Here is an 88030-nt window from a genome sequence, read left to right on the forward strand (position 1 = left end):
ACCTGTCGCGCGCGCCGCAGGCGGTTGAGCTGGACCTGTCTGCCTTCAACGCCCGCGTGCCGGTGGAGATGATGGGCGCCACGCCGTTCCCGGCCATCGGCACGCTGACCTACCTGCTGACGCTGCCGCCCTATGGCTTCTACTGGTTCGTGCTCAGCGACGAGGCCCAGCCGCCGTCGTGGCACGTGGAGGCGCCTGAGCAAATGCCAGACCAGATCACCCTTGTGATGCAGAGCATTGGCCGGCCGGAGCTGACCGACGCCTCGCGCCGCATCATGGCCAGCGATGTGCTGCCGCACTACATCGGCCGGCGCCGCTGGTTCGGCGCCAAGCATGAGCGCATCGAGCGCATCGAGCTGGCCTATGTGCTGCCATTTGCGCGCGGCAGCAGCGGCGAGGATGTCTACCTGGGCGAGGTCGAGGTGGTCCTGCCTGGCCGCACCGAACGCTACCAGCTGCCGCTGGGCATCCTGTGGGACCGGGAGAGCGCCGACAGCGTGTCGCAGCTGGCACATGGCCTGTCGATGGCGCGTGTGCGCCAGGGCAGCCGCGTGGGGCTGGCCACCGACGGCTTCGTGGTCGAGCCCTTTGCGCGCGAGGTGGTGCGCGCGCTGCGCAATGACGTGCAGATGCATGCCGGGAACGACATCATCCACTTCCGCGCCGAGCCCGGCTTGGCAGCGCTGGAACTGAAGCTGGAGCTCGACCCGATCGAATACATGTCGGCCGAGCAGTCCAACAGCTCGCTGTCTTACAACAACACCGCCGTGCTCAAAATGGTGCGCCGGGTCTCTGGCGGCATCCACCCCGAGGCCGAGATGACGCGCTACCTGACCGCGCAAGCCTATGCGCACGCGGCGCCGCTGCTGGGCGAGGTGGTGCGCACCGGGCCGGATGGCGTGCCGCATACGCTGATGCTGCTGCAGGGCTATGTCCTGAACCAGGGCAATGGCTGGGACTGGACCCTGGACTACCTGGGCCGCGCCATCGATGACGCGCTGCCCTCGCAGGAGAGCGAGGACGAGTTTGCCGAGGCCATGAACGGCTACTCCGCGCTGGCTGGCACGCTCGGCCGCCGGCTGGCCGAGCTCCATGCGGTGCTGGCACGGCCCACCGGCGACGACGCCTTCGCGCCGTTGCCGGCCACCGAAGGCGATGCGCGCGCGTGGGCCGAGCAAGCCATGCGTGCGCTGCAGCGCGCGCTGACGCGGCTGGAGTCTGCGCCCGCCACCGTGCCGGGACCGGTGCGCCAGGCCTTCGAGGCCGACGTGCAGACCCTGATGGCCGCGCGCGACGCGCTGCCCGCGCTGGTCGAACAGCTCGCCGCCGCCGCGCCGGGCAGCCTGCAGACGCGCATCCACGGCGACTTCCACCTGGGCCAGGTGCTGATTGCGCAGAACGATACCTACCTGGTCGACTTCGAGGGCGAGCCCGGCCTGCCGCTGGACTGGCGCCGGCGCAAGACCTCGCCGTTGCGCGATGTGGCCGGGCTGCTGCGCTCGCTGGACTACGCCGCGGCCACGGTCGGCACCGACCGCCAGGAGCGCACCCACAGCGAACTGCCGCCGCAGCTGGCCGAACGCCGCGCGGTGCTGCTGGAGCGCTTCCGTACCACCGCCAGCGAAGCCTTCCTGAACTGCTACCACCAGCACATGCAGGACTCGGGCACACCCTGGGTCGCGCCCGACCAGCTGCAGCCGTTGCTGGACCTGTTCCTGCTGGAACGGGCGGCCTATGAGGTCGACTACGAAGCCGCCAACCGCGTGGCGTGGATCGACCTGCCGGTCAGCGGCCTGGCGCGCCTGCTGCGCAAGCTGCTGGCGCCGGGAGACCAGCCATGACCCCCGCCCACGGTACGCAGCCTGGCATGCTGCCGGGCCACGAGCTCGAGGCCCTGCTCGGTGCCCGCCACCAGGACCCGTTTGCCGTGCTGGGTCCGCACCCTGACGGCGATGGCACGCTGGTGCGCGCCTGCCTGCCGGGGGCGGCGTCGGCGCAGCTGACCGATGCGGGCGGCACGCCACTGGCGGAGATGGCGCGGCTGCATGGCGGCGGCGTCTTCGCCGCGCGGCTGCCGCGCGAATACAAGGGCAGTGCGCCCGATTACCGGCTGCGCGTGCAATGGTCCGACGGCAGCGGGCAGTGCAGCGCCGACCCTTACGCCTTTGGCCTGCTGCTGGGCGAGCTGGACCTGCACCTGATCGCCGAGGGCCGCCACTTCGAGCTGGGCGCCTGCCTGGGTGCCCAGTGCCAACGCGTGGACGGCATCGACGGCGTGCGCTTTGCCGTGTGGGCGCCGAACGCGCAGCGGGTCTCGGTGATCGCTGACTTCAACGGCTGGCACCCGGCGCGGCACCCGATGCGGCTGCGACACCCCAGCGGCATCTGGGAACTGTTCATCCCCGCCGCGCTGGGCGCGCAGCCCGGCAGCCGCTACAAGTACGACCTGCTCGACCCGCACGGCACCGAGCTGCCGGACAAGGCCGACCCGCTCGCGCTGGCCACCGAGGCACCCCCCGCCACCGCCTCGGTGGTGGCCGGACCGGACCAGGGCGCGCCCCCCTTCGCCTGGCATGACGCCGACTGGATGGCGCGCCGCGGCGCCGCTGATCCCTATGCCGCGCCGATGTCCGTCTATGAGATCCATGCCCTGTCGTGGTTGCAGGCGGCCAACGACCCGCAACGCGGCTGGGACATCCTGGCCGAGCGGCTGGTGCCGTACGTGCAGGAACTGGGCTTTACCCATATCGAACTGCTGCCCATCACCGAGCACCCGTTTGGCGGCTCCTGGGGCTACCAGCCGCTGTCGCTGTACGCGCCCACCGCGCGGCTGGGGCCGCCGCAGGCCTTCGCCGCGTTTATCGACCGCTGCCACCAGGCCGGCATCGGCGTGATCCTGGACTGGGTGCCCGCGCACTTCCCGACCGATCCGCACGGGCTGGCTCGCTTCGACGGCACCGCGCTCTATGAGCACGAGGACCCGCGCGAAGGCTTCCACCAGGACTGGAACACCCTGATCTACAACCTCGGCCGCAACGAGGTGCGCGGCTTCCTGCTGGCCGGCGCGCTGCACTGGCTGGAGCACTTCCATGCCGACGGCCTGCGCGTGGACGCGGTGGCATCCATGCTCTACCGCGACTACAGCCGCGAGCCCGGCCAGTGGGTGCCGAACCGTTTCGGCGGCCGGGAAAACCTGGAAGCCGTCGACTTCCTGCGCGAACTGAACGCCGTGGTCCACGAACGCTGCCCCGGTGCGCTGACCATCGCCGAAGAATCCACCGCGTGGCCGGGCGTGACCGCCAGCGTCGCCAGCGGCGGGCTTGGCTTCGACTTCAAGTGGAACATGGGCTGGATGCATGACACGCTGCACTATCTCGGGCACGAGCCGGTCCATCGCGCCTGGCACCACCAGGACATGACGTTCGGGCTGGTCTATGCGTGGTCCGAGGCCTTCGTGCTGCCGCTGTCGCATGACGAAGTGGTGCACGGCAAGGGCTCGATGATCGGCAAGGTGCCCGGCGACGAGTGGCAGCGTTTTGCCGGCCTGCGCGCCTACTACGGCTTCATGTGGGCGCACCCGGGCAAGAAGCTGCTGTTCATGGGCGGCGAGCTGGCGCAGTGGCAGGAATGGAACCACGATGCCGAGCTTGACTGGGCCTTGCTGGACCACCCCATGCACCGCGGCGTGCACACGCTGGTGCGTGACCTGAACCGCCTCTACCGTGAGCTGCCCGCGCTGCATGCGCTGGATCACCGCCCGGAAGGCTTCCATTGGGTAGTGGGCGACGACAACCACAACAGCGTGTTCGCGTGGCTGCGCCGCGCGGGCCCATACAGCCGCGAGGTGGTACTGGTGGTGGTCAACATGACCCCGGTGCCGCGCCATGGCTACCGGCTCGGGGTGCCGTACGCCGGCGCCTGGCAGGAATGCCTGAATACCGATGCCGCCGTGTATGGCGGCAGCAATGTCGGCAACGGCGGCGCGGTAGCGGCAGTGGACGTGCCTTCGCACGGGCAACCGGCTTCGCTCGCGCTGACGCTGCCGCCGCTGGCCACGCTGGTGCTGCGCTTCGATCCGGGTGGCGGCATCCAGGGCGCATCGACATGAGCCGCCAGTTCGCGGACCGGCTGCTGCCGGGCAAACCGTATCCCCTCGGGGCCCACTGGGACGGCCTGGGTGTCAATTTCGCGGTGTTCTCGGCCCATGCCTCGCGCATCGACCTGTGCCTGTTCTCCGACAACGGGCGCAAGGAGCTCGCGCGCCTGCGGCTGCCGGAATGCACCGACGAGATCTGGCACGGCTACCTGCCCAATGCGGCGCTCGGCACGTTGTACGGCTACCGCGCGCACGGCCCCTACGATCCCGCGCATGGCCACCGCTTCAACCCGCACAAGCTGCTGCTGGACCCATATGCGCGCCAGTTGAGCGGCCCGGTGCGCTGGTCCGATGCGCTGTTCGGCTACCGCCTGCAGAGTGCGCGCGGCGACCTGACACCGGATCGCCGCGACAGCGCCCCAACCATGCCCAAGGCAGTGGTGGTCGACGAAAGCTTCCACTGGGGCGACGACCGCCCGCCCGCGGTGCCGTGGCCGTCCACCGTCATCTATGAAGCCCACCTGCGTGGGCTGTCGATGCTGCGCGACGACCTGCTGCCCAACCTGCGCGGTTCCTTCGCCGCGCTGTGCGACCCGCGCTTTATCGACCACCTGGTGCAGCTCGGCATCACCACCGTCGAGCTGCTGCCGGTCCACGCCATCCTGCAGGACCGCTTCCTGCTGGAGCGCGGACTGCGCAACTACTGGGGCTACAACACCATGGCGTACTTCGCGCCCGAGCCCGCCTACCTGGGCACCGGGCAACTGCAGGAATTCAAGGTGGCGATGCGGCGCCTGCACGCGGCCGGCATCGAAGTGGTCCTGGACGTGGTCTACAACCATACCTGCGAGGGCAACGCGCTGGGGCCGACGGTGTCGTGGCGCGGGCTGGACAACGCCAGCTACTACCGGCTGGTGCCGGGCGACGAGCGCCACTACATCAACGATACCGGCTGCGGCAATACACTCAACCTGTCGCATCCGCGCGTGCTGCAGATGGTGATGGACTCGTTGCGCTACTGGGTGCAGTGCTACCACGTCGATGGCTTCCGCTTCGACCTGGGCACCACCCTCGGGCGCGAGGGCAATGGCTTCGATGCGGGCTCGGGCTTTTTCGATGCGCTGATGCAGGACCCGGTGCTGAGCCGCGTCAAGCTGATCTCCGAGCCGTGGGACCTGGGCCCGGGCGGCTACCAGCTTGGCAACCACCCGCCCGGCTTTGCCGAGTGGAACGACAAGTTCCGCGACGTGGCGCGCCGCTTCTGGCGCGGCGACGCCGGCCACCGCGGCGAACTGGCGGCGCGGCTGGCGGCCTCGGCCGACCTCTTCGACCGCCGCCACCGGCGCCCGTGGGCCAGCATCAACTTCATCACCGCGCACGACGGCTTCACGCTGGCCGACCTGGTCAGCTACAGCAGCAAGCACAACGAGGCCAACGGCGAAGACAACCGCGACGGCACCGACGACAATGCCAGCGCCAACTGGAGCCCCGACGGCAGCGTCGAAGGCCCCACCGACGACCCCGCCATCCTGGCCTGCCGCGCGCGCGTGGCGCAGGCGCTGATGGCCACGCTGCTGCTGTCGCAGGGCACCCCGATGCTGACCGCCGGCGATGAATGGGGCCGCAGCCAGCAAGGCAACAACAACGCCTACTGCCAGGACGACGAGATCTCGTGGCTGGACTGGAAGCAGGCCCAGACGCCCGGCGCGCAGCCGCTGCAGCACATGGTGCGCCGCCTGCTGGGCCTGCGCCGGCGGCTGCACTCGCTGGCCGGCGACCGCTTCGCGCACGGGCGCGAGGAGCCGGCGCGGGGCATTGCCGATATAGCCTGGTTCGATACCGACGGCAAGCCGCCCACGCCCGAGGAATGGGCCGACCCGGAGATCCGCACGCTCGCGCTGCGGCGCGCGGCAGCGCCGCCCCAACCGGAGCGTGCGCAGCTGGGCTCGCTGGCACAAGAGGAGGAGACCGATGCCGACACCGTGCAGGTGACCTTGCTGCTGCTCAACGCCGGCGATGCCGATGCCTCCTTCCTGCTGCCCGAGCCCGCGCTGGCCTGGACGCTGCTGTTCGACAGCAGCCGGCCCGACGCCACCGAGGCCGAACTCGCGGGTGAGGCGGTCGCCGACAGCCAGGTGGTGGCGGGCCACTCGCTGGTGCTGCTGGCGGCCCAGGCCCGCAGCCGCCAGAGCGCGCCCCAGGAAAGCCCGCCCCTGGGCGCGCCGCAGGAGGCACAAGCGTGAGCCGGCGCGCCACCCGCCACGACGCGCCCACGCCGCTGCATGCGCTGGCGCTGCGCGCCGGCTTGCTGCCCCGGTGGACGGATGCCTGGAACCAGCCCCAGACTGTCTCCGACGCCGCGCTGCGGCGCGTGCTGGACGGCCTGGGCCTGCCCGGCGCCACCACTGGCCAGTGCGAAGCGTCGCGCGCGTGGCTTGCCTCCGATGACGCCGCGCATGCACTGCCGCCGCTGGTCACCGCCGAGCGCGGCAAGCCGGTGGCGGTGCCGTGGCCGCATACCCTGCCGCAGCGGCCCTACCGGCTGACGCTGGAAGACGGCGCCATCGTCACCGGCACCGCGGTGCGTGGCAACGATGACAGCGCGCGCAACAGCGACGGCACCATGCTGCTGCCTGCCATCGACGTATGCGGCTACCACCGCCTGGAACTGGGCGATGCGCACACCGTGCTGGCGATCGCGCCGCCGCGCTGCTACGGCGTTGCCGATGCGCTGCGGCACGCCGGCCGCGCGGGCGAACTGAGCCGGCCCTGGGGCCTGGCAGTGCAGCTCTACGGCCTGCGCCGCGGCGCGCCCTGCGGCATGGGCGACCTGAGCGCGCTGGCGCAGTGCTGCATCAGCGCGGCCGGCGCCAGCGCCGACGCGGTGGCCATCAACCCGCTGCACGCCGGCTTTGCCGCCCTGCCCAAGCGCTATAGCCCGTATGCGCCGTCCAGCCGCCTGTTCCTGAATCCGCTCTATGCCGACCCCGCCGTGCAATTCGGGCAGGCCGCGGTAGACTGGGCCGTCGCCGCGCTCGGCGCAGGCGAGGCGCTGCAAGCGCTGGAAGCCCGCAGCGAGATCGACTGGATCAGGCTGACACCGCTGCGCTACGCCATCCTGCGGTGGCTATGGGAGCACAGCGAAGCGCTGCTGCCGCGCGCGGCGCTCGATGACTGCGCCGCCTTTCGCGCGCGCGGCGGCACCGCGTTGCACGCGCACGCCTGCTACGAAGCCATCCAGGCCCGGCGGCTGGCCGACAGCGCCAACGGCTTGAACCACAACGCCGCGCCTGACTGGCGCTGCTGGCCGGTCACGCTGCGCTCGCCCGACGATGCCGCCGTGGCGGCCTTTGCACAGGCCCATGCCGATGAGGTCGCCTACCACGCTTTCCTGCAATGGATTGCCGCCGACGGCATGGCACGCGCGCAGCGTGCGGCGCGCGGCGCGGGCATGGCGGTCGGCATCGTTTCCGACCTGGCGGTGGGCGCCGACCCTGGCGGCAGCCAGGCCTGGACGCGGCAACAGGAGATCCTGGCCGGCTTCCACGCAGGCGCGCCGCCGGACCTGTACAACCCGCTCGGGCAGGACTGGGGCGTGGCGGTGTTCTCGCCGCGCGGGCTGCGCCACCGCGGCTATGCGGCCTTCCTGGAGATGCTGCGCGCCAACCTGGCCCATGCCGGCGGGCTGCGCATCGACCATGTGCTGGGGCTGGCACGCATGTGGCTGGTGCCGGCCGGTGCCCCGGCCAGTGAAGGCGCCTACCTGCGCTATCCGCTGCAGGACCTGCTGCGGCTGGTGGCGTTGGAATCATGGCGGCACCGCGCGATCATCATCGGCGAAAACCTGGGCACGGTGCCGCCGGAGCTGAATGCGGCGCTGTCGGCCCGTGGCGTGCTGGGCATCGATGTGCTGTGGTTCCAGCGCGAAGAGAGCACGCCAGCCGATGCCGCGGAAGCAGCTCAGCGGGTGCCCGCCCCTGCGCCCGACACCGTGCCGGCCTTCCTGCCTCCCGCAGCCTGGCCGCCCGATGCCGTCGCCACCACCTCGACGCACGACCTCCCCACAGTCACCGGCTGGTGGGCCGGCCGTGACCTAGCGTGGCGCGACCGGCTGCACCTGCTGGCGCCCGGCGAAACCCTGGCAGCGATGCAAGCCGGCCGTGCGCGCGAGCGCGGCGCGCTCTGGCAGGCGCTGTGCGAAGCGGGGCTGTGCAGCGGCGCCGTGCCGGGCCCTGCCCATGCCCCGCTCGATGCCGTGCTGGCGTGGCTGGGCACGGCGCGCACCGCCATGCGCCTGGTGCCGCTGGAAGACCTGCTGGGCGAGGCCGAGCAGCCCAACCTGCCCGGCACCACCAGCGTCCATCCCAACTGGCAGCGCCGGCTCGATGCCGATGTACGTGCGCTGTTCGATACCCCGGTGGTGCGGGCGCGGGCCGACGCCTTGCGCGGCGGCCGGCACGGCGCACGCCATCCGCCGCCACGCGCGTAGCCACCGGTCGCCCGCAATAAGTGCCGCCTGCAAGACCAGCGCCGCGATCTCCCTGCAGGGATTGCCCCATCCACTAAGCTTGACGCACGTACATGCGCAGGAGCCTCGCCATGAAGGAATCTGTCCGGCCCGAGCATGCCGATGACACCCGTACCGCACTGTCCGGCGCCAGCCTGCGCCGGGCCTTCCTCGACCACGTCTTCCATACCCAGGGCAAGCTGCCCGGCCACGCCAGCCAGAACGACCTCTACCAGGCCGCGGCGCATACCGTGCGCGACCGCCTGGTGCAGCGCTGGATCAGCACCGCCGAAGCCTACCTGGGCCAGCCCTCGCGCACCGTCGCCTACCTGTCGGCGGAATTCCTGATGGGCCCGCACCTGGGCAACAACCTGATCAACCTGGGCATCTTCGACGAGGTGCGCGAGGCCATGGCCGCTGCCGGGCTGGACCTCGACCGCATCCTGGAGCAAGAGGTCGAGCCGGGGCTGGGAAATGGCGGCCTGGGCCGGCTGGCGGCCTGCTTCATGGATTCGCTGGCGACGCTGGAAATCCCCGCGCTCGGCTATGGCATCCGCTACGAATACGGCATCTTCCAGCAGACCATCATCGACGGCATGCAGGTGGAATCGACCGATACCTGGCTGCGCAACGGCAACCCCTGGGAGATCCAGCGCTCAGAGTGGGCCGTGCAGGTGCGCCTGGGCGGGCACACCGAGCACTACACCGACGACCGCGGCCACTACCGCGTACGCTGGGTGCCGGCCAAGACCGTGGTGGGTGTGCCGTTCGACTCGCCGATCCTGGGCTACCGCGTCAATACCGTGAACACCCTGCGGCTGTGGCGCGCAGACGCCACCGAGGCCTTCGACTTCCATACCTTCAACCGCGGCGACTACCTGGGCGCGGTCAGCAAGAAGGTCACTTCCGAGAATCTGACCAAGGTCCTCTACCCCAACGACGAGACCAGCCAGGGCAAGGAGCTGCGGCTGGAGCAACAGTACTTCTTCGTCGCCTGTTCGCTGCAAGACATGCTGCGGCTGCTCGCCGTCGACGGCATCCCGGTGACGCGCTTCCACGAGAAGTTCGCGGTGCAGCTGAACGACACCCACCCGGCCGTGGGCATTGCCGAGCTGATGCGGCTGCTGGTCGACGACCATGACCTGCCCTGGAACGAGGCCTGGCACATCACGCAGAATGCCTTTGCCTACACCAACCACACGCTGCTGCCCGAGGCGCTGGAGCAGTGGCCGCTGCCGCTGTTTGCCCGGGTGCTGCCGCGCCATCTCGAGATCATCCTGGAAATCAACGCGCGCTTGCTGGACGAGGTGCGGATCCGCTTCTACGGCGACGAATCGCGCCTGGCGCGGCTGTCGCTGATCAATGAGTACGGCGAACGGCAGGTCCGCATGGCCAACCTGGCGTGCGTGGGCAGCCACGCCATCAACGGCGTAGCCGAGCTGCACTCGCGGCTGATGCGCGAGGACGTGCTCAAGGATTTCTACGAGATGTGGCCTGAGAAGTTCACCAGCATCACCAACGGCGTGACGCCGCGGCGCTGGCTGGCGCTGTCCAATCCGCGCCTGACGCGGCTGGTGTCGGAGGCGATCGGCGACGGCTGGATCTCTGACCTGGCGCAGATCCGCGCGCTCGAGCCGTATGCCGAGGACGCGGGCTTTCGCGAACAATGGCACGCCGCGCGGCACCAGAACAAAGTGGCGCTGGCCGAGCTGGTCCGCGACACCACCGGCGTGGTGGTGGACCCTTCCTCCATGTTCGACGTGATGGTCAAGCGCATCCACGAATACAAGCGCCAGCACCTGGCGGTGCTGCATGTGATCGCGCTGTACCACCGCATCAAGTCCGACCCCGGCGCCGAGATCCAGCCGCGCACCTTCCTGTTCGGCGGCAAGGCGGCGCCGGGCTACGCCTATGCCAAGCTGATGATCCGCTTCATCACCTCGGTGGCCGACGTCGTCAACCGCGACCCGCAGATGCGCGACCGGCTCAAGGTGGTGTTCCTGCCCAACTTCAACGTCACCTACGGGCAGCGCATCTACCCGGCGGCCGACCTGGCCGAGCAGATCTCGCTGGCGGGCAAGGAAGCGTCCGGCACCGGCAACATGAAGTTCGCGATGAATGGCGCGCTCAATATCGGCACCATGGACGGCGCCAATATCGAGCTGCGCGAAGCCGTGGGCAACGACAACTTCTTCCCGTTCGGCCTGACCGCGCCAGAGGTCTATGCGCTGCGTGCAAGCGGCTACGACCCTGCCGCCTGCTACCACAGCAACCCGCAGCTGCGCGCGGTGATCGACCTGGTCCAGCAGGGCTTCTTCTCGCGCGGCGACCCGGCGCTGTTCCGTCCGCTGTTCAACCCGCAGCAGATGCACGACCCCTACCTGCTGATGGCCGACTTCGCCTCATACATCGAGTGCCAGGAGAAAGTCTCGCAGGCCTTTGCCGAGCCGGCGCGCTGGCAACGCATGTCGGTGCTGTCGTGCGCGCGCTCCGGGCGCTTTTCATCAGATCGGGCGATCCGCGAGTATTGCGAGCGCATCTGGCACATCGAGCCGGTGCCGGTGCGGCTGCTGCACCGCGCCAGCGGTGCGCCCTGGCAGGGTGAATCTCCGGTGCGCGCCGCGTAAGCGATGTGACGGGCACTGCGGGCGTGGGCTAGCGCACGTCCGCACTGCGCGGGAAGTTTCTACAATGGCCCATGTAACAAAGCCCGCGCTGGCGGTAGCCCCCGCCAGCATGCGGCCTCGCAAAGGGTCGTTCTGCGGGCATGGAGTTCGCATCGTGCCAAAACCGGCCATCCGGCCGGCTTTCCCTTGGCACTTCCCACAGCTGTCCGGAAGCCAGGAGCCGAATTTGCACGCCAACCCGTTTCTTTTCGCGCCCGGCGCCCGCTCCGCCATGCCCAGCCTGGCCCCGCACGACTGCTTTGCAGCGCCCGCTGCCGTGGGGCAGCCGGGCCTGCCTGGCAACGACGAACCTGCGCACGACTACCTGTTCGGGCCGGCCTGGCTGCCAGACGGCCGCGTGCGGTTCCGCCTGTGGGCCCCGGACGCAGCCGAGCAAGGCCAGGCGGTACGGCTGGAGATCGCCGGGCTCGGTCCGGTGCGCATGGCGGCTGGCGCCAATGGCTGGTTCGAGGCCATCGTTGCGTGCAGCAAAGGGGCACGCTACTGGTTCCGGCTTGACGACGGCACCACCGTGCCCGACCCGGCCTCGCGCGGGCAGGCCGACGATGTGCACGGGCCCAGCATCGTGCCCGCTCCCGACGCGGCTGGCGCCTTTGCGTGGGCGTGCCCCGACTGGCGCGGGCGCCCGTGGCATGAAGCCATCATCTATGAGATGCACGTGGGCCTGTGCGGCGGCTTTGCCGGCGCCGCCCGGCAGCTGCCGCGGCTGGCGGCGCTGGGCTTCACCGCGGTCGAGCTGATGCCGCTGGCGGAGTTCCCCGGCGCGCGCAACTGGGGCTATGACGGCGTGCTGCCATTCGCGCCGGAGTCCGCCTACGGCACGCCGGACGAACTGCGCGCGCTGGTGGACCGCGCCCACCAGCTCGGCATGATGGTGCTGCTGGACGTGGTCTACAACCACTTCGGGCCGGAGGGCAACTACCTGCACCGCTACGCCAGCGCGTTCTTCCGCGCGGACCGGCAGACCCCATGGGGGCCGGCCATCGATTTCCGCCGGCCGCAGGTGCGGCGCTTCTTCACCGAGAACGCGCGCTACTGGCTGGAGCAGTTCCGCTTCGACGGCCTGCGCCTGGACGCCGTGCACGCGATCGAGGACGAAGGCTGGCTGGCGGCGCTGCCCGGCGAGCTGCGCACCATGCTGGCCGAAGGCGACGGTGCCAACCGCCATCTCCACCTGGTGCTGGAGAACGACAACAATGATGCCGAATTGCTGGCCAAGGGCTACGACGCCCAGTGGAACGATGACGCACACCATGCCCTGCACGTGCTGCTGACCGGCGAGGGCGACGGCTACTACCGCGACTACACCCGCTGTGCCGATGAGGGCGAGGATGCGGCTGCGGGGCGCGGCGAGCCCGCGCTGCGCCACCTTGCACGCGTGCTGGGCGAAGGCTTTGCCTACCAGGGCGAGCCGTCGGCGCACCGCGCTGCCGCCGCGCCGGGCGTGCCGTCAAGTGCGGACAGCGTGCGCCGCGGCCAGCCCAGCGCGCACCTGCCGCCCACGGCCTTCGTCTGCTTCTTGCAGAACCACGACCAGACCGGCAACCGCGCAATGGGCGACCGGCTGGCCGGCCTGGCGGACCGCAACGCGCTGCGCGCAGCGGTGGCGCTGCAGCTGCTGTGCCCGCAGGTGCCGCTGGTGTTCATGGGCGAGGAAACCGGCTCGCAGCGGCCCTTCCTCTACTTCACCAGTCACCCGCCCGAACTGGCACAGGCCGTGCGCGACGGCCGGCGCCGCGAGTTTGCGGCTTCCGCGGCATTCCGCGACGATGCGTGCGCCGCGGCCATCCCCGATCCCAACGACCCGGCCACCTTCGAGGCATCGCGCCCCGAGCTGGAGGACGACGGCGACTGGACACCGTACTACCACGAACTGCTCTCCGTCCGCCGCCGTGAACTGCTGGACCGGCTGGCCGGCTGCCAGTCGGCCGGCGTCGATATCCTGGGCCCGGCCGCGCTGTGTGCACGCTGGCGGCTGATGGACGGCATGGAACTGAGCCTGTGGCTGAACCTGGGCAGCGAAGCCGTGCCATGCACACGCCCGTGCCGCGACATGAGCGCGGCGCTGCATGAAAGCCTGCCCGGCGCCGCGGCCGAGCTGTCCGCCGGCATGCTGCCGCCGCTGGCCTGCGTCGCCACCATGTGCGAGCCCGCCGCGGCGCGCGCAAGATAATGCCCGCCGGCTTGCCGGAATCCCAGCCAGGCAGCCATGGCGATGGCGGCGACCATGACCTGCCCCGCGCCACCGCCCGGCTGCAGCTGCATCCGGGCTTTACCTTTGCCGATGCCGCCGCCGTGGTTGACTACTACGCCGCGCTCGGCGTCAGCCACCTGTACCTGTCGCCAGTGTGCAGCGCGCGCCCGGGCTCCACCCATGGCTACGACGTCACCGACTTCACCCGCGTGCGCGACGAGCTGGGCGGCGAGCCCGGCCTGAAAGCGCTGGCCGGGCGCGCCCGCGCCGCCGGCCTCGGACTGGTGCTGGACATCGTGCCCAACCATATGGCGGCGGACGCCACCCACAACCGCTGGTGGCGCGACGTGCTGACCCACGGACGCGCCAGCCGCTGCGCCGCCAGCTTCGACATCGACTGGACCCCGCGCGACCCCGCCCTGCATGGCAAGGTGCTGCTGCCGATGCTGGGTCAGTCCTACTGGGACACGCTGGTGGCGGGCGAGCTGCAATGGGTGCCCGCCAGCACAGAGGATGCCGCCCACCTGCGCTATTTCGAGCACTCGCTGCCGCTGGCGCCAGGCAGCGTGGATGCCGCCGCCGCAACCCAGCCCGGCTGGTACGACCCCACGCAGGCCGAAGGCCGCACCCGGCTGCACGCACTGCTGGAGCGCCAGCACTACCGGCTGGCCTGGTGGCGCACCGCCGCCGCGGCACTGAACTGGCGGCGCTTTTTCGAGATCAGCGATCTCGTCGGCGTGCGCGAGGAAGACCCGCAGGTATTCGACGCCGTCCACGCGCTGGTCTTCCGCCTGCTGCGCGAAGGCTGGATCGATGGCGTGCGTGTCGATCATGTCGACGGCCTGGCCGATCCCGCTGGCTACTGCCGCCGGCTGCGCGCCGAACTGGACCGGCACGCCGCCGCGCGCCCGCCGTTGCTGCGGCTGGCGCACCCGTGGCTGGTGGTCGAGAAGATCCTGGGCCCGCGCGAACGCCTGGCGCCGGACTGGCAGGTCGACGGCACCACCGGCTACGACTTCATGGACGATGTGGCCGCCGTGCTGCACGACGGCAACGGCGAGGCGCCGCTCGGCGCGCTGTGGGCATCGGCCAGCGGCGATGCGCGCCCGTATGCCGCCCATGTCGAGGCGGCGCGGCACCAGGTGCTGGAGCGGCACCTGGTAACCGAGTACGAAGGCGCGGCCGCCTGCCTGCACGACTGCGCGAAGCAGGAGCCCGGCACGCGCGACCTGACACGCGCGGCGCTGCGGCGCGCGCTGGCCGCGCTGATGGCGGCGGTGCCCGTCTACCGCAGCTATTTTGACGCGCAACCCGGCGCGCGCGACACCTCGGCCGCACAGGCCGACGACGCCATGCTGGACCAAGCCATGCAGGCGGCGCGCGCCGGCCTGGCCCCGGACGAGGCCGTGGCACTGGCCTTTATCGGCGGCTGCCTGCGCACGCCAGCCCCGCCCGACAGCGAAACCGGCGTGCTGCGCCGCCGCCTGCAGCAACTGATGCCCGCCCTGGCAGCCAAGGCCGGCGAAGACACGGCGTTCTACCGCTACGGGCGGCTGCTGTCGCGCAACGAGGTGGGCAGCGACCCCGCCACGCTGGCGCTGCCGCCGGCGCAGTTCCACGCGCGCATGGCGGCGCGGCGCCTGGCCTGTCCTCATGCCATGCTGGCCACTGCGACCCACGACCACAAGCGCGGCGAAGACACACGCATGCGCCTGGCCGTGCTGAGCGAGATGCCCGACGCCTGGGCCAATGCCGTGGCGGCATGGGAACGCGCGTGCGCACCGCTGCTGTCGACCCTGCCGCAGGCGCCCGACCCCGGCGACCGCCTGATGCTGTACCAGACCCTGGTCGGCGCGTGGCCGATGGAGGACATCGGCAAGCCTGCTGGCAGCAACACCGTCGACGCGCTCCTGGAACGCGTGTCCGCGTGGCAGCTCAAGGCCATCCGCGAAGCCAAGCGCCACGGCAACTGGACCTGCCCCGACGCAGCCTACGAAGCCGCGTGCGAGGCCTTCCTGCGCGCCATCGCGGCGGGCTGGCCATTGGGTGTGCTGGCGCATATCGGCCAGTTTGCGCAGCACATTGCCGTGGCCGGCGCCGTCAACAGCCTGGCACAGGTGCTGGTGCAGTTGACCGCACCGGGCATCCCCGACCGCTACCAGGGATGCGAAGGCTGGGACCTGAGCCTGGTGGACCCGGACAACCGGCGCCCGCCCGATTTTGCGCAACTGCGCGCGCGCCTGGGCTGCAGCGCTGGCTGGGCCCACTGGCTGGCGCACTGGCGCGACGGACGCATCAAGCAGCAGCTGATACGCCAGGTGCTGGCCGTACGCCGCGCCCAGCCCCGGCTCTTTGCCGACGGGCAATACAGCATGCTGGCGGCGCAGGGCGCGCTGGTGCCGCAGGTGCTGGCCTTTGCCCGCATCGCGCATGCGCACCAGGCCATCACGGTGGTGACGCGGCTGGCGGCCACGCAGGTCGACCCGACCCTGCCGCGCATTCCGCCCGCGGGCTGGGGCGACACCATCCTGGACGTGGGTGCGCCGCAGCCCAGCCGCTGGACCGATGCGCTGACCGGCCATGTGCTGGACGCACCCATGGGCCGGCTGCGCCTGCGCGAGGTGCTGGGCGGCATGCCGGTGGCGCTGCTGCTGCGCCAGCCGTAAGCGGTCCCGGGCAACGCGAACGGTCGCGGTCTCAGGACTTCTGCGCCGCCGTGTGCAACACGATCGGCGTCAGCGGGCCGTGCGGATGGCGCGGCGTGCCATGCGGCGAGGCCTGGCCGTGCTGCGGTGGCTGCGCGCCGTCGTCCTGCGGCTCGCGCCTTGCCTGGCCCGGCGAAGCGCCGCGTTCCTGCGGCAGGTAGGGCCGGATCACGACGGCCACGTAATCGTCCTCCTTGGGCGTGACGACGATATACGCCAGGCCCGACATCACCAGGCCCACCTCACCCAGCTCGGTCGCGATGCGCGCCACGATGAAGCGCTGCAGCAGCAGCGGGTTGACGCTGTCGTCAATCGCAAGTGCGGCCGTGCAGATGGTCAGGAAGCAGCGCTCGACCTCGCGGCATACCACCACCACCTCGTCGATGGCGTAGCCCGAGCGGCTGGCGCGCACCAGCACCGATACCCCCGAGCTGGGCGCGGCACGGTGCCAGCCCGGCTTGACCTTGAAACTGGGCAAGGCCAGGCCGGAGCCGGTGTCCTGGGCCACGGTATTGAAGCGCTGGGCGAAGTCCGTGGGCGTCATCGCAAGCAGCTGGCGCTCCACCGGTGCCGAAGACACCGAAACGGACGAGGCCAGGACGACAGTGGACAGGATGCTGGCTAGGTTCATGACTACCTCGCAACGGATGAGCCGCTCCCCCCGGCTGCGCTGTCGGGCCCGGCGACACGCGGCGCACAGGGTGCCGCCGCGGCATCGGGCCGGCGTTGCGGGCTGTGCTCGCCGGCACTTGCCGCTCGCCAGTTTTTGCCAGCATTTCCTCCACTATAGACACGACGGCACGCAATCACACGACAGCGCGCAAGCATCGCGCCGATCATGCAGCGACGGCCTGCCGGCACGCGCACGGATGCCAGGAGGCGGCACATGCAGTTTCTGCCGCGGCTGTAAAAACTACGCCGCGTGTGCCGCGCCGGCAGCGCCGCGCCTGCGCCGCAAGCCGCACAGGACCCAGCCAGGCACCGCCGGCGCCCGGGGCCGGGAACGGAGCTTGCAGGTCTAAGGCAGATGCGGAGCAGGAATCGCCCTGCCCCGCCAAGTACAGGAGGATCGTCATGACACCACGCTCCCGCATCGCCCGCCTGGCGCTGCCTCTGGCGGTGCTGGCGATGGCCGCCTCCCAGGCCGTCACGGCCGCCCCGGCCGATGCGCCGGCGGCGCCGTCGTCCACGGGACGCACCGCCGCGCCGCGCGACACCGAAGCCGCCAGCGACCGCGCCATCACTGCCGAAGTCCAGGCGCGCCTGGCAAACACGCGCGTGCTGGACCGCGCCCGGATCCGTGTATCCACCACTGACGGCGTGGTCAAGCTGGAAGGTACCGTGCGCGACGATAAACAGCGTACGATGGCAATGGAACTGGCTCGTTCGGTGCGCGGCGTGAGCGCCGTGTCAGACGAGCTGCGCGCCGGTACCGACTGACCGGCAGCGCCATGCCAACCTCCATGGAGACGCCATGAGCACCCATCGCCAGCCCGACCATGACATCACGCGGCGCCGCAGCGAGCGCCCCGATCCGCACAAGGGCGGCCCCGACACCGAGCATGAACGCGGCAAGCCCGGGCGCGACCGCCGCCATGATGTCGAGCGCGAGCACGACATTCCGGACGAGAACAGCGAGCCGCCTTCAGTCAGGCGCCGCGGCGGCCAGTCAGAAGAAAGCGAATCGCCGGTGGAGAACTACTGAATCCGCCGGGCCAACCGAACAGGAGGCACGATGAGCAAGACCGTACGTACCCACCGTACCGGCCCACGCCACGGTGACCGCGTGGGCGGCACAGCGCCCGTGCCGCGCGAAGGCGCGCAGGCCTCCGCCGGCCGCCGTTCGCGCGAGAACACCGCGTCCGGCGCCGCGCGCGCCGACGCGGGCCATATCCCGAGCACGCTCGACCCCGATCTCGAACAGGAAACCGACGATATCGAGGAAGAAATCGAGCAACGCGAGAATGAGGCCCACACGGCGCAGGATGAGGAAAGCCCCGAGGAAGAGATCGCCGATGAAGTGGTGCATGCCGCCGAAGACCTGCCGGCCGAAGTGCCGGTCGACAAGGCCGACCACACCGATGAGCGCGAGGAGCGCCCACCCCGCGCACCGCGTTAGATAGCGCCCGGCAAGGGCGTATCAGGGCGGCAAGACGAACGCCGGCCCCGGTGCGCCCGGGACCGCCGTCTTTGTTTCAGGACGCTCATCGAAGCCGCCGCTATGTCGGCGCTGTGGGCACTTCAAAACGAGCCAGCAACGGCAGATGGTCGGAGGCCACGCGCGCCAGCGGCGAACGGTGGCTGGCCACCGACACCAGGTGCGCGCGCGGCGACACCCAGATGCGATCGAGCGCAAACACAGGCCAGCGCGACGGGAAGGTGGCGGTGTGCGGCGTATGCTCGAAGTACGCATGCAGCCAGCGCAACGGCCGGCCCCACAGGAACCACTCATTGACGTCACCGAGCAGGATGGTCGGCAACGGCGGCGCCGCGGCCACATAGTTGAGTAACTGCTGCACCTGGCGCCGGCGCTCGCCGGGGCGCAGGCCCAGGTGGGTGGCAATCACGCGCAGCGCGATCTCCCGGCCAGACGCCGTGCACGCCAGCGTGACATCGATGGCACCGCGCGGCTCGCAGCCCTTCACCGTCAGGTCGATCTGGTTCACCGCCTGCGGCGCAAAGCGCGCCAGCAGCGCATTGCCATAATCGGCATTGCCGCGCACGCGCGTAAAACCCGAGACCACGTGCATGCCGGTATGGCCGGCCAGGTATTCCAGGGTATGGTCGTTGCTGCTGCCGGATTCCACCTCCTGCAGCGCGACGATATCGGCGTCCAGTTCTTCCAGCACCGCTGCGACGCGGTCCGGCCGATAGCGGCGGTCGGTGCCCACGGCGCGGTGGATGTTGTAGCTGGCCACCATCATGCTGGCAATGCCGGCCGCGTCCGCCGGCCGCGCGCAGTGCAGCGCTGCCCGCGCGCCGGCGACCGCAAGCGTGTCGCCGGGGTCACGCGCCTGGGCAGGATTTACAAGAGACGGTAAGTCCGGTTGCATTCGCATGGCCGGCAGCGCTGGCCGCCAGGCTCAGCTGCCATCCAGGAACGGGTTCGGCTTGCCGACGCGGCGGCCGAGGTCCGGGCTTTCCCAGCGTGGGCCGCCCATGTACGGGTCCGGGGCGCGCTGCATGGTCGTGTCAGGCACGCCAGGCTGCGCCGGCATGGTCGAAGGCTGGGCCTCTGGCGCGGGCGCCAGGTCGGTCCGGGTGGGAGCGTTGGCGCCCTGGGAATACGGGTCGAACTTGTCAGTGCTGCGCGCGCCTTGCGAATAGGGGTCATAGGTGCCGCGGGGCGTGCCCGGCGCCTGCGCCATAGCGGGAATTGCGGCAGTGGCCAGGGCCACGGCTGCAAGGAGTCGGCAGGGGCGGATATGCTTCATGGTTACCTCCGTTTGCACGCGATGTGCGCGCCAGTAGCCATGGTCAAGCGAAAGGCGTGCCCGTACGCCCTTCGCTGTGCCAATCCCTGCGCCAGTCCCTTACGCGATGCCCATTTTGCCTGCTTCGGCATTGCCACGCGCCAGCACCGGCACCAGTGCCGCGCCGGTATGGCTGGCCGCGTTGCGCGACAAGGCCTCCGGATCGGCCGCGCCGACAATGGTGCCGCCGCCAGCACCGCCTTCGGGGCCAAGGTCGATGATCCAGTCGGCCTCGGCAATCACGTCGAGGTCATGCTCGATCACCACCACGCTGTGCCCGCCGTCCGTGAGCCGGTGCAGCACGCGGATCAGGCGCGCCACGTCGGCCATATGCAGGCCCACGGTGGGCTCGTCCAGCACGTACAGCGTATGCGGCGCCTTCTGGCCGCGGCGCGTGATGTCGTCGCGCACCTTGCTCAGCTCGGTCACCAGCTTGATGCGCTGCGCCTCGCCGCCGGACAGCGTAGGCGACGGCTGGCCCAGCGTCAGGTACCCCAGGCCCACGTCCTTCATCAACTGCAGCGGATGCGCGATGTTCGACATGGCCGAGAAGAACTCCACCGCCTCGTCGATCTCCATCGTCAGCACGTCGCCGATATTCTTGCCGCGCCAGGTGACCGCCAGGGTCTCGGGGTTGAAGCGCTGGCCGTGGCAGACATCGCACGCCACCTTCACGTCCGGCAGGAAGCTCATGCCGATGGTGCGCACGCCCTGCCCTTCGCACGCCGGGCACCGCCCGTCGCCGGTGTTGAACGAGAAGCGCGACGCCGTGTAGCCGCGTGCGCGCGCTTCCAGCGTATCGGCAAAAAGCCTGCGAATGGTGTCCCACACGCCGATATAGGTGGCCGGGCATGAGCGCGGCGTCTTGCCGATCGGGGTCTGGTCCACTTCCAGCACGCGGTCGATCGATTCCCAGCCGGTGACGGCGTCGCAGCCATGCCAGTTGTGCTCGACATTGAGCGGCTTCCTGGCGCTTGACTTCGCTGCCTTGGACTCGTCTTTCGCAGCGTTGCGCGCGCGCCGGGTCGCCGGCGACGACAGCACCGAGCGGCCCACCGCATCGAGCAGGTTGGTCATCAGCACATCGCGCGCCAGCGTGGACTTGCCCGAACCGGACACGCCGGTGATGGCCACCAGCCGCGACAGCGGAATGCGCGCCGTCACCTTGCGCAGGTTATGCAGCGATGCGCCATGCACGGTCAGCCATTCCGGCGGATCGGCGGGCTTGCCGGCGGCGCCGGGCTTCACCCTGCGCCTTGCCTGCAGCGGATGGATGATCGGGTGCGCGAGGAACTGCCCGGTAGTGGAGTCCGGCGCCGCCGACAGGTCGGCCACGCCGCCCTGTGCCACCAGCGTGCCGCCGCGCTTGCCCGCGCCGGGGCCGATATCGATGATGTGGTCGGCACGGCGGATGGTGTCTTCATCATGCTCGACCACCACCAGCGTATTGCCCTTGTCGCCCAGCTTGCGCAGCGCGTCCAGCAGGATCTGGTTGTCGCGCGGATGCAGGCCGATGGTGGGCTCGTCCAGCACGTAGCAGACGCCCTGCAGGTTGCTGCCCAGCTGCGCGGCCAGGCGGATGCGCTGGGCCTCGCCGCCGGACAGGCTGGGCGCGGCGCGGTCCAGGCTCAGGTAGCCCAGCCCCACTTCCTCCAGGAACTGCAGGCGGCTGCCGATCTCGCTGATGACATCGCGGGCGATCTCGGCATCGCGCCCCGTGAGATGCAGGCCATCGACCCAGCGGCGGGTATCGGACACGGTCCACTGCGCCACGTCGACGATGGCGTTCTCGTCGAAGGTCACCGCGCGCGCGACCAGGTTCAGGCGCGTGCCGTGGCAGTCCGGGCACGGCGTATCGACCACGCCTTCGGGTTCCTGCTCTTCCGACGGCAGGCTCTGCTCGCGGCCGCGGTTGTCGTCCGCCAGCACGGTATCGTCGAACGCCGCGCGCTGCTCGCGCGTCAGTGCCAGCCCGGTGCCCACGCAGCTGGTGCACCAGCCGTGCTTGCTGTTGTACGAGAACATGCGCGGATCCAGCTCAGGGTAGCTGGTGCCGCACACCGGGCACGCGCGCTTGGTCGAGAACACCTTGACCTCGCCCACGTGCGCGGTGCCGCCGCTGTGCATGGCGTCGTGCAGGCCGTCCAGCGGCGCCAGCAGGTGCATCACGCCCTTGCCGGCCTCCAGCGTCTGCGCCAGCAGCGCGCGCAGCTCGCCCTCATTCTCCGGCGACACCACCAGGTCGCCTACCGGCAGCTCGATGGTGTGCTCGCGGAAGCGGTCCAGCCGCGGCCACGGATCGACCGGCAGGAATTCGCCATCGACACGCAGGTGCGTATTGCCGCGCGCCTTGGCCCACTTGGCCAGGTCGGTATAGACGCCCTTGCGGTTGACCACCAGCGGCGCCAGCAGCCCCACGTGCTGGCCGCGATGGTCGCGCAGCAGCTGGGCGGCAATGGATTCCGGGCTCTGCGAGGTCACCGGCGCGCCGTCATGCACGCAATGCTGGATGCCCAGCTTGACGTACAGCAGGCGCAGGAAATGCCAGACTTCGGAAGTGGTCGCCACCGTGCTCTTGCGGCCGCCGCGCGACAGGCGCTGCTCGATCGCCACCGTGGGCGGGATGCCGTAAACCGCATCCACCTCGGGCCGGCCCGCCGGCTGCACGATGGAGCGCGCATAGGCATTGAGCGATTCCAGGTAGCGGCGCTGGCCTTCGTGGAACAGGATGTCGAAGGCCAGCGTCGACTTGCCCGATCCGGACACACCGGTGACCACGTTGAACTTGCCGTGCGGGATATCGACGTTGAGCGCCTTCAGGTTGTGCTCGTGCGCATTGACGATGCGCACCACGTCCTCGCCCTCCACCGCGCGGCGCGCGCGCCGTGCCTGCAGCGCGGCCTGCAGCGGCACGCCTTCGATCTCGGCGCGCTCGGCTGCCAGCGTGCCGGCTTCGCCGAGCGCCGCGTCATAGTGGATCAGCGCCTGGCCAGTATGCGATTCGGCGCAGCGCTTCACGTCTTCCGGGGTACCGGTGCAGACCACGCGCCCGCCTGCGTCGCCGCCCTCGGGGCCAAGGTCGATCAGCCAGTCAGCGGCGCGGATCACGTCCAGGTTGTGCTCGATCACGATCAGCGAATGGCCGCCGTCCAGCAGCTTGCCGAAGGCGCGCATCAGCTTGGCGATATCGTCGAAGTGCAAACCCGTGGTCGGCTCGTCGAACATGAACAGCCGGCGCGGGATGGCGCTGGGCCGGGTCCGCGAAGGCGTTGCCTGCGCCGCTTCGGCGAGGAAGCCGGCCAGTTTCAGGCGCTGCGCCTCGCCGCCCGACAGCGTCGGCACCGGCTGGCCCAGCTTCATGTATTCCAGGCCGACATCGACGATGGGCTGCAGCACGCGCAGCACCGCGGGGTCGGCGGCAAAACAGGCGGCGGCTTCACTGACGGTCAGCTCCAGCACGTCGGCAATGCTCAGCAAGCGCGGCGGCTGGCCGGGGGCGGCGCGCTCGATCTTCACTTCCAGCACTTCGGGGCGATAGCGGGTGCCGTCGCAGTCCGGGCAGCGCAGGTAGACATCGCTCAGGAACTGCATCTCGACATGCTCGAAGCCCGAGCCGCCGCAGGTCGGGCAACGCCCGTCGCCCGAGTTGAAGCTGAAGGTGCCCGCGGTGTAGCTGCGCTGCAGCGCCATCGGGGCCTTGGCGAAGATCTTGCGGATCTCGTCGAACGCGCCCACGTAGCTGGCCGGGTTGGAACGCGCGGTCTTGCCGATCGGCGACTGGTCGACAAAGACCACATCGTCGACCAGGTCCGCGCCGGTCAGCTGGCGGAAGGCGCCCGGCGACTCGGTGGCCTTGCCGAAGTGCCGCGCCATGGCCGGATGCAGCACGTCCTGCAGCAGCGTGGACTTGCCCGAACCCGACACGCCGGTCACGCACACCAGCCGCTGCAGCGGGATCTCGACGGTGACGTCCTGCAGGTTGTGCTCGGTGGCGCCTTCCAGCACGATGCGCGGCAGGTTGGCATCCACCGGCCGGCGCTGCCAGTGCGAGGCATCGGCCACGCGGCGGCGCCCGCCCAGGTATTCGCCGGTCAGCGTGCCGGCATTGCGGATATCCGCCGGCGTGCCGTCGAAGATGATATTGCCACCACGCTCGCCGGGGCCCGGGCCCATGTCGATCAGGCGGTCGGCAGCCAGCATCACCGATGGATCATGCTCAACCACCACCAGCGTGTTGCCCGCATCGCGCAGCCGGTGCATGGCCTCGACAATGCGGTTCAGGTCCCGCGGGTGCAGGCCGATGCTGGGCTCGTCCAGCACGAACAAGGTGTTGACCAGCGAGGTGCCCAGCGCCGTGGTCAGGTTGATGCGCTGCACCTCGCCGCCGGACAGCGTGCGGCTCTGGCGGTCCAGCGTCAGGTAGCCCAAACCCACGTCGCACAGGTATTTCAGGCGCGTACGCACCTCGGCCAGCAGCAGCTTGAGGGCATCGTCCAGCATCGCGCTGGGCAGGGTCAGTCCGTCAAAGAAACGGCGGATGCGCTCGATCGGCAGCAGCATCAGGTCATGCACGGTCAGGCCGGGCAGCGCCTCCAACTGGGTGCGGTCCCAGTCCACCCCGCGCGGCAGGAAGCGGCGCGGCGGCGCCAGCACGGCGTCGCCATTGTCCTTCGAGCCCAGGCGCCACAGCAGCGACTCGGTCTTCAGGCGTGCGCCGCCGCAGGTTTCGCACGGCGTGTAGCTGCGGTACTTCGACAGCAGCACGCGGATGTGCATCTTGTAGGCCTTCGACTCCAGGTAGTTGAAGAACCGCATCACGCCGTACCAGTGCTTGTTCCACTGGCCGGTCCAGTCCGGCGAGCCATGGATGACCCAGTGGCGCTCGGCCTCGGTCATCTCGGCCCAGGGGGTGTCGCGCGGGATGCCGGCCTTGGCCGCGTAGCGCATCAGGTCATCCTGGCACTCCTTCCACGCCGGGGTCTGCATCGGCTTGATCGCACCGCCGCGCAGCGTCTTGCGCGCGTCGGGGATCACTAGGCCAAGATCGACGCCGATCACGCGGCCGAAGCCGCGGCAGGTCTCGCACGCGCCGTAGGCGGAGTTGAACGAGAACAGCGCCGGCTGCGGGTCCGCATAGCGCAGGTCGCTGTCCGGGCTGTGCAGACCGGTGGAGAAGCGCCATATGGGGCCTTCGTCGCCGTCAGCCAGCACATAGATGTTGACGCGGCCGCCGCCGCGCTTGAGCGAAGCTTCGATCGCCTCCACCACGCGCACCTTCTCGGCATTGCCGATGCGGAAGCGGTCCGCCACCACATCGAGCAGCTTGCGTGCGCCGGTGGGCGACTGCACCACGCGCTGCGCCTGCACGCGCGTATAGCCGCTGACGGACAGCCACTGCTGGACCTCTTCGTCGGTGGCGGACTCGGGCAGCTCGACCGGAAAGGTCACCACGAGCCGCGCATCGTGATGCGGCTGGCCCTCGGCCGTGCGCGCCAGCAGCTCGGCGTAGATGGTTTCGGGCGAGTCATGGCGCACCGGCAGCGCGGTCTGCTTGTCGAACAGCTCCGCCGCGCGCGCGTAGAGCAGCTTCAGGTGGTCGTTCAGCTCCGTCATCGTGCCCACCGTCGAACGCGAGCTGCGCACCGGGTTGGTCTGGTCGATGGCGATGGCGGGCGGCACCCCGTCCACGCGCTCCACCTGGGGCCGGTCCATCCGGTCCAGGAACTGGCGGGCGTAGGCGCTGAAGGTCTCGACGTAGCGGCGCTGGCCTTCGGCATAGAGCGTGTCGAACACCAGGCTGGACTTGCCCGAGCCAGACGGCCCGGTCACCACGGTCATCTCGCCGGGGCGCAGGTCGAGATCGACATTCTTGAGGTTGTGCTGGCGGGCGCCGCGAATGCGGATTAGCTGCTTGCTCGACACGATTTCTCTTTTCGAATCAGGACGTTAAGGAGGGGGCGGGAGGCGGCCCGACCACTGTACATCCATACAGTCTATCAGGTTGGAAAAGAATTGGTATCGATCACGTCGCACGGAATCAGACAAGTGACGGTGCGGCGCGAGAGGCGAGCGGCTTTCATGGACGTTCGTCCCAGGCCAATGCCTGACTTTCGCTGTATTGCTATTTATCGATTACCGATATACGATATGATCCAGTCATTCAGATGTTTCGACACCGCTGAACTGTTCGCGGGCCGCTGCGTACCACGCTTCGGCAATATCCGCGCCGTGGCCGAACGCAAGCTGCGGCTGCTGCAGAGCAGCGTCGACGCTGGAGTTCCTGCGTTCGCCGCCGGCAACCGCCTGCAGTTGCTGACGGGCGACCGCAAAGGCCGCTACAGCATCCGCATCAACGAACAGTGGCGCATCTGCTTCATCTGGACCCACGACGGCCCCGCGGCCGTTGAGATCATCGACTATCACTGAGGAAGACTGACATGGTTCGCTTCAAGGACGGCATGCGTCCCATCCACCCGGGCGAAATCCTGCGCGAGGATTTCCTGGTACCGCTCAACATGAGCGCCAACGCCCTGGCCCTCGCGCTGCGCGTGACCGCGGCGCGCATCAACGACATCGTCCGCGAGCAACGTGGCATCACGCCGGACACCGCCCTGCGCCTGGCGCGCTATTTTGGCGGCGATGCGCAGTCGTGGCTGAACTTGCAGCTGGACTATGACCTGAAGGTCGCGCAGCGCGACCACGGCGAGCGGATCATGGCGGAAGTGGCGCCGCGCAATGCGGCGGCGGCCGGTCAGCCGGCTGCGGAAAAGTAGCGAACGGTGTTACCGGGGCGACGCTGCGCACGCCGCCCGGTCCATCACCCTATCGCATCAGCGTTTCGGCCAGCGCCCGGAAAGCGCGGAACGTGATCGGATTGTTGGCCGCGTTGCCGGCCACGGGGTGCGACGCGTAGCGCACGATGGTCAGCTCGGCCTTGGGGTCGATATAGATGCGCTGGCCATGGATGCCGGCGGCCTGGAACATGCCGTGGCTGTCGTGCGAGACCCACCACATGTCGCGATAGCTCCAGCCCGGCAGCACCGGCGCGCTGGCCGACCTGGCAAACTGGTCCCGGTCGCCGCCGCCGCGGATATCCGCCACGACCGAGGCCGGAATGATCTGCTTGCCGTTGAAGCGCCCGTTGCCGCGGATGGTCTCGCCAAAGCGCGCGAGGTCGCGCAGCGTGGTGTTCAGCCCTCCGCCGCCCGACTCCGTGCCGATGCTGTCCACAGTGAAGTACGCATCCTGCTCAGCTCCCATCGGTTGCCAGATCCGTTCCGAAAGCAGCTTGGCCAGCGACTGCCCCGAGGCCCTGCGCACGATCCACGCCAGCACCTCGGCATTGACCGTCTTGTAGGCGAATACCGCATTGTGGTCGCCTTCCTTCTGCAGGGTCTTCAGGAAGTCGTAGAACGTCCCCGCGCCGCTGTAGCCCGCCGGGCGGGCCAGCATGCCGCCCGCACGCGCGTAGTCCCACACCTCTGCCTTGGGATTGGCATAGTCCTCGGAGTAGCGCACGCCGATGGTCATGTCCATGACCTGACGCACCGTGGCGTCACCGTAAGCCGTGCCAGCCAGTTCGGGCAGGTAGCGCGTCACCGGTGCCGCCGGGTCGAGCTTGCCGTCGGCCGCGAGCATCGCGGCCAGCGTGCCGACGAAAGACTTCGTGACCGACATGGCGATATGGGGCGTGTGCCCGTCAAGCGCGCCGAAATAGCGCTCATAGATGACCTTGCCCTTGTGCATCACCAGGATGCCGTCGGTGTAGGTCAGCGCCAGCATCTCGTCGAAGGTGCGACGGGTGCCATCGACATCGGTGAATGCCACAGCGCCGATGTCGCGTTCCGCCCGCGGCAGCGCGCTGGCCGGGCCGGCGCCGCGCCAGACGGACGCGGTCGGCACCAGTTCACGGATATGCGAGAACAGCCAGCGATTGCGCGGAAACCTGTCGGCGCCCGGCGTATGCGTGATCAGCTTGTCCGGCGGCGGGGGGAAGCCCTGCATCCAGCCCAGGCGGTTCGGGTCGCTGTCCAGCGCGGCGACCAGCGTCGGCGCCGCGGCTGCCGGGGCGGCCGCACTCCCGGCGGTGCTGCCGGCGCTCTGGCTCCAGGCCGGCAGGCTGGCCGCGCACAGCGCCATGCATGCCAGGCGGCGCCAGGGGCGCGAGGATTCCGGAAGGGTCTTCAACGACATGCTGTCTCCTTGCATTGTTTTGATTGAGGGATTGCCGCCCGCAGGGCTAGCCCGCCTGCGCATCCGCGCCCTGCTGATGCTCGATCAAAGCCGCGGTCAGCTTGTCGATGCAGCGGTCCAGCGTCTGCACTTCCGCTTCCGTCAGCACGGAGAGAAACATCTTCTCCAGCACGTCGCCGCGCTGGTACGTCTGCGCGACCAGTGCTTCGCCCGCCGCTGTCAGGTAGAGGTTCAGCTGCCTGGCATCGGCCTCGCCGACTTCACGGCGCAGCAGGCCCCGCTTTGCCAGCGCGGTGACCAGCTTGGAAGTCACCGTTTTCTCCAGCAGCACCAGTTCGATCAGGCGCGTCAGCGTCAGGCCCGGCTCCAGCCCGGCAAAACGCAGCACACGCAACTCCCGCAGGCCGATCCCGAACTCGCGCTCGTAAAAGCCGGAGGCAGAGCTCTTGGTCATTTCACAGAGGCGGTTCAAGCGGAACGACATGAATTCCAGGATGGAATCGGTGGTGCTGGCAGTGTTGGACATGGGAACGGGTGATCAGGCGGCCAATAGATTCTATGGGCAATAGTTTCCATCAGCAACTAACCGAGGGTAAGTACGGTTCGACGGGCTACCGCCTGGCAAAAGAAAAGGCCCGCCCCAGGATTCCTGGCAGCGGGCCTGTGCAGGCAGCGCGGCGGCTGCCTTCAGTACTCAACAGCGATCAGTCAAGCAGGTGCCCCATGCGCGTGCGCTTGGTGGCCAGGTACTTCTCGTTCTCGGCGTTGGACGGCACGATGTGGCGCAACTGCTCCGAGACCGTGATGCCGGCCTTCTCGAGCGCGGCGGCCTTGAGCGGATTGTTGCTCATCAGGCGCACGGACTTGACGCCCCACTGGTGCAGCAGATCGGCGGCAAAGGCGTAGTTGCGCGCGTCGATTTCCTGGCCCAGGGCCAGGTTGGCGTCGACCGTGTCGAGCCCGCCGTCCTGCAGGCGGTAGGCGCGGATCTTCTCGGCCAGGCCAATGCCGCGGCCTTCATGCCCGCGCAGGTACAGCAGGATGCCGCGGCCTTCGGCCGCGATCTTTTCCATTGCGAGCTCGAGCTGCGGGCCGCAGTCGCACCGGCAGGAACCGAAGACGTCGCCGGTCAGGCATTCGGAATGCATGCGGATCAGGACGTCATCGCCCGTCACATCGCCCACGCTGAGAGCCAGGTGTTCGATGCCTGAATCGGCGCCCTTGAAGGCGTGCGCCGTAAAGTCGCCGAATCGCGTCGGCAGGCGCGCCGAGTCGATCAGCTCAATTTCTGTGTCATTCATACCGGAATTCGTGGTCAAAAGGCGGGGGCGCGGCCCGGCACCGCCGACATTATGAGCGGAATTGCGCCTTCGCGCTCGGATTCCCCGCCGTGGCGGGACGGGGCGGCCGTCGGCGAAGTCCTACAGCAGTACGGGCGATCCACTTATGCAGCCGCTTCGGGCGGGTCGGTAGACTCGGTTTACAGGACATCGCCGGAGCCGTTCCAGGCATCCGAAGCGCATTGCGCATCACCTGACGGCGGCCCTCGGCCCCAGCAGGAGCAGGCATGACCGGTAATCCCTTGAACGCTGAGCAAGCCAGTACCAAGATCGCAGCACTGTTCGATACCAGGTCGGCAGCCAGCGACGCCGCCGAACGGGTCTGCCATGAGGCCCACCTCAGGCACCGGCAGGTACGGCTGGTGCATCCATACGAAGCGCACTTCGGCCGCAAGCTGGAGCCCGAGAACGACGCCATCGCGCGCACCGCGGTGCGCTCGCACCTGATGATGGGTGCGCTGGGCGTGGTGATCGGGCTGGCCATTGTCGGCATCCTGCACCGGCAGGAGGTCGAGGCCGTCATGGACAGCCCGGGCCTCGCCGCCGGGGCGGCCATCTTCCTTGGCCTGGTGTTCGGCATGCTGCTGGCGGGGCTGATGACTGCACGGCCGGACCATCAACTGGTGATTACGCCGGTGCGTGAGGCCGTGCAGCATGGCCGCTGGGCGCTGCTGGTACACCCGACCACGCCGCAGCAATGCCACGAAGCCCTGCGCGCGCTGCGCAACACCACCGCAGAGGTTCTCAGGACAGCCTGATCAGGGCTCGACCGAAGGCTCGCGCTTGAGGGTGCGCAGCACAAAGGTCGAGCGGCTGTGGCGCAGGCCAGGCAGCTTGTAGAGCTTGTGCCGCAGGAATTCCTCATAGCCCAGGGTCCCCGCCACGGCGACCTTGATCAAGTAGTCATATTCGCCCGTCAGCAAGTGGGCCTCCATCACCTCAGGCAATTCCGCCAGGGCCTTGCCGAAGCGGTACAGCATGTCGTCGTCGTGCCGCTCGAGCGTGACCTCGATCAGCACGGTATCGGGCAAGCCCAGCGCCTTCTGGTTCAGCAGCGCGGCGTAGCCTTCGATCACCCCGCTTTCTTCCAGCGCGCGCACGCGGTTCCAGCAGGGCGTGGCCGACAGGCCGACTTGCTCGGCCAGCCGCGCATTGGACAGGCGGCCATCACGCCGCAGTTCACGCAGGATGCGCCGGTCGGTGTCGTCGAGTTTGGGCGGCTGTGCCATCGCAATCACTCACAAGAAAATAAACATCCCCAAATTCTGCCATACATGGATACTTATTCTTCAATATGCTCCATTCAGGAGAAAATAGAGAAGCCAATTCTGCGAAACGGCTGGTAAATTTACCTTATCGAACGACCTGCCGGAAACGACACATGCCAGCCGCCACCCTCCCCACCCTGCGCCTCTCGCTGCGACTCGAAACCGCCGATCTGTTCGGCGCCATGGAATGGGTGCTGGCCAATGCGCGCCGTACCGGCCTGGCGCCGGCGCAACTCAGCTTCGACGCCGCCACGCAGGTGCTGCATGCCACCCTGACGGCGGAGGATGCCGGCCTGCTGTGGCTGTTCCTGCGCCGCCTCGACAATGGTTTCGACGTGGAACTGCTGTTTGCCGACGTGGATGACCCGGACAGCGACGCCGTGGCCGACCCGGCGCCGCGCGTCGCCACGCACCGCACCGACAGCGAGTTCGCGCTGACCGCCTGATACCGGCCCCTCTGCGGGCTACGCGGCCTGCGGCAGCAGCTCGATCCCATCGAGCTGCGCCGCGCACGTATCGCGCACGATCGAGACAAAGTCCGCCACATAGGGCCGGCGCGCCATCGCCGCCGGCACCGTGGCGTAGAGTTCGCTCCACAACCCTCTGGCGCCGATGCGCTTGGCCAGCACGTAGTCGTGGTCAACGTAGTTCTTCACGCCCCAGTTGGGCAGCGCCGCCACGCCGCGGCGGCTGGCTACCAGCTGCAGCACCGCCACCGTCAGTTCCGCCGTGCGCCGTTCCAGATGGATACCGGCAGGCTCCAGCACCTCGCGGATCAGGTCGATGCGCTGCTCCGGCACCGGATAAGTAATCAGCGTTTCGCCGGCCAGGTCCCCGGCTTCGATGCGGCGCTTGTTGCGCAGCCGGTGTTCATTGGCGATGACCGCCAGGATCTCGAAGCGGAACAGCGGCGCCACCTCCAGCCCGCGCCGGGCTGCCGGCAGCGAGCCGATCACCATGTCGGCGCGGCCGTCGCTGAGCAGCGCGATCGGGTCGGCGTGGAAGCCCGCCACCAGGTCCACCTCCACTTCCGGCCAGCGGCGGCGGAACTCGTCCATCACCGGCATCAGCCAGTCGAAGCAGGTATGGCATTCCAGCACCACGCGCAGCTCGCCACGGGTGTCGCCCTTGAGCCGTTCGATATCGCGGTCGGCGGCGCTGACAGCGGCCAGCACCTCGCGCGCCAGCGCCAGCAGGCGTTCGCCCGCCGGCGTGAAGCGCAGCCCCTGGCGCGTGCGGTCGAACAGCGGCAGCCCATAGTGCGATTCGATCGCCTTGATCTGGTGCGACAGCGCTGACTGGCTGACATGCACGCGCTCGGCCGCGGTGGCCAGCTTGCCGGACTCGGCAATCGCCACCAGCGAGCGCAAATGGCGGACTTCGATCATGCCGTGCCTCCGCTGGCTCGCCTGCCCAGCTTGATATGAAACTGATTCATATGTTGTTTAAAACTTGTCGCTTGATTCATTTTACGGGCAAACCGACACTGTGCGCCAGACATCTTCCGGAGCAACATCCATGGCACGCACCCATATCCTTGGCTTTCCCCGCATCGGCGAACGCCGCGAACTGAAATTTGCGCAAGAAGCGTTCTGGCGCGGCGATCGCACCGAAGCCGAGCTGCGCGAAGTCGCCGCGCAACTGCGCCGCCGCCACTGGCAGCTGCAGGCCGACCAAGGCCTGGACACCGTCGCCACCGGCGACTTTGCCTATTACGACCAGATGCTGAGCCTGACCGCGCTGCTGGGCGCGCTGCCGCGCCGCTTCGGCTTCGATCCGGCCCAGCTCACGCTGACGCAGTACTTCGAGCTGGCGCGCGGCAACCGTGAGCAGCCGGCCATGGAAATGACCAAGTGGTTCGACACCAACTACCACTACCTGGTCCCGGAACTGGACGCCGAGACCACCTTCGACGGCGGCCCGGCATGGTTCTTCGAGGAAGCCGATGAGGCGCTGGCGCTTGGCCTGCGCGCGCGCCCGGTGCTGATCGGGCCGGTCACCTACCTGTGGCTGTCCAAGAGCCATGTGGCAGGCTTTGACCGCCTGACGCTGCTGCCGCAACTGCTGCAGGGCTATCGCCGCATCCTCGGCCAGCTCAAGGCGCGCGGCATCGAATGGGTACAGATCGACGAGCCGGCGTTGTGCCTGGACCTGGAGCCGGCCTGGCTCGACGCGTTCGACACCGCCTACGCTGCCTTGCGCGAAGCCGGACCCAAGCTGCTGCTGGCCACCTATTTCGACACCGCCGCCGACCATGCGCAGCGCGCCGCCGCCCTGCCGGTCGATGGCTTCCATATCGACCTGGTGCGGGCGCCGGAACAGCTGGCAACGTGGCAGGCCGCGCTGCCCGCGCACGCCGTGCTGTCGCTGGGCGTGATCGACGGCCGCAATATCTGGCGCACCGACTTGCGCCGGGTGCTGGACACGCTGCGCCCGGTGCAGGCCGCGCTGGGCGAGCGCCTGTGGCTGGCACCGACGTGCTCGCTGCTGCATGTCCCGGTCACGCTCGCGCATGAAGTGCGCCTCGATGCCGAGCTGAAGTCGTGGCTCGCCTTCGCCACCGAAAAGCTCGACGAGCTGTCCGTGCTGGCCCGCGCGTTGAACGAGGGCGACGACGTCGTCGCCGAAGCACTGGCGGCATCCGACGCCGCGCAGGCCTCGCGCCGCGCCTCGCGCCGGGTGGTCAACCCGCGTGTGCAGCAGCGGCTGGCAGCCGTGAGCGCCGGCATGGCCAACCGCGCCAGCCCCTTTGCCGAGCGCATCGAGCGCCAGCGCCAGGCGCTGCAGCTGCCGCTGTTGCCGACCACCACGATCGGCTCGTTCCCGCAGACCGCCGCCATCCGCCAGACCCGCGCCGCCTTCAAGCGCGGCGAGATCGGCGCACTCGAATACCTGGAACGCATCCGCGCCGAGATCGCCGTGGCCGTGCGCAAGCAGGAAGCACTGGGGCTGGACGTGCTGGTGCACGGCGAAGCCGAGCGCAACGACATGGTCGAGTACTTCGGCGAGCAGCTGTGCGGCTACGGCTTTACCGAGAACGGCTGGGTGCAGAGCTATGGCTCGCGCTGCGTCAAGCCGCCGGTGATCTACGGCGATGTGTACCGGCCCGAGCCGATGACGGTCGATACCGCCCGCTATGCGCAATCGCTGACCGAGCGGCCGATGAAGGGCATGCTCACCGGCCCCATCACCATGCTGCAGTGGTCCTTCGTGCGTGACGACCAGCCGCGTGCCACCACCGCGCGCCAGCTGGCCCTGGCCATCCGCGATGAAGTGTGCGACCTGGAGCAGGCCGGCATCCGCGTGATCCAGATCGACGAACCCGCGCTGCGCGAAGGCCTGCCGCTGCGCCGCGCCGACTGGGATGCCTACCTGGACTGGGCCGTCACCGCCTTCCGGCTGTCGGCCAGCGGCGTGCAGGACCAGACCCAGATCCACACCCATATGTGCTATGCCGAGTTCAACGACATCCTGCCCGCCATCGCGGCCATGGACGCGGACGTGATCACCATCGAGACCTCGCGCTCGGCGATGGAACTGCTGGAAGGCTTCGGCGACTTCGACTACCCGAACGAGATCGGGCCGGGCGTCTACGACATCCACTCGCCGCGGGTGCCGTCGGTGCAGGCCATGGAGCGGCTGCTGGACCGCGCCTGCGAGGTGGTGCCGCCGCAGCGGCTGTGGGTCAACCCGGACTGCGGCCTGAAGACGCGCGGCTGGGAAGAGACCGAAGCAGCGCTGGCCAATATGGTCAGCGCGGCCCGCGCGCTGCGCGCGCAGCTGTCGGCGCGGGGCGCAACGACATGGAAGCGAGTCAGCAAGCCGGCAGGCGCCACCGGTGCGGTGCCCCACGCCAGCGGCGCCTGCACGGCCTGCGCCACGCACGCGCACTGAGGCGGCGCAGCGCCAATTGCGCGGCAGGAAAAGACAAAGGCCGCATGCCCTCACAGGCATGCGGCCTTTGTCCTGGATGGCGGCTTCGTCAGTTCACCCGCATCACTGCCGGCGGCATCCAGTTGCCGTCCAGCAGCACCTGCTCCGGCCAGTACGCGCGCAGCATCATGTTCAGGCCATCGGGCGGCGCCGGCAGCCAGTTCGCCGCCTTGGCGCCGGCCGGGCGCTCATGCTGGATATAGATATCGAGCGAGCCGTCGCGGTTGTAGCGCAGGCGGTCGCGGCTGCCCACGGCGTAGCGCTGGATCGGGTTGGGAATGAACGCCTGCCGGTCGTTGTACAGCGTCAACGACCAGAACGCGCGTGCCGGCGGCAACTGGTCCTTGTCGAAATGCAGCACATAGCTTGCCCCGCCCTGCAGCGGCCTGCCGTTGGCATCCGTGCGGGTGGAAGCGTAGATCGCGTCTTCGGGCAGATTGGCCCCCAGGCCCACCCACGCGGTCACCGCGCGGCGGCCGTAGCTGGTGCCATAGGTGCCCAGGTCGCGATGCATGACCCAGCCGTTGCCGGCATCGGCATTGCCCTTGCGCGCGCCCTGCACGATGGCCGCCAGCGCCGCGGTGGCGCCCTCCTGCACCGCGCGCGCGGTGGAGGGCTCCATCACCGTGGTCTTGAACGGCACCCCGGGGGTGATGCCCATGCGGCGGAGCTTGTCGACCATGGCGGCATCGGCCGGCGCCGGCGGATTGGCCGGCAGCAAGGCGGCAAAGCGCGTGAAGAAGGCCTGTGCATCCATTGCCGCCACCTGCTCCACGGGCGAGCTTTCGGTGTCAATGGCCGTGGGCCGCGGCGCAGCCTTCTCGGCCACGCGCCGCCCGCCACCCCAGGCCGACAGCGGCGTCAGCCGGTACTGGTCCTGCAGCCGGTGCACCGCCGGGAAGTCCTGCTTGCCATTGGTCTGGGTGCGGCCGATCAGCCAGACCATCGACGTGGGCGAGCGGATCTCCTGCATGCCCTTGGGCAGCGTGCCGCGCCAGTCAGGCCCGGTGATGACGAAATTGCCGCGGCGGGTGCCGGTGGTGCGCTTCCCGGGCGACGCGAACACATTGGTCCACGCATCCATCAGCGGCATCAGGTAGTAGCGCCCTTGCGTATCGGGCACCGACAGGATGACCGGCTCCCTGGACAGGTCGAGCCAAGCCGACGAATACAGTGTGTCGGCGTTGGGGCTGACCACGTCGGTGAAGCTTGCGTCCGGGAAGGTGCGCTTGTGGCTGAAGGTATTGACCGGCGTGCGCAGCGCCATCAGCTCGCGCGTCACGTCCATCAGCACCATCGGATAGGCGAAGGTGAAGACCTCGGCGGACAAGGCCTTCATGGCCTGGTCGGACGGCGGTTGCTCGGCGACTGCCGGGCTGGCCCCGTGATCCGGCGTTGACACACAACCGGACAGCATGACGGCGAGCGTGACCGCGCTCGCCAGTTGACGAAAGGAAGGCTTCATGACCCCGTTTTCCCAATGTTTTTGCGGCTTTTCGGGCGTTGCGGCTATGACTGCCGGCATGTCTTCCCGAAGGCGCATCTATTCCGTGCGCATCTTGTCCGCACGCCGGTGACCTGTCAATTCCCATGAAGTCGGGAAGCGAGGGCAAGCGCACCGAACGCCGGCGGCATCGGTCAGGGGTGAATCATAAAGCACTATAAGGGGTGATGAAAGCCGCACGGATGGCTGCAGCCGGGATCTTTCCCCCCTCAAGCCTCAGCGCGTCAGGAAATCCAGCACCACCTTGCTGAATGCCTCGGCCTGCTCCAGGTTGGAAATATGTGCGGCCTCCAGCTCGACATAGTGGGCGCCCGGGATCGTCTGCGCCAGGAACACGCCATCGCGCGGCGGCGTGGGCAGGTCGCCCGAGCCGGCGATAACCAGCGTCGGCGTGGTGATCTTTTCGATTTCCGCGCGCAGGTCGGCATCGCGCACGGCCAGGCAGTTGGCCGCATAGCCCGCGGCCGGGCTGGCGCCGAGCATGGCGCGCAACGATGCCACCAGCCCCGGATGCGCGGCCGCGTACGGCGGGGTGAGCCATCTGTCGACCACCGCGGCCGCGATCGATGCCACGCCTTCGCGCTCGACCGCCGCGGCGCGGCTGGTCCAGTTTTCCGGCGGGCCGATATAGGCAGCGGTATTGCACAGCACCAGCTTTTGCAGGCGCGGGCCATGGTTCAGGGCCAGCCACATGCCAGTGATGCCACCCATCGACAAGCCGCAGAAACTGGCCTCGCCGATGCCAAGGTGATCGAGCAGCGCGATCACGTCGCCGCCAAGTTGCGCGATGCTGTACGGCCCCCCCGGCACCGACGACTCGCCATGGCCGCGCGTGTCATAGCGCAGCACGCGGAAGTGCTGGCTGAAGGCCGCCACCTGCGGCTCCCACATGCTGAAGCTGGTGCCCAGCGAATTGGACAGCACCAGCACCGGCAGGTGCTCGGCGCCATCGAGGCGGTAATGCAGTCGGACGTTGGCGAGGTCAGCGTATGGCATGGCGTTTGACTCAGGATCAGGGGGCTGGGTGGCAGGCGCTCAGTTCGCCGCGATGGCCGAACCATGTTGCGCCAGCGGCGTGACCTTGATCTCCATGTACGGGTACAGCGGCAGCGTGGTCAGCAGCGTGTGCAGTTCGTCGTTGTCGCCGACATCGAAGATGCTGACGTTGGCGTACTGGCCCACCACGCGCCACAGGTGGCGCCACTTGCCTTCGCGCTGCAGGCGCTGCGACATGGCCTTCTCGTCGGCCTTGAGCTGCTCGACCAGCTGCGGATCGAGCGATGCGGGAATCTTGACGGTCATTTCGGCCATGAACAACATGGGGTCTCCTTGTCTGGGGTACGGTGGGATGGAGGCAGCGTGGACCGCCTCGTCAAAGATGGCGCACGCCGTCGAGATAGGCCTTGCGCCAGCGCACGATGCGCACCTCGGCAAACAGGCCCGCCTCGGTGAACGGATCGGCGTCGATGAATTGCTGTGCCGCGTCGCGGGTGTCGACATCGACGATATAGATGCCGCCGCCGGCGTCCGAGCCATCGTCATTGAGCTTGGCGCCGCAGGCCAGCAGCAGCGCCTTGTTGGCTTCCAGGTAATCCAGGTGGCTGGCGCGGGTGGCCTGGCGCACGTGCTGGTGATTGGGCTTGTCGACGGTCTCGATCAGGTACGGCATGGCAGTCCTCCTGTCAGCGGCACGCTGGCCGCGCGTCAAAGTCAGGCAATCTGCGCGCCCCACAGCAGCAGCGCGGCAATGTAGATCAGGCCCACCCAGAACATCATGATCACGGTGTAGCCCATCACGTCCTTCAGGTTCAGCTTGGACAGCGCCAGCGCCGGCAATATCCAGAACGGCTGCACCAGGTCATTCCAGGCATTGCCGAGCATCACCGACATCGAGGTCTGGCTGACCGAGCTGTTGATGGCCTTGGCTGCATCGACCATGAACGGGCCCTGGATCATCCAGTGGCCACCGCCAGAGGGCGCGAAGAAGTTGATCACGAACGAGCTGAGCAGCCCCCAGAACGGCAGCGTCTGCGGCGTGGCGATCTCCACGAACACGCGCGAGATGGTATCCACCAGCCCCGAGCCGGCCATGATCGCCATGATGCCTGCATAGAACGGATACTGCAGGATGATGCCGGAAATGGTCTTGATGCCTTCGTTTAGCTTGGCCACGTAATTGACCGGCGTGCCCAGCAGCAGCACGCCCGCGAACAGGATCAGGAAGTTGATCAGGTTCAGGTCGAGCGAGCCCCCCTGCGTGAAGTAGATGAGCGCGTAGGCCATGCCGCACAGGCCGATGGCCAGGCTCAGGATGCGGCTGTTGTTCAGGCGCGCGGCCAGGGTGTTCTCGCCGCCCATGCTGTGGGCCGAGCCGGTCTCGGCCTTGGCGGGTGCCTGGTCGCGGCGGATCTCCAGCACATCGGCCGGGTTGCGCGGATGCAGCCAGGCATTGAGCAGCGGCAGCGTGACGATCACCGCCAGGCTGGTCAACAGCATCGGCGTGGAGAAGATGGTTTCAGACAGCGGGATCACGCCCATCAGCTTTTCCATCGGGTGGCCCGGGGTGGAGATCAGCACCGGGATGCTGGCCGACAGGCCCAGCCCGTACAGGGTGAAGCCGCTGTACGCGGCCGCGATGATCAGCGGGTAATGCACGCCACGGACCTTCAGCGCCAGCTTCCTGGCGATGATGCCGCCAATCACCAGCCCGAAGCCCCAGTTCAGGTAGCTGCCGATGCCGCCCACCAGCGTGGCGACGATCACCGCGGTGCGCGGCGAGTGCACCGCACTGACGATGCGGTCGAGCATGCGGTCAGTGAACGGCGCGGTGGCCAGTACATAGCCCATCGCCAGGATCACCGCCATCTGCGTGGTGAACGCCAGCAGGTTCCAGAACCCCTTGCCCCAGCTGACGATCACGGCCGGGGCTGCCTGTCCTTGCACCGTCACCGCCAGCGCCATCGTCAGCAAGGTCAGGCCGATGGCAAATACAAAGGGATCCGGCAGGTACCGGCGCATGAGTTCGGTGAAGAACCCGGCGATCTTGCTCATAGTTTCCTTGTCTCCAGTTTCAGCCAAAGTTACGCCATTAGAACTACAGTTCTATATGCGAACTTTGTGAATATACGTGGCTATGCTAATGGCCGGTCGACCGGTAGGTCAAGGAAATGGGGAAGCGCGATTACATCCGTTTCGCGCAACAATTATGGGATTCGCCGCCCGGCATTTTCAGCGCAGGCGTCCCGCGATGCGGCCGATCGGCTGGATCAGTACCGCATCTGCACATCGTCGACCTTGCCCGTGCGCGCGTTGTACAGGCAGGCATAGTGGAAGCTGATCGCCGACGAACTGTCGTCAGGCTCGAACACACCCTCCCCATTGACCGAAGTCTGCGCATTGGGGCGCAGGTAGTACTGCTCGCGGTCGGCCATCAGCATCACGCTGCCGGGCTGCGGGTAGCGGCGCTTGAGGGCTTCCGCCACGGCCGGCTCGCAGGCCCTGGACGCGGCCCTGGAGGCGGCTTGTGGATCGACGGTGATGCGGGTGGTGGCCGGGGGCACAGGGCGCGGTGCCATCTGCGGTGGCGTTTCGCAGGCGGCCAGCAGGCACACCAGCGGCAGGCACAGGCAAGAAGCTCGGATCACGCGGACCTCCTCCGAAGCAGGGCGCCGGCAACGGCATCCCAAAAAGTGAAGCGGAGCTATCAGGTTACTGCCTCCGGCCTGAAAAGCCAAAGCCGGCGCGCCCCGGCAGCCCGGGGCAACCCCCGGCGATAGCGAATCTTTGAACGCGGCTAAACTATGGCTCGCGGCAGCGCCCCCAGGTTCCAGCCAGTTGCGCGCCGCCAGCACAACCAAGATGCCGACACAATGACAACCACAGAGACAAGCGGCAACCGCACTGCCACTCCTGCCCCCCTGCTGCGCGCCGCCGCCAGCCTGCTCGTCGTGCGCGATGCGCCGGCCGGCATGGAAGTGCTGCTGGTACGCCGCGTCGAACGCGCCAACGACCGCAGCAGCGGCGCCTACGTTTTTCCCGGCGGCACGCTCGACGCGCAGGACAAGGCCCTGCACGCGCATGCCCACGGCCTGGACGACATCGTTGCCAGCGAACGCCTGGGCCTGCCGGCCAGCGGCCTGGACTTCTACCTGGCCGCCTTGCGCGAATGCTATGAAGAGGCCGGCCTGCTGTTTGCCTGCGACCGCGACGGGCGCCTGCAGTCGCCGCACCAGCTCGACGCCGCCCGGCAGGCGCTGCTGCGCGAGGCGGTGCAGCGCGGCGGCCCCGGCCTGGCCCACGCTTGCGAGCAACTGGGCCTGCGCCTGGCTGCCGACCGGCTCGCCTATCACAGCTACTGGCTGACGCCGCCAGGCCTGCCCAAGCGTTTCGATACGCGCTTCTTTGTCGCCATCGCCCCCGAAGGCCAGGTGGCCGTGCCCGACGGCACCGAGATCGTGGAGCACCGCTGGATCCGCCCCGGCGAGGCCGCCGATCCCGCCAGCGGCCTGGCGCTGATGCACGTCACGCGCCGCACGCTGAGCTCGATCGCACAGTTTGAGAGCGCCGCGGCCTGCTTCGCTTATTACTCGCAGCTGCGCGGCATTGCCTGCATCATGCCGCGGCTGGCCACCGGCGCGGCCGGCGTGCGCCCGGTGATGCCCAACGAGCCGTGCTACGCCGAGATCGGCCGCATCGATCCCGACGGCAACACGCACGGCCGTTATGAGCTGGCACCGGTCGTGCCGGTACGGCTGTCCGAGCGCGTCTGGCGCGTGACCGCCAACAACGGCAACGTGATGACGGGCCCGGGCACCAACACCTACCTGGTAGGCGGCGGCGCGCGCAATGAATGGGCCGTGATCGATCCGGGCCCGGACGATGCCGAGCACGTGCGCGCCATCCTTGCTGCCGCACCCGGTCCGATCCGCTGGATCCTCGCCACGCATACCCACCTGGACCACTCGCCCGCGGCCGCCGCGCTGCAGGCCGCCACCGGCGCCACGGTACTCGGGCGTGCCGCGCCAGCCGGCCAGTGGCAGGACGCCACCTTCGAACCACAGCGCGAACTCGACCACGGCGAGCGCCTTGCCATCACCGAGGACTGCACCCTGCGCGTGTGCCACACGCCGGGCCACGCCTCGAACCACCTCTGCTACCTGCTGGAAGAAGAAAAGACCCTCTTCACCGGCGACCACGTGATGCAGGGCTCGACCGTCGTCATCGGCCCGCCCGATGGCGACATGCGCGCCTACCTGGACTCGCTCGCCGCGCTGCAGGACGAAGACCTCGACTGGCTGGCGCCTGGGCATGGCTTCCTGATCGCGCGGCCGCAGGACGCCATCCGCATCCTGGTCCGGCACCGGCTGCAGCGCGAGGCCAAGGTCGCTGCCGCGCTGCGCGAACTGGGCCCGGCACCGGTCAGCGAGTTGGTCCTGCGCGTCTACGACGATGTGCCGCCGCGCATGCACCCGGTCGCGCAGCGCTCGCTGCTGGCGCACCTGCTCAAGCTGCGCGATGACGGCAAGGCGCAGGAAGCGGACGGCATCTGGTCGGAAGCCACGGCGTAGCGCTGGCGCGGGCATCGGGGCCGGTTGAAGTTTTTTGGCGGGGGGCTTGCGCAAACCAGAAATTGCGCTACAATGGCGCCTCTCGTGTGCGGCTGTAGCTCAGTTGGATAGAGTACTTGGCTACGAACCAAGGGGTCGTGGGTTCGAATCCTGCCAGCCGCGCCACCTATGCAGTAAGAAAAAGGGCTTCCGTTTCCGGAAGCCCTTTTTTCATTGCGGCGCTCGCATTTGGCGCCGCCCTCCCTGTTACCACCCCTACCACCGATAGCGCGCCCCGACCGTTCCGCCCGGGTTGCGCCCTGCCCTCACCTTGAACCACAGCTTCATGCCGGTCGACGTATTGCCATGCGCGCCGATGTTGAAGGAGAACAGCCCGCGCAGCAGGTCGGCATCGATCTTGGTGCCATTGATGTTGATGACTTGCTTGCGGCTGTCCTGCCACCAGTCTGCCTCGACGAAGGGATAGATGCCGGCCAGCCGCGTCGGCTGCGCGCCGTACAGGCGCACGCCGATACCGGCGGCGCTGGCATCGCCGGGCATGGCTTCCATCGGCATGCCGGAGACGGGAGACGTGCCAGGCTGGTAGGCCAGCTGCAAGCGCGGCTGGATGGTCAGCCCGCCTGCGCGCGGCACCACGGCATCGACCGCCAGCGCCATGGTGCGCACGCGACTGTCGGTAAAACCGCCGGCGCTGGTGATGTCGTCCAGGTGCAGTGACACCCGGCGCGGGCGCTCCATGGCGGCGGTTTCACGGTCCACCGCGGCAAGGCCGGGAGCATCGTCATCGGGCCCGGCGCCGGTGGCAAGCGTTAACGCGGATGGGGACGACGGCGGCAGCGCGGCATACTCGACGTTGACGGGCTCGGCGGGCGTGGCGGACCAGGCAGGAGAAGCGGTGTCGGCAACCAGCAGATCAGGCACGTCGGCCATGGCGGGCTGCCCGGGTTGCGTCTGCAGCGGCTGGTCCCAGCCGGAGACGCCATGGTTTTCCGGAACGGCGTCCTCTGCATGGGCCAGTGCACACATCAGCATGGCCAGGATGACGCTGTACTGCAGGTGATGCAGGACCATGCCGGGGTGCGCGGCACGTGCGTGCCACCCGGGGCAAGTCCCCGCCTCCCTTTCTCTCGATGACAAGACCGTAGTCATGGCAACCACCTTCGGACGTTATATGTGCCTGCCCGATGAGTTTGAGCATAGGTCAAATGCCCTGCCAGCGTTAGCCGGGAGTGTTCGGCCGCGCGCGCGCCGCGCGACGCTGTCGGCCAGCAAATTTGGCCTGGCCGCTGCGCCTTTTCGTCAATAATGGCGGTCATGACAAATCTTGCAGACATAGCCCGGCATGCTGCCGCCGGGGGCAAACCTTATGGCCTTGTGGCGACGTGCGTGCCGGCGTGAGCCCGAACCCGGGGGCATGGCGCCGCCAGCCGGGCGCAGCCGCAGCCTGAAGCGCAAGCTGGCAGTCGCCACGGCGGTCGGCGGGCTCTGTACCCTGGTGCTCGCCGCGCTGGTGATGGCCCGCTCGTATGGCGACTTCACCTCGGCGCGGCAGAACCTTTACGACATCTCGGCGTACCGCGAGCTGCTGGAGGCCGCCAACGTGCTGTCCGCGGAACGCGGACCGGCCAACAGCGTGCTGGGAGAGCCACCCTCGCCCCACACCGCCGCGCGCGAACGCCTGCAAGCCTTCCGCGCCCGCAGCGACGCCGCGCTGGCGCGCCTGGCCACGCCGCCGCCGGCACCCTTCGGCCTGCACCACCACCACCTGCCGCCGCTGATGGTCGAGCGCGTGCGCGAACGCCTGGCGCTGGCGCGGGCCGAGATCGACGATCTCGCCGGGCGCCCGCGCCAGGACCGTGACATGGACGAGATCCGCCATGCCATCGAAAGCATGTTCGAGGTCGTGGACGCGCTGCAGCCGGCCCTCGCCTGGCAGGTGCGCGAACTCTCCGCCTGCGACGACGGCCTGGCGGCGCCGGCGCTGACCGGCAGGATGCTGGGCGACCTGCGCGAGTATGGCGGGCGCATCGCCTCGCAGATCATGGCGCCCCTGGCGGCGCGCCAGCCGATGCCGGTGCAGAGCCTGGTGGATGCCACGCGCTCGCGCGGCCGGCTGCTGGAGCTGTGGCAGCTGGCGGGCCCGGCGTACAACATGTACGGCGCCGTGCCCGCGCTGGAGCAGGCATACGCCGACGCCGGGCACCAGTTCATCGGCCAGGGCCTGGCCATGATCGACAGCCTGATTGCGCAGGGCCGCGTGTCGGGCCATTACTCGATGACGCCGACGGAGCTGACCAACCGCTATGTGCGCACGCTGGAGCCGCTGGAGCGGCTGCGCAGTGTATTCTTGGATGAGGTGGTCGCGCATTTCACCGCAACGCGCGCCCAGGCGCTGCGCGAGCTGACGGCCGCGTGTGGCACGTCGGCGCTGATCCTTGCCGTGCTGGGCTACGTGCTGGTGTTCACGCAGCGCTCGGTGTTCCTGCCGCTGCTGCGCGCCGGCGACGAAGTGATCGGCCTGGCCGAGGCGCGCGGCCACCCGCACTACGCTGCGCCAGCGGCGTCCACCAGGCCCGCGGCGGAGATGCGGCGCCTGTTCGATGCCATCGAGATCCTGCGCCGCAAGCTGCGCGAGCGCGCCTCGCTGACCGCGCAACTGGAACACCAGGCGCGCACCGACAGCCTGACCGGGCTGCTGAACCGGCGCGCGCTGGAACTGGTGGCCGCGCAGTACGCGGCACATGACAGCGCCAGCCTGGTGCTGATCGACGTGGACCGCTTCAAGCGGATCAACGACCGCCACGGCCATGCCGCCGGCGACCAGGTGCTGCGCGACCTTGCTGCGATGATGCGCGCGCTGGTGCCGCCCGAAGGCGTGCTGGCACGCTTCGGCGGCGAGGAATTCGCGCTGCTGCTGCCGCACGGCAAGCCGGGCGAGGCCGCCGCGCTGGCCGAAACCCTGCGCGCGGAAGTTGCGTCCCGCCCGGTCTACCTTTCCGGCAGCACCCAACTGCGCGTCACCGCCAGCTTCGGCGTGGCCATCGGGCGCGGCGGCGAGCGTCACTGGCAGCGGCTGTTCGGCGCGGCCGACGCTGCCATGTACCGCGCCAAGGCCGAAGGGCGCAATTGCGTGCGCGAGGCACAGCGCGAGGAAGGGGTGGCAACCGGCTGAACCAGGCCGACCCCGGAACCAGCACGGAAACCATGGACGAAAAAAAACCGCATTGCTGCGGGTTTTTTCCGGGCTGAAACGAAGAAAGGCTCGCTTGCGCGAGCCTTTCAAAATATTGGTGCCCAGAAGAGGACTCGAACCTCCACAGTGTTGCCACCGCTAGGACCTGAACCTAGTGCGTCTACCAATTCCGCCATCTGGGCTTCGTTTCGCTGCATTGCTGCTGCGATGCGAAAAAAGAAATTATGCCGAGCGTGACAAGGACTGTCAACACCCTGACGCAAAAATTTTGTGCTCCCTATTGCCCGTCGCCGCGCCGCAGGAAGTCCACCTGCGCCGGCCGGCCAGGCAGGTCCAGCGCGGCCATCGCCGGGGGCATGCTGGCGATGGTCTTGCCGGCACGCAGCACCCGCAGCCGCGTGGCGCGCAGGCGGATCGCCTCCACCGGGTCGCGCGCCTGCAGCAGCACCAGGTCGGCGCGGCAGCCAGGCGCCACGCCGTAGCCGTCCAGCCCCAGGATCTGCGCGGGCGTGGCGGTCACCGCGGCAAAGCAGGCGCGCATTGCCTCCTGCCCCGTCATCTGCGCAACGTGCAGCCCCATGTGCGCCACTTCCAGCATGTCGCCAGAGCCCAGGCTGTACCACGGATCCATCACGCAATCGTGGCCGAACGCCACCGGCACGCCGGCCGCCAGCAACTCCGGCACGCGCGTCATGCCGCGGCGCCGGGGATAGGTATCGTGCCGCCCCTGCAGCGTGATGTTGATCAGCGGATTGGCGATCGCCGCCACGCCGGCCTCGCGCATCAGCGGGATCAGCTTGGACACGTAGTAGTTGTCCATCGAATGCATCGAGGTCAGGTGCGAGCCCGCCACCCTGCCCTGCAGGCCGAGCCGCACGGTCTCGCTGGCCAGCGTCTCGATATGGCGCGACAGCGGGTCGTCGCTCTCGTCGCAGTGCATGTCGACACGCAGGCCGCGGTCCGCCGCCAGCTCGCACAGCAGCCGGACCGATTCGGCGCCTTGCGCCATGGTGCGCTCGAAATGCGGGATGCCGCCGACCACGTCGACGCCCATGTCCAGCGCGCGCTTCAGGTTGTCCAGCGCGCCGGGCGCGCGCAGCGCCCCGTCCTGCGGGAACGCCACCAGTTGCAGGTCCAGGTAGGGACGCACGCGCTCGCGCACGTGCAGCAGCGCCTCCACCGCCAGCAGCCGCGGGTCGCACACGTCCACATGCGAGCGGATCGCCAGCAGCCCGCGCGCCACCGCCCAGTCGCAATAGGCCAGCGCGCGCTCGACCAGCGCTTCTTGCGTCAGCATCGGCTTGAGCTCGCCCCACAGCGCGATGCCTTCGAGCAGCGTGCCCGACTGGTTCACGCGCGGCAGCCCGTACGACAGCGTGGCGTCCATATGGAAGTGCGCATCGACGAACGGCGGCGTCACCAACTGGCCGGCCGCATCGATCTCCTCGGCGGCGCGCGCGGCCAGTGCCGGCTCAACCGCGGCGATGCGGCCTGCGGCAATGCCGATATCGATGTCGGTGCGCCCGTCGGGCAGGTTGCAGTGCCGCAGGATCAGGTCGAGCATGGGGGTCTCTCAGGCAGGAGGCACGGCGATGTTCTCACGGCGCCGGCTCCGGCGCCACGGTGCGCGGGTCCAGGCGTCATGCGCGCCGGCCGGGCGCCGCGGGCTCGGGATCGAGTCCGCAGCCGCGCAGCAGCAGTGCCACCAGGTGCTCGGTGGCCTGCGCATAGTCCTGCTGCTCCAGCTGGCTGACGCCGAGCACCGCGCATACCTGCGACTCGAAATCCGCATAGGTCTGCGTGGCCGCCCAGATCGTGAAGAACAGGTGCTGCGGGTCGACCGGCGCCATCTGGCCGCGGTCGATCCACTGCTGCACCACCGCCGCCTTGCGCGACACCAGTTCGCGCAGCACCTGCCGCAGGACCTCGCCGATCTCATGCGCGCCGTGCAGCAGCTCGTTGGCAAATACGCGCGATGCATCCGGATGACTGGCCGACAGCCGCATCTTGGCGCGGATGTATTGTTCCAGCGCCACCTGCGGCGGCAGCTCGGCGCGGATGATGTCGGTCTCCGACAGCCACAGCTGCAGCGTATGCGCCAGCACGGCGCGATACAGCGCCTGCTTGGTGCGGAAGTAGTAATGCAGGTTGGACTTGGGCACGCCGGCGCGCATTGCGATCTCGGCCATGGTGGCGCCGGCAAAGCCCGCGCGCGCGAAGACATGCTCGGCCGCGTGCAGGATCATGGCCTGGTTCTCCTGCCGGATGCGCCCGCCCGGGGCATCGTGCGCGGGCAGCGGGCGCCGCGCCGCGGCGCTGGCGGGCGTGTCCATCAGCGCGTGCCGTAGAGGCGGTCGCCGGCATCGCCCAGCCCGGGCACGATATAGCCGTGCTCGTTGAGCGTGTCGTCGATGGCCGCGGTGACGATGCCGACCTCAGGGTGCGCTGCGCGCAGCGCGCGCAGCCCGGGGCGCGAGGCGATCAGGCACACGTACTTCATGGTGGTGACGCCGGCCTCTTTCAGGCGGTTCAGCGCGGCGATGGCCGAGTTGCCGGTGGCCAGCATCGGATCCACCACGATCACCATGCGCTCCTGGATGTCTTCCGGCATCTTGAAGTAGTACTCGATCGGCTCCAGCGTCTCGGGGTCGCGGTACAGGCCGATATGCCCGACGCGCGCCGCCGGCAGCAGTTCCAGCATGCCGTCGATAAAGCCGTTGCCCGCGCGCAGGATCGACACCAGGCACAGCTTCTTGCCCGACAGCACCCGCGACTGCATCGGCGCGATCGGCGTGCGGATGGCGACGGTCTCCATGGCCAGGTCGCGCGTGGCTTCATAGGTCAGCAACTGGCTGATCTCGCGCACCAGCCGGCGGAAGTTGTCGGTCGTGGTCTCCTCGCTGCGCACCAGGGTGACCTTGTGCTGCACCAGCGGGTGGTCGACGACCAGCACGCCGGGCAGGCCGGCAGCATCGGCATCGAGTGGGTCAACAGCGGGAACAGCGGACATGTCGTTCATGGTGACGCTCCTGATGCCACGTTTCACATGCAATGCCTGCCAGCAACGTCGGCCGCCTGGCGGCCGACGTGCTCAGAACACGGTGCCGTCGCTGATGATGGCGAACGGCGGCGCGCCACCCGGGCGCCGCTTGGCGGCAATGCGGCGCCCCGCCGCCCAGGTGCCGCCTTCCAGCACGCGCGCCAGCGGGAAATTTTCTTCCTGCAAGCCAAGCGCCTGGCGCACGCCGTCGGCCACCAGGTCCAGGCCGGTCACGGTCAGCGCGCGCCATTCGACGATCACGGGCTCATCCACCGCATGCGGCACGGCGGCAAAGCCGGGGTCGCGCGGCACCATCAGCTCGAAGTCGTAGAGCAGGCCGCCGTTGCGGTATTCGGGAAGGCCCGTCAGCGCATCCAGCCCGGTCACGGTCAGGCCGGCGTCTTCCAGCGGCTCCAGCAGCGAATAGGTCAGCCATTGCGTGAGCTTGTGGAACGGCACCAGCCCGCCAGGCGCGGCCGGATGCCGCCAGCAGTCGCCCAGCGACACGCCTTCGACAATGATCCGCCCCGGCCATACCGGCCCCAGGCCAACCAGCAGCGTACGCAGCAGGAAGCCGGCGTCGAGCTGCCCGTTGACCGCATGCGCCTTCAGGTAGTCGTACAGGTTGCCCAGCCGCGCCGGCCGGCCGAACAGCGCCGGGGTCGCCTCCATCACCTCGCCCAGGCGGCGCAGCAGGCCGGCGCGGCCTTCCAGCCCCACCAGCGGGTTGTGCTGCGCGACCTGGAAGGCGTGGGCGATGCTGTCGGCATCGATGCGCTGCAGCCGCTCGGCGTCCGCGCGCAGCGGATCGCCCGGCGCGGCCGAGAAGCCGCCACGCGCGAACAGGACGAAGCTGGCCACGCCCAGCCCTTCCGAGCGCGTCAGCACCAGATCGCTGGCCGGATCGCGGTAACGCCAGTCAGGGCCGGCGCCGGCATCCAGCAGTACGCTTGGAATCACCAGGTCGATGCCGATGCGGGCGCGCTCCTCGCGGTGCTCGGGCCCGCTCAGCGCGGCACGCTCGCACAGCACCTGCCAGCGGTCCGCGCGCTGGTCGACGGCGCCGCTTTCAAAATGGCGCCAGCGGCTGTGGTACGGCACCTGCAGGTCCGGATAGCGCTGGCGGATGGTGCTGGCGACATAGTCGGCAATGGCATGCACGCGGTCCGGATGCCAGGTGAAAAGCTCGGACGCGCCGCTGGCCACGTGTTCGGTGACCGCCGCGCAATGCGTGCGCACCGCCTCGGCACACAGCAGCGCCGAAGCGGGATGCCCTTCCGGCACCGGGCTCAGCCAGCCGGCACCCGGCCGCATCTCGTTACCTGTGCCCTGGCGGTCCATGCCGGGCTTGCCATCCTCGGGAAACATCGTCATTCGTTCAACCCCCTGCCCTTTGCCAGGGCCAGTTCGTTCGCATCCGGCGGCGTGTAGTGCGTAAAGTAGCCGGCGGCCACCTTGGCATCGATCTCGACACGGGCATCGGCGGGGATCAGGGCCTCGGGGATGGCCACCTGCTCGACCACCTCGATGCCCTGCGCCACCAGCGCGCCATGCTTCATGTTGCTCATCGACGCCCAGCGGTCGATGCGGCGGATGCCCAGCCAGTGGAACACATCCGGCATCAACTCCTGGAAACGCATGTCCTGCACGCCTGCCACGCATTCGGTGCGGGCAAAGTAAGTCTCGGCACGGTCGCCGCCCACCTGCCGCTTGCGGGCGTTGTAGACCAGGAACTTGGTCACCTCGCCCAGCGCGCGGCCCTCCTTGCGGTTGTAGACCACCAGCCCGACACCGCCCTGCTGCGCCATCTCGATGCACACCTCGATGCCATGTGCCAGATACGGCCGGCAGGTACAGATGTCTGACCCGAACACATCCGATCCGTTGCATTCATCGTGCACGCGGCACGCCACGCGGGTCTCGGGCTTGCCCAGCTGGCTGACGTCGCCGAAGAAATACAGCGTCATGCCGCCGATGGGCGGAAGGAACACCTTCAGGTCCGGCCGCGTCACCAGTTCCGGGAACATGCCGCCGGTCTGCTCGAACAGGCTGCGGCGCAGCACGCTTTCCTTGATGCCGAAACGGGCCGCCAGCCCGGGCAGGTACCACACCGGGTCGACCGCCGCCTTGGTCACGCGCACGTCGCCATTGGCATGGAGGATGTCGCCGTCGGGCTTGAGGCGGCCAGCCGCAATGGCAGACACCAGCTCCGGCATGTTGATATGCGCGCGGGTGACGGCGATGGTCGGGCGGATATCCACGCCGGCCGCGATGCGGTCGGCAAAGACGGTGGACACCAGGTGCCCCCAGGGATCCAGCGAAACTATCTTCTCCGGATCGCCCCACTGCGGATGCGGGCCGATGGCCTCCGCCGGCGCGGTATCGGTCAGGTCGGTGCGATGGTCGCGCTGCAACGCGCCCGCGGCAACCGCCAGGGCCCGGTAGATGGCGTAGGCGCCAGCATGAGTGCCGATCACATTGCGCTGTGCCGGATTCGCCAGGCTGGCGATGACCGGCCCGCGCTCGGCCGCCGTGGGGGCGCCCCAGTGGATGGGCTCGGCCGGCTTGTCGCGGCGTGCGTGTGAGGTGAGGACGATATGGTCGGACATGGCACCCTCGGTTCCCGATGGAATCCTGACCAAATGGTCAGGTTTACGATTCCATACTAGGCAACCTTTGTGCCATCGCCCAATGCCCGTTTACGCGAGTGTTGCGGCGATGTGTGTGGCGCCGAACGCAAGTCCGCGCTGGCGGCATGCACGCATCGCGTGCCGGCGGCGGGACATCGCGGGTGCATACGCACCAACAAAAGGCGCGCACGGCCATGCTGGCACGGCGCCGTCCGGGCCAATCCGTGCCGCCGCTGCGCGGCAATGCCTGCAAGCATTACACGCTTTGCCGGCCGGCGGGGTCGCGGCCGTTGCCCAGCAGCGCACGCAGCGCCGCCAGCGGCTGGGCGCTTTCGATGTAGCGATAGAACAGCACGCCGGCCACATTGCTGAGCCCCCACGCGGCAACCATGCCGAGCGCGTTCAGCACCGGCTGGCCCGGCGCCAGGTTCGTCACCAGCGCGTTGACCAGCAGGCAAACCGGAAAGTGAACCAGGAACACCGAATAGGAAATGCGCCCGAAGAAGCCGACCACGCGCGCCCGCGGCCAGCGCTCCAGCCAGCCGCCGCGGCGCGCCACCGCCAGCAGCAGCGCAGTGGCGAGCGCCACCGCGATGCGCAGCCGGAAATCCACCGCCAGCGCCGCCAGCGCCACCGCGCCGATGAGCAGCAGCGGCAACACTGGGCGGCCGGGGTTGGACGCCCAGTAGGCCAGCGCCCCCATGCCATAGGCGCCGAAGAAGTAGACGGCCCAGATATCCCACGCGGCATCGCGGTTGAACCAGAACAGCGACGCGACCGCCACCAGCGCCACGATGCCGATGCTGGCCCCGGCACCCGCCGGCGCTTTCCCGCCCGCCACGGCGCGCGCGGCCCACAGCGCGCCCAGCAGCAGCGCAAACAGCTGCAGGTCGATAGCCACGTACCAGACCCCGGCCGAGAGCGCATCGACATCGAGCACGTTATGCAGCAGCGTCACGTGCGCCAGGAACTGCAGCAGGCCGGGCGGCGCGGGGATCGAGTCGTGCACCATCCAATGGCGCGCCAGGGCGGCACCGGCAATGCTGAGCAGCAGCGCCGCGGCAAAGGGCACCACCAGCTTCTGGTAGCGCCGCCACAGCACCAGCAGCGGATGCTGGCGGATCTCCAGCCGGCCATGCGGCGCCAGGCTGCGCGCGGCGAGAAAGCCGCTGATCACCAGGAAGACCTGCACGGCGATGCGGGCGTAGTCGTACAGCCAGTCCACCAGCCCCGGGGCCAGCCGATACGCGGTATCGGACATCGGGCCATAGAAGGCCAGGTGATGGAGCACGATCAACTGGGAGCTGACCGCTTTCAGGGCGTCGATGCAAGGCAGGCGCGACGGACGAGGGCTCATTGTTATAGGAATGCTGCAATTGCCACGGAAGGCGCGATTCTACCTGCTTGCACCGGCTCCAATATGGCGCATACGCCACTACCTATAGATTCGTTACACACTGCCCCCGCTTGTTGCGAGTTTGCAGGCACATGGCTTCATGTCTTGACTAGCAGCGCCTCTAAAGATCTCCCCCGCCAGGTCGCCACTACACTTGACCAGCCTCCCGCGCCAGCCCTATGCGCCGGTAGCCTAAGCTAGAGGCTTAGGATTGCCACCTGGGGCCCGCTTATGCAACACCGCACGCTCTTCCCCCGAACCGGTCACGCCTTCCGTTGCGGCTTAGCTGAGTGCTCCCTCATCGCCCTTCTGGCCTCGGCCCTGGCGGGATGCGAGGGAGTCCCGCGGGATACCGCAGCAACACCGCCACCGCCCCGTCAGCCGATTACGTCCAGCGACGACGTGTACCCCGCGCCGACCACGGTGCGCGACACGCGACCTGCGGCACGCACTCCGTAGGCGGCATTTGCCGGCCGCGCCCCAGCAACCGCGGCCTGATTAGCCGGCCGAGCGCTGCAAGCGCATTGATACCGAAAAGCTGTCCGCGGGATGCACCGTCACCGAGACTTCGAACGTCTCGCCCGCCGCATCCATATAGCGCCGCACGATCTTCAGCGCCGCGGCGCCAGGCTCCAGCCTGAGCGCGTCAGCGACGCGCCCGTCGCTGACGGCAACCGCGCGCACATCCTGGTAGATCTCCGCGATCTGCCGGTCATAGCGTGACTCGATCAGTGAACTGACCAGCGTGTCGGGCGACTCCCGCACCATGTCGCCGATCTCCGCATAGGCAGGATCCACGTAGACATCGGTCCACGCCATCGGCGTGCCGTCCTTGCCGCCATCCATGCGCAGGCTGGAGATGCGCAGCCAACGCGCACCGGGCGCGCAGCCGATTTCCGCCGCGACGTCGGCCGGCACGGCAACCTCCTCGGCCGACTGCACCACGCGCAGGTGCTCCGCGCCGAACTGCACCAGGTCATCCACCGACGCCAGCGACGGCCGGAACACCGGCCGCGGCCTGGCCGATTCCACCCGCGTGCCCACGTTCTTGCGCCGCGACACCAGTCCCAGCTGCTGCAACTCCTGCAGCACCGCACGGATGGTGTAGCGGCTGGCCTGGTACTGCTCGCACAGCTCGAATTCGGTGGGCAGCAGTGACCCGACCGCGTAGCGGCCAGTGGTGATCCCCTCGATAAGTTGCCTGCTGATCTCTGCTGGATTGGATTTGTTCATGACCGCCTGCCGCGTCACAAGCTGTGGACGTGGGTTAACCCTCATTTGCTAAATATGTTCGAACATATTTAATGCTGGATATGTTCGAACATATTACCGGACTGCCCCTTTCCCCTCAAGGTAGCACCATGACCCCGTTCTCTGCCCCCACCGCCAGCACCGTCGTTGATTCCATCCTGTTCCGCGATGCCTTTGGCACCGCCAAGATGCGCCAGATTTTCTCCGATGTGGCGCTGATCCAGCGCTATATCGACGTCGAGGTCGGCCTCGCCAGGGCCGAGGCCAGGGTCGGCGTGATCCCGGCGGAAGCAGCCGAGGTCATCGCCCGCGAATCGCGCCTGGAGCGCATCGACTTCGACCACATGCGCGAGGAGACCGACATTGTCGGCTATCCGATCCTGCCGCTGGTGCACCAGCTGGTGGCGATGTGCGGCGAGGCCGGGCGCTACGTGCACTGGGGCGCCACCACGCAAGACATCATGGACACCGCGGTCGCGCTGCAGGTGCGCGACGCGCTCGACAGCATCGACGCCGATATCCGCGAACTGCGCGGCATCCTGGCCGACCTGGCGGTGAAGCACCGCGACACCCCGATGGCGGGCCGCACCCACCTGCAGCAGGCGCTGCCGGTCACCTTCGGCTACAAGGTGGCGATCTGGTTGGCCATGTTCGACCGCCACCAGCAGCGCCTGGCCGAGCTGCGCCCGCGCGTGGCCGTGGTCGAATTCGCCGGCGCTGCCGGCACGCTGGCCTCGCTGGGCGGACAAGGCGACAACAAGGGCTTCGCGGTGCAGGAAGCCCTGGCTGAAGAACTGGGACTGGGTGTTCCCGCAACCACCTGGCACGTGGCGCGCGACGGCTTTGCCGAGGCAGTGAACCTGCTCGCACTGATCACCGGTTCGCTCGGCAAGATCGCGCTCGACATCATGATCATGGCGTCGACCGAGTTCGCCGAGGTCTACGAGCCCTTCGTCAAGGGCCGTGGCGCCAGCAGCACCATGCCGCAGAAGCGCAACCCGATCTCCAGCGAGCTGATGCTGGCGGCCTCCAAGGCGGTGCGCCAGCACGCCGGCCTGATGGTCGACGCGATGGTGCAGGACTTCGAGCGCGCCACCGGCCCCTGGCATGCGGAATGGATCGCCATCCCCGAGAGCTTCATCCTGAGCGCCGGCGCGCTGCACCAGGCCAAGTTCGCGCTCGGCGGCCTGGTCGTCGATGAAGCCCGCATGAAGCACAACCTGGGCATCTCCAACGGCCTGATCGTGGCCGAGGCCGTGATGATGGGCATGGCCCCCCATATCGGCCGCCAGCAGGCGCACGACGTGGTCTACGACGCCTGCCGCACCGTCAACGAACACGGCGGCACGCTGGCCGACGCGCTCGCCGCGCTGCCCGAGGTCACCCAACGCTTCGACCGCACCGCCATCGACCGCATGACCGATCCGGTCAACTACCTCGGCCTCGCGCCGCAGATGGTCGACCGCGCCATCGCTCTGTCCAGGCAATCCGCAGCCTGAGCCCCGGACATCCGCTCAATTACACCAACACAGGAGACAACCCCATGAACCCCATCAGCAATCTGGCCGCGTGCGCGGCACTGGCCATCGCCACGGCGACGGCCGCTACCCCGGCGTTCGCCCAGGCCTGGCCGACCAAGCCGATCATCTGGATCGTCCCGTTCGCCGCCGGCGGCCCGACCGACGCGCTGGCGCGCACCATTGCCGAGCGCGTCTCGCGCGAGGTCGGCCAGTCGATCATCATCGAGAACTCGCCGGGCGCCGGCGGTACTGTCGGCGCGGCCAAGGCGGCGCGCGCGCCGGCTGACGGCTACACCATGCTGGTGGGGCACATGGGCTACATGGGCGCGGCCCCCGCGCTGTACAAGAAGCTGCCCTACGACCCGGTCAAGGATTTTGCGCCGGTGTTCCGCTTCCCGGATACGCCGATGGTGCTGATGGTGCGCAAGGACCATCCCGCCAAGGACGTGCGCGCGCTGGTCGAGTACGGCAAGAAGAACCCGGGCAAGCTCAATATCAGCAACGCCGGCATGGGCTCCACGTCGCACCTGGTGGCGGCGCTGTTCGCCGCGTCGGCGGGTATGCAGGTGTCGCTGGTGCCGTACAAGGGCGCCGGCCCCGCGCTGATCGACGTGATCGGCGGGCAGGTGGATGGCATGTTCGACCAGACCAATACCGCGCTGCCGCAGATCACCGAGTCCAAGGTGCGGCCGCTGGCGGTGACCTCGGCCACCCGCGTGGCGCAGCTCAAGGATGTGCCCACGCTGGCGGAGTCGGGGCTGCCCGGCTTTGAAGCCAGCACGTGGTACGGCATCTACGCGCCCAAGGGCACGCCGCAGGCCGTGGTCGACAAGATGCAGCAGGCCTACCTGAAGGTGATGAGCGACAAGGCCTTCACCGACAAGATGACCGCCCAGGCAATCCAGATGCTGCCGCCTGAGCAATACACCGCCGCGGCGCTGGGCAAGCACACCCAGTCCGAGATCACCCGCTGGAAGACCGTGGCGGCCAAGGCCAACATCTCGCTGGACTGAGCACCATGACCGGATTGCGCATAGAGCACGACGCCTTCGGGCCGGTCGACATCCCCGCCGACCGCTACTGGGGCGCCCAGACGCAGCGGGCGCTGGCGATCTTCGAGGTCGGGGAAGAGCGTTTCCCCGCCTGCCTGGTCCACGCCTTCGGCGCGCACAAGATGGCGGCGGCCAGGGCCAACCTGCGCTGCGGCGTGCTGGACGCCGCCATCGCCGAGGCGATCATCGCCGCCGCGGCGGAGTTGCGCAGCGGCCAGTTCGACAGCCATTTTCCGCTGACCATCTGGCAGACCGGCTCGGGCACGCAGACCAATATGAACGCCAACGAGGTCATCGCCAACCGCGCCAACGAGCGGCTAGGCCAGGCCCTGGGCACGCGCGCGCCGGTGCACCCGAACGACCACGTCAACGCGTCGCAGTCTTCCAACGACAGTTTCCCGACCGTCATGCACATGACCGCCGCGCTGGAACTGGAAGACCGCCTGCTGCCCGCGCTGGCGCTGCTGCGCGACACCCTGCGCGAGCGCGCCCATGCCTTTGCCGACGTGCTCAAGATCGCGCGCACGCACCTGATGGATGCCGTGCCCATGACCATGGGCCAGGCCTTCGACGGCTTCACCGCGCAGGTCGATCATGCCATTGAGCGCGTGCGCGACGCCCTGCCCCGCATGCTGTTGCTGCCGCAGGGCGGCACCGCGGCCGGCACCGGCCTGAACGCGCCGGCGGGCTTCGCCCAGGCGTTTTGCGCGGAAGCCAGCCAGCTGACGGGCCTCGCCTTCCGCCCCAACCCGTGCAAGGTCGAGGGCATGGCCGCGCACGATGCACTGGTCGAGCTGTCCGGCGTGCTCAACGTGATCGCCGTCTCCTTCACCAAAATCGCCAACGACCTGCGCTGGCTCGGCTCGGGCCCGCGCTGCGGGCTCGGCGAGCTGCTGATCCCCGAGGACGGCCTGACTTCGTCGATCATGCCCGGCAAGCGCAACCCGACCATCGCCGAGGTGATGGTGCAGGCCGCCATGCAGGTAGCCGGCAATCACGTCACGGTGACCATGGCTGGTGCCTCCGGCAGCTTTGAACTGAACGTGGCCAAGCCGGTGCTGATCTACAACGTGCTGCAGTCGGTGCGCGTGCTGGCCGACAGTGCGCGGGTGTTCGCGCAACGGCTGGTGCAGGGGCTGGTCCCCAACCATGATCAGCTGGCACGCAACCTGGACAGTCCGCTGCTTGCAGTGACCGCGCTCAACCCGGTGCTGGGCTACGACCGTGCGGCGCAGATTACGACGCATGCCGTTGCACAGGGAATTTCGCCGCGGGAAGCCGCGATTGCGCTGGGATTTCTGAGCGGTGAGGAATTTGACCGGCTGGTGAACCCGATGCGTCTGGCGAAGGGGAACCCATAGGCATCAACCGCTGCGGCAATACTCACGGTCGCGAAATTGGTGATCACTTAGTCGTCTGCTTTCGGCCAGGACGAGACTTGCTACGACCCACTCGGCGGTTACCGCATTAGCATTCGATGCTCTAGTGAAAGACGGGGGTAAAGCCGTCAGCACAAAGTTCGTCGGCTTCAGCTTTTCTCAGCAGTGCCCCCGTCTTGCATCAATCGGCTGGTGGCGACATCGCGTTACCAGCCGAGGCAAGGATCACGCCGACGCTTCAGGCGACGCTACAGCCGGAACCACTTTCTTCGCCGAAGCCCGCTTCTTCGTCACAGATTTCACTGCGACCGCCTTCGGGCCTGCTTTCGCGGCAACCTTGCCCTTAGTACCGGGTGCGGCCTTTTTCGCGACTGCTTTCGTTACGGCAGCTTTACTGCCCGTCGCCTTCTTGGCGCCTGCAGCCTTGGCCTTCTTCGCCAAGAGCTTGTCCTTTGCCGCTTGCTTTTCAAAACGGGCCGCGGCCTTTGCGGCTTCCACGGCCTGGGCAATCTCGCGCTTGGCGGCTTCAATTGCCTTCTTCGTGTCGGCGCGCAGCTTCAGCAAGCGCTTCTTCGCTGCCTGTGCCTCGCGGGCAAGCACGCTGGCCTTTTTCGTTGGCAGGACCACCTTCTTTGCGGCAGGTTTGCCCTTGGCAGTTGCACTTACCCGTGTCGTTTTAGTTGTTGCGACCATGTTTTGTTATTCATAGTTGTGAGTGAAGCGCGGAGTATAACCGCACGAGTGGCGTTAAATAATAGAGATCAGTTTCTTCTCTGTGTTTCGTCCAAGCGCGATCAGTCGGCGGCCGAGATGCTGTCCCCTCTTCCGCAGCGCTTTCTCATTGATATGTGGTACGTTCGCAGAGGTCACCATCCTGGACATCCCGCCTCAAAGATTGAGGCGCTGGAAATACCCGGTTAGTTCAAGGTAACCCCGTCCGACCGCGTTGCCTCCCCGCAATGCAGTCACCGCGCCCTCCCAGTAGACCGCGCCGGTGCTCGCGCGGCTATCGAGTTCCTGATCATCCATCAGCGGTGCCAGTTCGAGCGTGAAATCGCCTGCGTTCAACCGCATGGCAACCGGATAGCTGGTGCCGGTACGAGGCGAGCGCCAACCGCGCAGCGGCATGAAATTGACCACTTCGGGAGCCAGTACCTGGACGCGACCGTCGCTGCCGCGCAGCGTGCCGCCGCCCCAGAGCTTGCGCCCCGCCTTGTCCCGGATCTGGAAGGCCATCAACGCGCCGCCGTCATCCAGGTTGAGGCCGAGCCAGTCCCAGCCGACGGCCTCGTCGGCCAGCAAGGTCGACGACCATTCGTGATCCAGCCAGGCAGTGCCATGCACGGTTTCCTGCTGGCTGCCCCGCTTCAAGGTGCCGCTCACCTTGAGCCCCGGCTGGCTGTAGTAATAGCTCGCCTGTGCCGCCAGAGGGCCTTTGCGGCTGTAACCCCGTTCGCCCTGTAGCAACACCCGTTGGGTTGGCTCCATTGTCAGATCGAGGGTGAAATCCCGCGCGGGAAATCTGGCTCGGTAGCGCCCCGTCGCCTCTCGGCGCAGCGACCAGTTGTCGATGTAGACATCGGTATCGGCAGTGTCGGCAAGCGCCAAGCCGAAGCCGCTGCGCGCCGCGCGCTGGTCGTGCTGGAGCTTGCCGGCCACGGGATCGCTCAGGGCGACATTGGCGAACAGCAGTTGCTGCGGCGCGAAGCGGCTTGGGTTGGCCTGGTCGAACTGCGGGCGCGAGCGGAAGAACGTAACCTGGAAGCCGAGCGGCGCTCCTGCCGGCGTCTGCAGCCAGCCGGTGGCATACCACCATTCGGTGCGATAGTCGGGGTGTGCGCCGTGGTCGCGCGGGAAAGCCAGGGTTCGGCCTGCGTCGACTGGCGGATAAGCGGGCGCTGCGCCCAGCGCCGCGCCCGCCACGCCGCAACCCGGCAACAACAGCAGGAATGAGCGCCGCTTCACCAATCCTCCTGAACCGCGCGCACGGCGCTACGCGACATCGCGTGCCGCCCGCTCGCCAGCGCAGCCAGCGAGGCCGCCGCCACCACCGCGCTCGCCACCTGGGCCAGGAATGCCCAAGGCATATGCAAGCTCATGGTCCAGTGGAACGACTGCGGGTTGACAACGTGAACCAGGATGACGGCGATGACCCATCCCAGCGCAAGACCGGCTATCACGCCAAGCAGAGCGAGTAACGCGCCCTCCAGTGCCAGCATCGCGCCGACCTGCCAACGCATGAAGCCGAGATGCCGCAGCATGCCAAACTCGCGCGCACGCGCCAGGGCCTGCGCGCTGAAACTGGCGCCGATGCCGAACAGGCCGATCACGACCGCTATACCCTCCAGAAGGTAGGTCACTGCGAAGCTGCGGTCGAAGATTTTCAGGGTGATGGTGCGAATCTCGCCGGGCTCGGCGAAGGTAATGTGTTCACCGCCGGCGACGCGCTGGCGCAGCCTCTCCTTGACCTGCGCCGGGCCGGTGCCCTGCTCCAGCCACAGGGCGACGTCAGTGACACGCCGCTCGTCCGTGAGCCGCCGATAATCGTCCTGGCTGATCACCACCGTACCATGCTGGCGTGCGTAATCGCGCCACACGCCGCCCACCAGGAAGGCGACGGGCCGGCCCTGCAGCGGCAGCGTGATACGTTGCCCCGGGCGGAAGCCATAGAGGTCGACCATCGCCTCGCTGACCCATACCGCCGGCGGATCACCCGGCTGCGCCGCGACGGGCGCAGCCGTCAGCGGCAACCGCGCGCCCGGATTGCGCGGGTCGATCGGCCTGGCAATGACCGTTACGGGGGGACGCTCGGGATCAAGCAGGATCTGGCTCGAACGTAGAAACTCGGCACGCGCAACGCCACGGACGCTGGCGATGGCCGCCTGGTCGTCAAGGGAGAAATACGCGCTATCGCCGCTTGACGAAGCACGCAGATAGAGATCGGCCGGCAGGACATTGTGCAGCCAATCGTCCACCGAGATGCGGAAGCTTGACACCATGATCGCCATCGCGGCCATCAGGCTAAAGCTGGCGACAATGCCGGCCAGGGCGATGGCCGCGCGGCCCGGTGCGCCGGCGAGCTGGGTCAGGGCAAGCTGCGGCACAGCCTGTCGCCAAGAGGGCAGCAAGCCGAACACAAGATGCGCCAGCCGTGGCATCAGCAGGATGGCGCCCACCAACAGAAGCGCGATCGCCGCATAACCGAAGACCGGCAGATCCGCCACCGGCCGCAGTGGCGTCAGCCCAAGCCCGGCTGCCATCGCCGCAAGCCCGGTCCACGGCGAGCGCAGCCGCTTGAGCGGTGTCTCCTCATCGCCCGCCTTGAGCGCCTGCGCCGGCCGCGCGCGGGCGGCCTCCCATGCCGGCGCGAGACTGCCGAGCACCGCCGCCGACAGCCCGAGCGCGAAGAAGATCAGCGCTGCCGGCGCGTCGAAGCGGACCTTGGGCTTTACACCTTCAAAGTAGCCACCGCCCAGATCGCCCCCCGCGTACCCGAGCACCGCGGCAGCGAGGACGAAGCCAAGCGCCAGGCCGAGCATCGCGCCGAGCGCGCCTTGAGCCGCGCCTTCCGCCAGCAGCAGCCGCAGCAGGCCACCGCGTGTCACCCCCAGGGCGCGCAACAGAGCAAGCTGCGAGCGCCGCCGCAGCACCGATACAGCCTGCATCGTGAACACCAGGAAGGCGCCTGTGAACAACGCCACCAGCGCAAGCACGTTCAGGTTCACCCGATAGGCGCGCGACAGGTTGGAAGTTCGGCGCGCGTTGTCCTGCGGCGAACTCGCCACCACCCCTGGCGGCAGCAGCGCGGCCAGCGCTTGCGCAAAGTTGTCGGTGTCCACTCCCGGCCTGAGCTTGACGTCGATCCGCTGCAGCAGGCCAAGCCGGTCGAGGCGCCACTGCGCCGCACCGATATCCATCACGCCCAGGCGCATGCCCTCGCCCGCCGCCGGCAGCGTGCCGGCAATACGCAGCGTAAGCGCGGTGAGCCCGACTTGTACGGTAAGCGGGTTCCCGGGCTTGAGATCGAGCCAGCTCAGCGCCGCCGGCGAAAGGAACACGACGTCGGGATCGAGAACGTCGAGCTTGCCCGCGCCCTCCTCGGCGGGGCGCCCGATCAGATTGGGTGTCACAGGCGCCGCCCGGAATACATCGATGCCAAACAGCGTCAGCGCACCGGTGCGCCCCGGCACCCGCGCATTGACTTCCACCACGGGGCTGGCCGCCGCCACCTCCGGCAGGCCCGCGATGCGCGGATAGAGCGATTCATCGAAGCCCATGCGCGGCCCGCGGATCTCCAGATCGGCATTCCCCATTAAGGACCGCACCGCCTGGGAAAACTCCGCCAGTGCAGCGTGGTTGACCAGATGCACGCCATAGCCCATTGCCACACCGATGGCCACGGCAAGGATGCCGATGATGGCGCGTCCGGGATGGGCGCGCAATTCGCCCAGGAGTAGCGTAAGTCCGAGCGAGCTTCGCGTTCGCATGGCTTAGGCGGCCGCGCTCATTGGCGGCAGTGGCCCCAGCGGCGTCAATCCGCCTGGCGTCAATTGCAAGACGCGATCCGCCGTCGCCGCAGCCAGTGCCGAGTGCGTGACGATAATCGCGGCCGTGCCGTTTGCGTTGACCAGTTCGCGCAGCAGGCTCAGCACCCGCGCAGCCGTCTCGTGATCAAGGTTGCCAGTCGGCTCATCTGCCAGCAGCAGCATCGGCCGGTGTACCAGGGCACGTGCAATCGCCACCCGCTGCAGTTCCCCGCCGGAAAGCTCGCGCGGCAGACTGTCCTCGCGCCCCTCAAGCCCAACCGCGGCAAGCATCTCGGCAACGCGGGCCGACGCCTTTTCCCGCTTGAGGCCGTTCAACAGCAGAGGCAGCGCCACGTTCTGCGCCGCGCTCAAATTCGGCAGAACATGGAAGGCCTGGAACACGAACCCCAGCTTTCGCCGCCTCAGCAAGGTTGCGGCATTGTCGTCCAGCTTGCCCAGGTCCTGTCCGTCGAACTGGATGCGGCCACTGTCGGGCCGATCCAGGCCGGCGATCAGGTGGAGCAGCGTCGACTTGCCCACGCCAGATTCACCCATGACGGCGACATATTCGCCGGCGTCCAGCGCAAGACTGACTCCGCGGAGAACCGTGCGCGGTCGGGCGCCGTTGTATGTCTTGGAGACGTCTGTAAGGGTCAGCACAATGTTGTCAACCTCGCGTGGCGCGCCTCTCTGTCCGTCTCGGTTCCCGGGTGAAATCCAGGCCGGAAATACACCTGCTGCGCCTATGGATGGCTCGGGGAATGAACCCGGCGGCTTCATCAACCGTGCTTCAGGTCACCGCCGGAACCACAACATCGAGAGCCCGCACGCCACCCCCAGCAGCAGGACCGCTGCTGCCGAGAACAATGCACTGATCTCGGTTTCCTTGCGCTCGAGCGCGAAGCGGGCGCTGAGCTGGCGATACACTCGGCTCAGGTCCGCAGCCGAGCCTGCCTGGAAGTACTCGCCGTCCGTTATCGCCGCTACCGCCCGCAAGGCCGGTTCATCGAGCTGCATGTAGTAAGACAGGCCCGACTCTATCGTGGCTGCGCCCTGCGGCGTACCGAAGCCCACCGTATAGACGCGCACGCCGCGCTGGGCGGCCATGCGCGCGGCGTCCAGCGGGTCGGGGCCGGTGGTGCGGCGGCCATCGCTGAGCAGGATCACCGCGCCGTGCCGATACGAGCCGGGCTGCGCCGCCGGCCGTTCCTGTTCGCGCTTGCGGACGGCGTCCGCCGCGGCGGCCTCTGCCAGCGATCTGCCGCCGGGCCCGGGTGCGAGCGACTCGCCGCTGAAAAGGATTGCTTCCAGGTCGATGCCATCGTCGGGGAACAACACTGCCAGCGCCTGGATCAGCCCGCTGCCGGTCGCCGTGCCGTGCTGGAGCTGGAAGCGATCGATGGCGTCGAGCATGTCCTGCCGGTTGTCGGTGGGGGGCAGTACCACGGTCGCCGTGGCGGCAAAAGAGACCATGCCCAGGCGCACGCTGGCCGGCAGCCCGACGATGAGATCCCGGGCAGCCTGCTTGGATGCGGCGATCCGGGTGGGTGCAACGTCGGTCGCCGCCATGCTGCGGGAGGTGTCCATGGCCAGTACCAGGGTGATGGTGTCGGATGGCAGCGTGATCGTCGCAGTAGGACGGGCGCAAGCCAGCAGGGCCACGCCCAGCGCGAGCAGGAAGAGCAGCGGCGGGATGTGACGCCGCAGTCGTTGGCCGGGACCCAGGGCGGCGCGCGGCAACGCAAGGCTGGCATACAACAGGGCGATTTTTTTGCGCCGCGCAAGCAGGTACAGGTAAGCGGCTGCCAGCAGGGGCAGCGCGAGCAGCAGCCAGAGCATTTGCGGCCAGAGAAACTGCATACCCCTGCTCCTTGGCGCGTGGGTAAGACGATGGTACTGTATTTTCCACGGCGGGACGGGACCTCAGGGGCGGCAATGAAACGGGTAACGATCTACGGATGGGTCTCGGCAGCGGTCGCGCTGGTTCTCGCCGCGGTCGTGGGCTCTGCCTGGCTGTTGCAACCGTCGCCGCGCGTCCTCAAGCAAGCCGACATCGACGCGGCCGTGCTGCACACGCTGGAGACCAGGCGTCTGCCTTCGCGCACAGCCAGGGCGGCAGAGGCGGTTCGCGAGGCGGTGGTGGAAGTTCGCAGCTATGCGCCAGCGGAAAAGGCGGCGGACAAGCCGACGGAAGCGGCATCCGCCCGAAACGCCAAACGTGATCCCCCTGCCACACGCCCCAAAACCAAATCGCACCCGCCATCCCCGCCGCCCTCTCGCGATGAACTCGCAAAAGGCGACCCATCGGGCGGCAAGGGCGAGTCCGGCGGCAAGCGCAAAGTCCGCAACATCGGTTCGGGTGTGGTCGTGACCGAAAGCGGCATCATTCTCACCAGCTACCACGTCGTCGCCGACGCCCTGCGCGTGGAGGTCATGTTCCACGACGGCCACACGGCCGAGGCCTCGGTGGTGCAGGCGTTCCCGGAGAAAGACCTCGCCGTGATCCGGCCCAGTTCAATCCCCGACGACCTGCCGCCGGCGACGCTCGGTTCCAGCCGGAACCTCGCGCCCGGGACCGAAGTCGTCGCGGTCGGCTTTCCGTTCGGCATCGGTCCGTCGGTGTCTGCCGGCGTGGTGTCGGGGCTCGACCGCAGGTTCGTTTCGCCGGACGGCAAGCGGGACCTGGACAAGCTCATCCAGTTCGACGCCGCCGCCAATCCGGGCAACTCCGGCGGACCGCTGGTGAATCTGGATGGCGAGGTGATAGGGATCGTCACCGCCATCCTCAACCCCAACCAGAGCGGCACTTTCCTCGGCATCGGCTTTGCTGTCACGATCGAAAGCGCCGGCATTGCCATCGGATCCTCTCCTTTCTAGACGCGGGGGCCTTAAATGAACGACCAAGCCAGGGGCACTGTGGACAGCGCCGACTTGATGGAGCGCCTGCTGTATGAGGTGAAGCGCGTGGTGGTGGGGCAGGACCAGTTCCTGGAACGGGTGCTGGTGGCGATCCTTGCGGGTGGCCACCTGCTGGTGGAAGGCGTGCCGGGCCTGGCCAAGACGCTGACCGTCAAGACGCTGGCCAGTACCATGAGCGGCTCCTTCAAGCGCATCCAGTTCACGCCCGACCTGCTGCCGGCCGACCTGATCGGCACGCGCATGTATAACCAGGGCACGGGCGAGTTCTCGACCGTGCGGGGCCCGGTCTTTGCCAACCTGCTGCTGGCCGACGAGATCAACCGCGCGCCGGCCAAGGTGCAGAGCGCCTTGCTGGAAGTCATGCAGGAAAAGCAGGTCACCATCGCCGGCGAGTCCCATCTGGTGCCCACGCCCTTCCTCGTCATGGCCACGCAGAACCCGATAGAAACGGAAGGCACCTACCCCTTGCCCGAGGCGCAGGTCGACCGTTTCATGATGAAGGTCCTGGTGGGCTATCCCAGCGAAGAGGAGGAGGCCGTCATCGTCAACCGTGTCACCGGCCCCCGCATCAGCGTGAGCCCCATCGCCACGCCCGAGCGCCTGGCAAGCCTGCAGGAGGAATGCGGCAGGATCTATGTGGATCCGAGCCTGGTCCAGTATGCAGTGCGCGTGGTGTCGGCCACCCGCAAGCCGGGAAGCTACGGGCTGGAAGACCTGGATCGATACATAGCGTTCGGTGCCAGCCCCCGCGCCACCATCGGCCTGATCGAAGGCGCGCGCGCCCTGGCGTTCCTGCGCCGCCGGCACTATGCGCTGCCCGAAGACGTGGTCGACCTCGTGCCGGATGTCTTGCGCCACCGCCTGGTGCTCTCATACGAGGCCATGTCCGACGGCGTGACTGCCGGCCAGCTCGTCACCCGCATCCTGCAGGCGCTGCCGGTCCCGGAGCGCCCATTGGAATCCCATGTTCGGGCGCCTGCGCGCTAGGCGCCGGAGCGGCCCGGAAGCCGCACCCGATAGCGCGCCCGGTAGCGCACCCGCCGGCACGCCTGCCGGCACCGCGCTGGCCAGCGTCGACGCGAGGCAGGCCGAGGCCTTGCTGCGCCGCCTGGAATGGACCGTGGTGCGCCGCCTCGATGGCCTGCTGCAGGGCGACTACCGCACGCTGTTCCGCGGCTTTGGGCTGGATCTTGCCGACCTGCGCGAATACCGCCCCGGCGACGACGTACGGCACATCGACTGGAACGTGACGGCGCGGCTGCAGACACCGCATGTGCGTGAGTACCAGGAAGACCGGGAGGTCTCCGTCTGGTTCCTGCTGGACCTGAGCGGATCGGTCGGTTTCGGTTCTGGCAGCGTGAGCAAGCGCGACCTGCTGAGCGACTTCACCACCGTCATGGCGCTGCTGCTGACGCGCTATGGCAACCGGGTCGGCGCCCTGCTCTACGGCGGGGCCACAGTCGCGGGCGCGTCGGTGGTGCCGGCGCGCTCGGGGCGCCGGCATCTGCTGCACCTGCTCGACCGCATGCATGCCACGCCCGCCGCGTTGCCGGGCGACACCCGCTTGCGCGACCTGCTGGAGCGCGCACGGGCGGTCGCGAAACAACGATCGGTGCTGTTCGTGGTCTCCGACTTCATCAGCGCCCCGGGCTGGCAGGCATCGCTCGGAATGCTGGCCCGGCGCCATGAGGTCGTCGCCGTGCGGCTGGTCGACCCGCTGGAGATGGCCTTGCCCGACCTGGGCCTGGTCGTGTTGCAGGACGCCGAAACCGCGGAGCAGATGTTCGTCGACACGCACGACCCGGCCTTCCGCAAACGCTTTGCCGCCGCCGCCGAGGCGCGCGAGGCCGAGTTGCGCCTGGCCTTCACCCAGGCTGGCGTGGCGTGCCTGACGCTGTCGACCTACGCCCGCCTGGACCTCGCCCTGCTGGACTTCACCCGACGGCGCCGCCACCGTCAAGGGGCCGCCGCGGTAGCAAAACAGGAAAACGGGCCAAAGGGGGCAGCATGACCGATGCCATAAGCCGGCTACCCGTCTTCAGCTTCCTGTGGCCAGGCATGCTGTGGTTGCTCGCGCTCGTCCTCGTGCTGTCCGCTGGCTACGTATGGCTCGATAGGCGCCAGCGCCACGCGACGGTGCACTATCCCACCCTGAAAACCGTCGGCGTTGCCATCAAGGGCGGCGCGACCTTGCGCCGCCACGTATCGCCCATGCTGCTCCTGCTGGCCCTGGCCGCGCTGACCTTCGCCATCGCCCGACCCCAGGCGGTGATGCTGCTGCCCTCGCGCATCGAGACCGTGGTCGTGGTCATCGATCTGTCCGGCAGCATGCGCGCGCAGGATATCCAGCCCAGCCGCATCCGCGCCGCCCAGCAAGCGGCCAAGGTTCTGCTCGACGCACTGCCCGCGGGCGTCAGCGTGGGAGTCGTCGCGATGGCCGGCACCGCCGCCGTGGCACAGGCGCCCAGTCGCAGCAAGGATGCCGCAGCCACGGCAATCGACCGCCTCAAGCCGCAAGGCGGCACCGCGCTGGGCAATGGCCTGCTCATCGCGCTGACGACGCTGCTGCCGCAGACGGCTGATGACGCCGAGCGCCTCATGAACGGCGACACCACGCCGCAGCAAAAGCCGGACGCATCCCGCAGCGGCGAAGCCGTGACGCCCGGCTCCTATCCCTCTGGGGCAATCGTCCTGTTTTCCGACGGTGAAAGCAACACCGGCCCGGCCGCGACGCAGGCGGCGCAGCTTGCCGCCGCGCACGGCGTGCGCGTTTACACCGTCGGGGTTGGCACGACCGAGGGTGTGGTGCTTTCGGTCGATGGCTGGTCGGCGCGCGTCAGGCTGGATGAGAAGGTGTTGAAGGAAGTCGCCAATGCGACAGGGGCGGAGTATTTCCCGCTTGCGGATGCCGCGCAACTGAAGAGGGTGTACCGGGCGCTCAATACGCGGCTGGCGTTTGGCAAGCGCGAACAGGTTGAAATTACTGCGTTCTTTGCCGCGCTGGGAGCGTTGCTGGCCACGTGTGCGGGGCTGCTGTCGTTGTGGTGGTTCGGGCGCGTGATGTAGGCAGGGACTGGCTCTGGCAGAGGAAACCCGGGTGTCCCTTTGCCAGAATACTGGGCCCCCGGTTTGGCGCGCGCTCCGTGGCAAGGCGCATCAGAACCGGTGACGAACGCCCATCACCGCGCCCACCTGATCCTTGCCGGGCTGTACGTTGAAGACGGCCGACGTGCCGCTGCCACTGTTGAAGCCGTTGACGCCTAGTGCCGAGTTATCCTTGTTTAGCGCGTAGGAGACTGACGCGTAGAGGTCGGTGCGTTTGCTGAGCGAATAATCGCTCGTAAGCACGAACTGCCACGGGTCGGATCCGGTCTGCCGGAAGTCCTGGTAGTAAGCCGCGCCAGTCAGGGAGAAAGCCGGCGTCACTTTGTAAGCCAGGCCCAGCCAGTAGAGGTTCGAGCCGGCATCAGCCGCCTGCGCGCCCGGCAGGATAGCACCATCATGGGCCTTCGCCAGACGGTAGCCCGCATAAACCTTGGCATCACCCACCGCATATGTGGCAGCCACCGAAACGCGCCTCAGGACCGGCGCCTGGTTTGACGGCGTGCCGACGTGCGCATCGTCATAGGCCGCGCCCAGCGCAAAGGGGCCGGAGGCATAGTTGACGAACGCGCCGAAATTACGTCCGAATACGTTGCTGCCAGCCACTTCGCTGCCATTAGCCTGGAATGAGTAGAAAGCCAGTCCAGTCAGCTTTCCGAACTTGCCGACATACTTGATGGCATTGTCCGCGCGCGCGCCAAACTCCGGCGCAATCGAGAGGATGCTGTAGCGGTCGGCAATCGCATTGGGATCATAGAGATTGCCGAATTCGCGCATGCCGGTCTGCTGCCGCCCCAACAGCAGTGAGCCGTGTAGGCTATCGAGCCCTACATAGGCATTGCGGCCGAACAGACGCCCGCTCTGGCCCGAATTGCCGGTATCGATGTCGAAGCCGCTTTCCAGCAGAAAGACTGCCTTCAGCCCGCTGCCCAACTCCTCCACGCCCCGCAGCCCCCAACGCGAGCCAGACTGGTTCCCGGAAACCAGCCGCACGAGACTGTTGCCGTTGCGCCCTGCATTATTGTTGAATTCGATACCGGCGTCGGCAATACCGAACAGCGTCACGCCTGACTGGGCGTGTGCGCTTGCACAACACCCTATCATGGCGAAGAACAAGGATATATCAACGAGACGTAGTCGTCGCATGGTGGTCCCCCCTCTTTCTTCTTGATTTTTGGCCAGCAATGCGCCCGCGGCAATCATCCAAACGGTGGGCCCCCAAAGGATGGTCCTGGTAAAACCCATGCGGGCTTGAAGTCACGCCAGAAACCAACTGCATATCAGCATAAAACACCCCTCAATTGCACTCCGACAGCGGCCACCTACGATAACTCCATTGTCAGGGCTCGCCTGCCATACCGCGCCTCGACTCCCCCGCAGTCCATCACCGAACTTCCATATCGCTCCGGGGTGCGGAATGCGTACTGTTCTCTATCAGGAAGATGCCGGGCAAGTCACGCACGCGCTGTGCAGGCACGGGTTGCCTGACGGAGTGGGCCTATCCGCAAGCGGTGACGGGCTGCTCGTGGTCGTCGTGCGTGCTGCGCCCAGCCGCGTGGCGGAGGCCGCGGAGCAATGGCTGCGCGGGCGGCCGTTGCCGGATGCCTTTATCGTCGGCTGCACGGACGAGACCCGCTGTCATTGCCGCCCCGAATCCTGGTGGCCATCGTCGGTCTGCGATATCGTGACCGCTGTCGATGATGACTCACTGCTGAAAGAACTGGCGCTGCGGCTTACGCGGCTGGCGGAGCTCGAGGAGATCGTCACGTCCGACTGGCTGCGCCGGCGCGCTGTCGGAGAATCGATTGCATGGCGCAGCACCTTGCGCGCGGTGGCGGAGGCCGGCCGGCTTGGGCGCGGCGCTTGTCTGTTGCTTGGGGAAAGTGGCGTCGGCAAGGAGTTGCTGGCCCGGCTGGTGCATGATCTCGATCCTTCGCGCAGGCGTGGTCCGTTTGTCGTGGTCGACTGCACGACGCTGAGTCCCGAACTGTCCGGCAGCGAACTGTTCGGCCATGCCAAGGGTGCATTCACGCATGCCGTCACGGCGCGCGACGGCGCCGTGGCATTGGCGGACTGCGGAACGCTGTTTCTTGACGAGATCGGCGAACTCGAGCTGCCGCTCCAGGCACGGCTGTTGCGCGTGATTCAGGAGCGGATGTACAAGCGCGTGGGGGAAGACACCTGGCGGCGCTCTGACTTTCGCCTCACCTGTGCGACGAATCGCGATCTCGAAGCCGAGGTGGAGGCCGGGCGCTTTCGCTGCGACCTGTATTTCCGCATCTCGCAATGGACCGTACGCGCACCGTCATTGTCGGAACGACGCGAAGATATCCCGCTGCTGGTGCGGCACTTCCTGAGCGAGCATGACGACGCGCCGCGTATTATGCCGGAGGTCATGGAACAGCTGATGTGCCGCGACTACCCCGGCAATGTGCGCGAGTTGCGCAACGTGGTATTACGCATGGCCGAGCGTCAGCGTGGCTTCGGTGTGTTGAGCACAGGATCGCTCGATCGTCCGTCCATCCCTGCCGCTGCCGATACGCTCGCGGCATGGACGCAGATGCTGGCGCTCGCGGTGGAAGGCGCGCTTGATGCAGGGCTGGGTCTAAAACATATCGGGCAAATTGCCGAGACCATTGCCGTGCAGGCTGCCGAACGACGCACGGGATCGACCAACCGCGCCGCCGAGCTATTGCAGGTCACGCCGCGCGCCTTGCAATTGCGACGGCAGGTGCGGCCCGACGGTGGCAGCGCGTAGGACCCGATCTCACGCAACCGATACACGTCGCAGCAATCGCAAGGCATTACCGCCCGCGATCGACGCGAACGCGTCGGCGGATGGACGCAAAGCGCGGATCTTGGCAAGTTCGAGGCCCGGGTGCAACCAGGGACCATCGGAGCCGAACAACAGCTTGTGCGGCCCCGCGCGATGCAGCGCCTCTTCAAGCAGATCGAAGCGGCGCACACCGGCGGTGTCGGCGAACAGGTTGGGATGCCGTTCGATCAGGTCAATCACGCGGCGCTGGGCCGCCCAGTCGTCGGCGAAACTACCAAGATGCGCGAACACGAACGCGACGCTGGGGTGCGTCTGCGCCAGCAGGCTTAGCGCACCGACATCGCCACCGGGGTCATAGAGTACCGGCAGTTGCCAACGTTGCGCAGCATCGCAAACCTGTCGATGGATAGGTGCGTCGTGGTGATGCACCTTGATGCCGCGCAGTCCCAGCCGCAGGACCGCCTCCTCGATCATCGCGTGCACACGGTCACGGTCGCGCACGGCGTGGACCATCGCGAAGCCGGTCCAGCGCCCCGGATCGGCACGCACCAACGCGGCGACGTCGCGATTGCCTTGCGCATAGTCAGACTGGAATACCGGCAGCAGAATCGAATGGCTGATGCCCGCTTCGCGCGCCCGGCGTGCGTAAGCGGCCAACGGTGCCGTGGTGTCCCAGGGACCGGTCATGCCATCGCCCTGCCCGGCGTGGACGTGGAAGTCGAGGATCATGGCGCGGCGTAGGCATCGAAAGGCACTTCGAACTGCGTTCCCGCCTTGATATGCATCGTATTGGCCGTCGGCCGAAAGTCCTTTGCCAGCTCCGGGGGCATGGCGTTGCGTATGACAAGGTCTTTCTCACCGACTGTCACCAGATTGGTCAGCACCCGGTTCGCCAGCATCGATGGCATTCCCGATCTCAGCCTTCCGTTCAATCGCAGCTTCCGATCCACCCAGCTGAGCAATGTGTGCTCGATTGCCGCCGCTACCGGGTTCTTCCGCGTAGGAGCGGTCCAGATGAATTTCGGCCCCACGCATGTAAGCGCCCGCTGGTACTGAAACCATTGTCTAAGCCGGGCTTCGAGCGCATTGGAGTGACCGATGTAGGTGGGCACCGCGCCATCACTGAATATGTAGACCCCAGGTCCCGCAACGCCGCGAGAAGCGTCTTCCAGGGAGCTCCAGCGCCTCCACTTCAGTTCGATATCCAATGACACGGGCGGCGGTGCCAACTTTGGCCGCAGATGTGTCAATTCCTCATCGAAGGCTTCGGACAGGTGCCCCGGCGACGGCATCGGGGACAAGCTCAGTCCCACCAGCGACAGCACGCCCTGCTGCTGGCGCGCCAGTAGACACGCCTGGCAACATGCCCCCTCGCCCCGGCTCTCGAATCGCGCGGTACCCAGCCGCGGCTGGGTGCTGACGCGCCGAGCGCGCGCAACAATCTGGCGCAGGTCGTTGACGAGCATCTGCGGCGGCGTGCCGGGCGGATAGCGGCGCGCGTCGGCCACGAGCCGCATCAGCCGGCGCATGCGCCACGGTGCCAGGTCAAGGATTTCGCCGTCTGCGGTCTTAAACATGATGCCTCCCCATGGACTTGGATAGCGTTTCGTCGGACGCGGGCAGCGCAGGCGCCGTCGCTGCCATCGTCTGCACCAGTCCGTCGATATCGGACAGCCGATGATCGGCACGCACGATCACGACCACCGCATGGCGGTTCTCGGCATCGTGCAATAACGCGGTACGAAACCCACACGCACGCAGCGAGGCATGCAGCGCCTGTGTTCGCCCCGGCGTACTCAGATGAATACGTTGCATCGGATGCAGTGGCAGCGTTGCGGACAGATCTGGCAGCACGGTACGAGCCAGCGACAGCAGGCCCGCACGCAGCCGCCGCACGAAGTAGAGCAGGCGCGTACGCAGCCAGTCTCCGGTGCGCCGATTAGCGTCTAGTGCATCGAGCGCCGCCAACAGCGCGGCCTGGTTAGCAGCGCTGCAATGCGACTGCGTGGGACCATTGCACGCAATGTCACTGACCAACGCGGCGGGCCCGCACAACGTGGCCAGCGGCACGCCGAATGCCTTGGCCCATGACGCCAACAGCAGGACCGGGTCCGATGGCCCCAGGCCGCCGTGCACGGCGATGCCACCACCACCCAGCCCCCACGGCTGCCTTGGTATGGGATGCTCACCGAGGAGCCCAAGGACCTGACTGTGGTCGATCACGAGCAAGCCATCGCGTGAAGCGACGGCTTCCAGATATCGCTCCGGCGCGATCGGCATGCCGTTCCGCAGTGTGGCGTCTGTGATGACTGCCGGCGGCTTGCCCGCCCTGCTACGGCGCAATACGCGTACCAGTGCGGCAGGATCGCCGTGCGCGAACCACGACAGCGATGCGCCCAGGCCACTTACGCGCTCAAGGCTCCAGCGCATGACCGGATATAGCGCTTCGTCGGCAATCAACACGTGGCTGCGCGCGAGGCGGTCGAAGGTATCGATCGCCAGATGCAGCGTGGACGGCGCCACCGCACCGGCCTCGCAACCCTGCAACTCGGCTGCGCGCGCGGCAACGCCACGCGCCTGCGGCGATGCCGCGAGCGATGCGGGCACACCGCTCGTCAATGCCACATAGTCGCCGAGGCGCGCGGCCGGATGCGTCATGCCAAGGTATAACGCCGAGGCAAAGTCGATCATGGCCGCGGCCCCTCACGCCACCCGCTTCCCTTTGTACTCGTGCAACCGGCGCAGCAGATGCATGCCCGGCACCTGCACGTCCACCGGCTCAGCACCCACGTCGACGCCCGTCACCGCGCGATACGAGTGGATATACGCCTGGATCTCAGGCCGGAAGAATGCGGCCCAGTTGGCAGCATTCGCGGGATCGTGGATCGAGTTCCAGTCGCTCCAGCGGATCGACGCCACGATCTGCTCGCCCATGGTGGCGAGCTGCCAGAACTGGTAGGGATTGGTGTCGCCCCAGCCCTGCAGCTTGCGCATGCTTTCCACCGAATGCATCCACGGCTCAGGGTACGCGATCATCGAGCGCCGCGGCAGGAACTCGCGGAACTCGGGCCGCGCCAGCATCCATTGCTGCATCATCATTTCCACGCGTGAAGTGGTGGGCAGATCGCGGAACTGGTTGTGCGCGCCTTCCGAAAGAATCAGGTGGACTTCGCGCAGCGCGTTGAGCAGCGGGAACCCGTCCGGCACCACCGTGGTGTCGTCGGCCTGGCGGAAGAACGGCACGCACAGATTGAGCAGCGTATGGAACGCGGCGAGGAACTTGCTGCGCGTGTCGGCCGCTTGCATGCGCGGCACCGCCTTGCCGATCAGCTGGAACCCGTATTCGTGCAGATACTCCGCGGCGCGGCGCTCGATCGGCAGCCGGTGCTGCTCGTCCTGGACCCAGCCCCAGATCATGTTGTTGAGTGGCCGCAGCGGATCCATCTCGAGTGCGCCAAGCGGATCGTTCGGGCCCGACGCTACGTTCTGGAAGCGGCGCGAGATGGCGTTCATCGTCTGCACGAGCTGGAGCTCTTCCATCCAGTAACTCCAGATCAGTTCGACGAGGGGCGGCTGCGCGAGCTTGGCCGAGACATTGCGGTTCCAGAATTGCAGCCAGAGACAACCCTCGCCACACATGTCCCGCTTCTCGCCGGCGAGCGTGATTTCATCGTCGACCATGTTCTCGATCATGCCCGCGGCATCGGTACCGCCCATGGCCAACGCCACACGCTGCAGGTAGGGAATGGCCGGCGGAATGTTGTTTTCCTCGCCGAAATACTTGAGGGCCAGTGCCTTGATATCGGGCTCGGTGAGGTTCAGCCCCAACCGTTCATTCGCGAGGTCGCGAACAGCCGGATCGGCAATCAGCAGGTCTACCATCGTCTGCAGCTCCGAGGCCGGCGGTACCACAGCGCCCCAGGTCACGACGAATGCTTCGGTCGCGACCTTGAGGGCGCGATAGGCATCAGTGTCCGTGAATGGCAGAAAGCGGCGGTGACTGAGTTCGACGGCCTTTTTGTACAGCGGTGCGTTAGTGCCGACGTCCCTGCCGACATCCACCGATTTGGCGAACGATTTCGGGAAGAACAGGCGGTCCATCTGTTCGATGTAGTTGTCCCACCCGAGCGTCACCGAATTGAGTTTGATCAGCATCCACAAGCCGACGTCACCGGTCAATGCGCGGGTGGTGCGCTGGAGCGTGACGGGCCTGGGATGACCGTCGTGTTCCCGCGACATCGGGCCGGAGCGCTCGGTGATGGGGTCGGGGAGCGGGAGATAGCGGTGCGTCTTAGGTGTTACCGCCGGCAGATTGGCTGAGGCGGCGGCTTCGGCAGGCATCGCGATCGGCGTGGCATGCAGAGCAGTGGCCGTAGCGATGATCGTCGGATCCGGTGTGGGCGCCGGCGCCACGACGGCGGGTGCCGCAACCGTCTCCGGTTGATCTGCGGCCAATGTCGCGTAGATCATCACTCCGTTGTCATGATCTAGCGTCGCGCTCAGAATCGTATACGGCATCGCGTGCGATTCAAAGTCCGATAAGGTGAACATGCTCTGGAGCTTGTGCCTGAATTCGACTATTTGCTTGTCGATGTCCGGCCCGTTTGGACCTCTCTCAACCCCTTGCCCTTTAAGCCAAATCTTCAATTCGACACGGTACGCGGGATCGTAGTCCACGCTACTTTCGTTGGGGAAACTCAGGAAATCGGGCATGGAATCAGCGATGTACTGACAGTCTCGGACGACCACCCATGCGTGCTTGAGCACGCTGCGGGGGTTCGGTAGCTCGTGCTTCCCTTTTCCAATCGCCGCACGCGGGCGAAGCTGGACCGGCAGATAGATCTCGCTCATCATCGTTCTCCTTGATCATCGAGCTTCACGCATACGCCGCAAACGGCAACTCATGACTCTGGCGCGGCGCTGGCACCGGCCGCCGCTGATTCAGCACTACGCTCAGTTGCGGGTCTCCCGCGCGCCACGGCAGATACCCCGCCAGTGCCCAGCGCTGCAGCAGTTCCGAAATCACGCCCAGTTCCTGATTGGCGGGCAGCAGCCCACTGAAGCGCGCCTGCCCGAGTACCGCGAACGCGAGCGTGGGGGTATCGGCCAGGTACTGCTGCGGCCTGGACCTGACCATGTGCCAGCGTTGCAGCAGCAGGCGCGGATGGCGGTCGGGCAAACGCAAGGCTTCGCCAAGCATGCGTCCCTGCAACGACGGCGGGCGGATTGACAGCAGCGCCGACACGAAAGCGGGGATGGCCGCGCCTAGCGTCTCGAACGACTTTCGCTGGCTGGCCGACATTTGCGAGGGCGGATACAGTCGCTCCCACAGCTGCGCCAGTTCGTCCCACTGCGGATGGGGATAGAGCGCGTTGCCCATGGCGATCGACAGCTTGACGCGGATCCACGGCGCCGGGTGGGGATCGTCGAGGTTGATGCGCAGGACGAACGCGCGCGGCAGGCTCACCACGCTCATCAGCCCGCAGGTGGCCGCGATGCCAACGCGCGACACCGCCCACAGATCCGCGACAATCTCGCTGATCCAGCGCTCCCAGACCCGCCAGATCGAATGTGCCGGCCCGCGCCCGAAGCTGGCCGCCGACGCGCGCCGGTAGCTGTTCACGAGATCGAGCAACGCCGCTGCCTGGTGCCCGACCTCATGAAACAGCGACGCGGCCACGCCGGTGCCGACCATGCGTTCGCGCGGCATGCGAATCACCGCGACCGGATTGGCGCCACCGCCCGGCAGGCGCGTGCGTGCGCGCCGGATGGCACCGCCATGCCCGCGCTCCACGTAGCAGATGACCGGTGGCGGCGCCATCGACAGGCCCGGCTGCCTGAGCCCGTCCTGCGCTGCCACGTCGAGCCCCGACAGCCAGATGCCCGTGCCATGCTGGCTGCGCTGCGTCAGCACTTCCGCAAAGATCTCGAAGTGCGTCAGTGCCGCATGGAAATAGAGCTTGAGCAAGGCGTAGCGTTGCTGCGCACGGGCCACGTCGACGGGCACCGGCCGCGCGTGCCGCAGATCGCGCAGGAACCGCGCGATGCGGATGCGCAACTGCCTGCGCGCGGCCTGCATATGTCGCTCGATGGCCCCCATCGCTTCGTCGCTGACATTGGCGGCGGGCACCATCGGCATCTGCAGCGCATAGGGCAGCTGGGCATCGAGCCGGGCACGTATGCCCAGCACCTCCTGCTCGAGCAGGCGCAGCGCGTGTGTGCATGCGTTGGTCACGGCGGGTCTCCGCGCGCTCAGTACGCCGGCCGCGGCGACGCGAGATACAGAATGATGGCGCGGCCATTGCGCGAGCGGCGCCAGGTGCCGCGGGCGGGGATCGCATGCACATGGCCCGTCGGGCGGGTGCCGCAGGTGGGGCAGGTCGCAGTCGCGCCGGCAATGCCCGTAACGCCGGGAGCGCCGGTCGCGCCGTTGACAGCGGGGACGCCGCCGAACGTCTGGGGCGCGGGCACAGTTTCCGTTGCCCCGCCGAAGATCGGCATGGGCAATTGGCGTGCGGAAGCCACACCGTTCTGCGAGATGGCACGCATCGCTGGCAGCAGGCCCGGCGCCACCTGCCGCGCACCGCGCAGGAACGCAATGCGCGCCGCGCGTGCGGGCGGCATATTGCGCGGCATCGACATGAGGTGGTTGGTCGCATGCTGGCCGATCCTGACCAGCCGGCGCGCGACTTCGAATTCGCGGTCTTCGTTACTGAGTCCCTCGAGCTCTAGCCCGAGCGCACTGCCGGCCATGCCCGCGAGCTTGCCGCCGATCAACCCACCCGCCCCTGGAACCACCAGATTGCCGAGCGCCGATCCGACGATCGGCAGTGCCGACTTGGCTGCGGAACGCAGAATGCCGCCGAGCGCCTTGCCGGCCGCCGACCGGGCGAATCCCGTGGCCGCACGGCCTACAGACCTGACCAGGCCGCCAAGGAACTGTTCGAGCTCCTGCTCGCTGTTCACCGCCAGCAGCTCCGCGGCGAGCTCGAGCTCGTGCATCTCGCCCGAGACTTCCTGCTCGAACTCGTTCTCGAACTCATGCTCGGCCTGTTCGAACTCGTTCTCGAACTCGTTGGCGAATTCGTTCTCCTGCTCGAATTCACCCGACATTTCCGTGGCGAGTTCGTGTTCGAACTCGTTGTAGCCAGCGCTCCAACCGCCAGGCCTCGAGCTTCCGATATCGTGCATTTGCGGCTCCTTTCCGTTGAGGTAGGCGAGAGAGAACCTCGCGAACCAGCTAACGCAGGAGCCGTGCCATCGCGACACAAGACGATAGGCCGCTGTTTTATCGGGGAATTTTGCCGATGGGCGGACGACGGGAGCGCGAAGATTGCTTCGCTTTCAAGGGCTATCGCCAGACTGGACGCGAAGCAGGCTTCGCCGATGGCATCCAGTACCGCGGCGAAAACAGCATTTCCTGCCGCTGCAGCCTGCACAGCTGCGCCAGTGTCTGCCGTAGCACAACTCGCGCAGCATCGCGGCTAGATTTCAGCGCCACCATCTCAATGGCGTGCCCGAACCAGACGTATGGCCCCCACTCGGACCTCGGGGGAAAAAGGCTTTCGGGGCAGGAATTTGCTTATGACAACAATGTCCTTCGCCGGCCCCAGACCAGGGTATACCCTTGCGTCTTTGCCGCATTGCCGGCTGCTTTCCGGTTTCCCCGCATGCCTGCCTTCACCCTGCCCGCCCTGTCCGCCCGACTCTTCCGCGCCCGCCGCTCGCTGGCGGCTGTCGCCCTCGCCGCCATATCCGCTGCCGCGCTGGCGCCGGCGCTGGCCCACGCCCAGAGCCCTGTGCTCGACAAGATCCGCGAATCCGGCACCATCGTGCTCGGTTACCGCGAGTCGGCACTGCCATTCTCATTTGCCGACGACAAGGGCCAGCCTGCCGGCTATGCGGTCGACCTGTGCCTGCGCGCGGCCGAAGCGGCGCGCCAGCAACTGGGCCTGAAAGACCTGAAAGTGCGCTGGATGCCGCTCACGCCGCAGAACCGCATTCCCGCCGTGGTCAACGGGCTGGTGGACCTGGACTGCGCCCCCAACACCAATTCGCTCGAGCGCCAGAAGCAGGTTGCGTTCAGCGTCTCGCACTACGTGTCGACCGTGCGCATGCTGGTGCGCGCCGACTCGGGCATCCGCTCGTTCGGCGACCTGCGCGGCAAGACCGTGGTCACCAGCGCCGGGTCGACCGGCGACCGCCACGTGCGCCGCATGAAGGCCCAGTACGGCTACCACGACGTCTACGCCAAGGACCACGGCGAATCGTTCCTGCTGCTCGAATCCGGCCGTGCCCAGGCCTTCGTCATGGACGACGTGCTGCTGGCCGGCCTGCGCGCGCGCGCCAAGGACCCGTCGCAGTACGTGATCGTAGGCCCGGCGCTGTCGGTGGAACAGAATGCGCTGATGCTGTCCAAGGCCGATCCGGAATGGAAGCGCCTGGTCGACCAGGCGCTGGCCAACACCTTTGCCGGCCCTGAGGTCACGGCGCTGCAGAAGCGCTGGTTCCAGCAGCCCATCGGCAGCCGCGGCATCAACCTGGCGCTGGCGCCGTCCGGCGAGGTGCGTGCGGCCTGGAAGCACCCGTCGGACGCGGTCACGGAGTAAGCCGGCAAGCGGCCCCAACCTCAATCGGCCTGGGGCCGCAATTCAGGGTTTCCATGAGGTCGTGGCGCCTGGGCAAGCCCCAAGTTGACAGCGATCAACGATGTTGGCGACACTGGGCCAAGCCGTCCCGTGCAAGGGACAGGCCACATACACGACCGCCCGACGGCGGCATTTTTCAGGAGAAACCATGAACAAGTTCGTCGCGACCGCGATCGCACTCTGCCTTGGCGCCGCTTCGCTGGCCGTGCAGGCACAGACCGGCGGCAAGAAGCAGTTCGATCCGTATTCCCAGGGCGCCAAGTCGGGTGAGAAGTTCGACCCGTACACCCAGGGGGCCAAGGCCGGCGACAAGTTCGACCCGTACACCCAGGGCGCGAACAAGAGCACCCGCAGCGAGCTGACCGACGCTTCCGCGCCGGCCGCCGAGCAAAAGCCGGCCAAGAAGTCCACCAAGAAGAAGAGCAAGAAGAAGGCCGCTTCGGCGCCGGCCGCCAGCTGAGCCGCAAGCGCCTGACGCAAAAAAACCCGCCTTGGCGGGTTTTTTTGCGTCCTGCCCAGGCGCGCAAGCCTATGGCGCTTGCGTGTCGCTCTCCAGCGCGGTGACATCGATGCGCTGCACCTTGTCATCCTGGCGCACTTCCGTGCGCAGCACGAAGGCGTCGGCCGGGCAGTACCATTCGGTGACGTGCATCACGGTCGGCTCGACCTGCACGACTTCTTCGCCAACCAGCACCGGCCCCAGCGAGGTGCGCTTCTCGTAGGTGACCGGCAGGCATTCCTTGCGTCCCAGGACGGTATTGATCATCTGCCGCTTGCCGACGTGCCGCGAGCCGATATGGATCGACGCATGCTGCGCCCGCATGGTGCTGACCGCTTCATCCGATCCCAGCGGGTAGACCTTCAGCGAGACGCTCGATTCAAAGGTCTCGCCCTCCAGCGTGGCGCCCTCGCGCAGGTCCAGGCCGGCGTAGTTGAACACGCCCATGCCGCGGAAGGCCGCCTCGCCGTACATGCGCGCGTAGCGGGCGCGGGCATTGATGACGGCATGCTGGCTTTCAATGCTGGTCTGGCCGCCGGGCGAACGGCGGTCGATCACCACTTCATGCACCTGGGTGGTAATCACCGGCGGCCCCATCAGCGCCGACAGGGCAGTCTTGGAATTGATCTCCAGTTGGGCGCGGCAGCCGGTCTGACTACGCACCACGTCGCGCAGGGTCATGCCGACCGACATTGGCATCACGCCGTCGCCTTCCATCTGCACGTGCGAGCCCGAGCGGAACCATGGGGCACTGCACAGCACGGCCGCCGCCGATGCCTGCGCCTGGGTTGCCGCGGCCTGCGCCACGGCCGGGCCGGCGCCCGGCAGCGCCGCCGCACCCTGTGCGCCGGCGTCCTGCGCCAGGGCCATGGCCGCGCCCGCCACCAGGCCTGCCAGCCAGTCTTGCTGCGCCTTTGTCTTCACATGAATCCCCGTCTAGAATGTCCAGGCGCCCCCGACCCAGCGCCCGGCTTGCCAGGCGGTCGCCTGGACACCGAAATTATCGCGTTTTGTTGCGTGTGTAACTCGGATTTTTCGCGCAGCATGGCCTGCAAGGCCAGACGCCATATCGTCAGGCCGTCAGTAATTTCCGTGCCGCCGGGTTTTCTCGATGCCGGCCCATTCCGGGCCCAGTGGGAGATTCCATGCTTCAGTACTACGCGAAACTCTGGTGGGTGGTTGCCTTGCGCGGCCTGTTTGCCGTGATCTTCGGCTTTTTTGCCTTTTTTGCGCCGATCGCGACGCTCGCGGCACTGGTCATTGTCTTCGGCGCCTACGCCGCGGCGGATGGCCTGATGGCGCTGCTGATGGCGATCTCCGGCAAGGAGCGCGAGACCAGCGACCGCTGGATCCTGGCACTGCAGGGCCTGCTTGGGCTGGGCGTGGGCGCGCTGACCTGGTTCAGCCCAGCCATCACCGCGCTGTCGCTGCTGCTCTATATCGCCGCCTGGACGCTCGCCACCGGCGTGCTGCAGATCGTGGCGGCGATCAAGCTGCGCAAGGAGATCCCGAACGAGTGGTGGCTGATCCTGGCCGGGCTGGTCAGCATCGCCTTCGCCTTCCTGGTCCTGTGGCGGCCGGTGGCCGGCGCGCTGGCGGTACTGTGGCTGATCGGTTCCTGGGCCATCGTTTGCGGCATCCTGCTGATCGGCGTGGGCCTGCGCCTGCGTCGCGCCCGCCAGACGGCGCCTGGCGTGCAGCATCCGGCCTGAACAGCACTTTCCTTTCCCTGGCGGCGGCAATCCCGCCGCCCCCTGCAGGCCCGTCCCCGGCACGGCCGGGGCAACCTGCCCGCCGTGCTACCATTGCCGGCCTCGCGTGCGCCGAGGCGGTAGTGGCGCCCCGGGCACATGCCAGCCTGCCGGCCGCGGGCGACTTGCCTGCCTGGTGTCCACCAACAGGCAAGGCCAAGCGTTGTGATGGCTTCCCCTCACCGCGCGCCCACGCAGGACCATCGATCATCGATCCGTCGCGCTTTTCCAGGAGATCTATGCGTAGTTCATCGACCTCGCGGGCTGCCGCGCTGTCCGTTGGAGCCGCCACCGCCGGTGCGGTCGCACTGGCCAGCCTGTTTATCCTGCTGGTCTGGTTCGGCACCCTCGACATGCGCCACCTGCTGCGCTCCGATGAAGGCCGCTACGCCGAGATTGCCCGCGAGATGTTCGCCACCGGCGACTGGGTGACGATCCGCTACCACGAACTCAAGTATTTCGAGAAGCCGCCCTTCCACCTGTGGGTGACCACGCTGGCCTACACGCTGTTTGGCGTGGGCGACTGGCAGGCGCGGCTGTGCGTGGCGCTGTCCGGCATCGTGGGGCTGGGCGTGTCGATGCTGGCCGCGGCACGCTGGTACGGCCAGCGCGTGGCGGTACTGACGGGGCTGGTGCTGGTTTCCGCGCCGATGTGGAATATCGCCGGCCACTTCAACTCGCTGGACATGACGCTGGCCGGCGCCATGGCGTGCGTGCTGGCCTTCATGCTGCTGGCGCAGCACCCGGATGCCACCCGCGCCGAACGCCGCAACTGGATGCTCGCCTGTTGGGCGGCAATGGGCGTGGCGGTGCTGGTCAAGGGGCTGGTCGGGCTGGCGCTGCCGGGGCTGGTGCTGGTGGTCTACACGCTGGTGACGCGCGACTTCGGCCTGTGGCGCCGCCTGCATCTGCCGGGCGGCATCATCGCGCTGCTGGTGGTGACGGTGCCGTGGTTCTGGCTGGTGTCGGAGCGCAATCCGGAATTCCTGCGCTTCTTCTTTATCCACGAGCACTGGCAACGCTATACCTCGAACGTGCACCAGCGCGAAGGCGCGATCTGGTACTTCGTGCCGCTGCTGCTGGCCGGTTTCCTGCCCTGGCTGGGCCTGTTTGCGCAAATGTGGAGGGCCGTGCGCGAGCGCGCCGGGGTCGAACGCGGCACCTCGCCGCGGCCATTCCAGCCCGCCTTGCTGGCAGCGCTGTGGGCCGTGGCGATCTTTGTCTTCTTCAGCCTGTCTGGCTCCAAGCTGCCCGGCTATATCGTGCCGATTTTCCCGGCGCTGGCGCTGCTGGCCGGCGTGGCACTGGACACGGTGACGGAACGCACCTGGCGCTGGCAGGTCAATGCCATGATCGCACTGGGCGTGGTCGGGCTGCTGGCGAGCCCGTTCGTCGGCATGATGGACAAGCCCGGCACGCCCAATGTGGTCTATCGTGAATTCGCCATGTGGATCGGCATCGCCTTCGCGGTGCTGCTGGCCGGCGCGCTGCTGGCGCGCCGGCTGCTGCGCACGCGCGGGGTGTTTCCCAGTGTGGTGGCCTATGCGCTGGCAATGTTCCTCTGCTCCACGGTGGCGCTGCGCGGTCACGAAGCCATGGGCCGGCCCAGTTCCGGCGTGGACCTGGTGCCCGCCATCAATGCCGTGCTGACGCCGGACATGCCGCTGTACAGCGTGGGCATGCTGGACCACACGCTGCCGTTCTACCTGCGCCGCACCACCATCATGGTGGAGCATCCGGACGAGCTGGAATTCGGCGTCGGCCAGGAACCGCAGAAGTGGATCCCGACCATCGATGGCTTTATCGCCCGCTGGCAGGACGGCAAGCGCGCGGTAGCGATCATGTCGCCCGCGACCTACGATGCACTGGCTGCGCGCGGCGTGCCGCTGCACCGGATCGCCGGTGACCGCCGCCGGGTGGCGGTCGCCAATTTCGCGCTGCCGGGCAACGGCCCGAAGACGCAACCCCCAGGACAGTAACCTGCAACTCCTGCAACCCCTGCACTACGCAGCGCCATGACGCTTACCACCTTCGCTTTCATCCTGACCGGCGTGCTGCTCAATGCAGCAGCGCAACTGTTGCTCAAGGCCGGCGTCAATGCCATCGGCGCCATCACGCTGGACCGCGGCACGCTGCTGGTCACCGCGCTGCGCGTGCTGACCCAATGGCCGGTGCTGGCCGGGCTGACGCTGTACGTGGTCAGCGTGGGGGTATGGATCGTGGGGCTGTCACGCGTGGACGTGTCGATCGCCTACCCGATGCTGTCGCTCGGCTATGTGGTCAACGCGCTGGCCGCCTGGTGGCTGTTCGGGGAGATGATCGGCCCCTTGCGCGTGGCCGGCATCCTGCTGATACTGGCGGGCGTCTTCCTGATCGCCCGCTCATGACGCGCCTGCGCGCCGCCAGGTCCGACACCGACCGTTCTCCTTCGCCCTGCCATGACCGCATCTGCCCCTGAATTCCTGCCTTTTGTCCGGCCTGACATCGACGCCGCCACCATTGCCGAAGTCGGCAAGGTGCTGGCCTCGGGCTGGATCACCTCCGGCCCGAAGATGCAGGCCTTCGAGGCCGCGCTGTCGGACCTGTTCGGCGGACGCCCGGTGCGCACCTTCGCCAACGGCTCGGCAACGATGGAAATCGCGCTGCGCATTGCCGATATCGGGCCGGGCGATGAGGTCATCACCACGCCAATCACCTGGGTCGCCACTGCCAACGTGGTGCTGGCCGTGGGCGCGCGGCCGGTGTTCGTCGACATCGACCCGCGCACGCGCAATCTCGACCTGGATGCCGTCGAGGCCGCGATCACGCCGCGCACGCGCGCCATCATGCCGGTGTACCTGTCGGGCCTGCCGGTGGACATGGACCGCCTGTACGCCATTGCCAGCAAGCACGGGCTGCGCGTGATCGAAGATGCCGCGCAGGCAATCGACTCGCGCTGGCGCGGCCAGCGCATCGGCGCCTTTGGCGACCTGGTCAGCTTCAGCTTCCAGGCCAACAAGAACATCACCACCATCGAAGGCGGCTGCCTGGTGATGAACACGCCCGAAGAAGCCGTGCGCGCCGAGCGCCTGCGGCTGCAGGGCGTGATCCGCACCGGCATGGATGGCATGGATGTCGAAGAACCCGGCGGCAAGTTCAACCTGACCGACGTCAACGCCGCGGTCGGCCTGGCGCAGCTGGGCAAGCTTGACGCCATCACCGCGCGCCGCGCCGAACTGGCCGCGACGTATTTCCGCTGTGCCGCCGACAGCGGCCTGGAAGCGCTGGGCATCGAGCTGCCGCAAGCGCTGGATGCGCACGCCGCCACCACCAACTGGCACATGTTCCAGGTGGTGCTGCCGACCGAGCGCCTGCAAGGCGGCCCGGCCCAGGCGCGCCAGCAGGTCATGGAGGCCATGCGCGAGCGCGGCATCGGCACCGGCGTGCACTATCCGCCCATTCATCTTTTCACCTACTACCGCTCGCTCGGCTGGCGCGAAGGCATGCTGCCGCATGCCGAACGCATCGGGCGCGGCATCGTCACGCTGCCGCTGTTCCCCGCGATGCAAGCCACCGATGTCGAGCGGGTCTGCGCAATCCTCAGCGAAACATGCAAACGTCTCTCCAAATGAGCCCGGTCGAAGTCTCGGTCGTCATCCCGGTCTACAACGAAGAAGACGGGCTGCAAGCCCTGTTCGACCGCCTCTATCCGGCGCTGGATGGCCTCGGCGAGTCGTACGAGATCATCTTCATCAACGACGGCAGCGTCGACCGCTCGGCGCAGATGCTGGCGGCGCAGTTCCACAAGCGCCCGGATGTGACCCGGGTGGTGCTGTTCGCCGGGAACTTCGGCCAGCATATGGCGATCCTGGCGGGCTTCGAGCACACCCGCGGCAAGATCGTGATCACGCTGGACGCCGACCTGCAGAACCCGCCGGAAGAAATCCCGCGCCTGGTCGAAGCCATGCGCGCCGGCCACGACTACGTCGGCACCATCCGCCGCCAGCGCAACGACACCGCGTTCCGCCGCTATGCCTCGCGCGCGATGAACCGGCTGCGCGAGCGCATCACCAAGATCCGCATGACGGACCAGGGCTGCATGCTGCGCGCCTATGACCGCAATGTGATCGACACGATCAATGCCTGCCGCGAGGTCAACACCTTCATCCCCGCGCTGGCCTACACCTTTGCTTCCAATCCGGTCGAGATCGAAGTCGGTCACGAACAGCGGCATGCGGGCGAATCCAAGTATTCGCTGTACCAGCTGATCCGCCTGAACTTCGACCTCGTAACCGGCTTCTCGATCGTGCCTCTGCAGTGGTTCTCGGCCATCGGCACGATCCTGTCGCTGTGTTCAGGTGTACTGGTGGTGGTGCTGCTGGTGCGGCGCTTCCTGTTCGGTTCGGAAGTCCAGGGTGTGTTCACCCTGTTCGCCATGAACTTCTTCCTGATCGGCATCCTGCTGTTCGGCGTGGGCCTGCTGGGCGAGTACGTCGGCCGCATCTACCAGGAAGTGCGCGACCGCCCGCGCTACCGCATCAAGGCAGTGCTGGAAGCGGACCCGCAGCGTGTCAAGCCGGCTGCCGCAGGCGCGGAGCAATGATGCGCGCCGTCGTCTTTGGCTACCACAATGTCGGCGACCGCTGCCTGCGCGTGCTGCATGCGCGCGGCGTGGAGGTAGCGCTGGTGATTACGCACCGCGACCGCCCCGACGAGAACATCTGGTTCCGCCGGGTGGCCGACACCGCCGCCGAGCTGGGCATCCCCTTCGTCTATGGCGAGGACCCTGCCGATCCCGCCGTCGCCCAGGCTGTGCGCGACGCGCGCCCGGACGTCATCTTCTCGTTCTACTACCGCGCCATGATCCCGGCGGACGTGCTGGCGCTGGCCCCCGGCGGCGCCTTCAACATGCACGGCTCGTTGCTGCCCAAGTACCGCGGCCGCGTGCCGGTGAACTGGGCGGTGTTGCGCGGCGAGACCGAGACCGGCGCCACGCTGCACGCCATGGAAGCCAAGCCTGACGCGGGCTATATCGTCGACCAGACCGCGGTGCCGATCCTGCCGGACGACACTGCCGGCGAAGTCTTCGGGAAAGTCACCGTTGCCGCCGAGCAGACGCTGTGGCGCGCCCTGCCCGCGATGATCGCCGGGCAGACGCCGCAGCACCCCAACCGGCTGGCCGAGGGCAGCTACTTCTCCGGGCGCAAGCCGGAAGACGGCCGCATCGACTGGAGCCGCCCGGCCGCCGAGGTCTACAATCTCGTGCGCGCCGTCGCACCGCCCTATCCCGGCGCGTTCACCGATCTCGCCGGGCTCCGCTTCATTGTGGCGCAGGCGCGCCGGCCGCTGACGGAGCCGGCGCTGCCCGCCGGCACCGTGCCCGGCCTGCATGTGCACGACGGCCAGATCATCGGCCTGTGCGGCGACGGCGGCCTGGTGATGGTCACCCGATTGCTGGCACAAGATGGCTCGGCACTCACGCCGCAGGCCTTCGCCGAACTTATCCATACCGAACAATCCAACGAGGAAAACCGTTGACATCCTCCCCTCCCTAAAGGGAGGAGATTCCCTCTGCAGGCGATCGATGTCCCGATCGGGCAAGGATATTTAGCGCAGCGTTCACATCGCGATCATGTACAGCACCGCATCCACTGCATACCCACTGCCTTATTCCAAGGTCTGCGATACCTTTCGGCCTCTCCGGCGGCATCGTGCCGCACGAAGAGCAGACCTGGGTGGTGAAACGTTCGTCGACTTCCTCGTACCACGCGCCATGCGCAATCGCCTTGTACGCGAGCATTGTGCGGAAGGACGACCAGCCCGCATCGAGGACGGACTTCGCCATGCTGGTCCTGGCGAGGCCGGCGGCGTTCACATTCCCCACCGCGATGTAGTCAAAGTCCCGCACGATGCGATGCGAGAGCTTGTGCAGGAAGTCACGCCTTGCGTTGGTGATGCGGGCGTGAAGGTTCGTCGCCTGTCGCCGCTTGCGCGCACGCTGCGCTTTGGCCAGCGCTTGCTCGAGTCGGCCAAGGTGGCGCGGATTCTCGACCTTCTCGCCGGTGGACAGCGTGGCAATGTCCTTCAAGCCCAGATCGATGCCGACGCCGCGTTCCGGGCAGCGGGCCTGGGTGTCGGCAACTTCAATCACGATGTTCAGGAACCAGTTGCCTCGCGCGTCGCGGGAGAAATTCGTGCCGTCCTTGATCTTGCCCTCGGGAAGAGGGCGGGAGCTGAACACGCGAAACGTGTTGCCGGCAAAGCGGAAGGCGTCGCCCGAGCGCTTGAGATCCCGGCCCTTGAGCGGCACCCAGCCGAGCGACTTGCGGCCGCGATAGCGCAGGTACGGCCGGCGGTGCTGGCTACGCGACTTGGCGTACTGCTCGCAAACCGCATTGACGGTGCCGGAATGGATGCGCAGTTCCTTGCTGCTGCCGGTGGTCAACACGTTCAGATCGAAACCCGTGGGCCACTTCTTGCCCCACTTCAGCGCGTGCTTCTGCATGTCATTGCAGAAGTTCCAGACGTAGTTCACCGCTCGGCTCTGCTGATTGAGCAGGCCGTTCAGCGACTTCACCCGGTAGCGATAGACGAGAAGCATGCCGGTCATTCTAATTCGGGAGTGCTTGCTGCCGGCAGCGCTCCTTTCACTCCCCGCCCTGAAGGGCGAGGTTTCTCGGAGCAAGTCTGATGAAAAAGGTCCTGATTCTTGGCGTCAACGGCTTCATCGGCCACCACCTGACGCGCCGCATCCTGGAAACCACGCCGTGGGAGGTCTACGGCATGGACATGTCGTCGGACCGCCTCGGCGACCTCATCGACCATCCGCGCATGCACTTCTTCGAGGGTGACATCACCATCAACAAGGAGTGGATCGAGTACAACATCCGCAAGTGCGACGT

General features: G+C 67.7%; 71 protein-coding genes and 2 tRNA genes (1 of these 73 running past the window's edge). 35 read left to right on the forward strand and 38 right to left on the reverse strand.

The features are described from left to right. The 7 genes from treS to treY form a co-directional block, all read left to right on the forward strand. Positions 1-1841: the 3' portion of a maltose alpha-D-glucosyltransferase gene (treS, locus tag AC07UK_RS07965; protein ID WP_494685592.1), read on the forward strand. It extends 1525 nt beyond the left edge of the window; 1841 of the gene's 3366 nt are visible here — the last part of the coding sequence; its start codon lies beyond the left edge, outside the window; the stop codon is at positions 1839-1841. Then, positions 1838-4108, forward strand: a complete 2271-nt coding sequence (gene glgB, locus AC07UK_RS07970; RefSeq protein ID WP_494685593.1) for a 1,4-alpha-glucan branching protein GlgB — start codon at positions 1838-1840, stop codon at positions 4106-4108. The genes treS and glgB overlap by 4 nt, the downstream gene beginning before the upstream one ends. After that, positions 4105-6339 (forward strand): glycogen debranching protein GlgX, encoded by a 2235-nt coding sequence (gene glgX / locus AC07UK_RS07975; protein ID WP_494685594.1) that lies wholly within the window; start codon positions 4105-4107, stop codon positions 6337-6339. The genes glgB and glgX overlap by 4 nt, the downstream gene beginning before the upstream one ends. Further along, entirely contained in the window at positions 6336-8585 is a 2250-nt protein-coding gene (malQ, locus tag AC07UK_RS07980) for a 4-alpha-glucanotransferase (RefSeq protein ID WP_494685595.1), read from the forward strand. Before glgX ends, malQ begins: the two co-directional genes overlap by 4 nt. A gap of 110 nt (positions 8586-8695) precedes the next feature. Beyond that, on the forward strand, positions 8696-11230 hold the full coding sequence (locus AC07UK_RS07985) for a glycogen/starch/alpha-glucan phosphorylase (protein ID WP_436223181.1): 2535 nt from the start codon (positions 8696-8698) through the stop codon (positions 11228-11230). A 226-nt stretch (positions 11231-11456) separates the two neighbouring features. Further along, on the forward strand, positions 11457-13463 hold the full coding sequence (gene treZ, locus AC07UK_RS07990) for a malto-oligosyltrehalose trehalohydrolase (RefSeq protein ID WP_494685596.1): 2007 nt from the start codon (positions 11457-11459) through the stop codon (positions 13461-13463). Continuing rightward, entirely contained in the window at positions 13463-16150 is a 2688-nt protein-coding gene (gene treY, locus AC07UK_RS07995; RefSeq protein ID WP_494685597.1) for a malto-oligosyltrehalose synthase, read from the forward strand. Before treZ ends, treY begins: the two co-directional genes overlap by 1 nt. A gap of 31 nt (positions 16151-16181) precedes the next feature. Here the strand turns inward: treY and AC07UK_RS08000 are convergent, their stop codons facing one another. Continuing rightward, entirely contained in the window at positions 16182-16820 is a 639-nt protein-coding gene (locus tag AC07UK_RS08000) for a malto-oligosyltrehalose synthase (RefSeq protein ID WP_436223178.1), read from the reverse strand. Positions 16821-17263: 443 nt separating this feature from the next. Between AC07UK_RS08000 and AC07UK_RS08005 the strand changes: the two genes are divergently transcribed. The 3 genes from AC07UK_RS08005 to AC07UK_RS08015 are packed head-to-tail and all read left to right on the forward strand — an operon-like array spanning position 17264 to position 18308. Next, the gene (locus AC07UK_RS08005; protein ID WP_153953475.1) at positions 17264-17629 is read left to right on the forward strand and encodes a BON domain-containing protein; all 366 of its coding nucleotides are present in this window, start codon (positions 17264-17266) and stop codon (positions 17627-17629) included. 34 nt (positions 17630-17663) lie between these two features. Then, a complete protein-coding gene (locus AC07UK_RS08010) occupies positions 17664-17894 on the forward strand; it encodes a hypothetical protein (RefSeq protein WP_436223177.1) in 231 nt (76 codons plus the stop codon). A gap of 30 nt (positions 17895-17924) precedes the next feature. After that, on the forward strand, positions 17925-18308 hold the full coding sequence (locus AC07UK_RS08015) for a hypothetical protein (protein WP_153953474.1): 384 nt from the start codon (positions 17925-17927) through the stop codon (positions 18306-18308). Positions 18309-18408: 100 nt separating this feature from the next. On the opposite strand, the gene AC07UK_RS08020 is transcribed toward AC07UK_RS08015, so the two are convergent. The 3 genes from AC07UK_RS08020 to uvrA form a co-directional block, all read right to left on the reverse strand. Beyond that, complete coding sequence (locus AC07UK_RS08020; RefSeq protein WP_494685598.1) at positions 18409-19248, reverse strand: endonuclease/exonuclease/phosphatase family protein; 840 nt, start codon at positions 19246-19248, stop codon at positions 18409-18411. A 24-nt stretch (positions 19249-19272) separates the two neighbouring features. Further along, positions 19273-19623 carry an endonuclease gene (locus tag AC07UK_RS08025; RefSeq protein ID WP_436223175.1) on the reverse strand — a complete coding sequence of 117 codons (351 nt, stop codon included), beginning with the start codon at positions 19621-19623 and terminating at the stop codon, positions 19273-19275. A gap of 99 nt (positions 19624-19722) precedes the next feature. Continuing rightward, positions 19723-25584: an excinuclease ABC subunit UvrA gene (uvrA, locus tag AC07UK_RS08030; protein WP_494685599.1), complete on the reverse strand. Its 5862-nt coding sequence runs from the start codon at positions 25582-25584 to the stop codon at positions 19723-19725. 156 nt (positions 25585-25740) lie between these two features. Here uvrA and AC07UK_RS08035 point away from each other — a divergent pair, with 156 nt between their 5' ends. Continuing rightward, positions 25741-26088, forward strand: coding sequence for a type II toxin-antitoxin system RelE/ParE family toxin (locus AC07UK_RS08035; RefSeq protein ID WP_494685600.1), 348 nt, complete (start codon positions 25741-25743; stop codon positions 26086-26088). Between the two features lie 11 nt (positions 26089-26099). After that, entirely contained in the window at positions 26100-26435 is a 336-nt protein-coding gene (locus AC07UK_RS08040) for a HigA family addiction module antitoxin (protein WP_035815276.1), read from the forward strand. Positions 26436-26484: 49 nt separating this feature from the next. Here the strand turns inward: AC07UK_RS08040 and AC07UK_RS08045 are convergent, their stop codons facing one another. The 3 genes from AC07UK_RS08045 to ribA all read right to left on the reverse strand — a co-directional run bounded on the left by AC07UK_RS08045 (position 26485) and on the right by ribA (position 29156). Further along, positions 26485-27855, reverse strand: coding sequence for a serine hydrolase domain-containing protein (locus tag AC07UK_RS08045; RefSeq protein ID WP_494685601.1), 1371 nt, complete (start codon positions 27853-27855; stop codon positions 26485-26487). 46 nt (positions 27856-27901) lie between these two features. Next, positions 27902-28381 (reverse strand): MarR family winged helix-turn-helix transcriptional regulator, encoded by a 480-nt coding sequence (locus AC07UK_RS08050; RefSeq protein WP_013953223.1) that lies wholly within the window; start codon positions 28379-28381, stop codon positions 27902-27904. Between the two features lie 178 nt (positions 28382-28559). Continuing rightward, a complete protein-coding gene (gene ribA, locus AC07UK_RS08055) occupies positions 28560-29156 on the reverse strand; it encodes a GTP cyclohydrolase II (RefSeq protein WP_013953224.1) in 597 nt (198 codons plus the stop codon). A gap of 266 nt (positions 29157-29422) precedes the next feature. Between ribA and AC07UK_RS08060 the strand changes: the two genes are divergently transcribed. Next, positions 29423-29953 carry a riboflavin biosynthesis protein RibA gene (locus AC07UK_RS08060; protein ID WP_494685602.1) on the forward strand — a complete coding sequence of 177 codons (531 nt, stop codon included), beginning with the start codon at positions 29423-29425 and terminating at the stop codon, positions 29951-29953. Here AC07UK_RS08060 and AC07UK_RS08065 read toward each other — a convergent pair whose 3' ends face one another. Further along, on the reverse strand, positions 29954-30424 hold the full coding sequence (locus tag AC07UK_RS08065; protein ID WP_010814564.1) for an Lrp/AsnC family transcriptional regulator: 471 nt from the start codon (positions 30422-30424) through the stop codon (positions 29954-29956). A gap of 152 nt (positions 30425-30576) precedes the next feature. Here AC07UK_RS08065 and AC07UK_RS08070 point away from each other — a divergent pair, with 152 nt between their 5' ends. Further along, complete coding sequence (locus AC07UK_RS08070; RefSeq protein ID WP_494685603.1) at positions 30577-30909, forward strand: AsnC family transcriptional regulator; 333 nt, start codon at positions 30577-30579, stop codon at positions 30907-30909. A gap of 18 nt (positions 30910-30927) precedes the next feature. On the opposite strand, the gene AC07UK_RS08075 is transcribed toward AC07UK_RS08070, so the two are convergent. Further along, the gene (locus AC07UK_RS08075) at positions 30928-31851 is read right to left on the reverse strand and encodes a LysR family transcriptional regulator (protein WP_316157116.1); all 924 of its coding nucleotides are present in this window, start codon (positions 31849-31851) and stop codon (positions 30928-30930) included. Between the two features lie 130 nt (positions 31852-31981). On the opposite strand from AC07UK_RS08075, the gene metE reads away from it, so the two are divergent. Next, positions 31982-34357: a 5-methyltetrahydropteroyltriglutamate--homocysteine S-methyltransferase gene (gene metE / locus AC07UK_RS08080; RefSeq protein ID WP_494685604.1), complete on the forward strand. Its 2376-nt coding sequence runs from the start codon at positions 31982-31984 to the stop codon at positions 34355-34357. An 88-nt stretch (positions 34358-34445) separates the two neighbouring features. On the opposite strand, the gene AC07UK_RS08085 is transcribed toward metE, so the two are convergent. The 6 genes from AC07UK_RS08085 to AC07UK_RS08110 form a co-directional block, all read right to left on the reverse strand. Beyond that, the gene (locus AC07UK_RS08085; RefSeq protein WP_494685605.1) at positions 34446-35861 is read right to left on the reverse strand and encodes a DUF1254 domain-containing protein; all 1416 of its coding nucleotides are present in this window, start codon (positions 35859-35861) and stop codon (positions 34446-34448) included. A gap of 255 nt (positions 35862-36116) precedes the next feature. Next, the gene (gene pcaD, locus AC07UK_RS08090; RefSeq protein ID WP_494685606.1) at positions 36117-36896 is read right to left on the reverse strand and encodes a 3-oxoadipate enol-lactonase; all 780 of its coding nucleotides are present in this window, start codon (positions 36894-36896) and stop codon (positions 36117-36119) included. Between the two features lie 39 nt (positions 36897-36935). Further along, positions 36936-37220, reverse strand: coding sequence for a muconolactone Delta-isomerase (gene catC / locus AC07UK_RS08095; RefSeq protein WP_494685607.1), 285 nt, complete (start codon positions 37218-37220; stop codon positions 36936-36938). A gap of 52 nt (positions 37221-37272) precedes the next feature. After that, entirely contained in the window at positions 37273-37569 is a 297-nt protein-coding gene (locus AC07UK_RS08100; RefSeq protein ID WP_114133069.1) for a YciI family protein, read from the reverse strand. Positions 37570-37610: 41 nt separating this feature from the next. Next, positions 37611-38951: a short-chain fatty acid transporter gene (locus AC07UK_RS08105; protein ID WP_494685608.1), complete on the reverse strand. Its 1341-nt coding sequence runs from the start codon at positions 38949-38951 to the stop codon at positions 37611-37613. A gap of 215 nt (positions 38952-39166) precedes the next feature. Beyond that, entirely contained in the window at positions 39167-39544 is a 378-nt protein-coding gene (locus AC07UK_RS08110; RefSeq protein ID WP_114133071.1) for a short-chain fatty acid transporter, read from the reverse strand. A 225-nt stretch (positions 39545-39769) separates the two neighbouring features. Here AC07UK_RS08110 and AC07UK_RS08115 point away from each other — a divergent pair, with 225 nt between their 5' ends. Further along, positions 39770-41467, forward strand: coding sequence for an MBL fold metallo-hydrolase (locus tag AC07UK_RS08115; protein ID WP_494685609.1), 1698 nt, complete (start codon positions 39770-39772; stop codon positions 41465-41467). Positions 41468-41555: 88 nt separating this feature from the next. Continuing rightward, positions 41556-41632, forward strand: a tRNA-Arg gene (locus AC07UK_RS08120). Between the two features lie 90 nt (positions 41633-41722). On the opposite strand, the gene AC07UK_RS08125 is transcribed toward AC07UK_RS08120, so the two are convergent. Continuing rightward, positions 41723-42616, reverse strand: coding sequence for a hydrolase (locus tag AC07UK_RS08125; RefSeq protein ID WP_436223163.1), 894 nt, complete (start codon positions 42614-42616; stop codon positions 41723-41725). A 265-nt stretch (positions 42617-42881) separates the two neighbouring features. On the opposite strand from AC07UK_RS08125, the gene AC07UK_RS08130 reads away from it, so the two are divergent. Then, on the forward strand, positions 42882-44639 hold the full coding sequence (locus AC07UK_RS08130) for a GGDEF domain-containing protein (protein ID WP_494685610.1): 1758 nt from the start codon (positions 42882-42884) through the stop codon (positions 44637-44639). A 116-nt stretch (positions 44640-44755) separates the two neighbouring features. Here the strand turns inward: AC07UK_RS08130 and AC07UK_RS08135 are convergent. From AC07UK_RS08135 to AC07UK_RS08170, 8 genes are all read right to left on the reverse strand, one after another. Next, positions 44756-44842, reverse strand: a tRNA-Leu gene (locus AC07UK_RS08135). Between the two features lie 95 nt (positions 44843-44937). Continuing rightward, positions 44938-46224: an amidohydrolase family protein gene (locus tag AC07UK_RS08140; RefSeq protein ID WP_436223161.1), complete on the reverse strand. Its 1287-nt coding sequence runs from the start codon at positions 46222-46224 to the stop codon at positions 44938-44940. Positions 46225-46300: 76 nt separating this feature from the next. Further along, the gene (locus AC07UK_RS08145; protein WP_494685611.1) at positions 46301-46993 is read right to left on the reverse strand and encodes a TetR/AcrR family transcriptional regulator; all 693 of its coding nucleotides are present in this window, start codon (positions 46991-46993) and stop codon (positions 46301-46303) included. Next, positions 46993-47679 carry a uracil phosphoribosyltransferase gene (gene upp / locus AC07UK_RS08150; protein WP_013953240.1) on the reverse strand — a complete coding sequence of 229 codons (687 nt, stop codon included), beginning with the start codon at positions 47677-47679 and terminating at the stop codon, positions 46993-46995. Before upp ends, AC07UK_RS08145 begins: the two co-directional genes overlap by 1 nt. A 72-nt stretch (positions 47680-47751) precedes the next feature. Then, positions 47752-49074: a URC4/urg3 family protein gene (locus tag AC07UK_RS08155; protein ID WP_013953241.1), complete on the reverse strand. Its 1323-nt coding sequence runs from the start codon at positions 49072-49074 to the stop codon at positions 47752-47754. Further along, on the reverse strand, positions 49071-50309 hold the full coding sequence (locus AC07UK_RS08160; protein ID WP_013953242.1) for a GTP cyclohydrolase II: 1239 nt from the start codon (positions 50307-50309) through the stop codon (positions 49071-49073). The genes AC07UK_RS08155 and AC07UK_RS08160 overlap by 4 nt, the downstream gene beginning before the upstream one ends. A gap of 277 nt (positions 50310-50586) precedes the next feature. Further along, on the reverse strand, positions 50587-51687 hold the full coding sequence (locus tag AC07UK_RS08165) for an acyltransferase family protein (RefSeq protein WP_494685612.1): 1101 nt from the start codon (positions 51685-51687) through the stop codon (positions 50587-50589). Positions 51688-52224: 537 nt separating this feature from the next. Continuing rightward, a complete protein-coding gene (locus AC07UK_RS08170) occupies positions 52225-52959 on the reverse strand; it encodes a GntR family transcriptional regulator (protein ID WP_436223156.1) in 735 nt (244 codons plus the stop codon). Positions 52960-53087: 128 nt separating this feature from the next. Between AC07UK_RS08170 and AC07UK_RS08175 the strand changes: the two genes are divergently transcribed. From AC07UK_RS08175 to AC07UK_RS08185, 3 genes are read left to right on the forward strand one after another with little or no spacing between them, the layout of a single operon-like run. Continuing rightward, positions 53088-54476: a class-II fumarase/aspartase family protein gene (locus AC07UK_RS08175; protein WP_494685613.1), complete on the forward strand. Its 1389-nt coding sequence runs from the start codon at positions 53088-53090 to the stop codon at positions 54474-54476. 44 nt (positions 54477-54520) lie between these two features. Further along, positions 54521-55510: a tripartite tricarboxylate transporter substrate binding protein BugD gene (locus AC07UK_RS08180; protein ID WP_494685614.1), complete on the forward strand. Its 990-nt coding sequence runs from the start codon at positions 54521-54523 to the stop codon at positions 55508-55510. A 5-nt stretch (positions 55511-55515) separates the two neighbouring features. Continuing rightward, complete coding sequence (locus AC07UK_RS08185) at positions 55516-56910, forward strand: class II fumarate hydratase (RefSeq protein ID WP_494685615.1); 1395 nt, start codon at positions 55516-55518, stop codon at positions 56908-56910. A gap of 243 nt (positions 56911-57153) precedes the next feature. On the opposite strand, the gene AC07UK_RS08190 is transcribed toward AC07UK_RS08185, so the two are convergent. The 5 genes from AC07UK_RS08190 to AC07UK_RS08210 form a co-directional block, all read right to left on the reverse strand. Further along, positions 57154-57621 carry a fumarate hydratase gene (locus AC07UK_RS08190; RefSeq protein ID WP_494685616.1) on the reverse strand — a complete coding sequence of 156 codons (468 nt, stop codon included), beginning with the start codon at positions 57619-57621 and terminating at the stop codon, positions 57154-57156. Between the two features lie 195 nt (positions 57622-57816). After that, the gene (locus AC07UK_RS08195) at positions 57817-58893 is read right to left on the reverse strand and encodes a lipocalin-like domain-containing protein (protein WP_436223151.1); all 1077 of its coding nucleotides are present in this window, start codon (positions 58891-58893) and stop codon (positions 57817-57819) included. Then, positions 58890-61415, reverse strand: coding sequence for an FtsX-like permease family protein (locus tag AC07UK_RS08200; RefSeq protein ID WP_494685617.1), 2526 nt, complete (start codon positions 61413-61415; stop codon positions 58890-58892). The genes AC07UK_RS08195 and AC07UK_RS08200 overlap by 4 nt, the downstream gene beginning before the upstream one ends. 3 nt (positions 61416-61418) lie before the next feature. Next, positions 61419-62114, reverse strand: a complete 696-nt coding sequence (locus AC07UK_RS08205; protein ID WP_494685618.1) for an ABC transporter ATP-binding protein — start codon at positions 62112-62114, stop codon at positions 61419-61421. Positions 62115-62249: 135 nt separating this feature from the next. Next, a complete protein-coding gene (locus AC07UK_RS08210; RefSeq protein ID WP_494685619.1) occupies positions 62250-63314 on the reverse strand; it encodes a VWA domain-containing protein in 1065 nt (354 codons plus the stop codon). A 75-nt stretch (positions 63315-63389) separates the two neighbouring features. On the opposite strand from AC07UK_RS08210, the gene AC07UK_RS08215 reads away from it, so the two are divergent. From AC07UK_RS08215 to AC07UK_RS08230, 4 genes are read left to right on the forward strand one after another with little or no spacing between them, the layout of a single operon-like run. Continuing rightward, positions 63390-64331: a S1C family serine protease gene (locus AC07UK_RS08215; RefSeq protein ID WP_436223147.1), complete on the forward strand. Its 942-nt coding sequence runs from the start codon at positions 63390-63392 to the stop codon at positions 64329-64331. A 15-nt stretch (positions 64332-64346) separates the two neighbouring features. Then, a complete protein-coding gene (locus tag AC07UK_RS08220) occupies positions 64347-65360 on the forward strand; it encodes an AAA family ATPase (RefSeq protein ID WP_494685620.1) in 1014 nt (337 codons plus the stop codon). Further along, positions 65338-66384, forward strand: coding sequence for a DUF58 domain-containing protein (locus tag AC07UK_RS08225; RefSeq protein ID WP_494685621.1), 1047 nt, complete (start codon positions 65338-65340; stop codon positions 66382-66384). The genes AC07UK_RS08220 and AC07UK_RS08225 overlap by 23 nt, the downstream gene beginning before the upstream one ends. Further along, a complete protein-coding gene (locus tag AC07UK_RS08230) occupies positions 66381-67439 on the forward strand; it encodes a VWA domain-containing protein (RefSeq protein ID WP_494685622.1) in 1059 nt (352 codons plus the stop codon). The genes AC07UK_RS08225 and AC07UK_RS08230 overlap by 4 nt, the downstream gene beginning before the upstream one ends. Positions 67440-67529: 90 nt before the next feature. On the opposite strand, the gene AC07UK_RS08235 is transcribed toward AC07UK_RS08230, so the two are convergent. Continuing rightward, positions 67530-68579 (reverse strand): porin, encoded by a 1050-nt coding sequence (locus AC07UK_RS08235; RefSeq protein WP_436225281.1) that lies wholly within the window; start codon positions 68577-68579, stop codon positions 67530-67532. 313 nt (positions 68580-68892) lie between these two features. On the opposite strand from AC07UK_RS08235, the gene AC07UK_RS08240 reads away from it, so the two are divergent. Continuing rightward, positions 68893-70233 (forward strand): sigma 54-interacting transcriptional regulator, encoded by a 1341-nt coding sequence (locus AC07UK_RS08240; protein ID WP_494685623.1) that lies wholly within the window; start codon positions 68893-68895, stop codon positions 70231-70233. Between the two features lie 9 nt (positions 70234-70242). On the opposite strand, the gene AC07UK_RS08245 is transcribed toward AC07UK_RS08240, so the two are convergent. Genes AC07UK_RS08245 through AC07UK_RS08270 form a run of 6 tightly spaced genes read right to left on the reverse strand, consistent with a single transcriptional unit; the run spans position 70243 to position 77442 of the window. Further along, entirely contained in the window at positions 70243-70980 is a 738-nt protein-coding gene (locus AC07UK_RS08245; protein ID WP_494685624.1) for an amidohydrolase family protein, read from the reverse strand. Continuing rightward, positions 70977-71828 (reverse strand): hypothetical protein, encoded by an 852-nt coding sequence (locus AC07UK_RS08250; RefSeq protein WP_436223142.1) that lies wholly within the window; start codon positions 71826-71828, stop codon positions 70977-70979. The genes AC07UK_RS08245 and AC07UK_RS08250 overlap by 4 nt, the downstream gene beginning before the upstream one ends. After that, entirely contained in the window at positions 71821-72942 is a 1122-nt protein-coding gene (locus AC07UK_RS08255) for an 8-amino-7-oxononanoate synthase (protein WP_494685625.1), read from the reverse strand. Before AC07UK_RS08255 ends, AC07UK_RS08250 begins: the two co-directional genes overlap by 8 nt. 12 nt (positions 72943-72954) lie before the next feature. Continuing rightward, a complete protein-coding gene (locus tag AC07UK_RS08260) occupies positions 72955-75105 on the reverse strand; it encodes an 8-amino-7-oxononanoate synthase (RefSeq protein ID WP_494685626.1) in 2151 nt (716 codons plus the stop codon). A 22-nt stretch (positions 75106-75127) separates the two neighbouring features. Next, a complete protein-coding gene (locus tag AC07UK_RS08265; protein WP_436223139.1) occupies positions 75128-76486 on the reverse strand; it encodes a hypothetical protein in 1359 nt (452 codons plus the stop codon). A 17-nt stretch (positions 76487-76503) separates the two neighbouring features. After that, entirely contained in the window at positions 76504-77442 is a 939-nt protein-coding gene (locus tag AC07UK_RS08270; protein ID WP_436223138.1) for a hypothetical protein, read from the reverse strand. Positions 77443-77921: 479 nt separating this feature from the next. On the opposite strand from AC07UK_RS08270, the gene AC07UK_RS08275 reads away from it, so the two are divergent. Both AC07UK_RS08275 and AC07UK_RS08280 read left to right on the forward strand, forming a co-directional pair. Further along, positions 77922-78860 (forward strand): amino acid ABC transporter substrate-binding protein, encoded by a 939-nt coding sequence (locus AC07UK_RS08275; RefSeq protein WP_436223137.1) that lies wholly within the window; start codon positions 77922-77924, stop codon positions 78858-78860. A 187-nt stretch (positions 78861-79047) separates the two neighbouring features. Then, on the forward strand, positions 79048-79359 hold the full coding sequence (locus AC07UK_RS08280; protein ID WP_013953271.1) for a hypothetical protein: 312 nt from the start codon (positions 79048-79050) through the stop codon (positions 79357-79359). Between the two features lie 69 nt (positions 79360-79428). Here the strand turns inward: AC07UK_RS08280 and AC07UK_RS08285 are convergent, their stop codons facing one another. Further along, entirely contained in the window at positions 79429-80322 is an 894-nt protein-coding gene (locus tag AC07UK_RS08285; RefSeq protein WP_436223136.1) for a hypothetical protein, read from the reverse strand. 221 nt (positions 80323-80543) lie between these two features. Here AC07UK_RS08285 and AC07UK_RS08290 point away from each other — a divergent pair, with 221 nt between their 5' ends. The 6 genes from AC07UK_RS08290 (at position 80544) to AC07UK_RS08315 (ending at position 86666) form a co-directional block, all read left to right on the forward strand. Further along, positions 80544-81110, forward strand: a complete 567-nt coding sequence (locus AC07UK_RS08290; protein ID WP_436223135.1) for an HdeD family acid-resistance protein — start codon at positions 80544-80546, stop codon at positions 81108-81110. Positions 81111-81388: 278 nt separating this feature from the next. After that, entirely contained in the window at positions 81389-83128 is a 1740-nt protein-coding gene (locus AC07UK_RS08295) for a glycosyltransferase family 39 protein (RefSeq protein ID WP_494685627.1), read from the forward strand. Between the two features lie 36 nt (positions 83129-83164). Then, a complete protein-coding gene (locus AC07UK_RS08300) occupies positions 83165-83536 on the forward strand; it encodes a DMT family transporter (protein WP_436223133.1) in 372 nt (123 codons plus the stop codon). Between the two features lie 51 nt (positions 83537-83587). Next, a complete protein-coding gene (locus AC07UK_RS08305) occupies positions 83588-84760 on the forward strand; it encodes a DegT/DnrJ/EryC1/StrS family aminotransferase (RefSeq protein WP_436223132.1) in 1173 nt (390 codons plus the stop codon). Beyond that, a complete protein-coding gene (locus AC07UK_RS08310) occupies positions 84739-85731 on the forward strand; it encodes a glycosyltransferase (protein WP_436223131.1) in 993 nt (330 codons plus the stop codon). The genes AC07UK_RS08305 and AC07UK_RS08310 overlap by 22 nt, the downstream gene beginning before the upstream one ends. Beyond that, on the forward strand, positions 85731-86666 hold the full coding sequence (locus AC07UK_RS08315; RefSeq protein WP_494685639.1) for a formyltransferase: 936 nt from the start codon (positions 85731-85733) through the stop codon (positions 86664-86666). Before AC07UK_RS08310 ends, AC07UK_RS08315 begins: the two co-directional genes overlap by 1 nt. Positions 86667-86679: 13 nt before the next feature. On the opposite strand, the gene AC07UK_RS08320 is transcribed toward AC07UK_RS08315, so the two are convergent. After that, positions 86680-87729, reverse strand: a complete 1050-nt coding sequence (locus tag AC07UK_RS08320) for an RNA-guided endonuclease InsQ/TnpB family protein (RefSeq protein ID WP_494685640.1) — start codon at positions 87727-87729, stop codon at positions 86680-86682. Between the two features lie 89 nt (positions 87730-87818). Between AC07UK_RS08320 and AC07UK_RS08325 the strand changes: the two genes are divergently transcribed. Beyond that, positions 87819-88030, forward strand: a 212-nt coding sequence (locus AC07UK_RS08325) for an NAD-dependent epimerase/dehydratase family protein (RefSeq protein ID WP_494685628.1), incomplete at its 3' end; no start/stop codon positions are given.

The organism is Cupriavidus sp. GW821-FHT07C08, assembly GCF_059419025.1.

Bases quoted from the DNA above. Each gene is read 5' to 3' on its own strand.
- glgB (WP_494685593.1), top strand. From the start codon at position 1,838: ATGACCCCCGCCCACGGTACGCAGCCTGGCATGCTGCCGGGCCACGAG.
- glgX (WP_494685594.1), top strand. From the start codon at position 4,105: ATGAGCCGCCAGTTCGCGGACCGGCTGCTGCCGGGCAAACCGTATCCC.
- AC07UK_RS07985 (WP_436223181.1), top strand. From the start codon at position 8,696: ATGAAGGAATCTGTCCGGCCCGAGCATGCCGATGACACCCGTACCGCA.
- treY (WP_494685597.1), top strand. From the start codon at position 13,463: ATGCCCGCCGGCTTGCCGGAATCCCAGCCAGGCAGCCATGGCGATGGC.
- AC07UK_RS08000 (WP_436223178.1), bottom strand. From the start codon at position 16,820: ATGAACCTAGCCAGCATCCTGTCCACTGTCGTCCTGGCCTCGTCCGTT.
- AC07UK_RS08005 (WP_153953475.1), top strand. From the start codon at position 17,264: ATGACACCACGCTCCCGCATCGCCCGCCTGGCGCTGCCTCTGGCGGTG.
- AC07UK_RS08010 (WP_436223177.1), top strand. From the start codon at position 17,664: ATGAGCACCCATCGCCAGCCCGACCATGACATCACGCGGCGCCGCAGC.
- AC07UK_RS08015 (WP_153953474.1), top strand. From the start codon at position 17,925: ATGAGCAAGACCGTACGTACCCACCGTACCGGCCCACGCCACGGTGAC.
- AC07UK_RS08020 (WP_494685598.1), bottom strand. From the start codon at position 19,248: ATGCGAATGCAACCGGACTTACCGTCTCTTGTAAATCCTGCCCAGGCG.
- AC07UK_RS08025 (WP_436223175.1), bottom strand. From the start codon at position 19,623: ATGAAGCATATCCGCCCCTGCCGACTCCTTGCAGCCGTGGCCCTGGCC.
- AC07UK_RS08035 (WP_494685600.1), top strand. From the start codon at position 25,741: ATGGACGTTCGTCCCAGGCCAATGCCTGACTTTCGCTGTATTGCTATT.
- AC07UK_RS08040 (WP_035815276.1), top strand. From the start codon at position 26,100: ATGGTTCGCTTCAAGGACGGCATGCGTCCCATCCACCCGGGCGAAATC.
- AC07UK_RS08045 (WP_494685601.1), bottom strand. From the start codon at position 27,855: ATGTCGTTGAAGACCCTTCCGGAATCCTCGCGCCCCTGGCGCCGCCTG.
- AC07UK_RS08050 (WP_013953223.1), bottom strand. From the start codon at position 28,381: ATGTCCAACACTGCCAGCACCACCGATTCCATCCTGGAATTCATGTCG.
- ribA (WP_013953224.1), bottom strand. From the start codon at position 29,156: ATGAATGACACAGAAATTGAGCTGATCGACTCGGCGCGCCTGCCGACG.
- AC07UK_RS08060 (WP_494685602.1), top strand. From the start codon at position 29,423: ATGACCGGTAATCCCTTGAACGCTGAGCAAGCCAGTACCAAGATCGCA.
- AC07UK_RS08065 (WP_010814564.1), bottom strand. From the start codon at position 30,424: ATGGCACAGCCGCCCAAACTCGACGACACCGACCGGCGCATCCTGCGT.
- AC07UK_RS08070 (WP_494685603.1), top strand. From the start codon at position 30,577: ATGCCAGCCGCCACCCTCCCCACCCTGCGCCTCTCGCTGCGACTCGAA.
- AC07UK_RS08075 (WP_316157116.1), bottom strand. From the start codon at position 31,851: ATGATCGAAGTCCGCCATTTGCGCTCGCTGGTGGCGATTGCCGAGTCC.
- metE (WP_494685604.1), top strand. From the start codon at position 31,982: ATGGCACGCACCCATATCCTTGGCTTTCCCCGCATCGGCGAACGCCGC.
- AC07UK_RS08085 (WP_494685605.1), bottom strand. From the start codon at position 35,861: ATGAAGCCTTCCTTTCGTCAACTGGCGAGCGCGGTCACGCTCGCCGTC.
- pcaD (WP_494685606.1), bottom strand. From the start codon at position 36,896: ATGCCATACGCTGACCTCGCCAACGTCCGACTGCATTACCGCCTCGAT.
- catC (WP_494685607.1), bottom strand. From the start codon at position 37,220: ATGTTGTTCATGGCCGAAATGACCGTCAAGATTCCCGCATCGCTCGAT.
- AC07UK_RS08100 (WP_114133069.1), bottom strand. From the start codon at position 37,569: ATGCCGTACCTGATCGAGACCGTCGACAAGCCCAATCACCAGCACGTG.
- AC07UK_RS08105 (WP_494685608.1), bottom strand. From the start codon at position 38,951: ATGAGCAAGATCGCCGGGTTCTTCACCGAACTCATGCGCCGGTACCTG.
- AC07UK_RS08115 (WP_494685609.1), top strand. From the start codon at position 39,770: ATGACAACCACAGAGACAAGCGGCAACCGCACTGCCACTCCTGCCCCC.
- AC07UK_RS08125 (WP_436223163.1), bottom strand. From the start codon at position 42,616: ATGACTACGGTCTTGTCATCGAGAGAAAGGGAGGCGGGGACTTGCCCC.
- AC07UK_RS08130 (WP_494685610.1), top strand. From the start codon at position 42,882: ATGGCGCCGCCAGCCGGGCGCAGCCGCAGCCTGAAGCGCAAGCTGGCA.
- AC07UK_RS08140 (WP_436223161.1), bottom strand. From the start codon at position 46,224: ATGCTCGACCTGATCCTGCGGCACTGCAACCTGCCCGACGGGCGCACC.
- AC07UK_RS08145 (WP_494685611.1), bottom strand. From the start codon at position 46,993: ATGGACACGCCCGCCAGCGCCGCGGCGCGGCGCCCGCTGCCCGCGCAC.
- upp (WP_013953240.1), bottom strand. From the start codon at position 47,679: ATGAACGACATGTCCGCTGTTCCCGCTGTTGACCCACTCGATGCCGAT.
- AC07UK_RS08155 (WP_013953241.1), bottom strand. From the start codon at position 49,074: ATGACGATGTTTCCCGAGGATGGCAAGCCCGGCATGGACCGCCAGGGC.
- AC07UK_RS08160 (WP_013953242.1), bottom strand. From the start codon at position 50,309: ATGTCCGACCATATCGTCCTCACCTCACACGCACGCCGCGACAAGCCG.
- AC07UK_RS08165 (WP_494685612.1), bottom strand. From the start codon at position 51,687: ATGAGCCCTCGTCCGTCGCGCCTGCCTTGCATCGACGCCCTGAAAGCG.
- AC07UK_RS08170 (WP_436223156.1), bottom strand. From the start codon at position 52,959: ATGAACAAATCCAATCCAGCAGAGATCAGCAGGCAACTTATCGAGGGG.
- AC07UK_RS08175 (WP_494685613.1), top strand. From the start codon at position 53,088: ATGACCCCGTTCTCTGCCCCCACCGCCAGCACCGTCGTTGATTCCATC.
- AC07UK_RS08180 (WP_494685614.1), top strand. From the start codon at position 54,521: ATGAACCCCATCAGCAATCTGGCCGCGTGCGCGGCACTGGCCATCGCC.
- AC07UK_RS08185 (WP_494685615.1), top strand. From the start codon at position 55,516: ATGACCGGATTGCGCATAGAGCACGACGCCTTCGGGCCGGTCGACATC.
- AC07UK_RS08190 (WP_494685616.1), bottom strand. From the start codon at position 57,621: ATGGTCGCAACAACTAAAACGACACGGGTAAGTGCAACTGCCAAGGGC.
- AC07UK_RS08200 (WP_494685617.1), bottom strand. From the start codon at position 61,415: ATGCGAACGCGAAGCTCGCTCGGACTTACGCTACTCCTGGGCGAATTG.
- AC07UK_RS08210 (WP_494685619.1), bottom strand. From the start codon at position 63,314: ATGCAGTTTCTCTGGCCGCAAATGCTCTGGCTGCTGCTCGCGCTGCCC.
- AC07UK_RS08215 (WP_436223147.1), top strand. From the start codon at position 63,390: ATGAAACGGGTAACGATCTACGGATGGGTCTCGGCAGCGGTCGCGCTG.
- AC07UK_RS08220 (WP_494685620.1), top strand. From the start codon at position 64,347: ATGAACGACCAAGCCAGGGGCACTGTGGACAGCGCCGACTTGATGGAG.
- AC07UK_RS08225 (WP_494685621.1), top strand. From the start codon at position 65,338: ATGTTCGGGCGCCTGCGCGCTAGGCGCCGGAGCGGCCCGGAAGCCGCA.
- AC07UK_RS08230 (WP_494685622.1), top strand. From the start codon at position 66,381: ATGACCGATGCCATAAGCCGGCTACCCGTCTTCAGCTTCCTGTGGCCA.
- AC07UK_RS08235 (WP_436225281.1), bottom strand. From the start codon at position 68,579: ATGATAGGGTGTTGTGCAAGCGCACACGCCCAGTCAGGCGTGACGCTG.
- AC07UK_RS08240 (WP_494685623.1), top strand. From the start codon at position 68,893: ATGCGTACTGTTCTCTATCAGGAAGATGCCGGGCAAGTCACGCACGCG.
- AC07UK_RS08245 (WP_494685624.1), bottom strand. From the start codon at position 70,980: ATGATCCTCGACTTCCACGTCCACGCCGGGCAGGGCGATGGCATGACC.
- AC07UK_RS08250 (WP_436223142.1), bottom strand. From the start codon at position 71,828: ATGTTTAAGACCGCAGACGGCGAAATCCTTGACCTGGCACCGTGGCGC.
- AC07UK_RS08255 (WP_494685625.1), bottom strand. From the start codon at position 72,942: ATGATCGACTTTGCCTCGGCGTTATACCTTGGCATGACGCATCCGGCC.
- AC07UK_RS08260 (WP_494685626.1), bottom strand. From the start codon at position 75,105: ATGATGAGCGAGATCTATCTGCCGGTCCAGCTTCGCCCGCGTGCGGCG.
- AC07UK_RS08270 (WP_436223138.1), bottom strand. From the start codon at position 77,442: ATGCACGATATCGGAAGCTCGAGGCCTGGCGGTTGGAGCGCTGGCTAC.
- AC07UK_RS08275 (WP_436223137.1), top strand. From the start codon at position 77,922: ATGCCTGCCTTCACCCTGCCCGCCCTGTCCGCCCGACTCTTCCGCGCC.
- AC07UK_RS08280 (WP_013953271.1), top strand. From the start codon at position 79,048: ATGAACAAGTTCGTCGCGACCGCGATCGCACTCTGCCTTGGCGCCGCT.
- AC07UK_RS08290 (WP_436223135.1), top strand. From the start codon at position 80,544: ATGCTTCAGTACTACGCGAAACTCTGGTGGGTGGTTGCCTTGCGCGGC.
- AC07UK_RS08295 (WP_494685627.1), top strand. From the start codon at position 81,389: ATGCGTAGTTCATCGACCTCGCGGGCTGCCGCGCTGTCCGTTGGAGCC.
- AC07UK_RS08300 (WP_436223133.1), top strand. From the start codon at position 83,165: ATGACGCTTACCACCTTCGCTTTCATCCTGACCGGCGTGCTGCTCAAT.
- AC07UK_RS08305 (WP_436223132.1), top strand. From the start codon at position 83,588: ATGACCGCATCTGCCCCTGAATTCCTGCCTTTTGTCCGGCCTGACATC.
- AC07UK_RS08310 (WP_436223131.1), top strand. From the start codon at position 84,739: ATGCAAACGTCTCTCCAAATGAGCCCGGTCGAAGTCTCGGTCGTCATC.
- AC07UK_RS08315 (WP_494685639.1), top strand. From the start codon at position 85,731: ATGCGCGCCGTCGTCTTTGGCTACCACAATGTCGGCGACCGCTGCCTG.
- AC07UK_RS08320 (WP_494685640.1), bottom strand. From the start codon at position 87,729: ATGCTTCTCGTCTATCGCTACCGGGTGAAGTCGCTGAACGGCCTGCTC.